The organism is Streptomyces sp. NPDC041968 (assembly GCF_055589025.1).
Genome location: NZ_JBVJCB010000001.1, coordinates 452,451 through 563,197 on the forward strand (window position 1 = coordinate 452,451; position 110,747 = coordinate 563,197).

Consider the following 110,747-nt stretch of genomic DNA (forward strand, 5'->3'; position numbering starts at 1 on the left):
AACGAGTCGACCGCCGAGGTAGCCGAGCCCTCCGGCGACAGCGTGACGCCGGCCGCCACCGAGGCGGCCCGCCGCAGCACGGTGAAGGTCGAGGGCGTCGCCGGCTCCCAGGGCCGGGAGGGCAGCGGTTTCGTCTACGCGCCGGAACGCGTGATGACCAACGCCCACGTGGTGGCCGGCATCGACGACCCGACCGTGCGCGTCGGCGGGGTGGGGCCTTCGTACGAGGCGCGGGTGGTGCTGTTCGACCCGGACAAGGACGTGGCCGTGCTGTACGTACCGGACCTGTCGGCGCCCGTCCTGCGGTTCGACGGCGACGCCGGACGCGGCGACGCGGCGGTGGTCGCGGGCTATCCGCAGGACGGCGACCTGGATCTGCGGGCGGCGACGGTGGCGAACCGGACCCGGGCGACCGGGCAGAACATCCACAGCGACGCCAACGTCACCCGCGAGATCTACTCGGTGCGCTCCACCGTCCGCCCCGGCAACTCCGGCGGGCCGCTGCTGACCACCGACGGCCGGGTGTACGGCGTGGTCTTCGCCCGCTCCACCTCCGACGCCCGGACCGGTTACGTGCTGACGGCGGACGAGGTGGCCGACGAGGCGCGGCGCGGGGCCGGCGCGACGGCGGCGGTGGACACGGGCGAGCCCGTCAGGTCGTAGCGCCCGGCACGGTGAACGACTGTCCCATCAGGACGTCGTCGACGTACTGGCCGTCGAGGAAGAACTCCTCGGGCTGCACGCCCTCGACCGCGAAACCCCCGGACTCGTAGAGCCTGCGGGCCGCGGTGTTGTGGCCGAGGACGCGCAGGGTGACGCGCCGGGCGCCCAGCCGCCGGGCCTCCTCGACGGCCGCACGGACCAGGGCACGGCCGACGCCCTTGCCGCGGGCCGCGTCGGCGACGGCCAGGCCGCGGATCTGGCGCACGTGGGCGTTGGAGGCGAGGCCCGTGGGGAAGCCGAGGCGGACGTAGCCCACGACGGCGCCGTCGAGTTCGGCGACCAGGTGGTCGGCGGGGCCCGAGGTGTCCCGGAAGAACGGGTCGTCAGGTCCCGGCGGGGGCGAGACGGCGTGCTGGTAGGACCAGGTCTCCCGGTCGAGGCGGCGCAGCGTCTGCTCGTCGTCGGACCTGGCCTGGCGTATGTGCGGAGCGGGCATGACGGTCACTGTACGACGCGGGCGCACCGCTCGGTCCAGCGCTTTTCCGGGCGTCGGTGCAGGATGGGCGCATGGACGGTGGACGCAGGGACGGGGAGCGGCGACGCTCGCGTGTCGTGGTGGCCGGCGCGTCCGGCCTCATCGGCGGCGCGGTGGCGCGGTCGTTGGCCGCGGACGGGCACGAGGTGGTGCGCCTGGTGCGGCACGCGCCCCGGGCCGCGGACGAGGTCCGGTGGGACCCGGAGGGCGGACGCGTGGACGCGGCCGGGCTCGACGGGTGCGACGCCGTGGTCAATCTGGCCGGGGCCGGGGTGGGCGACCGCCGCTGGACCGACGCGTACAAGACCCGTATCCGCAGCAGCCGGGTGCACGGCACGACGGCGCTCGCGGAGGCCCTCGCCGCGCTGGACCGGCCGCCGCGGGTCTTCGTGAACGGCAGCGCGATCGGTTTCTACGGCGAGACCGGCGACCGGCCCGTCGACGAGAGCGCGCCCGCGGGAGAGGGGTTCCTGCCCTCCGTGTGCGTCGAGTGGGAGGCCGCCGCGGCTCCCGCCCGGCACGCGGGCGTGCGGACGGTCCTCGTCCGGACCGGGCTGGTCGTGTCCCGGCAGGGCGGCGCCTGGGGCCGGCTCCTCCCGCTGTTCCGGGCGGGGCTCGGCGGGCGGCTGGGCGACGGGTCCCAGTACTGGTCCTTCGTGGCGCTGCACGACGAGGTGGCGGCGATCCGGCACCTCATGGACCGCGACGACCTGTCCGGCCCCTTCAACGTGACCGCCCCGCAGCCGCTGACGAACCGTGAGATCACCGCGGCCATGGGGCGCGTACTGCACCGCCCGACGCCCTTCTCGGTGCCCGCGCCGGTCCTGCGCGCGGCGCTCGGCGAGATGTCCGGCGACGTCCTGGGCAGCGCTCGGGTCCTCCCGGCCCGGCTGCTGGAATCGGGCTTCCGCTTCGCCTTCCCGGAGATCGACGGGGCGATCAGGGCCGCGCTGTGAGGTGAGGTGCGGGGCGGCGCGGCGATCCGCGGGCCGCATCCCGCCGGTCTTGGGACGCCGTCCCCTCGCACGCCTGGCGGGCTCGCGCCGCCGGGTCGCGCCCGCCCCTCGGCGACCGCGTGCGCGTCGCGTTCCGACCGGACGACGGCGTATGCCGACCGTACGGCGCCCTCATGCGACCGCCGTGCGACCGTGCCCTGCCCCCGTGCGACTCCCTCCGGCCACGGCGGGCCCTAACCTCGAAGCGAACTCGGGTATCCCTCAAGGCGGTTGGGGGCATGACGTCTCCAGCGGCCGCGCAACCTCGAGGAGGGGCACGTGCTTGAGCCCGCGTACCAGGCGGACGTCGTCGTCGTGGGGGCCGGAATCGCCGGCCTCGCCGCGGCGCATCGGCTGACCAGCGCAGGAGTGACGACCACGGTCCTGGAGGCCGCCCACACGGTGGGCGGTCGGATGGCGACGGAGAAGGTCGACGGTTTCCGGCTCGACAGAATCGGACAGTTCCTGTCCACGGCGTATCCCGAACTGCGCCGCACCCCCGGACTGGACGGCCTCGCGCTGCGGCCCTTCGCCCCCGGGGTCCTGCTGCACAGCGAGGGCCGCCACCACCGCGCGGGCGCCCCGGCCGGCACACGGAGCGCGAAGAGCGCACTCCACGCCGTGCGCGCCCTGGCGAGCGCCCCCCGCTCGATTCCCGCGCCCCGGCGCCCGGTCTCGGCGGCCGGAGCCCCCGGGCGCTCCGCACCGGTGCCCCGCGCCCGCGTGGGCGCCCCCCTCGGCACCACCGTCGACCAGGCCAGGCTCGGCGCCGCGCTGACCCGCCTCGCGGGCACGCCCGCCGAACGGCTGCTGGCCCGCCCCGAACTGTCCGCGGCCCGGGCGCTGGCGGTCCGCGGGCTGCCGCCCCGGACGATCGACGGCTTCCTGCGCCCGCTGCTCGCCGCCCTGCTGTGCGACCCGGACCTGACCACGTCCAGCCGGTGCGCCGACCTCGCCCTGCGCTCCTTCGCCGGCGGACGGCTCGCGCTGCCCGAGGGCGGCGCGGAGGCGCTGCCGGAGCTGCTGGCGCGGGCCCTGCCGCCGGGCACGGTGCACACCGGCGTCCGGGTCACCTCGGTCGCCACCAACGCCGTCACCACCGCCGAGCACGGCGTCATCCGCTGCCGGGCCGTCCTGGTGGCGACCGACGCCCGCGCCGCGGGCGAGCTGCTGCCCGGCCTGCGGGTGCCGGCCTTCCACCCCGTGACGGTGGTGCACCACACGACGGACGAACCGCCGACGACCGGCGCCTCCCTCCTGCTCGACGCGGACCGCGGCGGGCCGGTCGCCCACACGGCCGTCTCCAGCCACGTGGACCCGTCCCGCGCGCCGGCGGGACGCGCCCTCGTCTCGTCGACGGTCCTCGGGCCGCCGCCGCCCGACGTCGACACGGCCGTACGCATCCACCTCTCCCGCCTCTACGGCACCTCGACCACCCGCTGGGAGACCCTCGCCGTCCACCACACCCCGGAGGCGGTCCCCGCGATGCGCCCACCGCACGACCCGCGCAGGCCGGTGCGGCTGCTGGCCGGCCTGTACGTGTGCGGCGACCACCGCGACACCAGCACCGTCCAGGGGGCCCTGCACTCCGGCCACCGGGCCTCCTCGGCGATCCTGACCGACCTGGGGGCGGGGCGGCCGATGCACGCGGCGGAGCCGTTGCCGACGGCCCGCGCCGCGTAGGGCCCCACCCGGCGGACCGCCACCGCCGCGGCGGTCCGCTAGCCGAGCGCCGCCACCCTGTCCCGGTAGCCCCGCACGGGCGCCGCGTCCCGGTACGGCTCCAGGCGCCGTTCGAAGTCGCGGACGTACTCCGCCGCCCGGACCGACCGCATCTCGGCCGCCTGGCCGGCCGCCTCGGCGGCCAGCTGGCAGGCCTGGTCCAGCTCCCCGAGCCCGAGGCGGGCGGTGGCCAGCACCACCCGGCAGAAGAGCCTGCTGCGGGCGTAGACGGGGGCGCGCAGGAGCAGTGAGCGCTCCGCGTACTGGGCGGCGGCGCGGAACTGCTGGAGGTCGCGGTGGCAGTGCCCGAACTCGTCGGCGAGCTGCGCCTCGTCGAAGAAGCGCGCCCAGTGCGGCACCTCGTCCCCGGGCCGGGCGGCCTCCAGGGCGCGCTCGGCCCTCACCAGTGAGGCGGTGCACGCCCGCACCTCGCCGAGCACCCCGTGCGCCCGCGCCTCGGCCGCGTGCAGCAACGTCTGCACCACGGGCGGCGCGGAGGTCCCCACGCCCTGCTGCGCCACCCTGGCCAGTTGGACCGCCTCGCGCCCGTGCCCCAGGTAGACGGCCTGGCGGCTCATGGTGACCAGCACGTAGGAGCCGTAGGGCCGGTCCCCCGCCGCCTGCGCGAGCCGCAGCGCCTGGACGAAGTAGCGCTGGGCGAGGCCGTGCGCGGCGATGTCGTACGACGTCCAGCCCGCGAGCCGGGTCAGGTCGGCGGCGGCCGAGAACAGCCGCCGGCCGGTCTGCTCCCCGTAGGTGCCGCGCAGCATCGGCTCCAGCTCGTGCTCCAGGTAGCGCACCAGGGCCTGGCGGGCGTGTCCGCCGCCGTACCGGTCGTCCAGGCTGCGGAACAGCTCGCCGACCGAGCGCAGCGCGGCGAGGTCGCCGCCGGTGACCTTCTGGCCGGGGCCGCGCTCGGCCTGGGTCCGCCGGCGGTCCGGGGCGAGCGGGACGGGCCCCCTGGGCACCGCCGGACGGCCCTGCGCGGGGATCCGGACGGGCACCTCGACGCGGGCCACCTTCTCGTCGGCGCGGCCGATCAGCCAGTCCCTGCTGGGCACGACGAGGCCCGCCGGCGTGAAGGCGATCTTGCGCAGCTCGGCGTGGCTGCCGGAGTCCTTGCGCCACAGCCCCGCGACGATGTCGACGGCCTCGTCCGGGGTGGCGGCGAACTCCAGCCCCGCGTAGACGGGCGCGCAGGCGTCCAGGCCGAGGTCCTGGGCGCTGAGGCGGCGGCCGAGGCGCCGGGTGAAGACCTCGGCGATCAGGGCCGGGGTGGTACCGCGGGGCTGCTGGCCGCGCAGCCACCGGGTGACGGACGTCTTGTCGTATCTCAGGTCCAGGCCGTGTTCGAGTCCGAGCTGGTCGACGCGACGCGCGAGACCCGCGTTCGAGAACCCCGCTTCGGCGATGAGCGCGGCGAGCTGGCGGTTGGGGGTGCGCTGCGCGGGTCGTTCCGTCATGGTGCGGTGCGGTCTCCTGCCTTCCGGGCCGTTCGATGTGCCCGGAGCGCCTGTGAGCAGCCCTTATGGCCTCGTGAACGGCGTGAATGTAGCGGAGAGTAAGCGCCCGATCGCACGCTTCGACCGGCATTCATCCGATCGTGTGAGGAACGCCCGCTCGGCTGACGGGACCCGGACGGTCGTACAGTGGCATGGGCACCCTTCGTGCCTTACGACCTTCCAGGGAGGCACTTGCCGTGAGTGAGCTGCGGTTCGTCCGCATGGGGTTCGGTGCCGAGCGCGTCGAGTACCAGGAGGCGTGGGACGAGCAGCGCCGGGTGCACGCGGCGCGGTTCGCCGACGAGGTCCCCGACACGGTGCTGCTCCTCGAACACCCGCCGGTGTACACCGCCGGCCGGCGCACCGCGGAGAGCGAGCGCCCGCTGGACGGGACGCCCGTGATCGACGTGGACCGCGGCGGGAAGATCACCTGGCACGGTCCGGGGCAGCTGGTGGGGTACCCGATCCAGAAGCTCCCGCGCCCGGTGGACGTGGTGGCGCACGTGCGGCGGCTGGAGGAGGCCCTGATCCGCACCTGCGCGGAGTTCGGCCTCGGGACCACCCGCATCGAGGGCCGCAGCGGGGTCTGGGTCCTCGGCGACCCGGTCGAACAGCGTCCGGCGCTCGGCGGCCTCTCCCTGGACTTCGACCCCCGGCTGGCCGACGAGGAGTTCGACCCCCGGCTGAACGGGCCCGAGTACGCCCCGTCCAACGCGGGCCAGCGCCGCGAGGACCGCAAGATCGCGGCGATCGGCATCCGGGTGGCCAAGGGCGTCACCATGCACGGCTTCGCGCTGAACGTGAACCCGGACAACAAGTGGTTCGACCGCATCATCCCGTGCGGCATCCGCGACGCCGGCGTCGCCTCCCTGGCGAACGAGCTCGGGCGCGACGTGACCATCGAGGAGGTGCTGCCGGTGATCGAGCGCCACCTGCGCGACGTCCTGGAGAACGCGGACCTGAGGCCGCGGGAGATCGAGAAAGCCCCCGCGGCCTGACCGCGGGGCATAAACCCGGCCCGTCCGGCGTTTGAGGACCAGGCCGATCAGTCCGACGGCGGGGGTCCGGGGGCGGCAGCCCCCAGCAGGGCCAGCACTCTCGCGGGCCACCAAATCAACGGGCGTACCCTGGGTCACGCCGAAGAATCAAACGCTAGGGAGCCGGTCGTGTCCGCAGTCGCACCCGACGGACGCAAGATGCTGCGCCTGGAGGTCCGCAACAGCCAGACCCCCATCGAGCGCAAGCCCGAGTGGATCAAGACCCGGGCGAAAATGGGCCCCGAGTACACGAAGATGCAGAACCTCGTGAAGAGCGAGGGCCTGCACACGGTCTGCCAGGAAGCCGGCTGTCCGAACATCTACGAGTGCTGGGAGGACCGCGAGGCGACCTTCCTCATCGGCGGCGACCAGTGCACGCGGCGCTGCGACTTCTGCCAGATCGACACCGGCAAGCCCGAGGCGCTCGACCGCGACGAGCCGCGCCGGGTCGGCGAGTCCGTGGTCACCATGGACCTGAACTACGCCACCATCACGGGCGTCGCCCGCGACGACCTTCCCGACGGCGGCGCCTGGCTGTACGCCGAGACGGTGCGCCAGATCCACCAGCAGACGGCGGAGCGCGAGGCCGGCCGCACCAAGGTCGAGCTGCTCGCCCCCGACTTCAACGCGGTGCCCGAGCTGCTCCGGGAGGTCTTCGCCTCCCGCCCCGAGGTCTTCGCGCACAACGTCGAGACCGTCCCCCGCATCTTCAAGCGCATCCGCCCCGGCTTCCGCTACGAGCGCTCCCTGAAGGTCATCACCGACGCCCGCGACTACGGCCTGGTCACCAAGTCCAACCTGATCCTCGGCATGGGCGAGACCCGCGAGGAGATCAGCGAGGCGCTGAAGCAGCTGCACGAGGCCGGCTGCGAGCTGATCACCATCACGCAGTACCTGCGCCCGTCCGTGCGCCACCACCCCGTCGAGCGCTGGGTGAAGCCGCAGGAGTTCGTGGAGCTGAAGGAGGAGGCCGAGCAGATCGGCTTCTCCGGCGTCATGTCCGGCCCGCTGGTCCGCTCCTCCTACCGCGCGGGGCGGCTGTACCAGATGGCCATGGAGCAGCGTCAGGGCGCCGCGGCCTGACAGGGGCGCGCACCCGGCGTGTGAATTCACGCACAAGGACCTACCGGCCAGTAGTGGCCGAGACGCCGCGGTCCCGACCGTCCTCGCAGTTGAGGACACCGGTCGGGGCCGCGGCGCCGTGGCACCCGCGGGCATCGCGTCTTCATGTCCGTTTGACCGGCGGGTCACGCCCTGGTAACACCAATCAGTGACCCTGGAATCACACCACGTACACCCGTCTCCGTGCCCGGAGCCGTACCGAGGGGGGACCTCCACGATGCAGGCCGCGCCCGTTCGCGCCACCGCCATCCCGTCGTTCACCACCGCCCTGCGGGCCGTCGAGTCACTGCTGATGAGCAGCGGCCAGCGCACCGCGCGGCGCAACGCCTGGACCTCCGTGCTGGAGGACCGCCGCCGCGCCAAGGACCGGATCGAGACGGAGCGCGTGCTCGGCCAGACCGTCTCCGGCCACTCCTGATCCCGGCCCCGCCGCCGCCCCGCCCGCCCGTGCCGGGCACTGCCGTCGTCGGCGCTTTCGGGGGCACGTAGACTTCGTGCCATGGCGAGGAAGGAACCTGCAGCGGACGCTGCGAATCCCGGGCGACTGAAGCAGATCGCTCTGACCTACAAGATGACCCGCAAGGCCGACAAGAAGATCGGTCTTGTGCTCGCGGGTGTCGGCATCGTCGTCTTCGGTGTCTTCCTCGCGATCGGTTTCCTGATCGGTCACCCCATCTATCTCGGCATCCTCGGCGTGCTGCTCGCCTTCCTCGCGACGGCGATCGTCTTCGGACGCCGGGCCGAGCGGGCGGCCTTCGGTCAGATGGAGGGACAGCCCGGCGCCGCGGCGGCCGTGCTGGACAACATCGGCCGGGGCTGGACGACGACCCCCGCGGTGGCGATGAACCGCAACCAGGACGTCGTGCACCGCGCGGTCGGCAAGGCCGGCATCGTGCTGGTGGCCGAGGGCAACCCGAACCGGGTGAAGACCCTGCTCGCGGCGGAGAAGCGGAAGATGAACCGCATCGTCGCCGACGTGCCCGTGCACGACCTGGTCGTGGGCACCGGCGAGGGCCAGGTCGAGCTGAAGAAGCTGCGTACGACCATGCTGAAGCTCCCCCGCGTCCTGTCCGGCCCGCAGGTCACCGTGACCAACGACCGGCTGCGCGCCCTGGGCGACCTGATGAGCAACATGCCGCTGCCCAAGGGCCCGATGCCGAAGGGCATGCGCATGCCCAAGGGGGGCAACCCCAGGGGCCGCTGACCCTCGGCACCTCGCAGGACGACTCCGCGACGCCGGTACGGCGATGGGGGCGACCGGATCACTCCGGTCGCCCCCATCGCCGTACCGCACGCGCGTGGCCGTCCCACGGCTCCGCGCGCGCCGCGTCAGATCCGGACCTCCACGGTGCGCGCCAGCCGGTCGTGCAGGCCCCGGCCGTCGCGGTCCCAGATCAGCGCCGGCAGGGCGAGGCACAGCAGCACCGAGCGCAGCAGGGCGCGCACGGGGCTCGGGCGGCCCGTGGCGAGGTCGACCACGCGCAGGCCGAGCAGGCGCTTGCCCGGGGTGTAGCCGACCGTGCCGACGGTCAGCACGCTCAGCACGAAGAAGATCAGCAGGGCCCAGTTGCCGGTCACCTGGTCGTAGCCGTCCGTGATCAGGCCGTATGCGATCAGGAGGCACAGGCCCCAGTCGACGGCCATGGCGCCGATCCGCCGGCCCGGGCGGGCGATCGACCCCGGCCCCTCCTCCGGCAGACCGAGCTGCTCGCCCCGGTACCCGAGGTCCGCGCCGGACTCCTCGATGGCCGCGCGCGGCCCGGAAAGCCACGATCCGATTGCTTGCCTGTTGTCCACCCGTCCACGGTACTGCGCCCGTACCTGACCTCCGGACGGAGGGGGCGTGAAGGGTGCGCCGACGGGCAGACGGCAGGGTGTGCCGGGCGCGGGAGAGGCCTAGGCTGGAACGGAGCCGGTTAACTTCTGCGAAACAAATGGGTCACGCCCGAGAAATCACCCGTCCCTAGGGTCGAGGAAGCGTGTGCCACCCGCACTGGCCGCACGAACGATCTACCACCCCGGCGGGACGGTCGGGAGTAGGAGGAGCTGGATGTTCCAGAACGCCGACGAGGCCAAGAAGTACATCGCCGACGAGGACGTCAAGTTCGTCGACGTCCGGTTCTGCGACCTGCCGGGCGTCATGCAGCACTTCACGTTGCCCGCCGCGGCGTTCGACCCCGACGACGAGCAGGCCTTCGACGGCTCCTCGATCCGCGGCTTCCAGGCCATCCACGAGTCGGACATGTCCCTGCGCCCCGACCTGTCGACCGCGCGCGTCGACCCGTTCCGCCGGGACAAGACCCTCAACATCAACTTCTTCATCCACGACCCGATCACGGGCGAGCAGTACTCCCGCGACCCGCGGAACGTGGCGAAGAAGGCCGAGGCCTACCTCGCCTCCACGGGCATCGCCGACACGGCGTTCTTCGGCCCGGAGGCGGAGTTCTACGTCTTCGACTCCGTCCGCTTCGCCACCAGCGCGAACGAGTCCTTCTACCACATCGACTCCGAGGCCGGTGCCTGGAACACGGGTGCGCTGGAGGACAACCGCGGTTACAAGGTCCGCTACAAGGGCGGCTACTTCCCGGTCCCGCCGGTCGACCACTTCGCCGACCTGCGCGCCGAGATCTCCCTGGAGCTGGAGCGGTCCGGCCTCCAGGTCGAGCGCCAGCACCACGAGGTGGGCACGGCCGGCCAGGCGGAGATCAACTACAGGTTCAACACGCTGCTCGCCGCGGCCGACGACCTCCAGCTCTTCAAGTACATCGTGAAGAACGTGGCGTGGAAGAACGGCAAGACGGCGACCTTCATGCCGAAGCCGATCTTCGGCGACAACGGCTCGGGCATGCACGTCCACCAGTCGCTGTGGTCGGGCGGCGAGCCCCTCTTCTACGACGAGCAGGGCTACGCCGGCCTGTCGGACACCGCGCGCTACTACATCGGCGGCATCCTCAAGCACGCCCCGTCGCTGCTGGCCTTCACCAACCCGACGGTGAACTCCTACCACCGCCTGGTGCCGGGCTTCGAGGCGCCGGTGAACCTGGTCTACTCGCAGCGCAACCGCTCGGCCGCGATGCGCATCCCGATCACGGGCTCGAACCCGAAGGCCAAGCGCGTCGAGTTCCGCGCCCCGGACGCCTCCGGCAACCCGTACCTGGCCTTCTCGGCCCTGCTGCTGGCGGGCCTGGACGGCATCAAGAACAAGATCGAGCCGGCCGAGCCGATCGACAAGGACCTCTACGAGCTGGCTCCCGAGGAGCACGCCAACGTGGCGCAGGTCCCGACCTCGCTCGGTGCGGTCCTGGACCGCCTGGAGGCCGACCACGAGTTCCTCCTCCAGGGCGACGTGTTCACCCCGGACCTGATCGAGACGTGGATCGACTTCAAGCGGGCGAACGAGATCGCCCCGCTCCAGCTGCGTCCGCACCCGCACGAGTTCGAGATGTACTTCGACGTGTGATCGACGCCCGGCCCGTCCGGACCGTCCGGCGCCCCCGTCTCCTGTCCGTCAGGGGGCGGGGGCGCCGTCGTCGGCCGGAAACCGGCCCTGTCGGAACCCGGTCCGGGATCATGGATACTGACACGGTTGTTCGAGTCAGGGGACGGGGAGAGGGATCGGACATGTCCGAACGGGACGACGAGGAGCGCGAGTTCGACCTGCGGTGGGCGGACGGCGCCGAGCACAAGGAGCCTTCCGCACGTGCCCGGATGCTCGCCGCGCGCTGGAAGGAGAACCCGCCCGGACCGGTCCCCTTCCGCGCCGATCCCGAGCACGTGGGCCGCTCCGCACGCCGGTCGTCGTGGGTGTCGACCGTCGTGGTGCTGGGCTGTGTGGCGGCGGTGATCGTCCTGCTGGGGTACGTCAACTTCCGGGCGCCCTACTAGGGGGTGCCGGACACCGCGTGGGACGCGGCGGTGTCCGGCGTCAGTTCAGCGCGAGTACCGCATCAGCGCCCGCACCATGTGGCACGTCGTGTCCGACGGCGGGTGGACGCCGATGGTCTGCGCGGCGCTCCTTATCCTCTCGTTGCCCGCCTGGTTCGGCAGGTGGACGCCGGAGTCGAGCAGGGCGATGGCCAGCCGCATCGCCTTGAGCCGGCGGTTGTGCGAGACGTACCACTCGCGGGGGCGGCCCGCCGGCAGCGGACGCTTCTCCACGGGTTCGTACGGCAGGTCGAGCAGGACGGGCCGCTTGGCGGTGGACTGGGTGGGCAACGGCTTCGGCTTCAGTGCGGCAGCGGGCACGGGCATCCTCCTGTCGCGGTCAGGGCGCCGTCCGGACCACCCGGCGACACCCTCGAACACTGCTTCCATTTTACCGCCCCCCACTGACAAAAGCCCCTGGCCACAAGGGCTTTCGGGGTCGCTGTGGCGCACGGGGCGAACGGGTTCCCGCGCCCCGGGCTACGGTGTGCGGCATGGAGATCTGGATCAACCCGGCCTGTTCCAAGTGCCGCAGCGCGATCGGCCTGCTGGACGCCGAGGGCGCCGACTACACGGTCCGTCGCTACCTGGAGGACGTACCGAGCGAGGACGAGATCCGCGAGGTGCTCACCCGCCTCGGGCTCGAACCGTGGGACATCACCCGCGCCCAGGAGGCCGCCGCCAAGGAACTGGGCCTGAAGGACTGGCCCCGCGACGAGGCGTCACGCCCCCGCTGGGTCGCCGCGCTCGCCGCACACCCGAAGCTGATCCAGCGTCCGATCATCACGGCGGACGACGGGACGGCCGTCGTGGGCCGCACCGACGAGGCGGTTCGGGACGCCCTGTCCCGCTGACCCGTGGCTCGCCCCGGCCGGGGAGGAAAGACTGTGACGCAGGTTACTCACGCGTACCGCGTCGGTCGCTGAGCAACTCCGTTCGGTATCTCGTACATAGCGGCGTACGCTCCCCCAGCTCTCAGGAGGCGCGCATGTCGCGCAGAAGAAGTCTCGGTACGAGGAAGAGGATCGCGCTGCTGCTCGGCGCGGCGACGGTGGCGGGTGGCGGGGCGTTCGTGGCGGCGAACGCCTCGAACGCCACCCAGCCCGCCCAGCACGCCCGGACGAAGTCCGCTCAGGACTCCTCCGTCTGCCAGGGCCTGGCCACCGCGCTCGGCAACAACCAGCGCTTCATCGAGGGCCAGCGGGCCGCTCCCGACGCGCAGTCCGAGGCCCGGATCGCCAACCGCGAGGCGGTCCTCGCGGAGATCGAGCGCAAGCAGGAGGCGTCCGGCTGCACGGTCGGGGAGTCGGCTCAGGACTCCCAGGCCGCGCGGCCGCCGCAGAACGGCGCGGAGGCGGGCCGGGACGCCGGACAAGGGGCGGGTCAGGACGCCGGGCAGGAAGCGGGCCGGGCGGGAGGCGCCGCCCAGGCCGGTGAGCAGGTGTGCGCCGGCTCCACCGTCACCCTCTCCGGCGAGGGCGGCGCGCCCGCCGCGTCCAGCGACCAGTTCCCGGTGGGCACCAGGCTCAGGGTGACCAACCTGGACAACGCCAAGTCCACGACGGTGGAGGTCGCCTCCGCCTCGGGGAGCTGCGTACTGCTCAACAACGCGGCCTTCGAGCAGGTCCGGGAGGAGGGCAAGTTCCTGATCCGGCGGGCGCTGATCGAGAAGGTGGCGTGAGGATCACTCCCGTGAGGATCACTCCCGCGAGCCTCACGCCGACGGGGTGAGGAACCCGGCGAGGCGGCCGCCCAGTTCGGGCGGGGCACCCTGCGGCAGCGCGTGGTGGGACACGTCCGGCAGTTCGCGCAACGCCACGGCATGCACCCCACCGACGTCCGCGCGCTGATCGCGCTCATGGACGCGTCCAGGGCGGGTGAGGCGATGACCGCGGGGCGGTCGGGTGCCGCCCTCGGGCTGAACTCGGCGGGGACCACCGCCCTGGTCGACCGGCTGGAACGGGCCGGTCACGTGCGTCGGGTGCGCGACGACCGGGACCGGCGCAGGGTCACCGTCGAGGTGGACGAGCGGGCCGTCGCCCTCGGCTGGTCCCACTTCGGGCCGCTGGTCGGGCAGGCGGTGGAGCTGCTGCGCGGGTACGACGAGCGGGAGTGGGGAGCGATCGCCTCCTTCCTGGCCGGCGTGCGGGACGCGGCGGCCGCGGACGGGCGGGAGCCGTGAGAGTCGCGCCACACCGACCGCAGGTAACACGGGGTTCACATACGGGCAACGGACGGGAAATCGCCTGTTGGCACGCTGCACGGCAGTAGACGCGACGCCCCGGTCCGGCCCGGCGCCGCAGCACCCGCAAGTGCGCCCAGACCCACCCCGAAGGATGTGTCCCCGTGACCTTCAAGGCCGAGTACATCTGGATCGACGGCACCGAGCCGACGGCCAAGCTCCGTTCCAAGACGAAGATCATCACGGACACCCCCGCGGGCCTGGACGCCCTGCCGATCTGGGGCTTCGACGGCTCCTCCACCAACCAGGCCGAGGGCAGCTCCTCGGACTGCGTCCTCAAGCCGGTCTTCGCCTGCCCCGACCCGATCCGCGGCGGCGACGACATCCTGGTGCTGTGCGAGGTCCTCGACACGGACATGACCCCGCACCCCAGCAACACCCGAGCCGCGCTGGCCGAGCTGGCCGAGCGGTTCGCCGCACAGGAGCCGATCTTCGGCATCGAGCAGGAGTACACCTTCTTCAAGGGCGCCCGCCCGCTCGGCTTCCCCGAGGGCGGCTTCCCGGCCGCGCAGGGCGGCTACTACTGCGGCGTCGGCTCGGACGAGATCTTCGGCCGCGACGTCGTCGAGGCCCACCTGGAGAACTGCCTGAAGGCCGGTCTCGGCATCTCCGGCATCAACGCCGAGGTCATGCCCGGCCAGTGGGAGTTCCAGGTCGGCCCGCTGGCGCCGCTGGAGGTCTCCGACCAGCTGTGGGTCGCCCGCTGGCTGCTCTACCGCACCGCCGAGGACTTCGGCGTCTCCGCCACCCTCGACCCCAAGCCGGTCAAGGGCGACTGGAACGGCGCGGGCGCGCACACCAACTTCTCCACCAAGGCGATGCGCGAGTCCTACGACGCGATCATCACCGCCGCCGAATCGCTCGGCGAGGGCTCCAAGCCGATGGACCACGTCAAGAACTACGGCGCCGGCATCGACGACCGCCTGACCGGCCTGCACGAGACCGCCCCGTGGAACGAGTACTCCTACGGCGTCTCCGACCGCGGCGCCTCGGTCCGCATCCCGTGGCAGGTCGAGAAGGACGGCAAGGGCTACATCGAGGACCGCCGTCCCAACGCCAACGTCGACCCGTACGTGGTGACCCGCCTGCTCGTCGACACCTGCTGCACCGCGCTGGACAAGGCCGGCCAGGTCTGACCCGGCCTCCCACCCGCTCCGCAGGGCGCCCACCACGACGGTGGGCGCCCTGCGCGCTGCCCGCGCGGCCGGACGGCGGCGACTTCGCGCCGATCGGCGTCCACGCAGTGAGAGGAGGCTCCTGCCGCGGGCCCGCGTCTGCTTCAATGGGCCCATGGCCAGCTTCCGGAAGCACGCAGTGACAGGTCGCCATGACCTCGAGCCCTTCTGGCCCTCCCGTCAGCACGACGACTTCGACCGGGTGTGTTGCCGCGCGACGATCGCGCCGGCCCGCTAGGAAGCCGTACCCCCACCGGGCGTACCCCCCAGGCCGTACACCACCGGGCTCACACCCCCGGGGCGTACCCCCTCCGGGCCTTCCGCCGGCGCGCACGACGTACGTCCCCGCGACGCGCCCGATCACCGACTCGCGCCCGTCGCCCCACCCGACGAACCTCTCGCGCGAAAGAGCTGACGTCTCATGGCGACCACCCGTTCCCTGTCCACCGTCACCCTCGACTCCCCCACCCCCGCCCCCGCCCTGCCCCCCTCCGTCGGCCACCGGCACGGACTGCGCGCCGTCGACCGGGACGAGACGGTGGACGTCACGGACTTCCTGCCGCCGGGTGCCACCTGGCTGCCCGCTCCCCCGCACACCCTGCCCTCGCTGCCGGGCCGCCCGCCGATGGTCGGCTACCTGGTGCTCGTCCCGGCCGACCAGCAGCCGCCGTTCCTGCCCGTCGGCGGCCTCGCGACGGCGGCGAACGACACCGGGGAGGAGCCCGGCGGGCAGGGCGGCGGACAGGCCGGCGACCCGCTCGTCCGGATCGACGCCGCGCGGCGCACGGCGGCGGTCGACGGCCGAGAACTCGACCTGACCTACCTGGAGTTCGAGCTGCTCGCCCACCTCGTCACCCATCCCCACCGGGTGCACACCCGTGACCAGTTGGTCATGACGGTGTGGGGGTACGGCCACGTGGGCGACGGCCGCACCGTCGACGTGCACGTCGCGCGGCTGCGCCGGAAGCTCGGCGCCGAGCACCGGCGGACGATCCAGACCGTGCGGCGCGTCGGCTACAAGTACACGCCGCCCACGGGACGCTGAGTCTCTGCTGTCGGCAGACGGGCGTTCCCGTCGGTCCGCGCGCCGGGCACAGTGGCCCGCATGAGGCTACTGGTGCTGGGCGGTACGGAGTTCGTGGGGCGGGCCGTGGTGGAGGCGGCGCTCGGTCGCGGCTGGGAGGTGACCGTCTTCCACCGCGGGCGGCACGCGCCACCGCCCGGTGTCCGGTCGCTGCACGGCGACCGCACCGCCCCCGACGGACTCACCGCCCTGGCCGACGACACGTGGGACGCCGTCGTCGACACCTGGTCGTCGGCGCCCCGCGCGGTGCGGGACTCGGCGCGGCTGCTGCGGGGCCGCGCCTCCCGCTACGTGTACGTGTCGAGCTGCTCGGTGTACGCCTGGGCCCCGCCCGCCGGGTACACCGAGGAGGCCGCGCTCGTCGACGGCGCCTCGGCGGACGCGGAACAGACCGACTACGCCCGGGACAAGCGGGGCGCCGAGCTGGCCGTCCTGGACGCCTTCGGCGCGGACCGCTCGGTGCTCGCCCGGTCCGGGCTGATCCTCGGCCCGTACGAGAACATCGGGCGGCTGCCCTGGTGGCTGACCCGCGTGGCACGCGGCGGCCCGGTGCTCGCGCCGGGCCCGCGGGACCTGCCCGTGCAGTACGTCGACGTCCGCGACCTGGCCGACTGGGTCCTCGGCGCCGTGGAGCGGGAGCTGAGCGGACCGTACAACCTGGTCTCGCCGCAGGGACACGCCACGATGGGCGCCCTGCTCGACGCCTGTGTCACCGCCACCGGCGCCCCGGCCGAGCTGCGCTGGACCGAGCCCGGCACCGTCCTCGCCGCCGGGGTCGAGCCGTGGACGCAGCTGCCGGTGTGGACACCGCCGGGCAGCGACCTGCACGACGCCCTGCACGGCGCGGACGTCTCCCGGGCACTGGCGACCGGCCTGGCCTGCCGCCCGGTCGGCGCCACCGTCAGCGACACCTGGTCCTGGCTGGAGGGGATCGGCGGCACGGCACCCCGGCGCCCGGACCGTCCGCCGGTCGGTCTCGACCCGGAGACGGAGGCGAAGGTCCTCGCGGCCGACCGGGGCGCACCCGGGGAAGCCTGACCCGCCCCGCCCCACCCCGCGGCGCCCCGGCCCGCCCCGACCGGGAGGCGTCCGAGGCACCGGCGACCCGGCGGGGGTGTACCTGGCACCACCCCCGGACCGGGGGGCTCGGCCCCGTGACCGGCCGCCGCGGCCCGGGCGAGACTACGGGCATGGACATCGAGACGAAGAACAGCGGCGTCGGCGCGGGGCCCGGCCGGGACCCGGCACCGGCACGGGACGTGGCCCTGGCGGCCGTGCGGGGGCTCGCGCTGGTGCCGCTCTGCCTGATCGGCTCGGTGCTGTGCTTCTGCCTCACCCTCGTGTCCGTCGCCCTGATCCCGATCGGGATCGGCCTCGTCACCACACCCTGGGTGCTCACGGGCGTACGGGCGGTCGCGGACCGTCGGCGGCTGCTCGCCGCCGAGTGGGCGGGGGTGCGCATCCCGCGGGCGTACCGGCCCCTGCCGGCGGACGCCAATCCGTGGGCGCGCACCTTCGGCATGCTCGGCGACCCCGCGACCTGGCGCGACTTCCGCTGGCTGCCGGTCGACATGACGGCGGGCACCGTCACCGCGCTGCTGGCCTTCGCGCTGCCGCTGTACCCGCTGGAGGGGTTCGCGATCGCGGCCGGCCTGTGGCGGGTCCTGCCCGACGGCTACTGGTACGGCTTCGTCCGGGTCACCGACCAGACCTCCGCCCTCTACGCCGCGGGCCTCGGCGCCGTGCTGCTGCTCGCCGCCCTCTGGCTCACCCCGCGCCTGCTGCGCGCCCACTTCCGGCTCACCGGCGCGGTCCTCGGCTCCGGCCAGGGCGAACTGGCCGAGCGGGTGCGGGTGCTGACCGAGACCCGGCGCGACGCCGTGGACACCTCCGCCGCCGAGCTGCGCCGCATCGAGCGCGACCTGCACGACGGGGCGCAGGCCCGGCTGGTCGCCATGGGCATGGACCTCGGCACCATCGAGGCGCTGCTGGAGAAGGACCCGGAGCAGGCCAGGAAGCTGCTCGCGCAGGCCCGGCGGTCCTCCGCCGACGCCCTGACCGAGCTGCGGGAACTCGTGCGCGGCATCCACCCGCCGGTGCTCGCCGAGCGCGGCCTCGGGGACGCCGTACGCGCCCTGGCACTGCGGCTGCCGGTGGACGCCGAGGTCGCCGTGGACCTGCCCGGCCGCGCGGAGGCGCCCGTGGAGGCCGCCGCGTACTTCGCGGTCAGCGAGGTCCTCACCAACGCCGTGAAGCACTCAGGTGCCGACCGGCTCTGGATCGACGTGCACCACGCCGAGGGGCGCCTGCGCGTCGCCGTCACGGACAACGGCAGGGGCGGGGCGGCGGTGGCCGCCGGGTCGGGACTCGCGGGGGTGGAACGGCGGCTCGGTACATTCGACGGCGTCATGGCCGTCAGCTCGCCCGCGGGCGGCCCCACCATGGTCACCATGGAGATCCCTTGCGCGTTGTCCTAGCCGAAGACCTGTTCCTGCTGCGCGACGGACTCGTCCGGCTCCTGGAGGCCCACGACTTCGAGATCGCCGCGGCCGTGGAGACCGGCCCCGAGCTGTCCCGGGCGCTGGCCGAGCTGGAGCCGGACGTCGCCGTGGTCGACGTCCGGCTGCCGCCCACCCACACCGACGAGGGCCTGCAGTGCGCGCTGGAGGCCCGCCGCCGGAAGCCGGGGCTGCCGGTCCTGGTCCTCTCCCAGCACGTGGAGCAGCTGTACGCGCGCGAGCTGCTCGCCGACGGCACCGGCGGGGTCGGGTACCTGCTCAAGGACCGGGTCTTCGACGCCGAGCAGTTCGTGGACGCGGTACGGCGGGTGGCGGCGGGCGGCACGGTGATGGACCCCCAGGTCATCCAGCAGCTGCTCAGCCGGCGTGCGGCGGCGGACCGGCCGCTGGAGCGGCTGACGCCCCGGGAGCTGGAGGTGCTGGAGCTGATGGCGCAGGGGCGGACGAACGCGGCGATCGCGGGCAAGCTCGTCGTGACGGAGCGGGCGATCGCGAAGCACACGGCGAACATCTTCGCCAAGCTGAGCCTGGAGGTCTCGGACGACGACAACCGCCGTGTGCTGGCGGTTCTCGCGTATCTGGACCACGGTCGCTGACCTCGTCCGCCCCACGGGACCCGGCAATCACCCAGACGGCTGAACACCCCAGGGACCGACTCCGTAAGGAAGGGAGCCGCTTCACTCCTGTCGGGCGCCCTCGATGCCCCGCAAGGAAGTCAGAGGAGTTCCATGGGACGCAACACAAGAAAACGCCGTTCGCCGCTGGCCACCAAGGTCGTAGCCGGGGCGGCGGCCCTGGCGGTCGGCGGGGGCGGGCTGCTGTGGGCCAACTTCCACGCCTCGGCGCACGAGGAGGGCCCCGGGCAGCATCGCACGAGGTCCGCCGCCGCGCAGGTCGCGACGATCGACTGTCCCGACGTGGGCCAGCAGATCTCCGGCGTGCCGGACCGGGCGCGCGGTGAGGTCGACGGCGAACTGGCCACGCTGGACAGCCAGATCACCGACGCCTACCAGCGACTCGCCACCACACGGCAGGCGCAGGCGGGTGACGCGCAGTACGTCCGCAACGCCATCCTCGGCCCGCTGAAGGACCGGCGGAAGGCGATCATCGACCGGATCCAGCTGGAGATCAACCGGGCCGGCGGCCGGGCCGACGACAACCTGGACGAGCTGGCCGGTTGCGAGGGACAGCCCGCCGAGCAGCCGCAGGACGGAGACGGGCAGGACGGCGGAGGCCAGGACGACGGCGGTCAGGACGGGGGCGGCCAGGACGACGGCCAGAACCAGGACGACAACGGCAACGGCGTCGCGGGCCCGGTCGCCGACGACTTCGTCGACATCAACGACGTCCAGCCGAACTCCCGCAACAGCCAGAACGGACTGGCGGCCGACGGTGACGGCGGTTCCACCGGAACCTTCACCACGGACTGCGGTGTCAACGAGAACAACCTCTTCAACAGTGACAACCTGATCGCCGCCCCGGGCGTCGACAACGGCGCCCACCACACGCACGACTACGTCGGCAACCAGGACAACGACGCCTTCTCCAGCGACGAGGACTTGGCGGCCGCGGACACCTCCTGCCGGAACCAGGGCGACAAGTCCACCTACTACTGGCCGGTGCTGCGCCTCCAGGACGGTACGCAGGAGTTCGACGCGAACGAGCAGGGCGGTGGCGCCGAGGGCAACATCGGCAGGATCCTCGAACCGGCCCAGGCCGAGCTGAGGTTCGTCGGCAACCAGCAGGGCGACGTGGTCGCCATGCCGAGGTTCCTGCGCATCATCACCGGTGACGCCAAGTCCTTCACCAACGGCGACGCGAACGCCAACAGCTCCTGGAGCTGTACCGGCTTCGAGGACCGGCAGGTCACGGACAAGTACCCGCTGTGCCCCGAGGGCAGCCAGGTGGTGCGCACGGCCAACTTCCAGAGCTGCTGGGACGGCCAGAACATCGACAGCGCCAACCACCGGGACCACATGGCGTTCGTCCAGGCGGACGGCAGCTGCCCGGGCGGCTTCCAGGCCATCCCCCAGCTCCAGGTCCGCCTGGTGTACGACATCCCCACCCCGACCGTCGAGAACGGCCAGGTGCGGAACCCGTACGCCGTGGACAGCTTCCCGGAGCAGCTGCACAAGCCGATCACCGACCACAACGACTTCATCAACGTCATGGACGAGGACCTGATGAACGAGGTCGTCGACTGCATCAACAACGGCGAGGACTGCCAGTAGCCGCGCCACCGCCGCGGCACGAGGGCCGGTGACGGGGAGACCCGCCGCCGGCCCTCTTCGCCGTCCCCCGGTCGGGGTCAGCCGCCGTGCCCGCCGTGCCCGGCCGGGTGCGCGCCGCCGTCGTGCCGCGCGCCCTCCTCCAGGGTGCCGCCGAGCCGGCCGCGCAGGCCGGCCACGACGTCCTCGTGGCCGACGGCCACCCACTTGCGGCCGACGAGGTAGTGACCGCCGTAGTCCTTGGCCGTGTTGATCCACTCGCGCTGGCCCCGGTCGGTGGCGAAGGTGGCGAGGACGTACTTCTCCTCGCCCTTCTCGCACAGCGCCTGGCGGATGGTGTCGGCGTCGGTCTGCATGTTCGGGTTGCACTCCACCTCGGCGGCCAGGTGCTCCAGGCTGCCGGTAGCGGTCTCGGGCACGGCCGCCGTGCCGTCCCCGTCGGCTCCGCAGCCCGTCAGCGCCACCACCGCCGCCGCTGCCGCCAGCGCGAGCATCGGTCGGGTCAGCCTCATGTGTTCCTCCGGTCCGTTTCCGGCGTCATGCCGCGCAAAGCCCCGGCGAGGGCTTTCGTCATCGATACGGCCCCGAGGCGCGAAGTACTCAGAAGGCGAAGGGGCATTCGGTGACGCACGTGTCCTTACGGGCACGGTCGTGCGAAAGTGGCGCCGTGGACCAGGACTGGGAAGACCGTGTCGCCGCCGCATGGGCGGCGTTCGACGACCGCACCGACACCGGGGACGACGGCGCCGCCTTCCGCGCGGTGATCGACGCCCTCGCCGACGAGTTGCCCGCCGACAGCCCCCTCGGCCTGTTCGAGCGGGCCTGCGCCTGGGACTCCACGGGCCACTCCGACCGGGCCGTGCCGCTGTACCGTGAGGCGCTGGCCCGCGGTCTGGGCGAGGTCAGCGGTTACAAGGGCCGCCGGGCGAAGATCCAGCTCTCCAGCTCGCTGCGCAACACCGGTCACCCGCAGGAGGGAGTGAAGCTGCTCTCACCCGAACTGCTCGCCCCCTCCGACGAGTTGGACGACGCGGTGCGCGCCGTGCTGGCGCTCTGCCTGTCGAGCATGGGCCGCGACCGCGAGGGCCTGTCACTGGTGCTCGGCGCACTGGCACCCCATCTTCCGCGCTACCAGCGCTCGATGGCCACCTACGCGCGGCTGCTCGTGGAGACCGACGACTAGCCCCGCCCGCGCACGGTGACCATCCACCGATTCGCTCGTTCTGCTGAACGTGCAGTCACAGGATGTCGCCCCGCCCCCCGCATCGTCCTCCGTCTCCTCGGCCGACCCGGTCGTCGACGTCGAGCAGGCCGAGGCCGCGCTCGTCGAGCACTATCCGCGCCTGGTCCGGCTCGCCTACCTGGTGCTGCCGCCGGGCCTCGGCCGCAGCCGCCGGGTCCTGACCGCGCACGCCCTCACCCAGCGCGCACTGCCCCGGAACCGGACGACGACCCCCGTGGTCCCGGCCCAGTCGGCCGGTCGCGACCTCGACCCCGGATACGCCCTGATCCGCCTCCGGGTGGTCCGTACGGCGCTGGAGGCCGGCCTGCCCCTCATGCGGCGCGCCCGGCCCAAGCGGTCCCAGCTGCCGCCGCTGCTGCCCCAGGTGCGCGGGCTCAAGCTCTTCCCGCGCTCCGGCGGCGCCGACGAACTCGCCCTGGACCAGCAGCTGTCCGCCCTGACCGCGCCGGGCCGGGCCGCCTATGTGCTGCGCGGGCTGGAGAACCTCCCCGACGGCGCCGTGCGGCAGCTGCTCGCGGCCGCCGGGGTCGCCGACGCCGACGCCGCGCTGCGGGAGGCCGACGAGGTGCCCGCCCGGTACGCGCTGCTCGCCTCCCCCGAGTTCGACCCCTGCTCGTTGCAGGCCCGGCCGACCGATCTGATGCGCCGCCGGCAGCACACGAGGGCCGCCCTGGTCGCCGGGGCGGCCCTCGTGGTGTGCGGGGCGCTGCTGGGGCCGCCCGGCGACGGCTGGGGGCCGGACGGCGCCGCCGCCCCCGCGTACGCGCGGAACCCGGCGGCCGAGGCGGCCCTGGACCCGGCCGGGCTGACGAAGGCCGCCCCCGCCGCGTGGAAGACCTCGGCGCGCACCGACTTCTCGGTGTGGCCGGCCCGCGGTGACCTCACCGGTGACGAGGAGCTGCTGCGCCGCGCCCTGGCCGTGTGGGCCCGGCCCGGCGAGAGCGTGGGCGTCTCGGCGACGCCGGGCACCGCGACCGGCGGCCCGGCCGGCCCGCCCCAGCTGCTGTACGCCGGAGCCGTCGACAACGCGCGCGTGGTGATCCTCCACGACGGTCTGCGGCTCGTCCGGTACGCCGAGCCGAAGGACGGCGCGGCCGGCGCCGCCCTGGACTTCGCGCGCACCGACGGCGCCCGCCGGTCCGAGGCGAACGCGGTGGTCCTGGGCCGGGCCGACGGCAACGTCCGTTACCTGACGGCACCCTGGGTGACCAGGGCGGCCGGGCGGGACCTCACCGAACCGGACGCCGGTGCCCGGGACCTGACGCTGACCGACGGCGTGACCTCGCCGCTGGCCAGCCCCGTGCAGCAGCAGTCCGGCGCGTGCACGTCCTGGAACGCGCTGGAGCTGGCCGACGGCTCGGACACCCGTCTGGTGACCGACCTCGGCGAGCTGGTGCCGGCCCGCCTCACCACCGGCCGTCCCGGCTCGGTGAAGGACGCCTCCGGCGCACAGGCGGCGGCCTGGGCGCCGTACGCCTGCTCGCTGGGGTCCGTGCGCGGCCAGGGTGTGCGGTCGGTGAACGCCTGGGAGTACGCGAGTCAGCCGCTGCCGGACGCGAGCGGTGCCGGTGCCTGGGTGTGCACCCGGGCCGAGACCTGGCGGGGCGACGGCGCCCGGGTGCTGGCCCAGTTCCGGACGCCGGGCGGGGTGCAGGGCGCGGTGGCGGCGAAGGCGCAGGACGTGCCGGCGTGCGGCGAGCGCGACCCGCACGTGCTGGCCGGGGTGCTGTGGAAGTCGGAGGGCGGGCACTGGTACCTGCTCGCCGCCGGGGACCGGGGCACCGGGCGGATCGAGGCGAGCGGCGGCATCAGCGACTCCGCCGACGGGAACCTGCTGACGGCGAAGGCCGAGCAGGGTGCGCGGGCCGAGCTGAAGGGCACCCTGGAAGGCGGCCGGACGATCGGCGGGCTGCGCTGAGGCCCGCGGACCACGTCGGCCGGCACGCGGAGCGACGATCACCGGACCTGTGAACACCGATGCCCGGTCCGACCCGTTCGGGGGCCGGATTCGATCGGTAAGGTGTTCGTATGACTACCGGGGTGCGTCGCAGAATGGGCGTCGAGGAGCGGCGGCGGCAGTTGATCGGCGTCGCGCTCGAGCTGTTCAGCCGCCGCTCGCCCGACGAGGTCTCCATCGACGAGATAGCGTCGGCCGCGGGCATCTCGCGTCCGCTCGTGTACCACTACTTCCCCGGCAAACTCAGCCTGTACGAGGCCGCGTTGCAGCGTGCCTCGGACGATCTCGCGGCCCGGTTCGTGGAGCCGCGGGAGGGTCCGCTGGGCGCGCGGCTGCTGCGGGTGATGGGCCGCTACTTCGACTTCGTCGACGAGCACGGCCCCGGGTTCTCGGCGCTGATGCGCGGCGGTCCGGCAGTCGGCAGCTCCACGACGAACGCCCTCGTGGACTCCGTACGGCAGGCCGCGTATGTCCAGATCCTTTCGCACCTGGACGTCGCCGACCCGCCCGCGCGTCTCGAACTGGTCGTCCGCTCCTGGATCTCGCTGGCCGAGTCGACGGCCCTGATCTGGCTGGACGGGCGTCGCATCCCGCGCGCCGAGCTGGAGACCCAGCTGGTGCACGACTTCGCCGCGCTGACCGCGGTGAGCGCCGCCCACGACGAGGAGATGGGCGCGCTGCTGCGCCGGGTCCTCGCCGAGGAGCCGGCCGACGGCCCGTTCGGGGACCTGGTCGGCCGGCTGATCGCGTTGGCGTCGTAGCTCAGACCTCGGCCTTGCGGTAGGACGGGTCGAGGTCGCGCACCTCGGCCGACAGGTGCAGGGTGACCCCGTCCCGGGGCTTGACGTGCCCCCGCAGCAGTTCCACCACGGCCTCGGTGAGCCGCGCCTTGGTCTCGTCGGAGCGTCCGGCGAGCAGGGCGATCGAGACGTTCACGATGGCGTGCCGCTCCCGCTCGCCCCCGACGGCCTCGTCCTCGCTGCGCAGGATCCGCGTCTTGCACGCCTCCAGCCGCGCGGCGGCCGTGTCGACGACCACCGGGTGCAGGGCGAGCGCGAACTCCTCCCAGTCGATGTCGTCGAGGGACGCGGAACGCTCGACGGTGATCTGCGGCATGGGTGCTCCTGTTCTACGGCGGACAGGAGCACCCTAACCGCAGCGTCCCGCTAGCCCGCGCGGGTGTATACGGCCACGGTGCGGGCCGGGACCGTGAAGGTGCCCGATTCCCGCGCGTAGGCGGCCTTCTTCACGACGGGGTCGGTTCCGGACGCCTGCGCCGGGTGCAGTCGGTAGCCGGTTCCGGCCGCCGCCTCGACGCGCTGGTGCTGCCGCTCGGGCGTGGCGTTGAAGACGACCACCAGGTCACCGAGGCGCATGGTGATCACGCCGGGCGTCTCCTGCTCGCCGGAGAGCGGGAAGGTGAGCCGGGACTGCACCTGGCCCGCCGTGGCGAGGGAGAAGTCCTTCTCGCCCGTACGGATCCTCAGCAGGTCCCGGTAGGCCGCGGAGGCTCCCGTGATCTGCGCGCAGCCGGTCTTCACCGTGCTCAGCAGGGGCTTGGCGTAGGGCCACTTGTCCTGGTTGTCGGCGGCCGGGGGCAGGCCGCGGCCGAAGCCGTTGCCGTCGGCGCAGTTCCAGTGGACGGCGTTGAACCAGTCTCCGCTGTCATAGGAGTTGCGGTCCAGCGACTTGGAGCGCAGCAGGTCGGTGCCCGCCTGGGAGAGCGCGGGGCCCTGGGAGAGGGCGGCGGTCGCCATGGCGAGGACCTGCATACGGGCCCGGTCGTCGGCGGAGGTGTCCTTCGGCAGCTTGAAGGCGAGCGCGTCGAAGAGCGTCTCGTTGTCGTGCGCGTCGGCGTAGGCGAGGGCGTCGCCGGGTGCCTCGGCGTATCCGGCGGGGGCGCCGTTGTAGTCGACCTCGGAGCCCTTGACCTCCTTGCCGCTGGTGTCGGTGAAGGTGTAGCCGGCGAGGTTGCCGGAGAGGCCGACCTTGATCAGGTCCTGGTAGTGCAGCAGGCGGGCCCGCTGCTCGGCCGGGGTGCCGCCCGCCTCGGAGCCGTTGGGCTCGGTGAACAGGCCGGAGGCGAAGCCCTGGACGCCGGGGTCCTCGTCGAAGGGGCCGCCGCCGCGCACGGCGTCGCGGGCCCGGTCCGAGAAGGTCGCGACGCCGGTGCCGGCCATGTTCTTCTGGGTGGCCTGGACGAAGCGGGCGTCGTCGGCGATCTCGCCGAAGTTCCAGCCCTCGCCGTACAGGATGATCTTCCTTCCGTCGACGCCGTCCTTCGCGAGGGTCAGCGCGTCCAGCGCCTTGCGGACCGCGAGGATGTTGGCCTTCGGGTGGTGGCCCATGAGGTCGAAGCGGAAGCCGTCGACCTTGTACTCCTTGGCCCAGGTGACGACCGAGTCGACGACGAGCTTGCCCATCATGGCGTGCTCGGTGGCGGTGTTCGCGCAGCAGGTGCTGTTCGCCACCGAGCCGTCGGCGAGGAGCCGCTGGTAGTAGCCCGGGACGATCCGGTCGAGGACGCTGGTCTTCGCCTGGCCGCTCGCCGCCGTGTGGTTGTAGACGACGTCCATGACGACCCGCAGACCGTCGTCGTTGAGCGCCTTGACCATCTCGCGGAACTCGACCGTGCGGGCGGTGCCGTCCGGGTCGGTGGCGTAGGAGCCCTCGGGGACCGTGTAGTGGTACGGGTCGTAGCCCCAGTTGTAGGCGTCCTTCGCCGCCGCCTTCGCCACGCACTCCTGCTGCTTGTCGGAGTCGGCCGGGAGCGCGGCCAGGTCGCAGTCGACGGTGGCCTGGTCGGACTTCCGCTCGGGGATCGTGGCGATGTCGAAGGCGGGGAGGAGGTGGACGTGGGAGGTGCCCGCCTCCGCCAGCTCCCGCAGGTGCTTCGAGCCGTCGCTGTCCTGGTCGGTGAAGGCGCGGTAGGTGCCCCGGTGGCGGGCGTCCGCCGTCCGGTCCGCGACGGAGAAGTCGCGGATGTGCAGCTCCTGGATCTGGGCGTCCCGCAGGGGTACGGCCGCGGGCTTGTCGTAGCTCTCCCAGCCGCGCGGGGCGAGGGAGCGGTCGCCCAGGTCGACGACGAGGGAGCGCTCGGAGTCGGTGGTCAGGGCGAGCGAGTAGGGGTCGGTGACCTTGTTGGTGACGACCTCGCCGGCGTCGGGCGCCCACACCTTCACGGCGTAGCGGTAGTCCTCGCCCTTCCAGGACATCGGGCCGGTGACGGACCAGACGCCGGTGGCGTCGTCGCGCCGCATCCGGACCGTGCGGTCGTCGATCTCCAGGGACACGTGCTGCGCGGTCGGCGCCCACACGGACAGCGTGGGGCGACCGTGGCGGAAGGTGGGGCCGAGGGCGGCCTTCGTCGCGCCGGCCGCGTACAGGTCGTCGAGGGCGCCGGCGATCTGCACGCCCGTGGCCGCCAGGACGGCGCCGTCGGCGGTGCGCTGGGAGGCGACGACCTGTCCGCGCAGGGCCTCGCGCACCCGGTCGCGGTCACGCGGGTCGACGGACCAGGCGGTGTACTCCTTCAGGTGCGGGTACTTCGCCTTCTGGGCGTCGGTGAGGGTGGTTCCCGTCAAACGGAGCCACTGTTCGTCGTCGCCGGTCAGAGTGGAGTTCGCGGCCTTGATGGAGCCGGTGCGGGAGGCCAGCAGCTGGGTGGAGGCGGCGCCCTCGGAGCCGTTCCAGGCGACGGTGTTCCGGTCGATCCAGACCGCCTCGGAGGTGGTGAGGTCGACGGCGGCCGCGGAGCCCGCGGGCTGCGGCAGCAGGTACTTCTCCTCGCCGCCCAGCAGCCACACCTCGTGACCGACGGCTTCGAGGTCCAGGACCTGGTCGGTGGGCAGGTCCTTCTCGTCGCCCTTGTGGACGATGTAGCTGAGGCTGGTCGCGCCTTCGGCGAGCGGGACCTCGAAGACGGCGCCGTAGGGGTCGGTCCGTACCGGCGCCAGGGGCTTCGACCAGTCGGTGGGGTGCGCGGCGCCGCCCCAGACGTGCAGGCCCCAGCCGTCGAGGTCCCCGTCGGCGCGCTGGTAGTGGAGGACCGCCTTGGTCGTGTCCTGGGCGGGGTACTCGGGGCGCTCCGTGACGACCCGCTCCTCGCCCTGTTCGATCCACACCTCGCCGGTGCGGGTGACGTCGATGGTGCGGTCGGCGGTGACGTCCTTGTTGCCGTCCTTGTCGATGACCAGGAAGTTCACGTCGGTGGCGCCCGGCTTCAGCTTGACGTGGGCGAAGGCGCCGTAGGCGTCGCGGCCGGTGAAGGGGTGGCTGTCCGGCCACTCGGTGGCCTCGCCCTCGGCGAGGTCGCCCCAGGCGTAGAGGCCCCAGTCGTCGTAGTTCCCGTCCTCGCGCTGGTAGTGGACGATCGCGTGGTCGCGGGAGACGGCGGTGGGGGGCTGCTCGACGGGCGGGGTGCCGGTGGTCGACGCGGCCGTGGCGCCGGCGGTGCGGCCGGTCGAGTCGACGACGACCGCCTTGTAGCGCAGGGCGGTGCCGGCCGGGGTGTCCTCGCCGACGGTGTGGGTGACCCGGTAGGGGGCGTGGTCGGCGGAGCCCAGGGTGCGCCACGTGCCGTTGCCGGTCTGGGCGGCGAAGACGACGCGGTTCAGCTGCCCGCCGGTGACGTCGGCGGACAGCTCGACGGTGCCGGTGGCGCCGGGCTCGGGGGCGGTGAGGGTGATCGTCGGGGCGGTGGCGGGCTCGGCGAGCCTGCCGGCGGCCCTGAGGACGATCGCGGAGCCGGCGGGGACGGTGACGGTGACCTTCCTGTCGGCGCCGGAGCGCACGGTGGCGTCGGTGCCGTAGAGGCCGCGGAAGGTCATGCCGGCCGAACCGGTCGGGAAGGTCTCGGTCTTCGCCTCACCGGCGTTGTTGAAGGCGACGACGTACTCGGTGCCGCTGCGGGCGTCGGTACGGGAGAAGGCGTAGACGCCGGCGCCGTCGGCCGCGTGGCGCTCGGTCTGGACGCCGTCGGCGAGGGCGGGGTGGGCCTTGCGCAGCTTGGCGAGAGCACTGATCTGCCGGTAGAGCGGTGCTCGCGTGTCGTAGGCGTCCTCGGCGTGGGTGCGGTCGGTGCCGAGCTGGTCGTCGTCCAGGTAGTCGGCGGTGCGGGAGGCGAACATCGGCTGGCGGGCGTCCTTGTCGCCGCCGGCGCCGGTGAAGCCCTGCTCGTCGCCGTAGTAGATCACCGGGTTGCCGCGGCTGAGGAACATCAGCTCGTTGGCGAGCCTGCCCTTCTTCAGCAGTTCGGCGTCGGTGGCGTCCGGGTCGTCCTGCTTCAGGAAGGTGCCGAAGCGGCCCATGTCGTGGTTGCCGAGGAAGGTGACCTGTTCGTAGGCGTTGGCCTTGTCGGTCGTGTACTTCCAGTCGTCACCGAAGACCGCGGCGAGCTTCCGCGCGCTGCCGCCCTGGGAGGCGTAGGCGCGGGCCGCGTCCTGGAAGGGGAAGTCCAGCGTGGAGTCCAGGCGGCCCTGGGTGACGTACGGGGAGGTGACGGCGGTGTCGGCGGAGTAGACCTCGCCGAACATGAAGAAGTCCTCGCGGCCCTTCTTCGCGGCGTACGCGTCGAGCGCGGTGGCCCACTGGGTCCAGAACTCCATGTCGACGTGCTTCACGGTGTCGATGCGGAAGCCGTCGATGCCGAAGTCCCTGACCCACCGCTGGTAGATCTTCTCCATGCCGTCGACGACCTCGGGCCGCTCGGTCCACAGGTCGTCGAGGCCGGAGAAGTCGCCGTAGGTCGTGGACTCGCCGGCCCAGGTGGAGTCGCCCCGGTTGTGGTACATGGCGGGGTCGTTGAGCCAGGCGGGGACCTTGAGGTTCCTCTTGGCCGCCGGGACCGTCGGTGTGCGGGGGAAGGAACCCGCGTCCACCCGCGGGAAGCGGCCGGAGCCGTCGGCTTTGTCGGCGTAGGCGGCGTCGTCGAAGGGCTCGCCGTCCTTCGTCAGGTACGGGAAGGCGCCCTTGGAGAGGTAGCCGTAGGACTTCTCCTCGTAGTCGACGACGTCGGCGGTGTGGTTGGTGATGACGTCGAAGAAGACCTTCATGCCCTTGGCGTGCGCCTTGGAGATGAGGTTCTTGAGGTCCTGGTTGGTGCCGAAGTGCGGGTCGACCTGGGTGAAGTCGGTGATCCAGTAGCCGTGGTAGCCGGCGGAGGCGTTCTCCCCGGTGCCCTGCACGGGCTGGTTCTTGAAGAGGGGCGCCATCCAGATGGAGGTGGTGCCCAGGCCCTTGATGTAGTCGAGCCGGTCGGTGAGGCCCTTGAGGTCGCCGCCCTGGTAGAAGCCCTTGTCGGTGGGGTCGTGGCCGGTGGTGAGGCGGGTGCCGGTCAGGCCGCCCTTGTCGTTGCGGGTGTCGCCGTTGGCGAAGCGGTCCGGCAGGACGAAGTAGAACTGCTCGCGGGTGAGGTCGTGCCGGGCGGCGGCCTGCGCGAGCTTCGCGTCCGACGGGGGCGGGGGCGGGGCGTCGGCCCGCGCGGCGAGGGGTGGGAGGAGGGCTGCGGCGAGCGCGGCCACGGTGACGGCCGCGACCCTTCTCGCTCGTGTGGTGCGGCGCGTGTCAGGCACCGGCCTGCTCGGTATCACGGGCGTGAGCTCCTTGCGACGACGGCTCGATCGGGTCCGACCCCGGCGAGACGGTAGCGCTGTCGCAAGAGTTGCGGCAAGGGTCGTGAAAGTAACGGAAAGAACTTTCACGAACTCCCACGACCCCTGCCCCGTCCGCCCGTTCAGCAGGCGGACCTGCCGGCGTACAGCGCCAGCGCCGTGTTGCCGCCGAGCGTGGCGGTGAACTGGCCCGAACCGTTCACGGTCACCGGCCTGTTGCTCTGGACGTCGCAGTACGTCCCCGCCGGCAGCGAGGTCTGGTAGGTGCGGGTGAGCGCGCCCGGCTCGTGGTTGACGACGACGTAGCCCTTGCTGCCGCGCCCGAAGGCGATGGCGTCGTTGCCGTTGTCCCACCAGTTGGTGACCGCCTGGCCGCGCGTGGCGTTGCGGAAGGCGACCATCGATCTGATCTCGGGCCAGGCGTGCTGGCACTTCCAGCCGTCCTGCCAGCAGGCGTTCACCTGGCCGCCGTTCGGGGGGCCGGCGTCGTGGTTGGACCACTCGTAGCCGGAGTTCACGTCAGGGGCGCCGTAGGGCCAGGCCAGCATGAAGACGTTGGCGAGGGTGTAGTTCGCGCCGTCCTTGTAGTTCAGCGTGGAGCCGTTGCGCTCGGTGTCGTGGTTGTCGACGAAGACACCGGAGACGCCGCTGCCCATGTACCCCCAGCCCTCGCCGTAGTTCTTCAGGTAGGCGAGGTTCTCGTTGGTGAAGACGCGCTTGAGGTCGTAGGCGTAGCGGAACTCCTGGACGTCGCCGCTGCCGGTGTACTCGGTCGGCTGGACCGCCTCCCCGGCGCCGTGGATGACCTCGTGCTTCCAGTACACGCCCGGATTGCTCAGCCGGGACTTGATGTTCGCGAGGTCGGCGGCCGGGATGTGCTTGGCCGCGTCGACGCGGAAGCCGTCGACGCCGAGCGAGAGCAGGTCGTTCAGGTAGCCGGCGATCTTCCCGCGGACGTAGTCCTCGCCGGTGTCGAGGTCGGCGAGGCCGACCAGCTCGCAGTGCTGGACGTTGTACCGGTCCTGGTAGTTGCTGATCTGGGAGCGGCAGTCGTCGAAGTCGTACGAGGAGTAGAGGCCGGGGTAGTCGTACTTGCCGTACGACGACCCGCCGGTGCCGGTGCCGCTGCCCGCGGACATGTGGTTGACCACGGCGTCGGCGACGACCTTCACCCCGGCCGCGTGGCAGGTGTCGACCATGTTCTTGAAGGCGGCGCGGTCGCCGAGCCGCCCGGCGATCTTGTAGCTGACGGGCTGGTAGGAGGTCCACCACTGCCCGCCCTGTATGTGCTCGGCGGGCGGGGAGACCTGGACGTATCCGTAGCCGGCGGGGCCGAGGGTGCGGGTGCACTCCCGGGCGACGGAGGCGAAGTTCCATTCGAAGAGGACGGCGGTGACGTCCTTGGTGCCAGGTGGGGAGGCCTGGGCGCCAGTCGGGTGCATGACAACAGCAGCCGCCGCGAGGGCGACGGCTGCCGTGAGGGCTCTGCGTGCCATGTGGGGGTTCCTTCGTCGTTGAAGGTTCTTGCTGAAATCTTCAGCAAGATTTCGGTGACGCAGATGTTAAAGGCCCGCCACCCGATTGGGCAGCGGGCCGTACGAGATTGAAGGAAATTTGTTCCTGAGGGGCCGTCAGGCGGCTGACCACCACACCGTCGTGTCGGCCGGCACCTTCGCCTCGCCGTCCGCCTCGGTCACCTCACCGCTGGCCAGCAGGACCCGTCCGTGCGCCGGGACCGTCACCGACTCGCCGGTGGTGTTGGCGACGCACACGAACTCGCCGCGCCGGAAGGCGACGACGCCCTCGGGGGCCCGCAGCCACTCCACCGCGTCGCCCGCACCGAGGTCGGCGTGGTCGCGGCGGACGGCGAGCGCGGCGCGGTACAGCTCCAGGGTCGAGCCGCTCTCGCCGGTCTGCGCCTCGACGCTCAGCTCGCCCCAGCCGGCCGGCTGCGGGAGCCAGCTGCCGCCGTCGCCGAAGCCGTACGACGACCCCGTGCGCGTCCAGGGGATCGGCACCCGGCAGCCGTCACGGAAGCCGTCCTGGCCGGCGCCGCGGAAGTACGCCGGGTCCTGGCGCACCTCGTCGGGCAGGTCGACGACGTCCGGCAGGCCCAGTTCCTCGCCCTGGTAGACGTAGGCCGAGCCGGGCAGGGCCAGCATGAGCAGGGTGGCGGCGCGGGCCCGGCGCAGGCCCAGCGCGCGGTCGCCGGCCAGCCGGATCTGGGTGCCGAGGCCCGCCGGGTTGGCGAAGCGGGTGGCGTGGCGGGTGACGTCGTGGTTGGAGAGGACCCAGGTGGCGGGGGCGCCGACGGGGCGCATGGCGTCCAGCGTGCGGTCGATGACCGTACGCAGCTCCTCGGCGTCCCAGTGGGTGCCCAGGTACTGGAAGTTGAAGGCCTGGTGCAGTTCGTCGGGGCGGACGTAGTTCGCCGTGCGCTCGACGGTCGGGGTCCACGCCTCGGCGACGAAGATGCGCTCGCCCGAGTACTCGTCCAGGATCAGCCGCCACTGCCGGTAGATGTCGTGGACGCCGTCCTGGTCGAAGAACGGCATGACATCGTTGCCCAGCAGCTTCAGCTGCTCGTGGGATCCAAGGTCGGGCAGCCCTTCGGCCTTCACCATGCCGTGGGCGACGTCGATGCGGAAGCCGTCGACGCCCATGTCCAGCCAGAAGCGCAGGATCGAGCGGAACTCGTCGCCGACGGCCGGGTGCTCCCAGTTGAAGTCGGGCTGCTCGGGGGCGAAGAGGTGCAGGTACCACTCGCCGGGGGTGCCGTCGGGCTCCGTCACCCGGGTCCAGGCCGGGCCACCGAAGATCGACTCCCAGTCGTTGGGGGGCAGTTCACCGTTCGCACCCTTGCCGGGGCGGAAGTGGTAGCGGTCCCGGGAGGGGGAGCCGGGGCCCTCGGCGAGGGCGCGCTTGAACCACTCGTGCTGGTCGGAGGAGTGGTTCGGGACCAGGTCGACGATGATCCGCAGGCCGAGCCCGTGGGCGTCGCGGATCAGCGCGTCGGCGTCGAGCAGGCTGCCGAACATGGGGTCGACGGCCCGGTAGTCGGCGACGTCGTAACCGGCGTCCGCCTGCGGGGAGGCGTAGAAGGGGCTGAGCCACACGGCGTCCACGCCCAGGTCGCGCAGGTACGGCAGACGGGTGCGGACACCCTCCAGGTCGCCCATGCCGTCGCCGTTGCTGTCGGCGAAGCTGCGCGGGTACACCTGGTAGATGACCGCGTCCCGCCACCAGTCGCGGCGCCCCGCGACGGTGGCGGTGGCGGAGGTGGGGGCCGGTGCGGCGGAGTGCTGCTGGCTCATGGCGTCCTTGTGATGTGACGGGTTCCGGTCAGGAAGGCGTGGGTGGGGGCGACGAGGGGATGCGGCCGGCCGCGGTGCTGCGGGGTCGGATGGGCACCGCGGCCGGACGTTCCGAGGGGGGCGTCAGCCCTTCGTGCCGCCGGCGGTGAGGCCGGTCACCAGGTTCTTCTGCACGAGGTAGAAGAAGGCGGAGACGGGTATGGCGACGAGCACCGCGGTGGCGGCCATCAGGTGGCGCTGTGCGTCGTGCTCGCTGACGAAGCTCTGGAGTCCCACCGCGAAGGTGTACTTCGTGTCGCTCAGCATGAACGTGGAGGCGAAGGCGACCTCGCCGAAGGCCGTGATGAAGCTGTAGAAGCCGGCGACCGCGAGGCCCGGCCGGGCCAGCGGCAGGATCAGCCGGAAGAAGGTCCCGAAGGGGGACAGGCCGTCGACGCGTCCGGCCTCGTCGATCTCGAAGGGGATGGTGTCGAAGTAGCCCTTGAGCAGCCAGGCGCAGTACGGCACCGCGGTCGAGCAGTAGACGAGGATCAGGCCGAGGTAGCTGTCGACGAGCTGGAGCTCGGACAGGATCTGGTACATCGGCACGATCAGGACGGCGATGGGGAACATCTGGGTGACCAGCAGGACCCACATCAGCTTGCGGTAGCCGGGGAAGCGCATCCGCGAGACGGCGTAGCCGGTGGTGGCGGCGACCATCACGCCGATGACCGTGGTGCCCAGCGAGACGATCAGCGAGCTCTTCAGCCAGTCGAAGAAGTTCGTGTGCTGGAGGACGAACGCGTAGTTGTCCAGGGTCATCTTCGACCAGATGCGCCCGGGGTGCAGGTAGTCGTCCTTGTCCGGGCCGAGCGACAGGTACACCAGCCAGGCGACCGGGAAGAGTGCGATCAGGCTGGCGACGGTCAGGATGCCGTGGGAGGCGAGGGACGCGGCGCGGCTGCGTTCGCCGCGGCCGCGCACCTTGCGCGGCCGGGCGTCGGGAGCGGTGCCGGTCTGCTCGGCCGGGGCGGACGCCGGGGCGGTCGTGGTGCTCATGGTGGCTCCTGCCTCAGTTCGCGAGCTGCTGCTCATTGCGGTTCAGCCAGCGGCGGTAGAAGGAGGTGAAGACGATCAGGATGGCCAGCAGCAGGATGCCGTAGGCCGCGGACTGCGCGAAGTCGCGCGGCTGCTGGCCGAAGCCCAGCTGGTACGCCCAGGTGACGAGGATCTGCGCCTCGGGGGCCGTGTTGCCGAACAGCAGGAAGATCACGGCGAACTGGTTGAAGGTCCAGATGATGCCGAGCAGCACGACGGTGGAACTGACCGCCCGGAGGCCGGGCAGGGTGACGTAGCGGAAGCGCTGCCAGGCGCTCGCGCCGTCCATCTCGGCGGCCTCGTAGAGGCTGTTGTCGATGGACTGCAGGCCGCCGAGGAGCGAGACCATCATGAACGGCACACCGCACCAGGTGTTCACCATGATCGCGGAGAACCGCTGCCAGAAGGTGTCCTCCAGCCACGCCGGGGTCGGCAGGTGCAGCCAGTCCAGGGCGGAGTTCACGATGCCGGCGTCGGCGAGCATGAAGCGCCAGCCGAAGACCGTCACGAAGGTGGGCACGGCCCACGGCAGGACCAGGACCAGCCGGTAGAGGGTCCGGCCGCGCAGCTTCTGGTTGAGCAGCAGCGCGAGGCCAAGGCCGATGAAGAAGTGCAGGCCGACGCAGACGGCCGTCCACACGATGGTCCAGATGAAGTGGGACCAGAAGCGGTCGTAGGCGGTGGGGCCCCACAGGATGTCGGCGTAGTTGTCCAGGCCGACGAACTTGTAGGTGGCCTCGATCTCGTTGACGCCGATCGTGCGCCCCGTGTTGAGGCTGTTGGCGTCGGTGAGGGTGAGGTACAGGCCGTACCCGAGCGGGTACAGCACGAGGACGCCGATCACGACGGCCACCGGCGCGATCATGGCATAGGCGTACCAGTGCTTCTGGTAGCCGTCTTTGAGACGCCGGCCGAGGCCGGGCCGCGGGGTGCGGTCACCGCGGCGCTTGCCGGTCGCGCGGTCGATGGCGACTGTCATGGTTCGACACCTTCGGATGCATCGGGACGAGCGGGAGGTTCGAGGGGGTGCGGCGCTCAGGCCGGTGGCCGCCGGGTCCCTCCCCTCCGGTGGGGGACCCGGCGGCCACGCGGACTCACTTGCTGAAGTCCGGCACCAGCTTCGCGATGGCGGTCTCGGCGTCGCCCAGACCCTCGTCCAGGGACTTCTTGCCGCCCGCGATCTGGGGCAGCTGCTCGTCCAGCGGGGTCCACAGCGAGCCGTACTCCGGCAGCGCCGGCCGCGGCTGGGCGGCGGGCAGGACCGTCTGGTAGCCGGCGATGCCCGGGTCGGCCTTGACCTTGTCGGTGTAGGCGTCGTCGCGGGTGGGCAGCGTGGAGTTCTTCAGGGCGATGGTCTCCTGGGACTTCGCCGAGGTCATGAAGTTGACCAGCTTCAGCGCGGCTTCCTGGTGGGCCTGGTCCGAGCCGGCGTAGACCGACAGGTTGTGGCCGCCGGTCGGCGCGCCCGCCTTGCCGGTGGAGCCGGCCGGGACGGTGGCGATGCCCAGGTTGGCCTTGTCCTTGAAGGCGGAGCCCGCGTAGAAGTTGGTGATCTCCCACGGGCCCTGGATGATCGAGGCGACCTTGCCGCTGACGAACGCCTCCTGGATGTGGGCGTAGGCGTCGGCGGTGGTGTCGGCCTTGTGCAGGCCCTTGCCGTCGAACAGGCCCTGCCAGGTGGCGTAGGCCTTCTTGGCCTCGGGCGAGTTCACGGTGATCTTCTTGCCCTCGGCGTCCACCGTGTCGGTGCCCTCGCCGTACAGGAACGGCTGCCCGTAGTAGCCGGCCGTGGAGCCCCAGTAGCCGTCGGCGCCGGTCTTGTCCTTGATGGTGGCGGCGGCCTTCTTCAGGTCGTCCCAGGTCTTGGGGACCTCGACGCCGGCCTTCTCGAACAGGGCCTTGTTGTAGACCAGGGCGAGGGTGTCGGTGACCAGCGGGACGCCGTAGGTCTTGCCCTCGTACTTGGCCTGCTCGATCAGGTTGGGCTGGAACTCGGCCTGGTCGGCGAGGGCCTCGGTGCCGTCCAGCGGCAGGAAGAAGCCCTTCTTGGCGAAGGCGGGGGTCCAGCCGACCTCGGAGCGCAGCACGTCGGGGGCACCCTTGGAACCGGCGGCGGTGTCGAACTTGTTCTGCGCCTGGTCGAAGGGGACGTTGACGAAGTTGACCTTGATGTCCTTGTTGGCGGCCTCGAACTGCTTGACCAGGGCCTTGTAGGTCGGCGCCTCGTTGGTCGCGTTGGAGGTGTCCCAGTAAGTGATGGTGACCGGTCCGCCGGACTCGCTGTCGCTGTCGCCGTCCCCGCCGCACGCCGTCGCCGCGAGGGCGAGGGACGCCACCAGAGCGGTGGCCGCTATGCCACGCCGCATGAGTTCTCCTTGAGGGTGAAAGCCCGTGTGGTGCAGGGTGCGGGCCCGTCCGCCGCTCCTGCCGACACCGACCGCGCCGTTGCTGCCGTCGGGCGACGTGAACGTAACAGCGTGGCAAGCACGGCGAAAGGTCTTGCAGCAAAAAAGTGCAAGAGATCTCCGAAGTTATCCGTGCGTGACCTGTTGGCGACCGTCGTGAGACGCTTGTTTACGGGGGCCGAGCGGTATCGGGCCGGTTGTGCAAGACTCTGCAAGCTCTTGCCGCCACTTTCTCGAGGGAGCGCGATGACGCAGCAGCCGGCGCCGGGCCGTCCAACAGGCCGTCCACGGCGTCCGATCGGTGGGCAAGGCGGCGGCCGACAGGTACAGTCCACCCCTGTGACCACACGGCTTGCCGACATCGCCGCCCAGGCGGGCGTGAGCGAAGCGACCGTCAGCCGCGTCCTCAACGGGAAGCCGGGCGTCGCCGCCACCACCCGCCAGTCCGTGCTCGCCGCGCTCGACGTGCTGGGCTACGAGCGTCCCGTGCGGCTGCGGCAGCGCAGCGAGGGCCTGGTCGGGCTGATCACCCCGGAGCTGGAGAACCCGATATTCCCGGCGCTGGCCCAGGTCATCGGCCAGGCGCTGACCCGCCAGGGCTACACGCCGGTCCTCGCCACCCAGACCCCGGGCGGGTCCACGGAGGACGAGCTGACGGAGATGCTGGTCGACCGCGGGGTCGCGGGCATCATCTACGTCTCGGGGCTGCACGCCGACACCACCGCCGACATGGAGCGCTACGAGCGGCTGCGCGCGCAGGGCGTGCCCTTCGTCCTCGTCGACGGGTTCTCGTCGAAGGTGCAGGCGCCGTTCATCTCCCCCGACGACCGCGCCGCGATGAGCCTCGCGGTCACGCACCTCGTCTCGCTCGGCCACACCCGCATCGGGCTGGCCCTCGGGCCGAAGCGGTTCGTACCGGTGCAGCGCAAGATCGAGGGATTCGTCCGCACCGTCCAGGAGCAACTGGACCTGAGCGCCGAGACCGTCGAGAAGGAACTCGTCCAGCACTCCCTGTACACGCTCGAAGGCGGCCAGGCGGCCGCCACAGCCCTGATCGAGCGCGACTGCACCGCGGTGGTCTGCGCCAGCGACATGATGGCGCTGGGCGCGATACGGGCGGCCCGGCAGCGCGACCTGGACGTGCCGAAGGACATCTCGGTCGTCGGCTTCGACGACTCGCCGCTGATCGCCTTCACCGACCCACCGCTGACGACCGTCCGCAAGCCGGTCCCGGCGATGGGGCAGGCGGCGGTGCGCACGCTGCTGGAGGAGATCGGCGGGACACCCGCGCCGCACAGCGAGTTCGTGTTCATGCCGGAACTGGTGGTGCGCGGGTCGACGGCGTCGGCGCCGGGCGACCGGAACCGGTCCTGACGCCACCCGTAGTGGCCGGATGCGGCTCGGATCCTCCCGAGGGATGATCGGTGGGACAGGGCTTTTCTGGCAGACTTCATGCCTATGGGTGACGTGACCGTGAGGACTCCGGAACGCCGGGAAGAGGGCGTTCGGCACCCCGTCACGGAGTCGACGGGGCGGGGCCTGGTGCGCCGGCTCCGCGCACCGCGCCGACCCCGGCTGTGGTTCGAGATCCTGTTGATCGCGCTCAGTTACTGGACGTACTCCCTCATCCGCAACGCGGTGCCGGAGCAGCGCACCCAGGCCCTGCGCAACGCCGACTGGATCTGGCGCCTGGAGCAGCAACTCGGCGTCGCCGTCGAACAGTCCGTGAACCATGCCGTGAACTCGGTGACTTGGCTGGTCGTCGGCATGAACTACTACTACGCCACGCTGCACTTCGTGGTGACGCTGGGTGTCCTCGTGTGGCTGTACCGCAGTCATCCCGGGCGGTACGCGGCGACCCGGCTGGTCCTCTTCGCGACCACGGGAGTCGCCCTGGTCGGTTACTACCTGTATCCGCTGGCGCCGCCGCGCCTGATGAACGGCGGGCACTTCATCGACACCGTGATGGTCCACGAGACGTGGGGGTCGATGGCCTCCGGGGACCTGAAGAACATGTCGAACCAGTACGCCGCGATGCCGTCGATGCACATCGGCTGGTCGGTGTGGTGCGGGCTGACGATCTTCGCGCTGGCGTCGGTGCCGTGGGTGCGGGTGCTGGGACTGCTCTACCCGGCGCTCACGCTCGTGGTGATCGTCGCCACGGCCAACCACTTCTGGCTGGACGCGGTGGGCGGTGTGCTGTGCCTGGGGTTCGGGTACGCGGTGGCGGGGCTCTGGTACGGGGCGCTGCCGCACGCGCTGCCCCGGACGGTACCGGGGGCCGAGCGGCGGAGGGCTTGGCTGCCGACGCGGGCTTAGCCGCGGGCGCGGCGGCGCGCCGGGGCGGGGCGTACGGCCGGGTCACCCGTAGGCGGCGAGGCGCTCGGGAGCCGGCCGGGTCACCCCCCGTAGAACAGCTCCTCCACCACCGCCCTGGCCCGCCGGGTCGTGCGCCGGTACTCGTCCAGCATGTCGCCCGCGTGGCCGGGGCCGTGGCCCAGGTAGCGGCCCACCGCGGCCAGCTCGCGCGGGTCGCTCGGGAAGGTGTCCCCGGCCCGGCCGCGCACCAGCATCACCGCGTTGCGGACGCGGGTCGCCAGGACCCACGCCTCGTCGAGCGTCGCGGCGTGCTCCGCCGGGACGAGCCCGGCCTCGCACGCGGCGGCCAGGGCCTCGCGCGTCCGGGTGGTCCGCAGGCCCGGCTCCCTGTGCCCGTGCCGCAACTGGGTGAGCTGCACGGTCCACTCCACGTCCGACAGGCCGCCCGGACCCAGCTTGGCGTGCAGCTTGGGGTCCGCGCCGCGCGGCAGCCGCTCGGACTCCATCCGGGCCTTGAGCCGCCGGATCTCCCGTACGGCGTCCTCGCCGAGGCCGTCCGCCGGGTAGCGCAGCGGATCGACCAGCTCGACGAACCGCCGCCCCAGGTCCGCGTCGCCCGCGACGAACTCGGCCCTCAGCAGCGCGTGCCGCTCCCACATCAGGGACCAGCGCCGGTAGTAGGCCTCGTACGACTTCAGCGTGCGCACCAGCGGCCCCGACTTGCCCTCCGGGCGCAGGTCGGCGTCGATCAGCAGCGGCGGGTCGGCGCTCGGCACCTGGAGCAGGCGCCGCAGTTCGGAGACGACCTTGTTGGCGGCGTCGCCCGCCTCCCGCTCCCCCACCCCGTCCCGGGGCTCGTGCACGAAGAGCACGTCCGCGTCCGAGCCGTAGCCCAGCTCGTGCCCGCCGAACCGGCCCATGCCGATGATCGCGAACCGGGTCGGCAGCGTGTCCCCCCAGCCCTCCCGCACGACGGCCCGGAGCGTGCCCGCCAGCGTCGCCGCCGTCAGGTCGGACACGGCGGCGCCGACCCGGTCCACCAGGGCGCCCGGGTCGGCCTCGACGGGCCGCGCCTCGGTGCCGTAGGAGCCGATGATGTCGGCGGCGGTCGTACGGAACAGCTCCCGGCGCCGGACCCCGCGCGCCGCCGTGACCGCCTGCTCCGCGCCGTCGGCGCGGCGGACCGCGGCGAGTATCTCCTGCTCCAGCTGGGGCCGTGCGCGCGGCGCCAGTCCCCCGCCGTCGCCGTCCCCGAGCAGCGCGACGGCCTCGGGCGCCCGCATCAGCAGGTCGGGGGCGAGCCGCCCGGCGGAGAGCACGCGGGCCAGGTTCTCGGCGGCCGCCCCCTCGTCCCGCAGCAGCCGCAGGTACCAGGGCGTCTTGCCGAGGGCGTCGGAGACCTTGCGGAAGCCCAGCAGGCCGGCGTCCGGGTCGGCGGAGTCGGCGAACCAGCCGAGGAGCACGGGCAGCAGGGTGCGCTGGATGGCCGCCTTGCGGGTGACGCCGGACGCCAGCGCCTCCAGGTGCCGCAGCGCGGCGGCCGGGTCGGCGTACCCGAGGGCCACCAGGCGCTCGCGGGCGGCCTCGGCGCTCAGCCGGGTCTCGCCGGGCGCCAGCTGGGCGACGGCGTCGAGCAGCGGCCGGTAGAACAGCTTCTCGTGCAGCCGCCGTACGACGGAGGCGTGCCGCCGCCACGCGCGCAGCAGCCCGGTGACCGGGTCGGTGCGCAGGCCCAGGGAGCGGCCGAGGCGGCGCAGGTCGGCCTCGTCCTCGGGCACGAGGTGGGTGCGCCGCAGCCGGTGGAGCTGGATGCGGTGCTCCATGGAGCGCAGGAAGCGGTACGCCTCGTCGAGCTGGGCGGCGTCGGCCCGGCCCACGTACCCGCCCGCGGCCAGGGCCTCCAGCGCGTCCAGGGTCGTACCGCTGTGCAGGGAGGTGTCCGCCCGGCCGTGCACGAGCTGGAGCAGCTGCACGGCGAACTCGACGTCCCTGAGGCCCCCGGGGCCCAGCTTGAGCTGCCGGTCGACCTCGGCGACGGGGATGGTCTCCACCACCCGGCGGCGCATCTTCTGCACGTCGGCGACGAAGTTCTCGCGGTCGGCGGCCTGCCACACCAGCGGCTGGAGGGCGGCGACGTACTCGGCGCCGAGCGCGGCGTCGCCGGCCACCGGGCGGGCCTTGAGCAGCGCCTGGAACTCCCAGGTCTTGGCCCAGCGCTGGTAGTAGGCGAGGTGGCTGCTGAGGGTGCGCACCAGGGGGCCGTTGCGGCCCTCGGGGCGGAGGTTGGCGTCGACGGGCCAGATGGAGCCCTCGACGGTGGTCTCGGAGCAGATCCGCATCAGGTGCGAGGCGAGCGCGGTCGCGGCGCGCATCGCCTTGGCCTCGTCGGCCTCGTCGACGCCTTCCGCGGGCTCGCCCACGAAGATCACGTCCACGTCGGAGACGTAGTTCAGCTCGTGACCGCCGCACTTGCCCATCGCGATCACCGCGAGCCGGCACAGCGCGGCGTCCTCCGGTGCGGCGGCCTCGGCCAGCGCGAGCGCGGCGCGCAGGGTGGCGGTGGCGAGGTCGGCCAGCTCGGCGGCGGTCTCGGCGACGTCGATGGTGCCGCACACGTCGCGGGCGGCGATGGACAGCAGGCAGCGCCGGTAGGCGACGCGCAGCGAGACGGGGTCGTCGGCCTCGGCGAGACCGCGCTCGAACTCGGCCACCCCGCGGTGCAGGTCACGCGGTTCGTAGGTGACCAGGGCCTGCCAGTCACCGGCGTGCCGGGCGAGGTGGTCGGCGAGCGCCTCGGAGGCGCCGAGCACGCCGAGGAGACGGTCACGCAGGGGCTTGGCCGCTATGAGGGTGTCCAGCAGCTCCCGGCGGGCGGTGGGGTCGGGCTGCGCCTCCAGCAGCCGGACCAGGCCGTGCAGGGCGAGGTCCGGGTCGGCGGTGGCGCCCAGCGCCTCCAGCAGGACCGGGTCGTCGCGGACCGCCGCCAGCTCCCCGCCGTCCAGCAGCCGCTCGGCGGCCGAGGCATCGGTGAAGCCGTGCCGCAGCAGCCGCGTGAAGGTACTGCTCCTGCGTCCCGGCGTCGTCATCCCGGTCTCCTGTCGCCCTCCGGATCAAGGTCCTACGGCCCGAGCGTAACCGGGAGGCGCCGTGCGGGCGCCGGGGAGTACCGGCTCCGTCCTCCGGTGGCCACCCGTCGACTCGTACGATATCTTGTACAAGCCGCGAAGGGAGGCACCGGTATGTCCATCACCGCCAGCGAAGCCCGTCAGAACCTGTTCCCGCTGATAGAGCAGGTCAACGAGGACCATGCCCCGGTGCACATCACCTCCCGCAAGGGAAACGCCGTGCTCATGTCGGAGGAGGACTTCACCGCCTGGACGGAGACGGTGCACCTGCTGCGCTCGCCCAAGAACGCCCGCCGCCTGCTCGACTCGATCGCGGAGGCCGAGGCCGGAGGCGCGCGGCCGCGGGAGCTGATCGACCCGGACGCGGAGCGGGCGTGAGGATCGCTTTCACGTCGCACGGCTGGGAGGACTACGTCCACTGGGCCGAGAGCGACCGGAAGGTGACCAGACGGATCAACAAGCTGATCACCGACATCTCCCGTGACCCGTTCAAGGGCATCGGCAAGCCGGAGCCGCTGAAGGGCGACCTGTCGGGCTACTGGTCACGCCGCATCGACGACACGCACCGCCTGGTCTACAAGCCCACCGACGACGAGCTGATCATCGTCCAGGCTCGGTACCACTACTGACGACCGTCATCGCGCTCGACAAGGACGTCGAAGGAGTCATGCCATGGATTTCACCCTCGAAGTGATCCCGCTGCCCGTGTCCGACATCGACCGGGCCCGGGACTTCTACCGTGACAAGGTCGGCTTCCACGTCGACATCGACCAGGAGGTCATGCCGGGGATGCGCATCGTCCAGCTGACGCCGCCGGGCTCGGGCTGTTCGATCGCCCTCGGTGACGCCATCTGGGACATGGCCCAGGGAGAGACCGCGCCGGCCCCCGGCTCCTACCAAGGGCTTCAGCTCTGCGTCGCCGACATCAAGGCGGCCCGCGCGGAGCTGGTGGAGCGCGGCCTGGAGGTGTCCGAGCCGGTGGAGTACGCGCCGGACGACGGCGCCACGTTCATGTACTTCAAGGACCCCGACGGCAACGGCTGGTCGATCCAGGAGTACCGGCGCCGCGTGGCGGAGCCGCTGCACCAGGTGCTGGCGGACCAGAAGCGGCGGGGGTAGCGGCGGGCGGGAGCGCGGCCGCCACCGCCCCGGGCCCGGTGGCGGCCGGCCCGGTCAGCCCCGTTCCTGCCAGCGGTTGGTGATCGGGAGCCGGCGGTCCTTGCCGAAGCCCTTGGGGGAGATCTTGGTGCCCGGCGGGTACTGGCGCCGCTTGTACTCCGCGGTGTCGACCATGCGCAGCGTCCTCGTCACCAGCTCCCGGTCGTACCCGGCGGCCACGATCTCGTCCGCGCCCCGGTCCCGGTCGACGTACAGCTCCAGGATCGCGTCCAGCACCGGGTAGTCGGGCAGCGAGTCCGTGTCGACCTGGCCGGGGCGCAGTTCCGCGCTCGGCGGCTTGGTGATCGAGTTCTCGGGGATCGGCGGGACCTGGCCGCGGGCCCCGGCCGCCCGGTTGCGCCATGCGGCGAGGCGGAACACCGACGTCTTGTACACGTCCTTGATCGGCCCGTAGGCGCCCACCGAGTCGCCGTACAGCGTCGAGTACCCCACGGCCAGCTCCGACTTGTTGCCCGGTGCCAGCACGAGGTGGCCCTCCTGGTTGGAGAGGGCCATCAGCAGCGTCCCGCGCAGCCGCGACTGGAGGTTCTCCTCCGCCAGGCCGGTCAGGCCCAGCGCGTCCATGTACGCGTCGAACATCGGCTCGATCGCGACGGTGCGGTGGTGCAGCCCGGTGCGCCGGGCCATCTCCACCGCGTCCTCCAGGGAGTGCCCGGAGGAGTACTTCGACGGCATCGACACGCCGTGCACGTGCTCCGCGCCGACCGCGTCGCAGGCGATCGCCGCGACCAGCGCGGAGTCGATGCCGCCGGAGAGGCCGACGAGCACCGAGCGGAAGCCGTTCTTCGCGACGTACGCGCGCAGGCCGACGACGAGGGCCGAGTAGACCTCCTCGTCGTCGTCCAGCCGCTCCGCGTGCCCGCCGGACAGCTCCGGCCCGTCGGCGGCCGGCGCCGGCTCCTCGGACAGCACGACCCGGTCGATGAGCAGCCCGTCGTCCACGACGCCGGCCGGCGCGTCGGTGTCGGCGAGCGGGAGGTCGAGGTCGAGCACCACGCAGCCCTCGGTGAACTGCGGTGCCCGCGCGACGACCTTGCCGTCCCGGTCGACCACGATCGAGTCGCCGTCGAAGACCAGCTCGTCCTGCCCGCCGGTCATCGCGAGGTAGGCGGTCGTGCACCCGGCCTCCCGGGCCCGCCTGCGCACCAGCTCCAGCCGCGTGTCGTCCTTGTCGCGCTCGTACGGCGAGGCGTTGACGGAGAGCAGCAGTCCGGCCCGGGCCGAGCGGGCGGCCGGCACCCGGCCGCCGTCCTGCCACAGGTCCTCGCAGACGGCGAGGGCCACGTCGACGCCGCGCACCCGCGCCACCGGCATGGTGTCGCCGGGGACGAAGTAGCGGAACTCGTCGAAGACGCCGTAGTTGGGCAGGTGGTGCTTGGCGAAGGTCAGCACCGGCTCGCCGCCGTACAGCACCGCCACCGCGTTCTGCGGGGCGCCGGCCGGCTGCCCGTACCTGGGCCGGGCGGTCGCCGAGCGGTCGAGGTAGCCGACGACCACCGGCAGCTCGCCGAGGCCCTCCTCGGCCAGGCGCGTCGCCAGGGAGGCCAGGGCGGCGCGGGAGGCTTCCACGAAGGACGGCCTGAGGGCCAGGTCCTCGACGGGGTAGCCGGTCAGCATCATCTCCGGGAACGCCACCAGGTGCGCTCCCTGCCCGGCGGCGTGCCGGGTCCAGCGGACCACCGCCTCCGCGTTGCCGGCGAGGTCGCCTACGGTGGCGTCGATCTGGTTCAGGGCGAGTCGTAGTCGAGGCACCCGGCCAGCTTAATCGTCAGAACGACACAATGGGGTGTCGTTCCGGTGTCCGCCTCATGTCCGCGGCTTCGCGCCCCGCTCCGCCAGCAGGTCGGTCATCAGCCGGATCTCCGACTCCTGCGACTCCACCATCCCCCGGGCCAGCCTCTTCTCCACCCCGACCGTGCACCGGTCGACGCATCCCCCGGCCATGTGGACGCCGCCCCGGTGGTGCTCCGTCATCAGCTGGAGCCAGTAGACCTCGGCCCGCTTCCCGTCGAGCGTCGCCAGCTTCTCCATCTCGGCGTCGGTGGCCATCCCCGGCATCAGGGAGCCCTCCCCGGCGGAGGGCATGTCGCCCATTCCCATCCAGGTCATCGGCGGGTCGGACGACACCTTCGGCAGCCCCCACAGGTCGAGCCAGCCGATCAGCATGCCGCGCTGGTTGGCCTGGGTCTGCGCGATGTCGTAGGCGAGCCGCCGCACCTCCTCGTCCTCGGTGCGGTCGCGCACGAGGTACGACATCTCCACGGCCTGCTGGTGGTGGACCGCCATGTCCCGGGCGAACCCGGCGTCGGCGGAGTCGGCGGTCGGGACGCGGCTCGCGCCGTCGTCCCCCGCGACGGCGTAGGTGATCGCGCCGGCCGCGACGAGGGCCGCCGCGGCGGCCCCCGTGATCCAGCCGGCCCGCTTGGGTGTCACTGGGACAGCCCGCCCGTGCACGCGGCCCCCGGCTCGGGGGTCTGCTCACCCTGGACGAACTTCTCGAAGAACGTGTCCACGTTCGGGTCGTCGGCACCCGTCACGGTGCGCTGGTGCCCCCAGGCGGACAGCACGATCGGGTCCTTCTGCCTGCCGTCCGGGCTCATCAGCGAGTACGGCGTCTTCTTCACCTTCGCCGCCAGCTTCTCCACGTCGGCCTTCGGGGCCTGGTCGGTGTAGGTCACCCAGACGGCGCCGTGCTCCAGGGAGTGCACGGCGTTCTCGTTGTTCAGCGGCTTGTCGTAGACGTCGCCGTTGCAGTTCATCCAGGCCTGGTTGTGGTCGCCGCCGACGGGCGGATCGACGGGGTAGGACACCTTCTTGGTGACGTGGTTGCGGGACAGCGTCCCCTTCCAGGTGCGTACCCCGTCCTCGCCGGCGACGAACTTGCCGGAGGTGCTCTTGCCGTCCGAGGCCGTGTCGTCGCCGGAGTCGTCGGACTGCGACCGGACGAGGAAGACCCCGCCGACGACGAGACCGGCGACGACCACGGTGCTGACCGCGATCGTGAGGATCCGGTTCCGGCGGTCGCGGGCCTCCTCGGCACGCCGCATCTCGGCTATGCGTGCCTGCCGCGCCTGGTTGCTGCTCTTCTTGGCGGAACCCATGGGGTGTGCCCTTCTGGGAAAAAGGGGGGCGGTGGAGTCCGCTGATCGTAAGGGTGAAGGAGGGTTCCGTCGTAGGGAGATCACAGGATCTGTCGCGGCGGGGCCTCAGGAATGGCCCGATCGAACACGTGGCCTCTACGCTGCGGTGAGGATCGGTGGGCCGACCGAGGCCCGCAACGCGTACGAAACCGTGCTGTGGTGTGATGCTCAGGTGCAGGGCCGCCTCCCGCCGTACCGGAGACAGGCGGGCTGACCAGCAAGGATGGGGAAGCGGAAGATGGACAAGCAGCAGGAGTTCGTGATCCGGACGCTGGAGGAGCGCGACATCCGGTTCGTACGCCTGTGGTTCACGGACGTACTGGGCTTCCTCAAGTCCGTCGCCGTGGCCCCGGCCGAGCTGGAGCAGGCCTTCGACGAGGGCATCGGCTTCGACGGCTCGGCGATCGAGGGCTTCGCCCGGGTCTACGAGTCCGACATGATCGCCAAGCCGGACCCCTCGACCTTCCAGGTCCTGCCCTGGCGCGCGGAGGCCCCCGGCACGGCCCGCATGTTCTGCGACATCCTCATGCCGGACGGCTCGCCGTCCTTCGCCGACCCGCGCTACGTCCTCAAGCGCGCCCTGGCCCGCACCTCCGACCTGGGCTTCACCTTCTACACCCACCCGGAGATCGAGTTCTTCCTGCTGAAGGACAAGCCGGTGGACGGCAGGGTGCCGACCCCGGCCGACAACTCCGGCTACTTCGACCACACCCCGCAGAACATCGGCATGGACTTCCGCCGCCAGGCGATCACCATGCTGGAGTCGATGGGCATCTCGGTCGAGTTCTCCCACCACGAGGGCGCCCCCGGCCAGCAGGAGATCGACCTGCGCTACGCCGACGCGCTCTCCACGGCCGACAACATCATGACCTTCCGCCTGGTCATGAAGCAGGTCGCGCTGGAGCAGGGGCTCCAGGCCACCTTCATGCCGAAGCCGTTCTCGGAGTACCCGGGCTCGGGCATGCACTCCCACCTGTCCCTCTTCGAGGGCGACCGCAACGCGTTCTACGAGTCCGGCGCCGAGTACCAGCTCTCCAAGGTCGGCCGCTCCTTCATCGCGGGCCTGCTGCGGCACGCGGCGGAGATCTCTGCCGTCACCAACCAGTGGGTGAACAGCTACAAGCGCATCTGGGGCGGCTCCGAGCGCACCGCCGGCGCCGGCGGCGAGGCCCCCTCGTACATCTGCTGGGGCCACAACAACCGCTCGGCGCTGGTCCGCGTCCCGATGTACAAGCCCGGCAAGACCGGCTCGGCCCGCGTCGAGGTCCGCTCCATCGACTCCGGCGCCAACCCGTACCTGACCTACGCCGTCCTCCTCGCCGCCGGCCTCAAGGGCATCGAGGAGGGGTACGAACTCCCGCCGGGCGCCGAGGACGACGTCTGGGCCCTCTCCGACGCCGAGCGCCGCGCGCTGGGCATCGAGCCCCTCCCCCAGAACCTCGGCGAGGCCCTCGCCCTGATGGAACGCAGCGACCTGGTCGCCGAGACCCTCGGCGAGCACGTCTTCGACTTCTTCCTGCGCAACAAGCGGCAGGAGTGGGAGGAGTACCGCTCCCAGGTGACGGCGTTCGAGCTGCGGAAGTCGCTGCCGGTGCTGTAGGGGCTGGAGCGCGTCCCGCTCGCGTGACGGAGGGGCCGGCGGTCGAAGGACCGCCGACCCCTCCGTCGCGTTACTCCCCCGAGCCCGGCGACCGGTCCGGGGCCGCCGCCAGAAATCCCTCGGACCTGCACACCGTTCATCGCACGGTCGCACAGGCAGGCCGTGACGGAGCCGGGCCGTGCTCACCGTGCGCGTAACGGCTCCGGGCGCCCCCCATGACCGGCGGGTAGCGTGAAGACACGGGCCCTTTCCCTGACGGCATTCACACACTGATGGACGCGGCGACGCCGACGGCGTGCCGCCAACAACGCGCGGATGGTGGGGCGTTCACCACCGTGCTTTGATCAGTGCGCGGCACGCCGGTGACCGGCTCCGGATCCCCCACCCGGAACGCGGGCGTGCGTGCCTCACCGCTCCCCTTGCCATTGGCACGAAAGGAAAGACCTGCCATGAACTTCGTCCCCCAGGTCGAAACAGCTGAGATCTCCGACGCGGACCTGGACCAGGTGTCCGGCGGCACCATCGGCGTCGACGCCGGTGCGGCCGTCATAGCCGTCGGTGGCGCCCTCGGCGGCGGCCTCTACACGGAGGCCGGCCCGCTCTCCGTCAGCGCCGGTCTGGGCGCCTCGGCGACCCCCGGCGGCACGTCGGCGCAGGGCCACGCGCACACGACCATGGTCTGAGCCGCACGCCCGACGTGCGACGGGCCCCGGACCCCGTGTCCGGGGCCCGTCGCCGTCTTTGGTGCAGGTCTGCGCCCGGGGCGGGCGGGCGTCCGGTCGGTGAAGCAGGTCGGGACGGGTACCCGGAGAGTATGTTCTTCTTCAGCAACCGCGTCGGGTGCCTCGGTTCGCTGCTCATCAGCGCCGTGGTCACCGTCGTCCTGATCCTCCTGCTCACCCGCTGATCGTCCGGGCGGCTCCCAGGGCGAATCGGCGGGCGCGATCCTTCGCGCCCGGAGCCCCCCGGCCCGACCACCCCCCGCTTTCCGCCGCTCGCGTCCCCTGGGCCGCCGGTCGGCCTGCCGGCCGCCCTCCCGTCACCCGGACGTGTGAAGCCCCCGCACGTCGGCCGGAGTGCGGCCGACGTGCGGGGGCCGCTTCGTGGTCGGTCCCTCCGTGGTGAGGCTTCTCAGCCGGGCCCGGCCCGGTGCCGGGCCTCGTCCGCGAGGTGCCGCCCGGAGTCGCGGGCCTGTTCGGTGACCTTGCCGCCTTGGTCGCGGGCCTCGTCCTGCGTGGTGCGGGCGGCCTCGGCCGCCGTGCCCTTCACCTCTGCGGCCGCCTCCTGCGCCACTTCCCTCGCGCCTTCCTTGAGGTGCTGCGCGGACTCGGCCGCGGCGTCCTTCACGGGTTCCAGGGCCTCGCTCCGCATCAGCTGGGAGGCCTTCTGCCGCTCGGTGCGCGAGGCGGGCAGCAGCGAGGACGCCAGCACTCCGACCCCGAAGGCGACGAGACCGGCCGCCAGGGGGTTGCCCTGGGTCTGGCTGCGGGCCATGTCGGGTGCCTGCTGTACGGCGTGTCCCGCCTGTTCGGCCACGTCGCGCGCGGTGCCGGCCGCCTGTCCTGCGGCGTCGCGGGCCGACCCGACCGCCTGCCCGGTGCCCTCCTGGAGCGAACCGGCGGCCGACTGAGCGGTGTCCCGCACGCCGTGCGCGGTGTCCGAGGCCGTGCCCATCACTCGCTCGCGCATGCCGGACATCGTTCCGCGCATCCGGGCGGTGCGGCGCCGTGCCACGCGGCGGGGACTGGTCCGGTCGGCGAGCCGGTCCACGTCCGTGGCCAGCCGGCCTCGGGTCGCCTCTATCTCGGTCCTCATTTGGTCGGGTGACGTGCCCATTCCGCGTTCTCCTTCATGGTTTGGACGGTTCGCTCCGGCTTCGGCGAGACGGTGCTCATCCGCGTGCGGCCCTTCCGATAGAGCACGGCCGCGGCGATCCCCCAGACGGCGGCGACGACGAGGGCCGCCCAGCCCCCGTCGATCACGTTGGCCAGGCCGAGCACGGCGGCCAGCGACAGGAACAGCAGGACCATGTAGCCCGCGAAGCCGGCACCGCCGAACATCCCGGCGGCCTTGCCCGCCCGGCTCGCCTCGTCCCTGACCTCGGCCTTGGCCAGCTCGACCTCCTGCCGGAACAGGGTCTGCAGGTCCGCGGTGACCGCGGACAGCAGGTGGCTCACGGACCGGTCCTGTTCGCGGGGCTCCTGGTGCGCTCCCGTGCCCCGGTGAGGGGAGAGGGTGGCCATCTCATACCTCCGGACGCCCACGGTCCGGGCTACCGTCCGTCAAGTGCCCGACGGTCGGCGGCACGGACGGCGGCATGGCCCTCTCCTCCGCGGAGATCGCCGGAGGGCCGGTCGGCACAGTCTGCCCGCCCGTCCCCCGCCCGTCGGGCCCTGACGCGGCTCCCGTCGCCTTCGCCAGGCGGCCGACGGCCAGCCCGGCCAGCAGAGCCCCGCCGAGGAAGGCGCCGGGCCGCCGCCGGGCGAAGTGCTGCAGGTCGCCGACGATTCCCTCGACGCCCCGCTCATCCAGGTAGTCGGCGGCCTGACTGCCTCGGTCCGCCGCGTGCGCCACCAGGCTGCGGGCCGGAGAGTCGTCACGCGCGTGCGCGGCCAGCCCCGAGAGGTCGCTCGCCCACTGGCGCAGCTGGCCGGCCGCACGCTTGGTCTGCCCCTCGGCCTCGTTCATCGCACGGCTTCGCATCTCCTCCAGGACCGTGCCCGCCTGCTGCTGCGCCTCACCGACCACCGAGCGGGCCTGGTCCGCCGCGGCTCCCGCGACCTGACTCGCGGCCTGCTTCGCCTGGTCGGCCGTGGCGGACGTCTCTGTCCTCACCTTTTCCCTGGTGGCCCCGGTTCCGGTCTGTACGGACTCGCTCATCGGCAGTTCTCCTCATCCGATGTCCTGTGTGCGGCCCGTGTCCGGGTGGCCGACGGGTGCCGGACCCCGGGGTGTCACACGTGGCCGTCCGTCCCACCACGGGTGGCCCGATCGAGACTTATGACACTTTTCGCCCGACTTTTCCTTGGGTGGGGATGCGGAGTTGGCACCTGCGCGACGTCTGTGGCTGTCCGTGACGAGACGTCACCGTATGTCAGGAGGAGGGGCTCGTAAGCGGCTACGCTCAGACGCCGGTCCCGGCCACGAGCGCAGCCCAGGCGGCGGGGGACACGGCGAGGCGGGGGCCGTCGGGGTGCTTGGCTGGCGTCGCGGATGTGGATGGTGGCGGGGGTCAAGGAGCAGCTACGGCAGCAGCGGAGACGGCAACGACTGCGTAGAGGTGGCGAAGGGGAACTCCAGCACCTCGATCAGGCCGCCCGTCCCGACGTGGTCCTCACAGTCGGTCGGCATCACCTGAATCGACACGTTCCGCGATTCCCCCAGCTTCAGGAGACGTTCGAGCTGTCGGCGCCACACCATTGCGCCTCCGACCGGGCGGCGCAGCGTCGCTTCCTCCTGGACGAAGCTGAGGGCGGGTGCCGGGGACCGCTCGAAAACCGAGCGGCGGGCCAATCGCGCGGCGACGTCCCCCCACATCGCCGTCAGTAACCCGTCCGCTCCCAGCACCTCGTCGGCACGCTGGAGATACTCGCGCCGAGGAATCCGCTTCCCGCCCTCCACCTCGTAGACGAGGTCCTCCCCGTATCCGACCGCCACTCCGAAGTCGCTGGCCCGCCTCCCCACCGCCTCGCGCCGCAGCCTCAGCTGCCTCCCCACGGTGGTGAGGACCGCCACGCGCCACTCGTCGTCCGGGTCGCCCGCCCAACCCGGCTCGTCCGCCCCGCCGTTCAGCGACATCCGCGTGCCTCGTACGCGTCGTACCGCGACGGGCGACACGGTAGGGCCCAGGACTACGCCCGACGCCCGGAACGCGGCTCCCCGCACGCCTACGGGTGACGCTCCAGCAGCGAGGTCAGGACCGGCTCCGCGTGGGCCCACAGCAGGGCACCCCCGGTCCTGGGTACGACATGGCGGCGGGCCCCGCGTATCCGGGTCGCGAGGAGGGCGCCGTTGTCCGGGGAGTGGCTGGTGTCGTGTTCGCCGTACCAGATGTCGACCGGGACGGTGACGGCGTCGAGCGCGAACGGCCAGCGTCCCATGGCGAGGACCGTGTCCCGGGCGTACCCGGCCGCCGCGCCCTGGGCGAAGCCTTCCACCAGGGCGCGGCGGTAGGCGGCCGAGAAGCCGTCCTCCCGGTACACGGCGAGGTCGCAGTCCGGGCTGCCGCCCATGACCAGGTTCCACATCGCGTCCGCGTCGAAGCCGGCGAAGAACTCCTCGGCGCCGGACGGGTCCCGTGCGGCCCGTTCGGTCAGCGCGCGCAGCTCCGCCGGCAGGGCGGCGGCGAACTCGGGGGCCGCCACCTCGTCGGCGGCCGAGACCAGGGACAGCGCGGAGGCGACGCCGGCCTCCGCGCAGGCCAGGGCGAACGGGGCGCCCTGGGAGTTGCCGACCACGGCCGGGCGGCCCAGGCCCCGCAGGGCGCACAGGGCGCGGACGTCGGTGGCGAAGTCGGCGAAGGTGCGGCCGGGGGCGGGGGTCGAGGCGCCGAGTCCGGGGCGGTCCACGGAGACCAGGCGGACGCCCAGCGCGTCCACGACGCCCGCGCCGAAGCCGAGTCGGCGGCTCGTGGCCGCGCCGGGGCACAGCAGGACCGGAACGCCGTCCGGCGGGCCCCACTCGGCCCAGCCGAGCAGGCGTCCGTCCGGCAGGCCGGTCTCACCGAGGCGGGCGGGGGCGGTGACGAGGACGGTCATGTGGCGCATCCTCGCGCCGCGCGGAGGGCTGCGCACGCGGTTTTCGGTGCCGCCGAGCACCGGCGCCGCTGCCGCCGGCCCGCCTGCGCCCCGGAGGAACACCGGCCTGCCGTCGGCCAGGCGGCCACGCCTCGGTCATCACCGGGTCACCGGACCGACGGGCCGGGGCCGAAGTGCCGTGCGGGCAGCCGAACCGGCCCGCGCGGCACCCCCACCGTCACCGCCGTGCGGCTTCCACCGCCTCCGGCACGTGCCCCGCGACCACGCGCTCGCGCCCGTGTACCGGAGCGGCGGCGGCCCGGCGGCGGTCCACCGCGTACGCCGCGCCCGCGACGCCCACGCCGAGGACGGCCAGGGCCGCGCCCGCCGTCGCCGGGGACGTGGTGCCGAAGCCCGCCGCGAGGGCGAGGCCGCCGATCCAGGCGCCGCCTGCGTTGGCGAGGTTGAAGGCGGCCTGGTTGGCCGAGGAGGCGAGGGAGGGGGCCGCGGCGGCCTTCTCCATCACCATCAGCTGGAGGGGGGAGCCGGTGAGGAAGGCGGCCATGCCCAGCAGGGCCACCGCGGCGGCCGCCGTGACCTCGGTGCGCATCAGCAGCGGGAAGAGGGCGAGGACCACCACCAGGGAGGCCAGGCCGCTGAAGAGGGTGCCCCGCAGGGAGTGGTCGGCGAGGCGGCCGCCCAGCAGGTTGCCCGCGGTGGCGCCGACGCCGAACAGAGCCAGCAGCAGCGTCACGCTGGCCTCGGCGAAGCCGGCGGCGTCCGTGAGCATCGGGGTGATGTAGCTGTAGGCGGCGAAGAGCGCGCCGAAGCCCGCGACGGTGGTGCCGAGGGCGAGCCAGACCGGCAGGGAGCGCAGGGCGGCCAGTTCGCCGCGCAGCCCCGAGGCGGGGGCGGGGGCGTGGTCGCGCGGGATCAGGACCGCGAGGGCCGCTATCGCCGCGACGCCGATCGCGCTCACGCCGAGGAAGGTGGCCCGCCAGCCGAGCTGCTGGCCCAGGGCGGTGGCCGCGGGCACACCGACGATGTTGGCGACCGTCAGCCCCAGGAACATCAGGGAGACGGAGCGGGCCTTGCGTTCCGGCGCCACCATGCCGGTGGCGACGACCGCGCCGACGCCGAAGAAGGCACCGTGCGGCAGACCGCTGACGAAGCGGGCGGCGAGCAGGGAGACCTCGCCGGGGGCGAACGCGGACAGCGCGTTGCCGGCCACGAAGAGGGCCATCAGCGCGATCAGCACCGTGCGGCGGGACATCCGCGCGGTCGCCGCCGCGAGCAGCGGGGCGCCGATGACGACGCCGAGCGCGTACGCCGAGACCAGGTGGCCGGCGCTGGGGATGGAGATGTCCAGGTCGTCCGCGACGTCGGGCAGCAGGCCCATCATCACGAACTCGGTGGTACCGATGCCGAAGGCGCCCACGGCAAGGGCGAGCAGGGCCAGGGGCATGAAGGGGACTCGCCTTTCGAGCGGAGGTGTGCGTACGGGACTGCTTCGCTATGTTCCCGTACGGAACAAAGCCTCTCAGGGCGAGTATTCCGCGAGGTGACGGACGGGTGTCCGGCAGCTGCCCAAACGGCGCTGACCAGGGACGTTCAGGATGCCGTTGTGTCGACCCTCACACGCGCGGCGATCGGCAGATGGTCGCTGCCGGTCGCCGGCAGGGTCCAGCTGGTCTCCGGTTCGACGCCGGTGACCAGGATCTGGTCGATGCGGGTCATCGGGAAGGACGCCGGCCAGCTGAAGCCGAAGCCGTCCCCCACGGCGCCCTGCGGGGAGCGCATCTGGGAGGTGATGGCGGTGAGCGCGCGGTCGTTCATGGTGCCGTTGAGGTCGCCGAGCAGGATCTTGCGGGGCAGCTTCTCGTCGGCGATGGCCTCGCCGAGGGCGTCGGCGCTCTTGTCGCGCTGCCGGGCGGTGAAACCCGCCTCCAGCTTCACCCGTACGGACGGCAGGTGGGCGACGTACACCGCGACCGGCCCGGAGGGCGTGGCGACGGTGGCCCGCATGGCGCGCTTCCAGCCGAGCCGGATGTCCACGGCCCTCACGCCGCTCACCGGGTACTTGCTCCACAGCCCGACGGTGCCGACCACCGCGTGGTGCCGGTACTTCGACGCCAGCGCCTTCTCGTACGTCGGCACGGCGGACGCCTTCAGCTCCTCCAGCGCCAGCACGTCCGCGCCGGCGGCGGCCACGGCACGGGCGGTGCCGGCCGGGTCGGCGTTGTCGGCGTTGACGTTGTGCGTGGCCACCGTGAGGTCGCCGCCGGCACCCGTCTTGTCGAAGAGGAGGCCGCCGAAGAGGTTCAGCCACACCGACACCGGCAGGACCAGCGCGATCAGCGCCGTCGCCGACTTCCGCGCGAGGGCGATCACCAGCAGGACCGGGATCAGCAGACCGAACCACGGCAGGAAGGTCTCCGTGAGGCTGCCGAGGTTGCCGATGGCGTTCGGGATGTGCGAGTGGGCCGCCATGACGACGGCCAGGACGATCGCCACCGCGGCCGTGACCAGGCCCCGGCGCCAGATCCGCCGGTCGCCCCGCCAGCCGGTGACCGCCCGGTCCCACAGGCGCCGAAGCCGGGTTCCCCGGTGCTCGGGCCCCGAGCCGCCGTTGTCCGTCTCCGTCATGTACGCCTGCTGCGCCATACCGTCGCCTCACTGCCTGCCGTGCACACCGTCGCTCCCCCCGTGACTCAGCACCCTAGGGGATGATCGGGTCCGATCCTGCCGTCCTGCGACGGCCGTACGGGCACGAGGACGTACGAGTCGCCGTCCGGAGTTCCGAACGGAGTCGAGACGGGCGGCTCTGTGACACAACGAGCACATTCGCCCCCCCCGCTTCACGGGCTCGGCACCCCGTGACGAGGGTCCCCTAGCCGCCGGGACGCGGAAGGTGCCACCATGGAGGGGATCCGGGGACGCCGTGAGGGCGCCTCGAGATGACATGAAGGAGCCGTTGCCATGACGCAGCTTTCGGCTGCCCCCACCCCTCAGCGCCCCGCCGACGGGAGCAAGGCGCTGTACGGGGGCAAGAGCAACCGCCGCATCACCGTCCGGGACATCACCGCCGCCAAGGAGCGCGGCGAGAAGTGGCCCATGCTCACCGCGTACGACGCGATGACCGCGTCCGTCTTCGACGAGGCCGGCATCCCGGTCATGCTCGTCGGCGACTCCGCGGGCAACTGCCACCTCGGCTACGAGTCCACCGTGCCCGTCACCCTGGACGAGATGACGATGCTCTCGGCCGCGGTGGTCCGGGGCACCAGCCGCGCCCTGATCGTCGGCGACCTGCCCTTCGGCTCCTACCAGGAGGGCCCGGTGCAGGCGCTGCGCTCGGCGACCCGGCTGGTCAAGGAGGCCGGGGTGGGGGCGGTCAAGCTGGAGGGCGGCGAGCGCTCGCACCGGCAGATCGAGCTGCTGGTGGAGTCCGGCATCCCCGTGATGGCCCACATCGGCCTCACCCCGCAGTCCGTGAACGCCATGGGCTACCGGGTCCAGGGGCGCGGCGAGGAGGCGGCCCAGCAGCTGCTGCGCGACGCCAAGGCGGTGCAGGACGCGGGCGCCTTCGCGGTCGTCCTGGAGCTGGTCCCGGCCGAGCTGGCCGCCGAGGTGACGCGGACGCTGCACATCCCGACCGTCGGGATCGGCGCGGGCGCGGAGACGGACGCCCAGGTGCTGGTGTGGACCGACATGCTCGGGCTGACCGGCGGCCGGGTGCCGAAGTTCGTGAAGAAGTACGCCGACCTGCGCCAGGTCATCGGCGACGCGGCGAAGGCCTTCGCCGAGGACGTCGTCGGCGGAACGTTCCCGCAGGAGGAGCACTCCGTCCACTGAGCCACCGCGGTACGACACCGGCCCCGCCGATCTTCCCCCGTCGGCGGGGCCGGTGCTTTTCGGCGTGCCGTCGGCGGGATGTCGGCGTACCGGCCGGCGTCCGTCCGTGTGCTGTCGGTGTGTCGGCGGTCTGTCGGCGGGGCGGGTCGGTTGTCGGTGGGATGTCGGCGGTTTGTCGGCGGGGGCTGACACCGTCGTGGGCATGAAGCGAATCGACGACAACCCCCGGGCCGCGGGCAGCGCGGTCACCGTGCGGGGGCTGGTCAAGCACTACGGCGAGACCAAGGCACTGGACGGCGTCGACCTCGACGTGCGCGAGGGCACCGTGATGGGTGTGCTCGGGCCGAACGGCGCCGGCAAGACGACCCTCGTCCGCATCCTGTCCACCCTGATCACCCCCGACGCGGGCACGGCGCACGTCGTCGGCTACGACGTCGTACGCCAGCCGCGCCAGCTGCGACGGGTGATAGGACTGACCGGGCAGTACGCGTCCGTGGACGAGAAGCTCCCCGGCTGGGAGAACCTGTACATGATCGGCCGGCTGCTCGACCTGTCCCGCAGGGACGCGCGCGCCCGGGCCGACGCACTGCTGGAGCGGTTCTCGCTCACCGAGGCCGGCAAGCGCCCCGCGCACACCTACTCCGGCGGCATGCGCCGCCGTCTCGACCTGGCCGCCTCCATGATCGGGCACCCGGCCGTGCTCTACCTGGACGAGCCCACCACCGGCCTGGACCCGCGCACCCGCAACGAGGTGTGGGACGAGGTCAAGCGCATGGTCGGCGACGGCGTCACCGTGCTGCTCACCACCCAGTACATGGAGGAGGCCGAGCAGCTCGCCTCGGAGCTGACCGTCGTCGACCGCGGCAAGGTCATCGCGAACGGTGGCATCGAGCAGCTGAAGGCCAAGGTCGGCGGGCGCACCCTGCGGGTCCGTCCGGCCGACCCGCTGCACCTGCGCCCGCTCGCCGCCCACCTGGACGAGCTGGGCATCACCGGGCTCGCCGACACCACGGTGGACGCGGAGCGCGGGGCCGTCCTGGTCCCGATCCTCAGCGACGAGCAGCTGACCGCCGTGGTCGGCGCGGTCACCGCCCGCGGCATCACGCTCGCCTCCGTCACCACCGAACTGCCCAGCCTGGACGAGGTCTTCCTGTCCCTCACCGGCCACCGCGCCAGTGCCCCGCAGGACCCCGCGCCCGCCGACGCCCGCGAGGAGGTCGCCGTATGAGCGCCGCCACCCTGACCACCACCGACGACGCCCGCATCTCCGTGCGCGGGCACGTGCGGCACACCGGCGCTCTGGTCCGCCGCAACCTGCTGTGGATCCGGCAGGACCCGGAGTCGATGTTCGACGCCCTGCTGATGCCGGTCGTCTTCACCCTGCTGTTCGTGTACGTCTTCGGCGGGTCGATCGGCCAGGCGCTGGGCGGCGGACAGGACGGCTACGTGCAGTACGTCATCCCCGGCATGATCGCCATGATGAGCATGACGCTGTCGCAGGGCGTCGGCACGGGCTTCAGTCAGGATTTCAACTCCGGTGTCATGGACCGCTTCCGGTCCCTGCCGATCGGGCGCGGCTCCGTGCTCTTCGCGAAGATCGCGGTGGAGATGCTGCGGATGCTGTTCGCGACCACGGTGCTGATGATCGTCGCCGTCCTGGTCGGTTTCGACATCGTCCACTGGGGCGGTCTGTTCGCCGCCGTGGGCCTGTCGGCGGTGTTCGCCTCGTCGATCATGTGGGTGTTCCTCACCCTGGGCGTGATCCTGAAGAACGCGCAGTCCGTGCAGGCGATGGGGTTCATGGTGCTGTTCCCGTTGCAGTTCGGCTCGTCGATCTTCGCGCCGACGCAGTCGATGCCGGGCTGGTTGCAGGCCTTCACCGACTACAACCCGCTCTCCACGCTCGCCGACGCGGCGCGCGGGCTGATGGTGGGCGGTCCGGTCGCGCACGACCTGTGGATCACGCTCGGCTGGTCCGTGGCGATCACCGCGGTGATGGCTCCGGTCGCCATCCACAAGTTCCGTACGAAGACCTGACCCGGCCCGGGTCAGACGAGGGCGACGGCCTCCTCCGCGGTGAGGCCGGCGCCCTCGGCGTACGCGGCCTCGTACGCCTCGCCGCCCAGCGCCTCGCGGACCCTCCCGACGGCGCGGGCGCGCCCGTCACGCTCCAGGCCCATCGCGACGTGGGCCGACGGCAGCATCGCGTCGGCGGCGCCGAGACAGCGCGCCGCGTCGGTGGCCCGCTGCCCGCCGTCCACGCGGGCCATCGCCATCGCCGCGATGGTCAGGTACGAGGAGCGCATGTGCGGGGCGATGGCCGCGGAGAGCGGGTCGTCGGCCCGCTCCAGCGACTTGCGCACCTTGACCAGGCACTCCTCGTGCCGGCCCTCCAGCGTGGCGACCCACGCCTCCGCGGCGAGGATGAAGGCGTCGAAGACGACGAAGTGGGAGATGGCGAAGTCCCGGCGCAGCAGCCGGAGCTGCTCGCCCGCCTCGGCGGTCCGCCCGGTCATGCCGAGCCGCCCGGCGAGGAAGAGCCGAGCGGCCGGCATGGCGCCGTTGTGTCCCGTCCCCTCGGTCCGCTCGATCACCGCACGCAGGGTGCGCTCGCCCTCCTCGGCATCCCCGCACTCCAGCAGCACGCTGCCGAGGCGGGCGTCCAGGATGTCCACCTGGGCGTGCGCGCCGAGCCGTTCGGCCTCCTTCGCGGCGGCCCGGTAGTCGGCGGCGGCGAGCCGGAACTCGCCCTTGCGCTCACGGGCCTCGGCGCGGGCGGCGAGTGCCTCGGCGGTGCCCCAGGCGTCACCGAGGCGGTGGTAGATCTCCAGCGCCTCGTCGGCGTCACGGGCCGCGTCACCCGCCCAGTCGGTGCGGTTGGCGAGGAAGTTGGCGCGCATCTGGAGGCTGCCGGCCAGGCCCCACTCGAACCCCGGCGTCTCACGGCAGGTGCGCACGGTGGCGTCCATGATCTCGCGCAGCCGCTCCATGTCGCCGGAGAGCATCACGGCGAAGAACCAGAGCAGGCCGGGCGGGGTGCAGGTCTGGGGCATCCCCGGTTCGTACGTCTCGGCGATGACCCGCAGCTTCCGTTTGGCCTCCGGTTTCTGCCAGGCCTCCAGCTCGGTGTCCATGCAGGCGAGGTGGGCCAGGTGGACGCCGCGGCGGGCCTCGGCGAGCACCTCGCCGGTCAGCGGGGGCGGGGTGGCCGTGCACCGCTCCCAGACCGGCTCGGCCCGGCGGACCGGCTCGGCGAAGGGGTCCGGGCCGAGCGTCATGACCTCGCTGAACCAGTTCCGCGCCTCCACGCGCAGGTCGCGCATCTGCCAGTACCAGACCAGCGACAGCGACAGGCTCAGCGCCTCCTGCTCGTCGCGCTCGGCGATGGCGTGGCGCAGCGCGGTGCGCAGGTTCTCGTACTCGCGCTCCAGCCGCTCGATGGCGGCGAGCTGCCGCGGGCCCCGCAGCAACGGGTCGGTGGTCCGGGCGAGTTCCCGGTAGTGGGTGAGGTGCGCGCGCTCGGCGGCGGCGCGGCCGCCGGTCTCGTCGAGGCGTTCGCCGGCGTACTCGGCGACGGTCTCCAGGAGCCGGTAGCGCATGCCGTCGCCGGGGGACGGCGCGGCCACGACCAGTGACTTGTCGACGAGGGAGCCGAGGGCGTCCAGGGCCGCGGGCCCGCACACGGCCTCGGCGGCGGTGAGGTCGCAGCCGCCGGCGAAGACGGACAGGCGCCGCAGTACGTCCCTTTCCTCCTCGTCGAGCAGGTCCCAGGACCAGTCGACGACCGCGCGCAGCGTCTGCTGGCGGGGCAGGACGGTGCGGCTGCCGGAGGTGAGCAGGCGGAAGCGGTCGTCGAGGCGGTCGGCGATCTGGCGCGGGGTCAGCATGCGCAGCCGGGCCGCTGCCAGCTCGATCGCCAGCGGCAGGCCGTCGAGGCGGCGGCAGATCTCGGCGCAGGCCGCCGCGGTCTCCTCGTCGGCATCGGTGCGGAAGCCGGGGCGGGCGGCGGCACCGCGGTCGGCGAGCAGGCGCAGCGCGGCCGGTTCCGGCAGTGGCTCCACCGGGCGCAGCGACTCCCCCGGCACGCCGAGGGGTTCGCGGCTGGTGGCGAGGATCGTCAGGCCCGGGCAGCGGGCGAGGAGTTCCTCGGCGAGCCGGGCGGCGGCCTCGACGACGTGCTCGCAGTTGTCGAGGACGATCAGCATGCGGCGCCGGCCGCAGTGCTCGACGAGGCGTTCCACGGCGGTCGCCTGCCGGTCGGTGGCGGCGACCGCCCGCATCTCCTCGGCGCCGGCGCCGTACAGGACGGTCTCGCGGGCGCCGAGGGCGGTGAGGACGGCCTGCGGCACGGCGCCGGGATCGTCGACGGGGGCGAGTTCGGCGAGCCAGGCGCCGTCCGGCGCGGTCTCCCCGACGCCCTCGGCGGCCTCCTGCGACAGCCGGGTCTTGCCGGCGCCGCCCGGCCCGAGCAGGGTGACGAGACGGGCGGTCGCCAGGTCGCCGCGCAGGGCCTCCAGGTCGGCGTCCCGGCCGACGAAGGAGGTGAGCCGGGCGCGGAGGTTGCCCCGGCGTCGGGGCGCGGAGGGGCCTCCGGCCGGGGCGGCCCGGCCCGCGGCACCCGCCTCGGACGTGGGGGACGCCGGGGGCGTCGCGCCGGAGGCAGTCGTCGCGGGCCCCGCGGAAGCCGCAGGCCCCCCGGGGGTGCCGGGCGCCGCCGGCGGCACGGGGTCGCCGGACCCCGCCGGACTCGCCGGACCGACCGGGCCCCTGGGACCGCCGGGCGGCACAGGTGTACCGGGCCCTGCGGCCCCCGCCGTACCCCCGGGCGGCACGGGCGCACCGGCCTCCGTCGGACCGCCGGTACCTCCGGGCCTCGCGGGTGGGCCGGGCTGTCCGGGGCCGCCGGGAGCCGCCCCGGGCGCACCCGCCCCCGTCGGACCGTCAGGTTCGCCAGGGCTCGTGGGCCCGACGGGGGTCCCCGGCGCGCCGGGGGCCCGGTCCCGCGCCGTCCCCCCGGTCCCCGCGGAGGGCACGCGCCCGTCAGGGCTCACGGGGCCCCTGGGGCTCGCCCGGTGCCCGGTACTCGCCGGCCCTCCCGCGTTCGTGGACCGGGCCCGCGTCGCAGGGCGGAGCAACTGCTCGTGCAGGGAGCGCAGTTCCGGTCCCGGGTCGGTGCCGAGCCGGTCCGCGAGGTGGCGTCGTACGGCCTCGTAGGCGGCCAGGGCCTCGGCGGTGCGGCCGGTGTCCCGCAGGGCGCGCAGCCGCAGGGTCTGGAGCGGCTCGTCCAGGGGACGGCCGTCGCAGAGCGCGGTCAGCTCGGGCAGCGACTGCTCGGCCTGTCCGAGGTCCAGGGCGGCCGTGTGCCGGGCGCGCAGCACGTCCAGGTGCCGGGTGTTCCAGCGGGCCGCCTCGGCGGTGCGGTCGGGCAGGTCGGCGAGGGCGGGGCCGCGCCACAGGCCGAGGGCGTCGTCCAGTACGGCGGCCGCCTTGCCGGGGTCCCCGTCGGCGAGGGCTCGGGTGCCCTCGGCGGCCAGCCGGTCGAAGCGGTGCAGGTCGATGTCCTCGGGGGCGGCGGTGAGCCGGTAGCCGCCGTCGGACGAGACGACCGCCTCCGCGCCGAGCGTCCGGCGCAGCCGCCCGACCAGCGCCTGGAGCGCGCCCGGCGCGTCGGCCGGCGGGTCGCCGTCCCACACCTCCTCCACCAGCAGCGCCGCGGGCACGGCTCGGCCGGGACGCAGGGCGAGCACCGTCAGCAGCGCGCGCAGCCGCGCCCCGCCGACCGGGACGGCGGTGCCGTCGGGGCGGAGTGCCTGGGTGGTGCCGAGGATGCGGTAGCGCACGGGACCATTGTCCCTGGTGCCGTGGCGGCCGGTCATGGGGTTTCCGCGGCGCGGCGCGGGGCACGGGAACCGGCGACCGGCCCCGGGGCGTTCTGGTCACGACCCGGTACGGTCGGGCGGTCCCCCTGCCCCACCGTGCCGTCCGACAGCCAGGGAGTCCCATGAGCACCGCCACCGCCCGCCCCAGCGACCGGCGCGTCAGTCCCGTGTTCCTCGGGATCGTCGCCGTCGCCGCGGTCACGGGCTGGGCCACCTGGACCGGGTTCGCCGAGCAGCCGGGCCTGGCCGTGTTCCTGTTCGTGACGGCGGCGTGGGTGGTCTCGCTGTGCCTGCACGAGTACGCGCACGCCCGTACCGCCCTGCACAGCGGGGACATCTCGGTCGGCGCGAAGGGCTACCTCACGCTGAACCCGGTGAAGTACACGCACGCCCTGCTGAGCGTCGTGCTCCCGGTGCTGTTCGTGATCATGGGTGGGATCGGGCTGCCGGGCGGCGCGGTGTTCATCGAGCGCGGCCGCATCCGGGGCCGCTGGCGGCACAGCCTGATCTCGGCGGCGGGCCCGCTGACCAACGTGCTGTTCGCCGCGGTGTGCACGGCCCCGTTCTGGCTGGACGCGCTGGACGGCGTGCCGCGCGACTTCCGGCTGGCGCTGGCCTTCCTCGCGCTGCTCCAGGTGACGGCGGCGATCCTGAACTTCCTGCCGGTGCCGGGCCTGGACGGCTACGGCGTGATCGAGCCGTGGCTGTCGTACAACGTGCGGCGGCAGGTGGAGCCGCTCGCGCCGTTCGGGCTGCTGATCGTGTTCGCGCTGCTGTGGATCCCGGCCGTCAACGGTGTGTTCTTCGACGCGGTCGACGCGCTCCTGCGCGGCCTCGGGATCGGCGAGGCCGACACGTACTGCGGCTTCGAGCTGTACCGCTTCTGGCAGACCGACGAGCTGTGCTCGGTCAGCCCGTGACGGACGGGGAGCGGCGGGCGTCGCGGCCGCGCTTGACGTAGTACCAGCACATGTTGGACGACAGGCCCGACAGCAGCACCCACACGACGCCGATCAGCACGCTGCCCTGCACGAAGGAGACGACGGCGGCGGTCACGGCGAGGACGCAGACGACCAGGGCGTAGACGGCGAGGCGGGGCATGGGGCGGGCTCCTGTCGGGGGACACGGCGGGTACTGCGGGTGATGCGGTACATCTGGCACCCCCCAGTGTCCCCCATCGCCTCACACGTCCGTGACGCGGAGCCCGGCGTGTGCCTTGTAGCGGCGGTTGACGGAGATCAGGTTGGCGACCAGCGACTCGACCTGGTGGGCGTTGCGGAGCCGGCCGGCGAAGACGCCGCGCATGCCGGCGATGCGTCCGGCGAGGGCCTGCACGATCTCCACGTCGGCCCGCTCCTCGCCGAGGACCATGACGTCGGTGTCGATCTCCTCGATCTCCGGGTCCTGGAGGAGGACCGCCGAGAGGTGGTGGAAGGCGGCGGTGACCCGGCTGTCCGGCAGCAGGGCGGCTGCCTGCTCGGCGGCGCTGCCCTCCTCGGGCTTGAGCGCGTAGGCGCCCTTCTTGTCGAAGCCGAGCGGGTTGACGCAGTCGACGACGAGCTTGCCGGCCAGTTCCGCGCGCAGGGACTCCAGGGTCTTGCCGTGGCCGTCCCAGGGCACGGCGACGATCACGAGGTCGCTGCGGCGGGCGGTGTCGGCGTTGTCGGCGCCCTCGACGCCGTGGCCGATCTCCTCGGCGGCGGCCTCGGCGCGCTCGGCGGCGCGGGAGCCGACGATCACCTTCTGGCCGGCCTTGGCGAGGCGGTAGGCGAGGCCCTTGCCCTGGGGGCCGGTGCCGCCGAGCACGCCGACGACCAGCCCGGAGACGTCGGGCAGGTCCCAGGGGTCCTTGGCGGGGGCCTTCTGTGCAGCACTGTCGGTAGAGGTCATGGGCCGACCCTACGTCCCGTCCGCCCCCGGCCGGGTCCAGGTGCCGCCGGGCGCCGTGCCCGTCCCCGGGTCGTCCCCGGGTCGTCCCCGGGTCGGGCGAATGCGGGCCGAACGCCGGTGCGCGCGGGGCGGGTTGCGGCAGGATGCGGGCCCATGGACGCCGTACGGGTCGCGTTGCTGCGGGAAGTGCTCGCCGGGACCGAGTGGCTGGGGGCCACCCGGAGGTTCGCGGGGGCGCTGCGGAACTCGGTCGTGCCGCACGGGGGCGGGCTGCTGCTGGTGGGCACCGACGGGTACGAGCCCTGGCACCTGGCGGCGCACCTGGTGGACGAGGCCGCCTGGTCGGGGACGCCGGAGCTGGCCCCCACGCTCGTACGGCACGGCGCCCGTCCCTCGGACCCGGCGCACCTGGCGGTCGGGCTGGGGCGGCTGGCGGCGGCCCGGCGCGGGGAGACGCTGCTCGTGGTGGCGCCGGACGATCCCGGCGCCCCGCTCCTGGAGGGGGTGCACGACGCCCGCCGGGCCGGGGCGACGGTGCTGGCGCTGGGCGCGGGCGAGCGGGAGCTGACGGCCATGGCGCACGAGGCGCTGACCGTGCCGGACGGGGCGGAGCTGGACCTGGACACCGTGCAGCACCTGGTCAGCGCGGCGGCCGGGGAGAACGCGGTACCGCCGCCCCGGGGCCGCCGCCGCTTCCGTGACCGCCTCTCCCGCCTGGCGGACCACCTGACGGCCCCGCCTCCGTCACGCTGGTGACGGGGCGGGGTGGCGCGTCCGGGTCTCGTTCAGTCCTCGTCGGCGCGGCCCGCGGAGGCGTCGTGCCACTTCGGGTCGTTCTCCCACTCGAGGTTGCGCTCGCGGGCGGTCTGCATCGCGTGGTCGGCCTCCGTACGGGAGGCGTACGGCCCGAAGCGGTTCTTGGCCGGGCAGTCGGGGCCTTCCTCGACCTTCTTGTGCTCCAGGCAGTAGTACCACTCGCCCGGTTTTCCGACCGTGCGCTTCTTGAAGAGGGCCATGACCGGCTCCTTTCGCCAGGGACATGCTCTCTTATGCCCGCTGGTTAGACTCGCTGACATGTCTGGCCAGTCGCTGCTCGTACCAGGGGAGCTGTCTCCCACCCGTTCCGTACCCGGAAACATCCGCCGGCCCGAGTACGTCGGCAAACCCGCGCCGTCGCCGTACACCGGACCGGAGGTGCAGACGCCCGAGACGATCGAGGCGATGCGCGTGGCCGGCCGGATCGCGGCGCGCGCGATGGAGGAGGCCGCGAAGCTCATCGCGCCCGGCGTGACGACGGACGAGCTGGACCGGGTCGCGCACGAGTACATGTGCGACCACGGCGCCTACCCGTCGACGCTCGGCTACCGCGGCTTCCCGAAGTCCCTGTGCAGCTCCGTCAACGAGGTCATCTGCCACGGCATCCCGGACTCGACGGTGCTGCGCGACGGCGACATCGTCAACCTCGACGTGACGGCGTACATCGGCGGTGTGCACGGCGACAACAACGCGACCTACCTGGTCGGCGACGTGGACGAGGAGAGCCGGCTGCTGGTCGAGCGGACCCGCGAGTCCCTGGCCCGCGCGATCAAGGCGGTCCGGCCGGGCCGGCAGATCAACATCATCGGCCGGGTCATCGAGTCGTACGCGAAGCGGTTCGGGTACGGGGTGGTGCGGGACTTCACCGGTCACGGGATCAGCACGGCGTTCCACTCCGGGCTCATCGTCCCGCACTACGACAGCCCGCACGCGACGACCGTCATCCAGCCCGGGATGACCTTCACGATCGAGCCGATGCTGACGCTCGGGACCCACGAGTACGACATGTGGGACGACGGCTGGACGGTCGTGACCAGGGACCGCAGGCGGACCGCGCAGTTCGAGCACACCCTCGTGGTGACGGACTCGGGCGCGGAGATCCTGACCCTGCCGTAGCCGACCGCCGCGCACCCGCCTCCCGGCCCGCTCTCCTCGGAGGGCGGGCCGTCGCGCGTCTCGGTACCCTTTTACCGACAGGCCGTCGGAAAACCATTGACTTAGGTAAGCCTAACCATGCAAGATCGGCCCCATGGACTCTTTCTCGACGCTCATCCGCACCGCCTCCCACGAGCAGCACGTGGAGGCCGAGACCTCGACCTTCATGAGCGACCTGCTGGGCGGGCGGCTCGGCGTCGACGCGTACGCGCGCTACACCGAGCAGCTGTGGTTCGTGTACGAGGCGCTGGAGGCGGCGGCCGGCCGGCTGGCGGCCGACCCGGTGGCCGGGCCGTTCGTGCGGCCGGAGCTGATGCGGCTGGACTCGCTGGAGCGTGACCTGGCGCACCTGCGCGGCCCGCGGTGGCGTGCGGGCCTGACCGCCCTGCCCGCGACGGAGGCGTACGCGGCCCGGGTGCGCGAGTGCGCCGAGCGGTGGCCGGCCGGGTACGTGGCCCATCACTACACGCGCTACCTCGGCGACCTGTCCGGCGGCCAGATCATCCGGGACAGGGCGGAGCGGACCTGGGGCTTCGCCAAGAAGGGCGACGGAGTCCGCTTCTACGTCTTCGAGGAGATCACCAACCCGGCCGCCTTCAAGCGCGAGTACCGGGAGCTGCTGGACGGCATCCGCGCGGACGACCTGGAGAAGCAGCGGGTCGTCGCCGAGTGCAAGCGCGCCTTCGCCCTGAACACGGCGGTCTTCCGGGGGCTGGGCGAGGAGTTCCCGCTCTCCGCGTGAGCGGCCCGTGCCCGCGTGCACGCACCGGTCCCCCTCGGCCGTCGGCCGAGGGGGACCGGTTTCCCACGACGTGCCGACCTCAGTTGTCGATGTCGTAGTCGTCGCTGCGGCAGTTGATGCCGCCGAAGTAGAGGTCGCCCGTGCTGTCCGTGGTGATGGCGCCGAAGTACGGGCTGCAGGTGGCGTCCTCGTCACCGTGCAGCGGGCCGTCGAAGGCGGTGGCGGTCGCCACGCCGCCGGCGGTCATGGCGGCGGTCAGCAGGACCGTGGCGAAGGCGGAACGGATGCGCATGGGTTTCCTCTCGCGGGGGAACTGAGCGGTCACGCCCAGAGGTAACCCCTGACGGTCGCGCGCACACGCTGTTCCACCCGTACGGAGGTGCGGTGCCGGGCACCCTTCACCGCTCCAGGCGCACCCGACCGCCGATCTCGACCCAGCCCTCGGGCTGGGGGGCCGTGAGGATCTGCGAGCCGGCACCCTGCGTGATGTTGAGGGCGCGGCCCAGCCGCTCGGTCAGCAGCAGGGCCGCCGCGCCGGTCGCCTCGTCCTCGTCGATGCCGTCGTCGCGGCCCGGGAAGGCGCGGGCCCGCACGCGTCCCGCCGGCTCGTCCTCCCACGCCCAGGCGTAGACCCACTCCCCCGCCGCCGGCACCGGCAGGTCCTCGACCTCGGCGACCCCGGCGTACTGGCGCAGGGTCCGCGGCGGTGCCCACTCGGGGCGGGCCTCGATCCAGCTGAACTCGCCGTCCAGCCGGACGCCCACCACCCCGGCCGGGGTGACGATCTCGGGGACGTCGAGCAGCCAGGCCGTGCCGACGCAGGGGTGCCCGGCGAACGGCAGGCGCAGGGCGGGCGTGTAGATGTCGATGACACCGCGCTCGGGGTCGTCGACGAACACGGTCTCGCTGAAGCCGAGTTCCGCGGCCAGCTTCTGCCGCTCCGCGGGGTCCGGCAGCACGGAGCCGTCCCGGACGACGCCGAGTTCGTTGCCGTAGCCGCCGTTCGGCGCGCAGAAGACGCGCAGTACGTCGTAGTCAGTCACCGGGGCATTCAAACATCGTGCGGGCGGCGGGGATGTCCCGGGCCGGGGTCCCCCGGCCTCCTGCTCGCTACCGTCGCTCGCGCCCGCGACCGCCGCTCACGCCCGCGACCGCCGCTTGCGTGCGGCGAACACCGCGCCCGCGCCGAGGGCGACCGCGACACCGGCCGCCGCACCGAGCGCCGGGCCCGGAAGGTCCGAGCCGGTGGAGGCCAGGCTGCCGCCGGTCAGGCCGCCCGTGGTCGAGCCCGCGCCGCCGACGGTGGAGCCGCCGGTGGTGGCCGAACCGCCGGTGCCGCCGGACGTGCCCATGCCGCCCGTGCCGCCCGTGCCACCCGAGCCGCCGGACGTGCCCGTGCCGCCGCCGCCCGGCAGCTGGGCGTCCTCGCTCAGCGCCACCGAGAGGTCGACGGTGTCGAGCGCGGTGCCGGCCGGGTAGTTGCCGAAGACCTTCGCGCCGGCCCCGGTGAGGGTGGCGGCGACACCGTCGACGGTGATGACGTCGTCCCGCGCGGTCAGGTCGGCGGACCGGGCCTTGAGATCCGCCAGGACCACACCCTCGGTCCGCGTGCCCAGGCTGTCCACGTCGGCGGTCAGCTGACCGGTGCCGTCGTCGAGGGTGGCCTTGAGGTTGCTCAGGGTCAGGTCGAGGCCGTACGCGCCGTTCGACTCGTGGCCCTTGAAGTTCACCGCGCCCCGGAAGGAGGCGGTGAGCCTGCCGGCGTCCGTGTCGTAGGTGCCGGTGGCGTCCGTGAAGGTGAAGGCGCCGTTGCCGCCCGCCTGGGTGGCACCGCCCGAGACGGTGACCCGGCCCTTGGCGATGTCACCGACGACGTAGGCGCGGAAGGACTCCTTCACCCCCCAGCCGAGGGTGCCGTCGGCTAGGGCGCCCTGGGCGGGGGCCCGGGTCGCGGTGGCCGTGGCGGAGGCGGTGGCGGAGGGGGAAGCGGAGGTGCCGGCGGTCGCGGTCGGGGAGGGCGCGGCGGTCGAGCTCTGCGTGGCCGACGGCTGGGGTTCGCTGGTCTGCGTCTGCGACGCGGTCGGGGAGGGCTCGGTGGTGGGGGCGCTGGTGGTGGGGGTGGGGCTGGGCTCCGGCGCCGCCGTCTTCGCCACCGTCAGCGGGTCGCCGGCCGCGCCCGCGTAGGACGCGCTGCCGAGGTACTCCCCCGCCTCGGCGGTGAGCGTGGTCGCCATGTCGGTCATCTCGCGGGTGACGGCGACGGTGGCGAGCGGGACGTCGTCGCCCTCGGTGATCTTGGGTGCGCCCTGGGAGGTGTCGACCTTCTTCAGGTCGGCGGTGACCTCGCCGGCCTTGCTGTCGAAGCGCACGTCGCTGAAGGTGATCTCGAAGCCGTGGGCCGCGGACCTGCTCACCAGGCCGCCCTTGAAGGCGAGGTCGACGGTGTGGCCCGAGCTGTCGTAGGTGCCGGCGCCGTCCACGAAGGTGAACGCGCCGTTGCCGGCGGCCTGGGAGGCGCCCCCGGACGGGGTGAAGCCGCCGAACATGCCGACGTAGGTGCGGTACGACTGCTTGATGCCCCAGGTCAGTTCGTAACCGTTGAGGGGGCGCTCGGCCGCGGAGGCGGTGGTGGCGCCGAGGCCGGCGAGGGCGGTGGCGCCGAGCGCGGCGGCGGTCGCCACGGCGGCGGCGAGGGTGGTGGAGCGGCGTCGTCTGACGGGCATGGCTCGGTTCTCCTTGCGTGAGGGGTCCGCCGGTCGGGGCGGTCCGGGGGGACGGGGCGGTCCGGGGAACGGGGCGGTCCGGGTGTCGGGGGTTCAGCCCTGGTCGGAGGGGGACGCCGCGGGCCGGGTGCGGCGCCTGCGGACGGCGAGGGCCACGAGGGCCGCGGCCGCCAGCAGCACGGCTCCGGCCGTGAGGGAGACGGGCAGGACGGGGAAGTCACCGGCGTTCGCGACGGGTCGCGTCGAGGCCTCGGGTGCCGCCTGCCGCGCCTGCTCCCGCTGCGGGCTCGCGCTCGCGGTGGGGCCGCTGCCCAGGTCGGGCAGGGCGGGCAGCTTCGCGTCGGCGGTGAGGGCGACGGCCAGGGAGACGGGGTCCATCGCGGTGCCCGCCCGGTACATGCCGCCGAAGGCCTCGGCGCCGCGCGCGGTGAGCTTCGCGGGGGCCTCGGTGATGCGGACCAGGCCGTCGGCCGGCTTCGGGTTCCCGGCGGTGAAGGTGACCAGGGGGACGTTCTCGGCCTGGAGGCGGGGACTGTCCACGTCGGCGTACAGCGTGCCCGTGCCGTCCTCGACGCGGGCCCGTACGCCGCTGAGCCGGAGGTCGAGGCCGTGCGCGCCGGTGAAGCGCACCGCGCCCTCGAAGGCGGCGGTGAGGTCGCCGTCCTGGTACGTCCCCTCGCCGCCGGGGAAGCGGAAGAGGGCGCCGCCGTCCCGGGCGCCCGCGGTGAGGGCCCACCTGCCGTCGGCGATGTCGCCGGTGACGTACTCGCGGAAGGTGCGGCGCACGCCCCAGTCGACGGCGCCGTCCTCGATGGCGCCCCCGGCGGACTTCCGCCGCTCCGGGGACCGGGTCGGCGCGGCGGACGGCTGCTCCTCCTTCTCCTCCCGTTGCTGCTCCTGCGGCCTCGCCGCCGCCCGTACGTCGACCGACAGGCTCACCGGGTCCAGCGCGGTGCCGGCCGTGTAGTAGCCGGCGAAGGACCGGGCGCCCTCGGCGGTGAGGGTGGCGGGCACGCTGGCGAGCGCGACGGTGCTGCCGCCGCCGCGCATGTCGATGTCGCCGAGCGAGAGGGAGGCGAAGGGCACCTGACGGGACGTCGTGACCGCCCCGGTGCCCTTCGCCTTGCTCACGACGTCCACGGAGAGCGTGCCGGTGGCGCCGGAGACGCTCACGGTGGGACGGCTGACGGTGAGGTCGAGCTGGTGGGCGCCGCCGCCGGTGGGGTGGCCGAGGAAGCGGACGCCGCCGGAGAAGGCGGCCCGGAAGGCACCCGTGCCGCCGTCGTAGGTGCCGGCCGCCGAGTGGAAGCGGAAGGCGCTCCCGCCGACGGTGGCCGCTCCTCCCGTCAGGGAGTAACTGCCCTTCGCGACCGGCCCGGTGACGTAGCTCTGGAACGACGACTTGACGCCCCAGTCGAGCCGTCCGCCCTGCACGGTCCGGCTCTCGGCGTGTGCGGCGGCCGCGGGCAGCAGGACGCCGAGGAGGGCCGCGCACACCACGGTGACCAGGGCGCGAAGACGGGCGGGCATGCGAAGTCCTCCGGATCGGGGGCCGGTAGCGAACAAAGGTAAGGCTAACCTAAGCTCTAGCCGACCGATGCTGTCGGCCGACGAAAGGAACGGACACCCCGTGCGACGCTTGCGGAACCGACTGGCGGGAGCACTGCTGTCCGTGCTCGCCCTCTCCCTGGCCACGACCGGATGCGGAGGCTCCTCGGAAGCCTCGTCCGACCCCGGTGGCGGGCAGGAGGCCGCCGCGCAGAAGGAGGCCGTCGCCGACCGGGTCGAGCCGCTCGCGACGAGACCCGAGCCGAAACTCCCGGTGACCGTCCGCTCCGCCGACGGCGAGCGGGTGACGGTGGAGCGCGCCGAGCGCGTGGTGCCCCTGTCCGGCAGCCTCAGCGAGATCGTCTTCACCCTCGGCCTCGGCGACCGGGTCGTCGCCCGCGACGTCACCGCCACCTTCGAGCAGGCGGCGGGACTTCCCGTCGTCACCCGGGGCCACGACGTCTCCGCCGAGAGCGTGCTGTCCCTGCGGCCCGACCTGGTGATCGCCGAGACCACCACCGGCCCGGTGGAGGCCGTGGAGCAGATCCGCGCCGCCGGCGTCCCGGTGCTGTCCGTGGCGGCCGCCAAGGGCCTGGACGACGTGGGTTCGCGCATCGGGGCGGTCGCCGGCGCGCTCGGCGTACCGGCGGCCGGGAAGGAACTGACCCTTCGCTCCGAGGAGCGGATCGCGGCCGTCCGCGAGGGCGTCCCGGACGCCTCCTCGAAGGCAGCCGTGCCCCGGGTCGCCTTCCTCTACCTGCGCGGTTCGGCCTCGGTCTACCTCATCGGCGGCGAGGACTCCGGCGCGGGCTCGCTGATCGAGGCGGCCGGCGGGGTGGACGCCGGGGCGGCCTCCGGCCTGGGCAAGGACTTCACCCCCCTCACCAGCGAGGCGCTCGTGAAGGCCGCGCCCGACGCGATCCTCGTCATGAGCAAGGGACTCGACTCGGTCGGCGGCGTCGACGGACTGGTCGGACTCCCCGGCGTGGCCCAGACCCCGGCCGGCCTGGACCGCCGGATCGTCTCGGTCGAGGACGGTGTGCTCCTCAACTACGGCCCGCGCACCGACCAGGTGCTGAAGTCGGTCGTGACCCAGCTGTACGGCGAGGGCGGCGACGCCGGATGACCGTACGGGACAGGACGGGCCGCCCACCGGCTCCCGTCGCACCGCCCCCGCCGCGCCGCCCCCGCACCACCGCCTGGCTGCTGACCGCCGCCCTGGCCGCCGGTCTCCTGGTCCTGGTGCCGGTGGCGGCCGGCACCGGCGCCTACCCGGTCCCGGTCGGCGACGTCCTCGGGTCGCTGCTGCACCGGACCGGGCTCGGCGGTACGGAACTGGACCGGGTGGCCGAGTCGGTGCTGTGGAACGTGCGGTTCCCGCGGATCGTGCTCGCCCTGCTCGTCGGCGCCTCGCTCGGCTGCGCGGGCGCGCTGATGCAGGGCGTGTTCGGCAACCCGCTCGCCGAACCCGGCGTCATCGGCGTCTCGTCGGGCGCGGCGGTCGGCGCGGTCGCCGCCATCGCGTTCGGCCTGGACTTCCTCGGCAACTGGACGGTCTCCGTCTTCGCCTTCGCCGCCGGCCTGGTCACCGTCCTGGTGGTGTACGCCATGTCCCGCTCGGGCGGCCGCACCGAGGTCGTCACACTGATCCTCACCGGCATCGCGGTGAACGCCTTCACGGGGGCCCTGATCGGCCTGTTCCTGTTCTTCGCGGACACGGCGGCGGTCAACCAGATCACCTTCTGGCAGTTGGGCTCGCTGGCCCAGGCGACCTGGCCGAAGGTGCTGGCGGTCCTGCCGTGCGCGGTGCTGGGCCTCGGGCTCGCCCCGCTGTACGCCCGCCGGCTCGACCTCCTCGCGCTCGGCGAACGCCCGGCACGCCACCTGGGCGTGGACGTGGAGCGGTTGCGGATCGTGCTGGTGCTGGTGATCGCGCTGCTGACCGCGGCGGCCGTGAGCGTGGCCGGGGTCGTCGGTTTCGTCGGGCTCGTCGTGCCGCACCTGCTGCGGATGGTGGCGGGTCCCGGACACCGGTTCCTGATCCCGGGCAGCGCGCTGCTCGGCGCGCTGGTGCTGCTCGCCGCCGACCTGGCGGCCCGTACCGTGGCGGTCCCCGCCGAACTGCCGCTCGGGGTGCTGACGGCGCTGCTGGGCAGCCCGTTCTTCTTCTGGCTGCTGCGCCGCACCCGGCGCAGGCAAGGGGGTTGGGCATGAGGGGCACGAAGTCCGCGGGCGCCGGCGGGCGGTGGCTGCGCCTCGTACCGTCCCGTCCGGTGCCGCCGCCCGGGGCCGCGCCGGGCCAGGTCCTCGCCGAGGCCGAGGGCGTACGCGTCCCCCTCGGTGGGCGGCCGGTCCTGGACGGTGTGGACGTCACCGTCCGCGCGGGCGAGGTGTTGGCCCTGGCCGGGCCCAACGGGGCGGGGAAGTCGACCCTGTTGGGCGCCCTGGCGGCCGACGTGCCGGTCACCGAGGGAGTCGTCCGCGTCCACGGCCGGGCGGTGGCCCGCTGGTCCGCCCCCGAACTGGCCCTGCGCCGGGCCGTGCTGCCCCAGTCGGCGTCGCTGTCCTTCCCGTTCCCGGTGGAGGACGTGGTCCGGATGGGCCGCGCGCCCTGGGCCGGGACCGACCTGGCCGCCGAGGACGACGCGGCCGTGGCCGAGGCGATGGCGCGCACGGAGGTGACCGCCTTCGCCGGCCGGCCCTTCTCCGCGCTGAGCGGCGGCGAACGGGCCCGGGTCGCGCTCGCCCGGGTGCTCGCGCAACGCGCTCCGCTGCTGCTGCTCGACGAACCGACCGCGGCGCTCGACCTGCGCCACCAGGAACTGGTGCTGCGGCTGTGCCGGGAACGGGCGCGGGCCGGGGACGCGGTGGTCGTCGTCCTGCACGACCTCTCCCTGGCGGCGGCGTACGCGGACCGGGTCGCGCTGCTGCGCCGGGGCCGGATCGCGGCCGACGGGCCACCGGCACGGGTCCTTGCCGAAGGGCTGCTGTCCGAGGTCTACGAGCAGCCGGTGGAGGTGGTGCCGCACCCGCGCACGGAGGCCCTGCTGGTCGTCCCGCGGCGCGAGCCCTGACCCGAGGTCACGGTGTGGCCGCTGTACCCGGTCCCGCCGTTCGGGCGCCGGTCCGTCCCGGTAGGGTTCGCCTCCGGGAAGGGGAAGGTGAAGAACCTGATGAGCAGGGATCGCGGCCCTCGTAGGCTCCGCAGGCTTGACCGGAGCGCGCTGATGGCGGCCTCGGCGACCGCTTTGTCGTTGACGGCGAGCGGATGCGTGGTGGTGCACGGCGAGCGCGAGGTGCTCCCGTCGGCCACCCGGGCCGAGGCCGCGAAGGCGCTCCAGGAGTTCACCGCCGCGTACAACGCGGCCGACAAGGCGTACGACGCCTCCCTGGACGCCGACCACACCACCGGAGCCCTCGCCGCCATCGACTCGGCGCGGCTGAAGGCGGGCCGGACCAACCATCCCGACGGCAACCCCGCGCACGCCCCGCTGGAGCTGACGGACGCGAAGTTCACGATCCCGAAGAAGGCCGGCTGGCCGCGCTGGTTCGTCGCGGACACCAAGGCCAACAAGGGCTCCGACGCACGCTGGTTGCTGGTCTTCACCCGGCACGGCCTGGAGGAGACCTGGCAGGCGGCGTACCTGACGCTCGTCGCCCCCGGCAAGGTGCCGGAGTTCAAGACCGACGCGGAGGGCTGGGCCGAGGCCGTCCCCGCGAACTCCACCGACGTGACCGTCCCGCCCGCCGAGCTGAGCGAGGACTACACGGGCTATCTGGAGGACGGCGGCGACTCCTTCGCCGACGGAGTCCACACCAGCGCTTGGCGCACCCTGCGCGAGAAGCGGTCGATCCGTCCCGGCCTGGTCACCCAGTACATCGACGAGCCGCTGACGAACGGCGACTACGCCCCGCTGGCCCTGCGTACACGGGACGGCGGGGCGCTGGCGTTCTTCAGCTCGCGGCACTTCGAGAAGCGGACCGCCGCGCAGGGCGCGTCCGTGCCGGCGCCGAACAGGGACGTGCTGGCGCTGACGGACGGCGAGATCAAGCAGTCGCTGACGATGGAGTTCGTCTCCAACGAGATCGCGCTCACCCCGGCGGCGGACTCGGCCGACGCGAAGGTGACGGTCCTGGGCCGGGTCCAGGGGCTGACGTCGGCGAAGGGCGAGTAGCGCGGGGCGTGCTCAGCGGCGGGACGGCCAGGCCGTGCCCGCGTGGTCGCTGACCTCGCCGGCGTGCCGGGCGCAGGCGTCGGTGAGGGTCTCCAACAGGGTCAGCGGGTCCGGCAGCGGGTGCTCGGGGCCGCGCACCCAGTGCACCGTCCGGTCCTCGCCGGGCAGCCGGGCGGGCGGTACGAGGACGTAGGAACCCCGGCAGTGCCAGCGGAGGCCGGGGTGCTCGTCCATGGTCTCGGGGTGGCAGTCCAGCTCGCAGGGCCACCACTCGTCCTCGTCCTCGGGGGTGCCGCGGGTGAGGGTGAACAGCAGCATGCGGCCGTCGTCGCTCTCGGCGACCGGGCCGACCTCGATGCCGGCGTCGAGCAGCCGCCCGAGCGCCTCGCGACCGGCCTGGAGGGGGACGTCGAGGACGTCGTGCACCATGCCGGTCGCCGTGATGAAGTTCGCCTCGGGCTGATGGCGGGCCCAGCGCTCGATCTGCGCGCGGTCGGTGGTGGACTGCGTCTGCCAGGCGAAGGACACCGGGTGCCGGGCGGGCGTGGGACAGCCCACACGGTCGCAGGAGCAGCGGTAACCGGCCGGGTGCGCGGCGGGCGCCAGGGGCAGTCCCGCTCCGGCGGCGGCGAGCAGCAGGTCCTCCCGGCCACCGTCACCGGCGGCCTCCTTGGGGCGGCGACCGCGCAGCCACTGGGAGAGTTTGTCCTGCAGACCGCTCCGACCGCCGAACTCCGCGCTCATCTATCCCCTCGCCTCGCCGTCGTGCGCACCAGCATGCCTCATGGTCGCACCATTTCGCGCTTCGGGGTCGGGAAGGGACAAACTCCCCTGGTCAGGCCCTTCGGGCAGGCCTTCGGTCAGCGCGGAGCCAGCCCGTGGAGCGCGTAGTCGACCAGCGTGTCGGTGTAGGCGTGCGAGAGCGGGCCGCTGCGCTGCAGCCAGCGCTGGGCGAGCGGGGCGACGAAGAGCTCCAACGCGATCCGCGGGTCGACCTCCGGCCGCAGGTGGCCGGAGTCCTGGGCGGCGCGCAGCCGGTCGACGTAGAGCTGGAGCGAGGGCTCCAGGAGCTTGGCGAGGAAGTCCCTGCCGAGCTGCTCGTTGACCACGCCCTCGGCGGCCAGGGCGCGGTAGGGCGCCTCGTACCTCGGGTCACGCAGTTCGTCGACGGTGGCGCGCAGCACGGCCTTGAGGTCGGCGGCGAGGTCCCCGGTGTCCGGGATGGCGTGCGTGTCCTCGCCCGCGGCTCGTGCGGCCTGCTCGCTCAGGTCCAGGAAGGCCTCCAGCAGGACGTCGGCCTTCGAGGACCACCAGCGGTAGATCGTCTGCTTGCCGACGCCGGCGCGGGCGGCGATGCCCTCGATCGTGGTCTTGGGGTAGCCGACCTCCGCGACCAGCGCGAGGGCGGCCTCGTAGATGGCCTGGCGGGACCGCTGGCTGCGACGGGTGCCGTCGGGGCGCGGCCGCTCAGGGGTGGGCTTCGGGGCGTGGGTGGACTTCTGGACATCCATGGCCCGAATTTATCAGGTTGACAAGACGTCTCGTCTCGCCGGAGAGTAATGCTTGAGGAAAACGAGACGCAACGTATCGCATCGAGAGAGGAGGGCCCCATGTCCCGAGGTGGAGCCGGAAACATGCTGGGTGTCGGTGGCACCCGCCAGAAGCTCGGCCGCAACGCCCTGCGCGGCGGCGACCGCAGCGGCCGGATCGGCGGCGGACTGGACCCGCAGGCTCAGAAGCGGGAACTGCTGCGCAAGCTCCAGGAGCGGCAGCGGGACCAGCAGCCGGAGACGGAGCGGAGCGACGAGGCGTCGTAATGCGCGGGCGCGCCCGCGCATTACGACCCGCGGACCCTCCCCTCGGCGACCCCTGCCTCACGCCTCCGGCGGAGGCCAGGGGTCGCCCCAGTCGGTGTCGCGGGCGGCCTTGTAGAGGTCGCCGTGGCGCTTGGTGACCGTCCGGCGGCTCAGCCGCTCGTCCGGCTCGCACAGGTCGAGCAGGACCTGCCCCTTGCGGATCTGCGGACGCCGGACGACGCGGGCGGGGGCCGGTGCGGCCGGGAGCCGGGTGGCGGCCACGTAGCTGAACTTCTCGTCCTCGTAGGCGAGGGAGCCGCCCTTGACCTGGCGGTGCAGTGAGGAGCGGCTGACCCGCGCGGCGAAGTGGCACCAGTCCGTGCCCGGCACGATGGGGCAGGCGGCGCTGTGCGGACAGGGGGCGGCGACCCGGAAGCCGGCGGAGATCAGCCGGTCGCGGGCCTCGATGACCCGGGCGTAGCCGTCGGGGGTGCCGGCCTCGACGATCACGACGGTCTGCGCGGCGCCCGCGGCGGCGTCGACGAGGGCGGCGCGGTCGGCCGCCGTCAGTTCGTTGAGGACGTAGGACACGGTGACGAGATCGGTGCTCTCCACGGTGAGCGCCGCTCCGATCCGCGAGCGCTGCCAGCGGGCCTCGCGCAGCTCCGGACGGGCGGCGGCGATCTCCCGCCCGAGGGCGAGCGCGGGTTCGGCCCAGTCCAGCACGGTCACCGGGCGCACGCCCGCCCAGGTGGAACTGACGGCCCAGGTGGCCGCGCCGGTGCCGCCGCCCACGTCGACGTGGCTGCCCGGCACCCATCCCGGCACGGCGTCCGCGAACACCTCCAGCGCCGACCGCACCGCCGCGAAGGTCGCCGGCATCCGGTAGGCGGCGTAGGCGACGACGTCCGCGCGGTCCCGCAGGATCGGGGCGTCCGTCGGGGTGTCCCCGCGGTAGTTGGCGATCAGCCGCTCCACGGCCTGCGCGGCCTGCCGGGGCGGCAGCCCGTCGACCAGACCGGCGAGGGCGGCGCGCAGGGCGTCGGAGGGGGTGGCAGGGTCGTTCACCCGGCGATTCTACGGGGCGGGCGCCGGGCAACCGGCGACACGGGCGTCAGGCAACCGGCGTTGCGGGCGCCGGTGTCCCGGTGCGTCCCGCCGGGCGTCGCGGGTGTCCGCTCAGATCTCCCGCACCGCTCGGGCCACCCGTGTCCCGAGCGCCGCCCGGGGCCCGTTGTCCGGCGGGCGGCGACGCGGGTGGACCGTGTTGGCGAGGAGCACCGCGAAGGTGTCCGTCGCCCGGTCGAGCACCAGCATCGTCCCCGTGAAACCGGTGTGCCCGGCCGCCCCGCGCCCCGCGAGGCCGCCCATGAACCACGGCTGGTCCAGGGCGAACCCGAGCCCCGGCTCGGTCAGCAGCAGTTCCACGAAGTCCGGCCCGAGGATGCGCGCCGGCCCGTACGAGCCCCCCGCCAGCAGTGCACGGCAGAAGACCGCGAGGTCCCGCCCTGTCGAGAAGAGGCCCGCGTGCCCGGCCACCCCGCCCAGCGCCCAGGCGTTCTCGTCGTGGACGACACCCCGCAGCATCCCCCGGTCCGCCTTGGCCCACGGCCTCCGCTGGTCCTCCGTCGCGGCGGCGCCCGGACACGGCCCGAAGCGCGTCGCCGTCATGCCCAGCGGGCGGGTGATCCCGTCGTTGACCAGGACGTCGAGGGTGCGCCCCGTGATGCGTTCCAGGACCTGCTGGAGCAGCAGCATGTTCAGGTCCGAGTAGCAGTACGTGCCGGGCACCCCCACCGGCGGCTCCGCCCGCAGCCGTTGCAGCCGTTCCTCGTCGTCGGCGCAGTCGTACAGCGGGAGTTCGGGCCGCAGCCCCGAGGTGTGGGTGAGCAGCTCCCGGACGGTGACGCGGTGCACGGCGGCGGCCCGGAAGTCCGGCAGGTAGGCGCCGACCTCCGCGTCGATGCCGAGCGTGCCGCGTTCGATCTGCTGCACGGCGGCGACCGCCGTGAACACCTTCGTCAGGGAGGCCAGGTCGAAGGGTGTGCCGACGGTCATCGGCACCCGGGAGCGGGCGGGCAGCTCGACGCCCGTGTCGGTGCGCGGATCGTAGGCGGCGTAGCGCACCGCCCAGCCCGCCGCCTCCTCGACGGCGAGCACGGGGCCGCGTCCGACGGCCACGACGGCGCCCGCCGCCCAGGGCCGCTCACCGGCGGTGAGGGCGTGCACGTCCTCGACGACACGGCGGAGCTGCTCGGGGTCGAGTCCGGCCCGCTCCGGGGTGCCGTGGCGCAGTCTCGGAGCGCTCAGCTCTCTCTCCCCTCATGGGACGCACCGGCCGCCCCGGCCGCGCGCCCGGCGGGCCGCTCGGCCGCCGGACGGCACATCGTCACGAAGAAGGCGAGTGCCACCAGCGCCGCCACCAGCTGCACCACGGCCATCGGGAGCGCGGTGTCCTCCCCCGCGACCCCGACGAGCGGGGAGGCGACGGCGCCGATGAGGAAGGAGGACGTGCCGAGCAGCGCCGAGGCGGAACCGGCGGAGGTCCTCACCCGCATCAGCGCGAGCGCCTGGGTGTTGGGCAGGCTGAGCCCCATCGCGGACATCAGCACGAACAGCGCGGCGGCGACCGGCACCAGCCCGACCTCGCCGAAGACGCCCAGGGACATCAGCAGCAGGGCGGTCGCGGCGGCGACGACGATGAGGAGCCCGAGGCCCAGCACCCGGTCCAGCCGGACCCGGCCGACCAGGATCTTGCCGTTGATCTGCCCGACGACGACCAGGCCGATCGAGTTGAGGCCGAACAGCAGGCTGAAGGTCTGGGGCGAGGCGCCGTAGATCTCCTGGATGACGAAGGGGGACGCCGAGATGTAGGCGAAGAGCGAGGCGAAGGCGAAGCCGCCCGCGAGCATGTAGCCGGTGAAGGCGCGGTCGGCGAGCAGCCCGCGCATCGCGCGCAGGGTGTCGCGGACCCCGCCCGCGTGCCGCTGCGCCCGGGGCAGCGTCTCGGGCAGTTTGGCCCACACGACGGCGCCGAGCGCCACCCCGACGACGGTGAGCACCACGAACACGCCCCGCCAGTCCGTCACCCGCAGGATCTGCCCGCCGATGAGCGGCGCCACGACGGGGGCGACGCCGGAGATCAGCATGAGGGTGGAGAAGAAGCGGGCCATCGCCACACCGTCGTACAGGTCGCGGACGACGGCGCGGGCGATGACGATCGCGGCGGCGCCCGCGAGTCCCTGCGCCAGCCGGAAGGCGACGAGGAGTTCGACGGTGGGCGCGACGGCGCACAGGGCGGTGGCGACGACGTAGACGGCGAGTCCGGACAGCAGCGGCCGCCGGCGGCCCCACCGGTCGCTCATCGGTCCGACCACGAGCTGGCCGAGGGCCATGCCGGCCAGGCAGGCGGTGAGCGTGAGCTGGACGGTCGCGGCGGGCGCGGACAGCGCCCGGGTGACCTCGGGGAGCGCGGGGAGGTACATGTCCATCGCCAGGGGCGGCGTGGCGGTCAGCCCGCCGAGGACGAGCGTGACGAGCCAGCCCGTGCGGCGGGTGGCGCCCAGCGCGCGGACGGCCGGCCCCGTTTCCGGTCCGGCCGCCCGCGCGGGCTTCGAGGTCGTCGATGGGGTGTCCGGTGTGGTGTCCGGGGTCGTGTGCGGTATGGACGGCCCGCGCTCGGGCATGTGCCCCTCCCTCTTCTGCAGATCCGGCACCTATGCTCTCAGCTCGTACGGACTTGAACGAACAGACTCGAACAACCTGAGCGAGGGTGGGGCAGGGTGTCAGCGGTGACCGGGCAGAAGGTGCGCTGGGGGATTCTGGCGACCGGCGGGATGGCGGCGACGTTCACGGCGGATCTGGTCGATCTGCCGGACGCGGAGGTCGTGGCGGTGGCCTCGCGGACCGAGGCGTCGGCGAAGGCGTTCGCGGAGCGCTTCGGGATACCGCGGGCCTACGGCGGGTGGGAGGCGCTGGCGCGGGACGAGGAGGTCGACGTCGTGTACGTCGCCACCCCGCACTCCTCGCACCGGGCCGCCGCCGGCCTGTGTCTGGAGGCGGGGCGGAACGTGCTGTGCGAGAAGCCGTTCACGCTGAACGCGCGCGAGGCGGGGGAACTGGTCGCGCTCGCCCGCCGGAACGGCAGCTTCCTGATGGAGGCGATGTGGATGTACTGCAATCCGCTGGTGCGGCGGTTGAAGGCGCTGGTGGAGGACGGGGCGATCGGCGACGTCCGCAGCGTCCAGGCGGACTTCGGCCTGGCGGGCCCCTTCCCTCCCGCGCACCGTCTGCGGGACCCCGCCCAGGGCGGCGGCGCGCTGCTCGACCTGGGGGTGTACCCGGTGTCGTTCACGCAGTTGCTGCTCGGCGAGCCCTCGGACATCACGGCGCGAGCGGTGCTCTCGGACGAGGGTGTCGATCTCCAGACGGGTGCACTGCTCTCCTACGAGAGCGGCGCTCTCGCCTCGGTGCACTGCTCCATCACCGGCGGTACGCCCAACTCCGCCTCGGTCACCGGATCCAAGGGCCGCATCGACGTCCCGTACGGCTTCTTCTTCCCGGACCACTTCGTGCTGCACCGCGACGGCCGGGACCCGGAGGAGTTCCGGGCCGATCCGGCCGACGGGCCCCGGGCCAGCCTCAAGCACGAGGCCCAGGAGGTGATGCGGGCCCTGCGCGCCGGGGAGACCGAGTCCCCGCTGGTTCCGCTCGACGGCACGCTGGCCGTCATGCGGACGCTCGACGCGATCCGGGACCGCGTCGGCGTCCGCTACCCCGGCGAGCTGCCGGGCGAGCACGCGGGCGACTCCGCCGAGGTGGCCGCCGGCCGCGAGGTCACGCCGGCTTGAGCCCCTGCTCCCCCACCTCCGTCACGAAGGACGCGGCGGTGGTGAGCGGCGCGCCCTCGGTGGTCACGTGGGAGACCGTCTTGAAGTCGGCGCGCGCCAGCTCCCGGCCGAGGGAGACCGTCGCGTAGCCGCGCCGCCCGTTGAAGAACTTCAGGTGCGGGTTGGCGGTCATGAGCGTGTCCCAGTTGGACGGCTTCTCCGAGCCGTCGCGCCCGCTGGTGACGGAGGTCGTCACGATCTCCGTGCCCAGGGTCCGGGAGCCCGGGTCGGAGAAGTCGCGCTTGATGTCGAAGGCGTAGGAGACGTGCACGTCTCCGGTGAGGACCATGAGGTTCTCGATGCCGGCGGCCTGCGCGCCGGCCAGTACCCGCTCGCGGGAGGCCGGGTAGCCGTCCCAGGAGTCCATGGAGACCTTGGACGGCGTGGTGGTCATGTTGTACCGCTGCGAGAAGGTGACCTGCTGGGGCACCACGTTCCACAGGGCGTCCGACCGGTGCCAGCCGTTGATCAGCCAGCGCTCCTGGGCGTCGCCGGTCAGCGTGCGGCTTGGGTCCTCGGACTCGGGGCCGGGGAACTGCCAGCCGTCGCCGTAGGCCTGGTCCGAGCGGTACTGGCGGGTGTCCAGCACGTCGAACTGGGCGAGCCGGCCCCAGTGCAGACGGCGGTACAGCTGGAGGTCCGCACCGTCGGGCAGCTGCGGGCGGCGCAGCGGCATGTTCTCCCAGTAGGCCCGGTAGGCCGCGGCCCGGCGGATGAGGAACTCCTCCGGCGGGACGCTGTTCTCCGGCGTCCCGTCGGCGTAGTTGTTCTCGGTCTCGTGGTCGTCCCAGGTGACGATGAACGGGTGCGCGGCGTGCGCGGCCCGCAGGTCGGGGTCCGACTTGTAGAGGGCGTACCGCAGGCGGTAGTCCTCCAGCGTCACCGTCTCGTGGTTGAAGAGGCCGGGGAGGGTGCCCGCGGGGTAGGCGCGGGAGCCGCCGGTGGCGTTGACGGCGTACTCGTAGAGGTAGTCGCCGAGGTGGAAGACGACGTCCACGTCGTCCTGGGCCAGGTGCTTGTAGGCGGTGTAGTAGCCCTCGTCGTACTTCTGGCAGGAGACCACGCCGAAGGTGAGGTCGGAGGCCCGGCTGTGCCGGGCGGGCGCGGTGCGGGTGCGGCCGGCCGGGCTGACCCAGCGGCCGGCGCGGAAGCGGTAGTAGTAGACGTGGCCGGGCGCGAGGTGGTCGACCTCGACGTGGACGGTGTGGTGGAACTCGGGGTGGGCGGTGGTCCGGCCCCTTCTGACGACGCGTCGGAACCGTTCGTCCAGGGCCAGTTCCCAGCTCACGTCGACGCGTTTCGCGGGCAGACCGCTGTCGGCCTGGTACGGAACGGGAGCCAGGCGCGTCCACAGCAGGACGGAGTCGGACTGCGGGTCGCCGGAGGCCACGCCGAGCGTGAAGGGGTCGGCGGTGAGCTGGGCCGCGTCGAGTTCGGCGGCGCTCGCGGTGCCCGCGGTCGGCAGGTTGACGGAGAACGCGAGCGCCGCGGCGGCGCCGGTGACGGTCAGGAAGCGGCGGCGGCCCAGGTTCCGGGCGGCGGCGCGGAGTTCGGGGGCGTACGAGGGCTGGGACTGGGCCTGGGCCTGGTGGTTCGCGGGTGACATCCGTTCCTCCCCATGCAGGTGGTTGCATGGGGCATTCGAAGGGCCGGGGACGTCCCTGGCTTGGCGCGGACATGGCGGTCCCATGTCGGACGGATGAGTTCCGGATGTTCCGCCACGCGTACGCTGCCGAGTCATGAACACCGTGAGAACCGCCGACGAGGAAACCGTCGGAGCGCAGAAGGTGGCCGTCGTCACGGGCGCCGGATCGGGCATCGGCCGGGCGGTCGCCCTCGAACTGCTGGCGGCCGGCTGGTCCGTGGCCCTCGCCGGCCGGCGCCCCGAGACCCTGGAGGAGACGGCCGCTCTCGCGCCGGCGGACTCCTCGGCGCTCCCCGTCCGCGCCGACGTGTCCCGCCCTCAGGACGTGGCGGCCCTGTTCACCGCCGTACGCGAGCGCTTCGGACGACTGGACCTGCTGTTCAACAACGCCGGGACGTTCGGTCCGGGCGGGGTGCCGGTCGAGGAACTGCCCTACGAGGCGTGGCGGCACGTGGTGGACACCAACCTGAACGGCGCGTTCCTGTGCGCGCAGGCGGCGTACCGGCAGATGAAGGAGCAGAGCCCGCAGGGCGGCCGGATCATCAACAACGGCTCGATCTCGGCCCACACCCCGCGCCCGCACTCGGTGGCGTACACCGCGACCAAGCACGCCCTGACCGGCCTGACCAAGTCGCTGTCCCTGGACGGCAGGCCCTACGGCATCGCGGTCGGCCAGATCGACATCGGCAACGCGGCGACCGACATGACGGCCGGCATGCAGACCGGCGCGCTCCAGGCCAACGGGGAGACGTCACCCGAGCCGGTGATGGACGTCGCCGACGTGGCGCGCACGGTGCGGCACATGGCGGAGCTGCCGCTGGAGGCGAACGTGCAGTTCGCGACGGTCATGGCGACGGCGATGCCGTACGTGGGGCGCGGCTGAGGGCGCCCGCCGCGCGGTCCGCCCGGTTCCACACAAGCGGAATTGTTCAGTCCGCGGTATTGCGGCCGGTGGCGGACGTATGCTCAACTTTCCTTCACCGGAGCTTCACACTTGGGGGGTTGGCCTGCCGTACCACTCCACAGGCCACACCGAGGGGGGAGGCGGCAGTCGTTCCGCCGCACCGGCCGGGGGTGGATCCCGCGGGGGACCGCGGGATGCACGCCGGTGGGCGGAACGGCTGCCGCGTGGATCACCCGGCCGAGGCTCAGGCCTGCCCGGTCTCGAACCGTGCGATCCGGCCGTCCTCGTCCACGGTGAAGCTCCACCGCGTACGCATCTCGCCCCAGGTGTCGTTGCGGTAGCGGGCGATGAGGGCGCGGCCGCCGTTCGACTCGTTGTCGACCTCCAGGTGGCCGTTGGAGGAGAAGATCTCCTGGTCGATCCACTGGGCGAGGTCCCGGTCGTTCCCGTCGTCGGCCATGGTGGCGTCCGGCGCGAGCAGCGCGAGGAAGCCCTCGCGGTCGTGGGCGTTGACGGCGGCGACGAAGGCGCGGACGGCCGGGTCGCTGAGTCGCGTGGTCTGAATCGTCATGGCGGCAGCGTCACACCGCCCCCTCACCCCCGCCACCCGGCCCGTCGGTCGGCCCAGCCCCTTCCCACCACCCGAACGGCGTCCGCGGCGGGCCCCCGCGGCACGGGCGGGTCACGGTGGGGAGGTGAGCCGCCGTCTGCGAGGAGTCGACGTGAACTGTTGTGACCGGCGTGACCTGGGGCTGCTGCTGCTCCGCCTGGGCACCGGCGGTGTCCTGGCCGCGCACGGCGCGCAGAAGCTGCTCGGCTGGTTCGGTGGCGGCGGCATCGCGGGCACCGGCCAGGCCATGGAGGCCATGGGCTACGCACCGGGCCGGGCCAGTGCCACCGCGGCGGGGCTGGCCGAGGCCGGGGGCGGGACGCTGCTGGCGCTGGGCCTGGCCACACCGGCCGCGGGCGCGGCGGCGGCCGGGGCGATGGCGGGCGCGGCGGCGGTGCACGCCCCCAACGGCTTCTTCGCCCAGTCCGGCGGGTACGAGTACGCGGCCTCCCTCGGTCTGACGGCCGCCGGGCTCGCGGTCGCGGGACCCGGCCGCCTCTCCCTGGATCACGCGCTCGGCCACGCGGTCAACCGGAACTGGATGGTCCCGGCCGCGCTCGCGGCGACGGCGGCGGCCACGGCGGTGATCGTGGGGGCCCGGAACAAGCGGGTCCGGAGGGCCGCCGAGGGGCAGCAGGAACCCCTGTTCGACTGACGTATCGCCTAGGAGGCCGCGGCGGACGTGGCAGGCTGCCCCGCATGAGTGACGACCGCGGCGGCCTCCCCGCCGACCTCTGGGACACCGTCGACGCCCTGTGGCAGTGGCTGGAGGCGGATCAGCCCGTCGCCGGCCGGGAGGGCCTGCTGCTGCGCATGCTGAAGCTGTCCGAGGAGGTGGGCGAGGTCTCCGAGGCGGTGATCGGCGCGACCGGCCAGAACCCGCGCAAGGGCGTCACCCACACCTGGGACGACGTCGAGGCGGAGCTGTGCGACGTCGTGATCACGGCCCTGGTGGCGCTGCGGACCCTGACGCCGCGGGCGCGGGAGGTGTTCGGACGGCATCTGGAGCGGGTGGCGGGGCGGTCGCTGCCGTCGGACGGATGAAGTGCCGGGCCCGGGAGCGCCCCGGGCCCGGACACCGGACGGTGGTGCCGGTCAGCCCGCGGCGCAGGAGACCGTCGGCCAGGTCCAGTTGCCGTTGGCCTGGATGGTGGCGCCCCAGTTGCCGCCGCTGCCGTTGGACTTGGCGGTCAGCACCTGGGCGCTCGGATAACTGGCGTTGACGTTCCAGGTGGACAGGACCTTGGCCGGGGACGGCACGTTCATCGTCACCGTCCAGGCACTGCTCCCGCTGACGGACACGTTGAGGTTGTACCGGTCCCCCCACCGCTGCCCGGCGGACAGGGTCGCGGTACACGTACCGCCACCGCCACCACCTCCGCCACCGCCGCTGCCACCGCCGTCGGGGGCGACCGCCCGTCCGGTCTGCGGCGAGATCATGCCGGCGCACAGGCCCTTGGCGGCCAGGGTCTGCGCGATGCGCGGGATCGCCGCGAGCGTGTTGGCGGGCCAGTCGTGCATGAGGACGACCTGGCCGTTGCCCAGCCGTGAGACGGCCTGCACGATCGCGTCGGTGCTCGCGTTGTTCCAGTCCTGGGTGTCGACGTCCCAGATCACCTCGGTCAGCCCGTACGCGGCCTCGACCGCCCGCAGCGTGGCGTTGGTCTCGCCGTACGGCGGGCGGAACAGCTTCGGCGTGCCGCCGCCCGCGTTGGCGATGGCCGCTTGCGTCCGGGAGATCTCGGAGTCCATCTGGGCCCGGCTCAGCTGGGTCATGTGCGGATGGGTGTAGCTGTGGTTGGCGACCCACATGCCGGCGTCGACCTGGGCCCGGACCAGGGACGGGTTCTGGGCCGCGTACTGGCCCTGGTTGAACATGGTGGCCCGCAGGCCGTTCTGCCTGAGCGCGTTGAGCAGGGCCTGGGTGGTGCCGGAGGGGCCGTCGTCGAAGGTGAGCCCGACGTAGCCGTTGCAGGCGGCGGCCCGCTCCGGGGCCGCGTCGGCGGCGGCGGTGCCCGCGACGGCCAGGGCGGTGACGGACACCGCGGTGACCAGGGAGCGCCATGAGGGGCGAGGTCTGCTGCGCATGGGAAGGGGGTCCTCCTCTCTCTCCTCGTCCCCGGGGTCAGCCCGCAGCGCAGGAGACGGACGGCCAGGTCCAGTTGCCGTTGGCCTGGATGGTGGCGCCCCAGTTGTTGCCGCTGCCGTTGGACTTGGCGGTCAGGGTCTGGGCGCTCGGGTAACTGGCGCTGGTGTTCCAGGTGGACAGGACCTTCGCCGGTGAGGGGACGTTCATCGTCACGGTCCAGTTGCTGGCCCCGCTGACGGAGACGTTGAGGTTGTACCGGTCGTCCCACTTCTGCCCGGCGGACAGGGTCGCGGTGCAGCCACCGCCGCCACCACCGCCGCCACCGCCGGAACCGGTGCCCCCGACCGTGATGTTGGAGCTGCCGCTGCTCTGGTAGCCCTCGGTGGCCATGATCATGTAGTAGTTGAAGCTGCCCAGCGGCATCCCGGCCCGCGACCACGCGTCGAAGTGGTTGCCGGTGGTGATGGTGCCACCGGTCCGCTTGGACTGCCGCACGCTCCAGTACTGGTCGAAGGTGCGGGTGCCCTCGACGGAGGGCGCGTTGTAGCGGGTGGTCTTGTAGATGTCGTAGGTGCCCCCGTCGGTGGTCACGGTGCCCTTGAACTCGCCCGTGGGCCGGTAGGTGCCCCAGTTGTCGACGATGTAGTACTCGACGAGCGGGTTCGCCGTCCACCCGTAGAGGGTCAGGTACGCGTTGCCGGACGGGTTGAAGGTGCCCGAGTACTGCACGGTCCGGCGTCCGCCGTTGCTCCAGCCCTTGCCGGCGACGAAGTTGCCGGTGTTGCGCCAGGAGGTGCTGTACTGGCCGCCGGACCCCATGTCCATGGAGACGGTGCCCTGGCTGTCGGTCCAGAACGAGTAGTAGTAGCCGTTGTTGGTGCCCTCCTGGTTGGTCGTGACGACCGTGCCGGCGTGGGCGGTGCCCGGCAGCATCATCGCGGCCAGGGCGGCCAGGGCGACGGCCCAGGCACTTCTGACGAGGAGCGTCACGAAGGCGCCTCTGCGGCGACGCCTCGGTGGGACGAGCACGTTCATGACGGTGCTTCCTCTCCTGTGGGGTTCGGCATCGGCGCCAGTGTTGGCCTGCACACGTCGACCGTCAACAGTTTCGGTAGATGTTTCGAAACCTTCGTCTTCGATCTCGGTACGGTCCGGCCTCTCCAAGCGCAGCTCATCCGCACCGAATCGCCACCACAGGCTCCCGCATAAGCCGCGTCCGGAGTGCCTGATCAGAAAGCTCGACCACATGCATCGAAAGTTTCGAGCGGGAGCAGGTCGCACTCGTGGACGCGACGGAACGGGGATGCGCGGCCGTAGCGGCCGGGACGGGGCCTTCCAGGCACCCGGGAGGTGGGGGCAGACGAGTCGGGCTGTACGCCGGGTTCTGTCCCGGCGGGTCCTCGCGGGCCCGCCGGCGACGGCCATCCATCTAGGACCGGCGTTGCCACCGGCCTCAAGCGGTCTACCCGCGGACTCGGGCGGGCAGCCCTCGAACGTCCGCGCAGAAGCACCGGGGTGCTTCCTTCTTGACCTTGCTCCGGGTGGGGTTTACCTAGCTGCCCAGGTCGCCCTGGGCACTGGTGGTCTCTTACACCACCGTTTCACCCTTACCCGGGACCGGAGTCCCGGGCGGTCTGCTTTCTGTGGCACTGTCCCGCGGGTCACCCCGGGTGGCCGTTAGCCATCACCCTGCCCTGTGGAGCCCGGACGTTCCTCGGGAAGTCCCGTGAGGGTCTTCACGCGGCCGTCCGCCCGGCTCGTCTGCCGTGTCGACCATGGTACCGGGCGTGCGCCGCGCACCCGTCCGTCGGGCGCCGTGACCCGGCGGGATCAGACGAAGTCGGCGGTGTCCAGGTCGAAGTCGAAGGGGGCGGGGAGGGCGAGCGGCTTGCCGAGGGGGCGGGTGCGGTGCTCGCGGTGGTCGTCCCTCTCCGGGTCGCTGGACAGCGTGATCGAGGAGGCTTCGCGGTCGACGAGGAGGTACAGGGGGATGCCTCCAGGGCGACGCCTTCGCACGGCATCCAGGGGTCGGCGCCGCGGTGGAGCCGCAGGTCGGTCGGGGCGAAGGTGCCGTCCGGGATCGCGTGGTCCTTCGGGCAGGCGCCTCCGCTCCTCAGCTTCAGGCCCTTGTTGCCGGAGAAGTCCATATCGGTCCGGGACCGCCTGATCACCTGCTTCACGATCAGACTGATGCAGTCCTCGTGATCCCCGTCCGGCGTGTCCAGGGCGAGGAAGCCCTCCAGGAGGACCTCCGCCCGCGTCAGCGGCTCATGGGCCATGGCAGTCATGTCACCCCCCTCCTTCGGTCGCTCGCCAGACTGGGACATCGGCTGATCACCTGTCCGAGAGAGCGGAAACCGTTCCCTCGATCGTGGCACACGATCACGGCCTCCGTCCGGAGCCGGAGCCACGCCGCTTGACCCTGTCGCAGCGTCAACGTTTCTACTGGGGCCATGCGGATCGGAGAACTCGCCGACGCCGTCGGCGTCACCACGCGGACCGTGCGGCACTACCACCACCAGGGCCTGCTGCCCGAGCCGGAACGGCTGGCCAACGGATACCGGACGTACACCCTGCGGCACGTCGTCGTGCTGGCCCGGATCAGGCGGCTGACCGAGCTGGGGCTCGGGTTGGCGGAGGTGCGGGACGTGCTCGCGGACGAGGCCGGGAAGGACCTGGCCGAGGTGCTGGCGGAGCTGGACGCCGACCTGGCGCGGCAGGAGGCGGCGGTCCGGGAGCGCCGGGCGCGGCTGCGGGCGTTGCTGGAGGCGGAGGGCGGGATGCCGCCCGAGGGGCCGGTCTCGCCGGAGCTTGCGGGGTTGTTCGCGGGCATGGGGGACGTCTCCGGCTCCCCCATGGCCGTACGGGACCGCGAGATGCTGGCGCTGCTGGAAAGCACGATGGCGCCGGAGGACCGGGAGGGGTTGCTGGCCACCCTGCGGGGCGCCCTGGGCTCGCCGGAGGCGGTGGCGCGCGCCCACCACGCGTACGCGCTCCTCGACGACCTGGCGGACGCGGAAGCCGACGACCCGCGCGTCGCGGAGGCGGCCGAGACGCTCGCCGGCTGCCTGCCCGCGGAGCTGCTGCCCGAGGAGGGCGTCGACCTGGACTCCGGGCACAGCATGCTGCGCGCGCTGTACGCCGACTTCGCGCCGGGGCAGGCCGAGGCGATCCGGCAGGCCCTGGCCGCCGTCGCGCGCGGACGGGGGCGGCCGTCGTGAGGGGGCGGTCCCTGGCGACGGTGCCGTGGCTCCTCCTTCGGCACGAGCTGCGCCTGCTGGCGAGTCTGTGGCTGTGGGCGGCACGGCGGACGCACGGGGCGGCGGAGGGCCTCCCGGTCTTCGGGCACACGCGGGGGCAGGGCCCGATGATGTGGGGCATCGCGTTCGTGTGCGTGGTCGAGTCCGTGATGATGTCCTTGCTGCTGCGCGACTGGCCCACCGTGCACCACGTGGTGCTGGTCCTGGACGTGTACACCGTCGTGTTCGTGGTCGGGCTGCACGCCGCGTCCGTGGTCCGGCCGCACGTCCTGGATCCCGGCGGCGGCACACTGCGGGTCCGCCGGGCCGTCCACGTCGACGTGCGGATACCACTGGAGCGGATCGCGTCCGTGCGGCGGGAGCTGCGGGCCGCGCACGAGCCGGCGGACGGGGAGCTGAACCTCGCCGTGGGCCTGCAGACCTCCGTCACCGTCGAGCTGACCGAGCCCGTCGTGCACGTCGGCTTCTTCGGGCGGCGGCGCGAGGTGCGGGTCGTGCGCTGTCACGCCGACGACCCCGCGGCGCTCGTCCGGGCCGTCGACCAGGCACGCGAGGGGTACGCCGTACCCTGAGCGGGGGCCCGACAGCTCGATCCGAAGGAGTACGCGTGCTTGTCCTGCTGCCGCCGTCCGAGGGGAAGGCCGCTTCCGGCCGCGGTGCGCCGTTGAAGCCGGAGGCGCTGTCCCTGCCGGGGCTGGCCCCCGCCCGGGAGACCGTCCTCGGTGAGCTGGTGGAGCTGTGCGCCGGTGACGAGGAGAAGGCGCGCGAGGTGCTCGGGCTGAGCGAGGGCCTGCGCGGCGAGGTCGCCAAGAACGCGGAGCTGCGGACGGCCGGCGCGCGTCCGGCCGGGGAGATCTACACCGGGGTGCTGTACGACGCCCTGGACCTGGCCTCGCTCGACGCGGCCGCCAAGCGGCGCGCGGCGCGGTCGCTGCTGGTCTTCTCGGGGCTGTGGGGCGCGGTGCGGGTGACCGACCGGATTCCCTCCTACCGTTGCTCGATGGGTGTGAAGCTGCCCGCGCTCGGGGCCCTGGGTGCCTTCTGGCGGGCGCCGATGGCCGAGGTGCTGCCCGAGGCCGCGGGGGGCGGGCTGGTGCTGGACCTGCGTTCGTCGGCGTACGCGGCGGCCTGGAGGCCGGCGGGCGGGGTCGCGGGGCGGACGGCGACCGTGCGGGTGCTGCACGCGCCGACCCGGAAGGTGGTCAGCCACTTCAACAAGGCGACCAAGGGGCGGATCGTCCGGAGTCTGCTGGCGGCCGGGATCGCGCCCGAGGGGCCCGCCGAGCTGGTCGAGGCGCTGCGGGACCTCGGGTACGAGGTGGAGGCCGAGGCACCCGCGAAGGCGGGGAAGCCGTGGTCGCTGGACGTGCTGGTGGCGGAGATCCACTGAACCGGATCAGGGTCTCGTTGCGCATGTCGCAACGCTCGTTGCACAGACTGTTCCCCGACGGCACCATGAGGGCATGAGCTCACCGCTGCCCTCCTCCCCCGCCGTCTCGGTACTGGACCTCGCCCCCGTCGTGCCCGTCGTGGTCGTCGACGACCTCGCGGACGCCGTGCCGCTCGCCCGTGCGCTGGTCGCCGGCGGGCTGCCCGCGATCGAGGTCACGCTGCGGACGCCGGTCGCCGTCGACGCGATCCGCGCGATCGCCGCCGAGGTGCCGGGCGCGGTGGTCGGCGCGGGCACGCTCATCACGCCGGAGCAGGTCGGTGAGGTGGTGGCGGCGGGGGCGCGGTTCCTGGTCAGTCCGGGGTGGACGGACAGGCTGCTGGACGCGATGCGGGGGTCCGGGGTGCCCTTCCTGCCGGGGGTGTCGACCACGTCCGAGGTGGTGGCGCTGCTGGAGCGCGGGGTGCGGGAGATGAAGTTCTTCCCGGCCGAGGCCGCGGGCGGCACCGCCTACCTCAAGGCGCTGGCCGCCCCGCTGCCGCAGGCCCGCTTCTGCCCGACCGGCGGCATCGGGCCGGACTCCGCACCGGAGTACCTCGCACTGCCCAACGTCGGTTGCGTGGGCGGGAGTTGGATGCTTCCCAAGGACGCGGTGGCCGACCGGGACTGGGCGCGGGTGGAGCGGCTCGCCCGCGAGGCGGCGGCGCTCAGCGCAGGTGGGACGTGTCGTTGAACAGGCGGACGCTCGCGCCGCCGTCCGCGTAGTACGCCACCGCCGACAGGGACGCCGCCGACAGTTCCATGCGGAACAGCGACTCGGGCGGAGCGCCCAGGGCCAGCCGTACGAACGTCTTGATCGGCGTCACGTGGGTCACCAGCAGTACCGTGCGGCCCCCGTACGCCGCGACCAGCTTGTCTCGGGTGGCGGCGACCCGGGCGCCGGTCGCCGCGAAGCTCTCGCCGCCGCCGGTCGGTTCCGCGTCCGGGGAGGACAGCCACGCGTTCAGGTCGTCGGGGTACCGCTCGCGCACCTCGCCGAAGGTGAGCCCCTCCCAGGCGCCGAAGTCGGTCTCCCGCAGGCCCTCCTCGACCGTGACCTCCAGACCGAGGCGGGCGGCGACGATCCCGGCGGTCTCCCTGGTGCGGGCGAGGGGTGAGGCGACGACCGCCTGGACCGTGCCGCGCCGGGCGAGGCTCGCGGCGACCTTCTCGGCCTGCTCCCGGCCGGCGGCCGACAGGGACGGGTCGCTGCCGCCGCTCCCGGAGAACCGCTTCTGCGGCGTCAGGGGCGTCTCCCCGTGCCGGAGCAGGACGAAGGTGGCGGGGGCGCCCATGTCGGGGGGTCCCCAGCCCGGGGAGGCCACGGTCTTCGCGGCCCTTACGTCGGCCGTTGCGGCGGCGTCCGACGCGGAGGCGTCCCCCGCGGAGGTGTCCGCGGCAGCGGCCGGCAGCGCGGCTCCGGGCGTGGCCAGGACGCGGGCACCGGGAGCGGCGTCGACGACCGGTGCCTCGGCGGCAGCCGCCGCGCGGGCGTCGCCCGCGGCCGGCTCCGCCGTCGACCCCGACGGCGACCACCGTTCGCCCCGGGCTCCCGCGTCCATCGCCTCGTTGGCCAGGCGGTCGGCGTGCTTGTTGTTCGCGCGGGGCATCCACTCGTACGTCACCCGCCCCGGCGGGAAGACGCGCGCCGCCTCGGCCGCCAGCGGCTTCATGTCGGGGTGCTTGATCTTCCAGCGGCCCGACATCTGCTCGACGACGAGCTTGGAGTCCATGCGGACCCGGACGGTCGCCTCCGGGTCCAGCTCCCGCGCCGCACGCAGGCCGGCCAGCAGGCCCCGGTACTCGGCCACGTTGTTCGTGGCGACCCCGAGGTACTCGGCGGCCTCCACGAGGGTCTCCCCCGTCACCGCGTCCAGCACCACGGCGCCGTAGCCCGCGGGTCCCGGGTTCCCCCGTGAACCGCCGTCGGCCTCGACGACGAACTCCCGTGCGGGAGCGGCCGGACCTGCCACCGCGTCTCCCACCCGACCGGCCCCTTACAGCCCGGAGTCCGCCGTGCGCACCAGGATGCGGCGGCAGTTCTCGCAGCGGACGACCGTGTCGGGTGCCGCGGAGCGGATCTCGCTCAGCTCGGTGATCGCCAGCTCCTGCCGGCAGCCCTGGCAGCTGCGCTGGTACAGCTTGGCCGCGCCGACGCCGCCCTGCTGGCCGCGCAGCTTCTCGTAGAGCTTCAGCAGGTCCTCGGGGACCGAGCCCGCGACGACCTCGCGCTCCTTGGTCACGGAGGCCGCCTCGGCGTCCAGCTCCTCGACGGCCGCGTCCCGGCGCGCCGTGGCGTCGTCGATCTTCCCCTGCACGGCGCCGACGCGCTCGGTCAGCTCGGCGACCCGCTCCTGCGCGGACTCGCGGCGCTCCATCACCTCCAGGACGACGTCCTCGAGGTCGCCCTGCCGCTTGGCGAGGGAGACGATCTCGCGCTGGAGGTTCTCCAGGTCCTTCGGGGAGGTGACGGCGCCCGAGTCGAGGCGCTGCTGGTCGCGGGTGGCGCGCTGGCGCACCTGGTCCACGTCCTGCTCGGCCTTGGTCTGCTCGCGGGAGCAGTCGCTCTCCTCGGTCTGCGCGGCGACGAGCAGGTCGCGCAGCTGGGTGTGATCCTTGGTCAGCGAGTCGATCTCGGCGTGCTCGGGCAGGGACCTGCGCTTGTGCGCGAGCTGCTGGAGACGGACGTCGAGGGCCTGGACGTCCAGCAGTCGGATCTGGTCGGCGGGCGCGGCTTTCAGTTGGGGGCTCCCAGTGCGTCGGAGGTCGGGGTGGACGCCGCGTGGGCGGTCCAGGGGTCGGTGACCGTCTTGGAGACGTGGACCCTGAGGTCCCAGCCATGGCGGTCGGAGATCTCGTCGAGCTGGGCCGCGCCCAGCTCGCACCAGGGCCACTCGGTGGCCCAGTGCGCCGCGTCGAGCAGCGCGAGAGGACGGTGGGCGCGGTCCGCGACGAACTCGGACGCGGGGTGGTGGCGCAGGTCGGCGGTGAGGTACGCGTCGACACCGGCCGCCCGCACGTGCGCGAAGAGGCTGTCGCCGGAACCGCCGCTGACGGCGACCGTGCGGACGGTGGCCTCCGGGTCGCCGGCCACGCGGATGCCCTGCGCGGTGGCGGGCAGCCGCTCGGCGGCGCGGGCGGCGAACTCGCGGACGGTCAGCGGGTGCTCCAGCTCGCACACCCGGCCGAGACCCCGGCGGCCCTCGGGGTCGCCGGCGTCCGGCACCAGGGGCCGCACGACCCGCAGGTCGAGCGCCCCGGCCAGCGCGTCGGAGACGCCGGGGTCGGCGGTGTCGGCGTTGGTGTGCGCGACGTGCAGGGCGATGTCGTTCTTGATGAGCGTGTGCACCACGCGGCCCTTGAAGGTGGAGGCCGCCACCGTCGTCGTCCCCCGCAGGTACAGCGGATGGTGGGTGACGAGGAGGTCGGCGCCGAGCGTCACCGCTTCGTCCACGGTCTCCTGGACCGGGTCGACGGCGAACAGGACCCGGGAGACCTGCTGGTCGGGGTCGCCCACGACGGTGCCGACCGCGTCCCAGGACTCGGCCCGCTCGGCGGGCCACAGGTTCTCCAGCGCGGCGATGACTTCTGACAGAGACGGCACGCACGCAAGGCTACCTGGCCGTTCTGCGCCGTCGTACCCGCAGCGTGCCCCCGCGGCCGGCCCGGTCCGCCGCAGCACATCACACGTCCACCCCTCAGGCGAATCGTTCCTGTGCCACACGTTTGTGTGACGGAGACGGTTGCCGGTGCCCCGCCCGTGCGTGCGATAACTAGCTTCGTCGCCGGAGGTGACCGAACGATGACAGCCTGTGCTATCGAGCCTTCGGCGGATCCCGGGAGCGGCGGCCCGCCCCGGGCGGGCTGCAGCATCGCTGCGGAGGGCGCCTATGCCGCGCGCCTCGCCCGGAGCGGGGACTCCTGGTACCCGGAGCGCTGGACCCTCGACGGCCCCGAGCCGTACGCGGTGCCGCTGCCCGGCAACCAGCCGGAGGAGCCCGGTACCGAGGTGCAGCCGATGGGCGACGGGCGGGTGCTGGTCCACCGTACGGCGGCGGGCCGGCACCTCTTCTCCCTCCTCTACCCGACCGGGCCCGGCACGGGTGAGCTGCCGCTCGGCGCGGTCGAGTGCCCCGCGGACACCACCCGCCTGCGGCTGCTGCCGCCGGCCCCGGGGGGCGAGCGGGCGTACGCCCTGGCGGTCGGCCCGCGTGCGACGGTGCTGTGGCAGGTCGCGGGCGGCGCCTTCGGGCCCGAGCGGGTCGCCGAGGTCCCCGGCCGCTGCTCGGGCGGGGCCTGGCTGGACCGCTCGGGCCGGATACTGGCCGTGGACCGGGAGACCGGGGGGCGCACCAAGGCGGTCGTGGTGGACCTGGAGCGGGACGGCGAGGTGTCGCCGCTGCTGCAGATCGCCGCGGACAGCGACGACCGGATACTGCTGGCCGACCCGGACAGCGGCCTGGTACTGATCCGCTCCGACGCGCCCTCCCCAGGCCGGGGGCGGCTCGGCTGGGGCGTGCTGGGCAGCACGTTGCCGGTGCGCTTCCCGGAGTGCCTGCGGCTGACGGACTGCGTCGTGACACCGTTCGCGATCCAGCCGGGTCAGGCGCTGACGCCGGAACGCTGCGCGGTGGCGCTGCGCGTGGACGGCGCGTTCGGAAGCTGGGTGGCGGTGTGGCGGCCCGCCGAGCGGGAGGTGCGGCACCTTCCGGCACCCGAGGGGTGGCTGGCGGGGGCCGGGCTGTGGACCGCGGACGGGGAGCTGCGGCTGCCGTGCGCCACACCGTCGTCGCCGTGCGCGGTGGCCCGGCTGGCGGCGCCCGAAGCGGAGGGCTCGGGCAGCGGGAGCGCCGAGGACGCGGAGGAGTCCGCTCCGCGCGGGCCGGACGGATCAGGTGGCGCCGGCGGCCCCGACGGACTCGGCGCACCGGACAGACCCGACACTTCGGCCGCCCCGGCCCCCGCTCCGCCACGTCCCGTGCCGTTGCAACAGGCTCCGCTGGCGCGGCTTGTAACGAAGTAGTCCCGGTCGGCACGGCCGCCTGGATTCGGGCCGAGGTGTGCCGGTTACACTCGCCCGGCTGTAGGAAAGATCATGTTGACGGGGTGAATTCCTTCCGATGAACGACGCCAGCACGACCCAGTCCATACAGGCCGACGGCGCCGAGCTCGACCAGATCGGGACCGGCCACGGCCGGCACCGGGGAGCCGTCGCCGGCCAGGACGGCGGGACGGTCCCGCAGGGCCGCCACCGCAAGCCGGCCGAGGAGTCCGGGACGGCCGCCTGACGGCACGGAGAAGAAGCACACGGGACGGCCACACGGCCCCGCTCGTCGCATCCGACGGGCGGGGCCGTCGCCGTCAGGCGTACCGGACGACGGTGTCGGCCAGGACGGGGGCGTCGCCCCGCTCCACGGCGCTCACGGCCACCCGCACCGCGCCCTCGCCGTCCCGGTCCGCGGACCTCCACATCCGCACCCGCAGCGTCTCGCCCGGGTAGACGACCCCGGCGAAGCGCGTGCGGTACGCGCACACCCGTCGCACGTCTCCGTCCAGCAGCGCGTCGACGACCGACTTGAGCGTGCCGCCGTAGGTGCACAGGCCGTGCAGGACGGGCCGGTCGAAACCGGCGCGCGCGGCGAACTCCGGGTCGGCGTGCAGGGGGTTGAAGTCGCCGGAGAGCCGGTGGAGCAGCGCCTGGTCCTCGCGTACGGGCACCTCGGCCACGTGGTCCGGTGGCTCGGCGGGCGGTGGCGCCGGGCACCCGGACGGTCCCCGCGCACCGCCCCACCCCCCTTCCCCGTGTACGAAGATCTCGGCCTCGTCGGTCCACAACGGCCCGTCCTCGTCGGTGACCTCGGTGCGCAGGACGAGGACGGCCGCCGTGCCCTTGTCGTACGCGGCGACGAGGTGCGAGGCCGCGCGCGCCCGGCCCCGCGTCGGTACGGCCCGGTGCAGGCGCAGGTACTGCCCGCCGTGCAGGACCCGGGCGAGGTCGACGTCGACACCGGGCGTGGACAGCCCGCCGATGACTCCCGGCGGTCCGCCGCCCGCGACGGTCGCGAAGCTCGGCAGGACGTGCAGCCGGGACTCCAGGGTGTAGCGCAACTCGTGGGGATCGGTGGCGGGACGGCCGGCGCCGATGCCGAGGTGGTAGAGGATGACATCCCTGTGGTCCCAGGCGATCTCGCGGACGCGGGGTGCGGCGGCGAGCGCCCGGGCTGCGTCGATGGGCATGGCTCCGGCTCTCCTGTCACCTGGGGCACGGCGGACGTCGGCGGGCGCGCACGGCGGACGCACGTCGGGCACGACGGTACGGGACGCCGGCCGCGCAGGACCGGCACCCCGGGGGGCGGCCCCGCCCCGCACCGGGCGCCGGACACCGGACCACCCGCCCCCCCCGCGAGGCCCTACGCCCGCGGCGCCCGCTCCTCGCGCGGCTTCGCCGCCGGCAGCCACGCCCACATCAGGGCCGCGCCGGCGACCAGCACCACGGTCGCCGTGCGGAACACCAGCGCGTACCCCTCCGTCAGCGCCACGGGCCCCGCGTGCTCTCCCCCGGCCCGGGTCGCCGCGATCGTCGACATCACGGCGAGGCCCAGCGAACCGCCCATCGTCCGGGAGGTGTTGATCAGCCCGGAGACCAGTCCGGCGTCCCCCGCGGCGGCCCCGGAGACGGCCAGCGACGCCAGCGGAGTCGCCGCCAGCCCCGCGCCCAGCATCATCAGCACCCCAGGGATCATGATCGCGGTCACGTACGCGCCGTCGGCGGTCATCGTCGACTGCCAGCCGAAGCCGACCGCCGCCACCAGCGTGCCCAGCACGGCCACGTTCCGGGCGCCGATCACCGGCATGAAGCGCGGTGCCGCCTTCGAGCCGAGGACCACCGCGAGGGAGCTGGGCACGAGGGCGAGGCCGGCCTCCAGCGGGGAGTAGCCCAGCACGTTCTGCGCGTACAGCGTCATGAAGAACCACATCGCGAACATCGACGAGCCGGACACCAGCATCGCCGCGTTCGCCGACGCCACCGACCGCAGCCGCAGCAGCCCCAGCGGCATCAGCGGGGTCGCGGTGCGCGCCTCGACGAGCAGGAACAGCCCCAGCAGCGCGAGCCCGGCCAGCAGCGGCACCAGGGTCGCCACCGCCGTCCAGCCCTCGGACTCGGTCCGGGAGATGCCGTAGGCCAGCGTGGCCAGTCCGGCGGTCACCAGGAGCGCACCCGGCAGGTCGAGGCGCCGCCGCTCGCCGGCCCGGCTCTCGGTCAGCCACAGCACGGCGCCGGTCAACACCACCGCGCCCACCGGCACGTTGATCAGCAGCACCCAGCGCCAGGACAACCCGTCCACGAGGATGCCGCCCACCAGTCCGCCCGCGGCGCCGCCACCCGCGCCCACGGCGGTCCAGGTCGCGATCGCCCGGGCCCGGGCCGCGCCCTCCGGCACCGCCGCGGTCAGGATCGTCAGCGTCGACGGCGCCAGCACCGCCGCCCCCAGCCCCTGCACGGCCCGTGCGACCAGCAGCTGCCAGCCCTCCTGGGCGAGGCCGCCGCCGAACGAGGCCAGTGTGAAGAGACCGAGCCCCACCAGAAACATCCGCTTGCGCCCGTACAGGTCGCCGGCCCGGCCGCCGAGCAACAGGAACCCGGCGAAGCCGATGGCGTAGGCGTTGACCACCCACTGCAACCCCTGCGGGCTCAGTCCGAGGTCGGACCGCATCGACGGCAGGGCGACGTTGACGACGGAGATGTCGAGCACGACCAGGAACTGTCCGGCGCAGGCGAGCGCCACGACGAGCCAGGTGGGGGGCGTACGGCGGGGGGATATCCGGGCGGTGGCGGTGGTACCGGTGGCGTCGAGCATGGGTGTCATGGTCTCAACGCGGGAGCGCCCCTTGCATCGGTATTTGGTCCCCGGCCGGTCCTAGGCCCGCGGACCCACCGTCGCCGCGAAGCTCCCCTCCCCCCAAGAGAAGGTCAAGAATTCGTTAGCGACTCGAAGCAACGGAATAGTTGCCCCGGCGCACGAGGTTCAGTCAGCACACATCCCGTACCGCTCTTCCCGCTCTGTCCGCACCGTACGCGCCGCACCCCGGCCTGGAGGCCTCACCCCATGTCCCACACGACGACCGACGAGCCCGCCCGCACAGCGAGCGGGGCCACCGTCCCGGTGCTCGCTTTCGCGGGCATCGTCGTCGCGGTGATGCAGACCCTGCTCGTCCCGGTCATCAAGGACCTGCCCCGGCTCCTGGACACGACGCCCGGCAACGCCACCTGGGTCCTGACCTCCACCCTCCTCTCGGGAGCCGTGGCCACGCCCATCATGGGCCGCCTCGGCGACCTGTTCGGCAAGCGCCGCATGCTGATCGCCAGCCTGTCGGTGATGGTGGTGGGCGCGCTGGTCAGCGCGTTCACCGACGCCCTGCTCCCGATGATCGTCGGCCGTACCCTCCAGGGCTTCGCCATGGGCGCGATACCCCTCGGCATCGGACTGATGCGCGACATGCTGCCCCGCGAGCGGCTCGGCTCGGCGATGGCGCTGATGAGCTCCTCGATCGGCGTCGGCGGTGGTCTGGCGCTGCCCGCCGCTGCCCTGGTCGCCCAGCACACCGACTGGCACGCCCTGTTCTACGGTGCCGCCGGCCTCGGCGTCCTCGCCATCGCCCTGACCCTCCTGGTCGTCCCGGAGTCGCCGCTGCGCGCCAAGGGCTCCTTCGACCTGCCGGGCGCGCTCGGTCTCGCGGCCGGTCTGGTCCTCTTCCTCCTGCCGATCACCAAGGGCAGCGACTGGGGCTGGTCGTCGCCCACCACGCTGGGCCTGTTCGCCGCCGCCGCCGTGGTCCTGTTCCTGTGGGGCCTGATGGAACTGCGCGTCAAGGCCCCGCTGGTCGACCTGCGCACCACCGCCCGCCGAGAGGTGCTGCTCACCAACCTCGCCTCGATCATGGTCGGTGTCTCCTTCTACGTCATCTCGCTCGTCCTGCCGCAGCTCCTCCAGCTGCCCTCCGAGACCGGTTACGGCCTGGGGCAGTCGATGGTCGTCGCGGGTCTGTGCGTGGCCCCGCTGGGCCTGACGATGATGTTCACCGCGCCGGTGTACGCCCGTCTCTCCGCCCGGTACGGCCCGCGCACGACGCTGCTCCTCGGCCTGGTGATCATCGGGGCCGGCTACGCGGGCGGCCTCGGTCTGATGAGCGCCGCCTGGCAGACCGTCGTCACCTCGGTGCTGATCGGCGCCGGCATCGGCCTCGCCTACTCCTCCCTGCCCGCCCTGATCATCGGCGCGGTCCCGGCCTCGGAGACGGGCGCCGCCAACGGCCTCAACACCCTGATGCGGTCCATCGGTACGTCGGTGTCGAGCGCCGTCATCGGCATGGTGCTGGCCAACACCGCGAACGACGTGGGCGGTGTCGCGGTCCCCACCATGCACGGCTTCCGCGTCTCCTTCCTGATCGCGACCGGCGCGGTCGCCGCCGGTCTGGCGCTGGCCTTCTTCCTCCCCCGCCGCCGCCCGGCCACCACCACGCAGCTGCGCGCGAGCAGCGAGGAGGACGCGAACCTGGCCCGCGCCGAGCGGGCACTCGCCGGGGAGCCCCGGGACGGCGACGCGCCGCGCGGTTTCCGCGGCCGGGTCCTCACCGCCGACGGTTCCCCCGTCGCCCGTGCCAAGGTCACCTTGATCGACCGGCACGGCCGCCAGGCGGGCGCGACCCTCTCCGACGGGGACGGCGGCTACGTCCTCGCGGTCCCCGCCGGGGGGCCGTACGTCCTGGCCGCCCGCGCCGCGGGCCACGGCCCGCTCGCCCACTCCGCCACCCATACCGGCGGCGACCGGCCGGTGGACCTGGACCTGACCCTGCCGGGCGAGACGGTCTCGGCCTGACCCGCACCGCCACGGCTCCCGCACCCCCTGTCGCACCACGCGGCGGGGGGTGCGGCAGCATGGGGCGCCGACACGCGCCCGCCACCCCGGCACCGGCCCCGACCCCGTCCACACCCGCACCCGCACCCGCACCCGCACCCGCACCAGCACCAGCACCAGCACCAGCACCAGCACCACCGAAAGGCACCCTCATGTCCGCGGCCCCCGCCCCCTCCACCCTCGCCGCCTTCGAGGCCGCGAAGGGGTTCATGCCCGCGCGCGAGGGCCTCGCCCTGTACGCGGCGGCCGTGGAGGCGGCCCGGCTCGGGCTGCCGCTGCTGGAGGTCGGTACGTACTGCGGGCGCTCCACCGTCCTGCTCGCCGACGCCGCCCGCCGGGCCGGGGTGACCGCGCTCACCGTCGACCACCACCGGGGCAGCGAGGAGCAGCAGCCGGGCTGGGAGTACCACGACCCGGAGACGGTCGATCCCGAACTGGGCGTGATGGACACCCTCCCCACCTTCCGCCGCACCCTCCACCGGGCCGGCCTGGAGGAGCACGTGGTGGCTCTCGTCGGGCGCTCGCCCCAGGTCGCGTCGGTCTGGAACGCCCCGCTCGGCCTGGTCTTCGTCGACGGCGGCCACACCGACGAGCACGCCGGCGCCGACTACGAGGGCTGGGCACCGCACGTGGCAGACGGCGGCCTCCTGGTCATCCACGACGTCTTCCCGGAACCGGCCGACGAGTTCACCGGTCAGGCCCCGTACCGCGTCTACCTCCGGGCCCTGGCGTCCGGCGCGTTCACCGAGGTCTCGGTGACCGACTCGCTGCGCGTCCTGCGGCGAACCGGCGCGGGGATCTGAGGGCGCGGTCTAGAGTCGCTGCGTGTCGTACACAGGCCCGGACTTCGATCCACCCCAGCCCCGCCGTTCCCCCCTGCGCCGGCCGCTGACCGTGGCGATCGCCGCGCTCGTTCCCGGCGCGCTGCTCGGGTGGGGGGTGTACGCGGCGGTCGGCGGTCCGGACGACGCCGGGGGCGGCGCGGACCGCGCGGCCGAGCGCACGTCGCAGGCGCCGTCCTCCGGCACTCCGTCCTCCGCGACCTCCTCCGCAACCGGCGACGCCAAGGCGCCGACGGGCTCGTCCCCTCCACCCACCGCCACCACGAGGAAGCCCTCCCCCTCCGAGTCCGCGCCCGCCGCTGCGTCCGGGCCTCTCAAGGGCAAGGTCGTCGTCATCGACCCGGGGCACAACCCGGGCAACTTCCGGCACACCGCCGAGATCAACCGCAAGGTGAACGTCGGTACGCACTGGAAGGAGTGCGACACGACCGGCACGGCCACCGACGCGGGCTGGCCGGAGGCGAAGTTCACCCTGGACGTCGCCCACCGGCTGCGCACCCTGCTCCAGCAGCAGGGCGCCACGGTGAAACTGACGCAGGACGACGACCGTTCGTACGGACCCTGCGTGGACGAGCGGGCCCGGATCGGCAACGAGGCGAAGGCGGACGCCGCCATCTCGATCCACGCCGACGGGTCGGGCGCCGGCAACCGCGGCTTCCACGTGATCCTGCCGGGCTCCGTACGCGACGGCGCGGCCGACACCCGTGCCATCGTCGCCCCGTCCGCCGAGTTGGGTGAGCGCGTCGCGGGCAACTTCGTCCGTGCCACGGGCAGTGCGCCCTCCAACTACGTCGGTGGCGGCACCGGTCTCGTCACGCGCACGGACCTGGGCGGTCTCAATCTGTCAACGGTTCCCAAGGTGTTCATCGAGTGCGGCAACATGCGCGACGGTGCGGACGCGGCGCTGCTGACCAGTGGCTCCTGGCGGCAGAAGGCCGCGCAAGGGATGTCTGAGGGAATCGTGAGTTTCCTGCGCGGACAGCGATCGGCGCGCTGATCCCTGCGGACAGCCCCGATGTGCGGACGATAGTGTCATCCGTACGATGAGGGGCCACCCCCGCGCTTCACTCCGGAACCTGACGGCGACATGGTGACAGCGACGCCTCTACCGACGACGAGACGACCTACGAAGGACCTGAAGTGAATATCCGCTCCCTCACTCGAGGCGACGGCGTGGTGATCGGAGCAGCGGTGTTGCTGTTCATCGCGTCGTTCCTCGACATCTACTCGATCGAAGGCGCCTCGGACAGCGCCGACATCCCCAGCCTGTGGGGCAGTGGGCCGGTCGTGCTCGGTGTCGTCCTGGCGGGCCTCATCGGGGCCGCGCTGGTCGTCGTGGCGCGCGCGCTGCCGCAGCCGAAGAAGGTGGCGGGGCTGGATCTCGGCCAGTTCGGCGTCGCGTTCACGGTCTTCGCGGCCTGGTGCGCGCTCGGCAACATCTTCGACCCGGCCGGCGCCTTCGACGGCGACGGCGGCTTCATCGGCGACCTGGGCGCGGGCCTGGGCCTGATCCTGGCCCTCATCGCCACCCTGGTCATGGCCGCCGCGGCCGTCGCCACCCCGCTGGTCCCGGCCCTCAAGGGCGCCCTGATCCCGGCCGCCCGGCCGGCCGCGCCGCAGCCCTACGGCGGCCAGCCCCAGGGCGGTTACGGCTACCCGGGCGCGCAGCAGCAGCCGTACGGCGGCCAGCCCGGTCAGCCGGGTCAGCCGGGTCCGTCCTTCGGCGGCCAGCCGCACGCGGGTCAGCCGCAGCCGCAGGCCCCGCAGCAGGCGCAGGCGCAGCCGGCGGGGGACTTCTCGCCGTTCTGGTTCGCCGTGCCGGTGCCGCGTCCGCTGTTCGCGGAGGACGGCTCGCCCACGCCGATCGCCGAGCTGGCGCCGGGCACCTGGTACCTGGCCGTCGAGCAGCGCGGCGCGAACCTGGTCGCCCAGACGCAGGACGGCCGCCGCGGCGTCCTCCAGGACACCTCGGGCATCCAGCGCGGCTGAGCCCGCGCGAGGCCCCGTGCCCGGCCCAACGGCCCCCCTTCCGGACCCGGTTCCGGAAGGGGGGCCGTTCGCACAGGTTTCCGTCCGGCTTCCGGGGCCATACGCAAGGCATGTCTAGATACCACGGATCCAGTTCCGCGGGCAGGGCCATCGCGGTCGTCGCGGACATCATGGCCCTCATCCTCGGCCTGTGGATACTGATGTACCTGTTGGACGCCAACCGGGGCAACGACCTGGTGCAGTTCGTCCATGACGCGGCCAACTGGCTCGCCGGCTGGTCCCGCGACCTGTTCACCTTCGACGAGGCGTGGGCGCGTGTCGTCGCCGGCTACGGCCTGGCCGCCGTGGTCTACCTCCTCATCGGCCACGCCATCGCCGGCCGCGTCGGCCACCGCTGACCGCCCGTCCGCTCACCGCTCAGACGCAGCAGTCCGGGTCCAGCCCCCGGGGCAGGCGATCGCCGGAGAAGACCTGGCAGGTCGCCTCGTGTCCGCCGAGCGCGGCCACGGCGAGCAGCACGGAGCCGGCCGTCCACGTGGTCAGTTCCCGCGGCCAGACGGCGTCGTCGTCGAAGACGTAGCCCGTCCAGTACAGGCCGCTGTCCGCGTCCCGCAGGTGCTGGATGGACTGGAGGATCTTCAGGGCGTGGTCGGACTCGCCCACCGCCCACAGGGCGAGCGCGAGTTCGGCCGACTCCCCTCCCGTGACCCACGGGTTGGGGACGACGCAGCGCACCCCGAGGCCCGGGACTACGAAGCGGTCCCAGCTCTCCGCGATGCGGGACCTCGCCTCGGTGCCGGTCAGCGCGCCGCCCAGCACCGGGTAGTACCAGTCCATCGAGTAGCGGCCCTTGTCCAGGAACCGCTCCGGGTGGCGGCGGATGGCGTGCCGCAGTGCGCCCGCCGCCAGCTCCCAGTCGGGCTGCGGCTCTTCGCGCTGCTCGGCGATGGCGAGCGCGCAGCGCAGCGCGTGGTGGATGGAGGAGCTGCCGGTCAGCAGGGCGTCGGTGGCGTCCGTGCCGTCGTCGTCGCGCCGCCAGCCGATCTGCCCGCCCGGCTGCTGGAGGCCCAGCACGAACTCGACCGCCGCGTGCACGACGGGCCACATCCGGTCCAGGAAGGTGTCGTCGCCGGTGGCGAGGTGGTGGTGCCAGACGCCGACCGCGACGTAGGCGACGAAGTTGGTCTCCCGGCCGCGGTCGGTGACGTCGCCGAAGTCGCCGTCGGCGTAGGCCGCGTACCAGGAGCCGTCCGGGTTCTGGTGCCGGGCCAGCCACTCGTACGCCCGCTCGGCGGCCTCGTGCTCGCCGGCCGCGTCCAGCGCCATGGCGGCCTCGACGTGGTCCCACGGGTCGAGGTGGTGCCCGCGGAACCACGGGATGGCGCCGTCCTCGCGCTGCGCGGCGAGGATGCCGCGGACGGTCGCGGCGGCCTCGGCGTCGGTGAGGACGCCGGGCAGTACCAGGTGTTCGGTTCGGGGGGTGCGAGGGCTGTGGGGGCTGTGGGGCGATGTCACGCGGCGTCCACCGGCGGCAGGTGCGGCTTGGTCGCGTACGCCACGAAGCTCTTGCCGATCAGCGGGTTCAGCGCCTGCTCGGCGACCCGTGTCGCCAGCGGCTTCTTCATGATGTCCCAGACCAGCAGCTTGTGGTACGCCCGCACGGGCAGCGCCTTGTCGTTGTCGACGCCGAACGCGCACTTCAGCCACCAGTACGGCGAGTGCAGCGCGTGCGCGTGATGGGTGCCGTAGGGCCTCAGGCCCGCCTCGCGGATGCGGGCGAGGAGCTGGTCCGCGCGGTAGATGCGGATGTGGCCGCCCTCGACCTCGTGGTAGGCGTCGGAGAGGGTCCAGCAGACCTTCTCGGGGCCGTAGCGGGGCACGGTGATCGCGATGCGCCCGCCGGGCTTGAGGACGCGGACCATCTCGGCGAGGACGCCCTTGTCGTCGGGGATGTGCTCCATCACCTCGGAGATGATGACGACGTCGAAGGACTCGTCCGGGAAGGGCAGGGCCAGCGCGTCGCCCTCCATCGCGGTGGCGGTGGCGCCGGCCGGGGCCTCACCGGCCTCCTCCATCGCCGCGAACCACTTGGCGACCTCGCGGATCTCCTCCGCGTTCTGGTCCAGCGCGACGACCCGGGCGCCGCGCCGGTAGCACTCGAACGCGTGCCGGCCGGCCCCGCAGCCGAGGTCCAGCACGCGGTCGCCCGGGGCGAGCGGGAACCGGGAGAAGTCGACGGTCAGCACGTGGCCCTGCTTTCGGGGTAGACGCCGGTGTCACTGGTGGGGACCGCGGGGACGGCCCCGGAGGAGGTCGCAAGGGGGCCGACGGCCTCGCGGTAGTGGGCGGCCGTGCCCTCGGCGGCGCGGGCCCAGGTGAAGTGCCGCAGCACGCGTTCGCGGCCGGCCGCGCCGAGCCGTACCCGCAGTTCGCGGTCGCCGAGCAGCCGGTTCAACCCGGCGGCCAGAGCGCCCGCGTCGCCCGGCGGCACCGCGAGGCAGGTCTCCCCGTCGGGTCCGGCGACCTCCGGGACGGCCCCGCCGGTGGTGGCCAGCAGCGCTGTGCCCGTCGCCATGGCCTCGGCGGCCGGCAGCGAGAACCCCTCGTACAGCGACGGCACGCACGCGACCTCGGCGGAGCGCACCAGGTCGACCAGTTCGGCGTCCGTGATGCCCTTGACGAACTCGACGGCGCCTTCGAGCCCGTACCGCTCGATGGCCTGCGCGACGGGCCCTTCGGCGGGCCGCTTGCCGACGACGACGAGGTGCGCGCGGGGGTGCTCGGTGCGCGTCTTCGCCAGCGCCTCGACGAGGAAGACCAGGCCCTTGAGCGGCACGTCCGCGCTGGACGTCGTCACTATCCGGCCCGGCACCACGGGCACCGACGGATCGGGCGAGAACAGGTCGGTGTCGGCGCCGATGTGGACGACGTGGACACGGTCGTCCCGGACGCCGAGGTGGTCGATGATCTCCCGGCGGGAGGTGCCGGAGACGGTGAGCACCGAGGGCAGGCGGCGGGCGACGCGCTTCTGCATGCGGGTGAAGGCGTACCAGCGGCGCACGGAGTACCGGCGCTTCCAGCCGTCCGCGGCGTCGAGTTCGAGCTGCCGGTCGACGGTGATGGGGTGGTGGATCGTGGTGACCAGGGGGGCGCCCACGTCACCCAGCAGCCCGTAGCCGAGGGTCTGGTTGTCGTGGACGACGTCGAAGTCGCCGCGGCGGGCGCGCAGATGGCGGCGGGCGCGCAGCGAGAAGGTCAGCGGCTCGGGGAAGCCGCCGGTCCACATCGTGCCGACCTCCAGCGCGTCGACCCAGTCGCGGTACTCGTCGCGCTTCGGGGTGCGGAAGGGGTCGGGCTGGCGGTAGAGGTCGAGGCTGGGCAGCTCGGTGAGGGACAGCCGGTCCCCGAGACCCTCGTCCAGCACGGGGTAGGGCTGGGCGCCGATGACCTCCACCCGGTGGCCGAGGCGGGCCAGTTCGCGGGAGAGGTGACGCACGTAGACGCCCTGGCCGCCGCAGAACGGGTTCCCCTTGTAGGTGAGGAGCGCGATGCGGAGCGGTCGCATGCCGTCGGCGGCGGGCTCGGGACGGGCACCCGTCCGACTGGCCTCAGCGGTCACTCGGGGCCCCCTTCTCACTGCATTGTCCCGCGACACTATGCCGGGACGTTAATCTAGAACAAGTTTCAGACTTGATCGTCAGAGGCTCCGAATCTACCGGCAGGTAGGTGCGCTGTGACGAGTGGATCAGGTGATTCACGCCACGGCCGGGCGCCCCGTGCGGCGCCCGGCGGGCCGGACGAGGGGGAGGAGGTGGCCGAGGTGGAGAACCCGGAAGCGGAAGCCTCCCGTCCGGCGCGTCGGCCCGCCGGCCCGCCGCTCACCGAGCGGCAGCGGGCCCGGCGCCGCCGCATCCTGCACGCGACCGCCCGGCTGGCCTGCCGGGGCGGCTTCGAGGCGGTGCAGATGCGGGAGGTAGCGGAGTCCTCGCAGGTCGCCCTCGGCACGCTCTACCGGTACTTCCCGTCCAAGGTCCATCTGCTGGTCGCGACCATGCACGACCAGCTGGAGCAGTTGCACGGCACCCTGCGCAAGAGCCCGCCGACCGGGGCCACGGCGGCCGACCGGGTGGCGCAGACGCTGATGCGGGCCTTCGCCGCCCTGCAACGCGAACCACGGCTGGCCGAGGCGATGACCCGGGCCCTGACCTTCGCCGACCGCAGCGTCTCCCCGGAGGTCGACCAGGTCTCCCGGCAGACCACGGCGATCATCCTGGACGCGATGGGCGGACCGGAGGCCCCCACCGCCGAGCAGCTCTCCGCGGTCCGCGTCGTCGAGCACACCTGGCACTCCACCCTGATCGCCTGGCTCTCCGGCCGGGCGTCGCTCGCGCAGGTGGGCGCGGACATCGAGACGGTGTGCCGGCTGATCGACCTGGCGGGCCCCGGGGCGGGCGGACGGGCGCCCCGGACCGGCCCTGTCGCCTCCGGGTAAAGTGGCCGCGTCGTCATCACACCCGTACGGGGGGAAGCCGGTGCAATTCCGGCGCTGACCCGCAACCGTGAGCCGTTCGCCGCACCCCGTGAGGGCCCGCGCGGCCGGTGAGCCGGACTGCCCCGGGCGGACGTGACCGGCTCACGTGTCCGGCACCCGCCGGCGCACGGGCACCGTCGAGGCATACGGGGCCGAGCCGCCCGGGGGTGCCCGTGCTGCCCGACTCCGCGCAGGGAAAGGCACCCGCCGATCATGAACGTCCGCCGTCGCAGCAGCGCCGCGGCCCTGGCCGCCATAGCCGTGATCGGCGCCGCCGCCGCGCCCGCGGTCGCCGCCGATCCGTCACCGTCCGCCTCCGCGTCCGCCCCGGCCACGTCCGGGTCCTCCGGGCTGTACGGCACCGCCGACCCCCAGTACGACGGCGTCTGGCGGCAGTCCCTCGCGCTGCTCGCCCAGGACACCGTGGGCGTGGTCCCGTCGCCGGCCGCCGTGGAGTGGCTCACCGGGCAGCAGTGCGCGAGCGGCGCCTTCGCCCCGTACCGGGCCGACCCGGCCAAGGCCTGCGACGCCAAGACCATGGTCGACACCAACAGCACGGCTGCCGCCGTCCAGGCGCTGTGGGCCGTCGGCGGGCACGGCGACGTCGTCGAG

At 73.2% G+C, this 110,747-nt stretch carries 105 protein-coding genes, 1 other RNA gene, 2 pseudogenes and 1 riboswitch (2 of these 109 cut by a window edge); of the genes and pseudogenes, 57 read left to right on the plus strand and 51 right to left on the minus strand.

Annotation, left to right across the window (positions count from 1 at the left end):
* Window positions 1-663: the 3' portion of a MarP family serine protease gene (locus tag ACZ6EG_RS02060; RefSeq protein ID WP_391967726.1), read on the plus strand. It extends 522 nt beyond the left edge of the window; only the last 663 of its 1,185 coding nucleotides appear in the window; its start codon lies beyond the left edge, outside the window; the stop codon is at window positions 661-663.
* On the opposite strand, the gene ACZ6EG_RS02065 is transcribed toward ACZ6EG_RS02060, so the two are convergent.
* Window positions 653-1,159 (minus strand): GNAT family N-acetyltransferase, encoded by a 507-nt coding sequence (locus ACZ6EG_RS02065; RefSeq protein ID WP_469600757.1) that lies wholly within the window; start codon window positions 1,157-1,159, stop codon window positions 653-655. The two genes, ACZ6EG_RS02060 and ACZ6EG_RS02065, sit on opposite strands and share 11 nt — an antisense overlap.
* Window positions 1,160-1,230: 71 nt before the next feature.
* On the opposite strand from ACZ6EG_RS02065, the gene ACZ6EG_RS02070 reads away from it, so the two are divergent.
* Entirely contained in the window at window positions 1,231-2,154 is a 924-nt protein-coding gene (locus ACZ6EG_RS02070; RefSeq protein WP_469600760.1) for a TIGR01777 family oxidoreductase, read from the plus strand.
* 318 nt (window positions 2,155-2,472) lie between these two features.
* Entirely contained in the window at window positions 2,473-3,876 is a 1,404-nt protein-coding gene (locus tag ACZ6EG_RS02075) for an NAD(P)/FAD-dependent oxidoreductase (protein ID WP_469600763.1), read from the plus strand.
* Window positions 3,877-3,914: 38 nt separating this feature from the next.
* On the opposite strand, the gene ACZ6EG_RS02080 is transcribed toward ACZ6EG_RS02075, so the two are convergent.
* On the minus strand, window positions 3,915-5,378 hold the full coding sequence (locus ACZ6EG_RS02080; RefSeq protein WP_469600766.1) for a regulator: 1,464 nt from the start codon (window positions 5,376-5,378) through the stop codon (window positions 3,915-3,917).
* A gap of 236 nt (window positions 5,379-5,614) precedes the next feature.
* Here ACZ6EG_RS02080 and lipB point away from each other — a divergent pair, with 236 nt between their 5' ends.
* The 4 genes from lipB (at window position 5,615) to ACZ6EG_RS02100 (ending at window position 8,780) form a co-directional block, all read left to right on the plus strand.
* Entirely contained in the window at window positions 5,615-6,415 is an 801-nt protein-coding gene (gene lipB, locus ACZ6EG_RS02085; RefSeq protein ID WP_391967731.1) for a lipoyl(octanoyl) transferase LipB, read from the plus strand.
* A gap of 168 nt (window positions 6,416-6,583) precedes the next feature.
* Window positions 6,584-7,537, plus strand: coding sequence for a lipoyl synthase (lipA, locus tag ACZ6EG_RS02090; RefSeq protein ID WP_391967732.1), 954 nt, complete (start codon window positions 6,584-6,586; stop codon window positions 7,535-7,537).
* Between the two features lie 256 nt (window positions 7,538-7,793).
* A complete protein-coding gene (locus tag ACZ6EG_RS02095) occupies window positions 7,794-7,994 on the plus strand; it encodes an SCO2195 family GlnR-regulated protein (protein ID WP_469600769.1) in 201 nt (66 codons plus the stop codon).
* Between the two features lie 81 nt (window positions 7,995-8,075).
* Window positions 8,076-8,780 (plus strand): DUF4191 domain-containing protein, encoded by a 705-nt coding sequence (locus tag ACZ6EG_RS02100; RefSeq protein WP_356610645.1) that lies wholly within the window; start codon window positions 8,076-8,078, stop codon window positions 8,778-8,780.
* A 125-nt stretch (window positions 8,781-8,905) separates the two neighbouring features.
* Here ACZ6EG_RS02100 and ACZ6EG_RS02105 read toward each other — a convergent pair whose 3' ends face one another.
* Window positions 8,906-9,373 (minus strand): RDD family protein, encoded by a 468-nt coding sequence (locus tag ACZ6EG_RS02105; protein ID WP_469600771.1) that lies wholly within the window; start codon window positions 9,371-9,373, stop codon window positions 8,906-8,908.
* 253 nt (window positions 9,374-9,626) lie between these two features.
* Here ACZ6EG_RS02105 and glnA (ACZ6EG_RS02110) point away from each other — a divergent pair, with 253 nt between their 5' ends.
* Together glnA (ACZ6EG_RS02110) and ACZ6EG_RS02115 are read left to right on the plus strand one after the other, a co-directional pair.
* Entirely contained in the window at window positions 9,627-11,036 is a 1,410-nt protein-coding gene (gene glnA, locus ACZ6EG_RS02110) for a type I glutamate--ammonia ligase (protein WP_391967734.1), read from the plus strand.
* 161 nt (window positions 11,037-11,197) lie between these two features.
* Window positions 11,198-11,461, plus strand: a complete 264-nt coding sequence (locus tag ACZ6EG_RS02115; protein ID WP_391967735.1) for an SCO2583/SCO2584 N-terminal domain-containing protein — start codon at window positions 11,198-11,200, stop codon at window positions 11,459-11,461.
* A 45-nt stretch (window positions 11,462-11,506) separates the two neighbouring features.
* Here the strand turns inward: ACZ6EG_RS02115 and ACZ6EG_RS02120 are convergent, their stop codons facing one another.
* Window positions 11,507-11,821, minus strand: coding sequence for a hypothetical protein (locus ACZ6EG_RS02120; RefSeq protein WP_391967736.1), 315 nt, complete (start codon window positions 11,819-11,821; stop codon window positions 11,507-11,509).
* 173 nt (window positions 11,822-11,994) lie between these two features.
* Between ACZ6EG_RS02120 and ACZ6EG_RS02125 the strand changes: the two genes are divergently transcribed.
* From ACZ6EG_RS02125 to ACZ6EG_RS02165, 9 genes are all read left to right on the plus strand, one after another.
* Window positions 11,995-12,354, plus strand: coding sequence for an arsenate reductase family protein (locus tag ACZ6EG_RS02125; RefSeq protein WP_391967737.1), 360 nt, complete (start codon window positions 11,995-11,997; stop codon window positions 12,352-12,354).
* A gap of 134 nt (window positions 12,355-12,488) precedes the next feature.
* On the plus strand, window positions 12,489-13,181 hold the full coding sequence (locus tag ACZ6EG_RS02130) for an RlpA-like double-psi beta-barrel domain-containing protein (RefSeq protein ID WP_391967738.1): 693 nt from the start codon (window positions 12,489-12,491) through the stop codon (window positions 13,179-13,181).
* A gap of 90 nt (window positions 13,182-13,271) precedes the next feature.
* Complete coding sequence (locus ACZ6EG_RS02135) at window positions 13,272-13,682, plus strand: MarR family transcriptional regulator (RefSeq protein WP_469601657.1); 411 nt, start codon at window positions 13,272-13,274, stop codon at window positions 13,680-13,682.
* Window positions 13,683-13,846: 164 nt separating this feature from the next.
* Window positions 13,847-14,878: a glutamine synthetase gene (gene glnII / locus ACZ6EG_RS02140; RefSeq protein WP_391967739.1), complete on the plus strand. Its 1,032-nt coding sequence runs from the start codon at window positions 13,847-13,849 to the stop codon at window positions 14,876-14,878.
* 460 nt (window positions 14,879-15,338) lie between these two features.
* Entirely contained in the window at window positions 15,339-15,962 is a 624-nt protein-coding gene (locus ACZ6EG_RS02145) for a winged helix-turn-helix domain-containing protein (RefSeq protein WP_391967740.1), read from the plus strand.
* A 60-nt stretch (window positions 15,963-16,022) separates the two neighbouring features.
* Window positions 16,023-17,039, plus strand: a complete 1,017-nt coding sequence (locus ACZ6EG_RS02150) for an SDR family oxidoreductase (RefSeq protein ID WP_391967741.1) — start codon at window positions 16,023-16,025, stop codon at window positions 17,037-17,039.
* Window positions 17,040-17,191: 152 nt separating this feature from the next.
* Window positions 17,192-18,478, plus strand: a complete 1,287-nt coding sequence (locus ACZ6EG_RS02155; protein ID WP_391967742.1) for a sensor histidine kinase — start codon at window positions 17,192-17,194, stop codon at window positions 18,476-18,478.
* Entirely contained in the window at window positions 18,463-19,116 is a 654-nt protein-coding gene (locus ACZ6EG_RS02160) for a response regulator (RefSeq protein ID WP_391967743.1), read from the plus strand. Before ACZ6EG_RS02155 ends, ACZ6EG_RS02160 begins: the two co-directional genes overlap by 16 nt.
* Before the next feature lie 132 nt (window positions 19,117-19,248).
* Complete coding sequence (locus ACZ6EG_RS02165) at window positions 19,249-20,751, plus strand: DUF1996 domain-containing protein (RefSeq protein WP_391967744.1); 1,503 nt, start codon at window positions 19,249-19,251, stop codon at window positions 20,749-20,751.
* 77 nt (window positions 20,752-20,828) lie between these two features.
* Here the strand turns inward: ACZ6EG_RS02165 and ACZ6EG_RS02170 are convergent, their stop codons facing one another.
* Window positions 20,829-21,260, minus strand: a complete 432-nt coding sequence (locus tag ACZ6EG_RS02170; RefSeq protein ID WP_469600779.1) for a hypothetical protein — start codon at window positions 21,258-21,260, stop codon at window positions 20,829-20,831.
* A gap of 155 nt (window positions 21,261-21,415) precedes the next feature.
* On the opposite strand from ACZ6EG_RS02170, the gene ACZ6EG_RS02175 reads away from it, so the two are divergent.
* The 3 genes from ACZ6EG_RS02175 (at window position 21,416) to ACZ6EG_RS02185 (ending at window position 24,709) form a co-directional block, all read left to right on the plus strand.
* On the plus strand, window positions 21,416-21,931 hold the full coding sequence (locus ACZ6EG_RS02175) for a tetratricopeptide repeat protein (protein WP_391967746.1): 516 nt from the start codon (window positions 21,416-21,418) through the stop codon (window positions 21,929-21,931).
* 49 nt (window positions 21,932-21,980) lie between these two features.
* A complete protein-coding gene (locus ACZ6EG_RS02180; protein ID WP_391967747.1) occupies window positions 21,981-23,909 on the plus strand; it encodes a hypothetical protein in 1,929 nt (642 codons plus the stop codon).
* 134 nt (window positions 23,910-24,043) lie between these two features.
* Window positions 24,044-24,709, plus strand: a complete 666-nt coding sequence (locus ACZ6EG_RS02185; RefSeq protein WP_391968278.1) for a TetR/AcrR family transcriptional regulator — start codon at window positions 24,044-24,046, stop codon at window positions 24,707-24,709.
* Between the two features lies 1 nt (window position 24,710).
* Here the strand turns inward: ACZ6EG_RS02185 and ACZ6EG_RS02190 are convergent, their stop codons facing one another.
* The 7 genes from ACZ6EG_RS02190 to ACZ6EG_RS02220 form a co-directional block, all read right to left on the minus strand.
* Entirely contained in the window at window positions 24,711-25,064 is a 354-nt protein-coding gene (locus tag ACZ6EG_RS02190; RefSeq protein WP_391967748.1) for a 5-carboxymethyl-2-hydroxymuconate Delta-isomerase, read from the minus strand.
* A 50-nt stretch (window positions 25,065-25,114) separates the two neighbouring features.
* Complete coding sequence (gene pulA / locus ACZ6EG_RS02195; protein ID WP_391967749.1) at window positions 25,115-30,520, minus strand: pullulanase-type alpha-1,6-glucosidase; 5,406 nt, start codon at window positions 30,518-30,520, stop codon at window positions 25,115-25,117.
* A 161-nt stretch (window positions 30,521-30,681) separates the two neighbouring features.
* Complete coding sequence (locus ACZ6EG_RS02200; RefSeq protein WP_469600784.1) at window positions 30,682-32,055, minus strand: alpha-amylase; 1,374 nt, start codon at window positions 32,053-32,055, stop codon at window positions 30,682-30,684.
* A gap of 135 nt (window positions 32,056-32,190) precedes the next feature.
* Window positions 32,191-33,873 carry a glycoside hydrolase family 13 protein gene (locus tag ACZ6EG_RS02205; protein WP_469600786.1) on the minus strand — a complete coding sequence of 561 codons (1,683 nt, stop codon included), beginning with the start codon at window positions 33,871-33,873 and terminating at the stop codon, window positions 32,191-32,193.
* Window positions 33,874-33,996: 123 nt separating this feature from the next.
* Complete coding sequence (locus ACZ6EG_RS02210; RefSeq protein WP_391967752.1) at window positions 33,997-34,911, minus strand: sugar ABC transporter permease; 915 nt, start codon at window positions 34,909-34,911, stop codon at window positions 33,997-33,999.
* 13 nt (window positions 34,912-34,924) lie between these two features.
* Window positions 34,925-35,929: a carbohydrate ABC transporter permease gene (locus ACZ6EG_RS02215; RefSeq protein WP_469600790.1), complete on the minus strand. Its 1,005-nt coding sequence runs from the start codon at window positions 35,927-35,929 to the stop codon at window positions 34,925-34,927.
* A gap of 115 nt (window positions 35,930-36,044) precedes the next feature.
* Window positions 36,045-37,316, minus strand: a complete 1,272-nt coding sequence (locus tag ACZ6EG_RS02220; protein WP_391967754.1) for an extracellular solute-binding protein — start codon at window positions 37,314-37,316, stop codon at window positions 36,045-36,047.
* Between the two features lie 378 nt (window positions 37,317-37,694).
* On the opposite strand from ACZ6EG_RS02220, the gene ACZ6EG_RS02225 reads away from it, so the two are divergent.
* Window positions 37,695-38,729 (plus strand): LacI family DNA-binding transcriptional regulator, encoded by a 1,035-nt coding sequence (locus tag ACZ6EG_RS02225; RefSeq protein WP_356610669.1) that lies wholly within the window; start codon window positions 37,695-37,697, stop codon window positions 38,727-38,729.
* Window positions 38,730-38,813: 84 nt separating this feature from the next.
* On the plus strand, window positions 38,814-39,674 hold the full coding sequence (locus ACZ6EG_RS02230) for a phosphatase PAP2 family protein (protein ID WP_391967755.1): 861 nt from the start codon (window positions 38,814-38,816) through the stop codon (window positions 39,672-39,674).
* Window positions 39,675-39,754: 80 nt separating this feature from the next.
* Here ACZ6EG_RS02230 and ACZ6EG_RS02235 read toward each other — a convergent pair whose 3' ends face one another.
* On the minus strand, window positions 39,755-42,760 hold the full coding sequence (locus ACZ6EG_RS02235) for a bifunctional [glutamine synthetase] adenylyltransferase/[glutamine synthetase]-adenylyl-L-tyrosine phosphorylase (protein ID WP_391967756.1): 3,006 nt from the start codon (window positions 42,758-42,760) through the stop codon (window positions 39,755-39,757).
* A 153-nt stretch (window positions 42,761-42,913) separates the two neighbouring features.
* On the opposite strand from ACZ6EG_RS02235, the gene ACZ6EG_RS02240 reads away from it, so the two are divergent.
* The 3 genes from ACZ6EG_RS02240 to ACZ6EG_RS02250 are packed head-to-tail and all read left to right on the plus strand — an operon-like array spanning window position 42,914 to window position 43,918.
* Window positions 42,914-43,177, plus strand: coding sequence for a type II toxin-antitoxin system Phd/YefM family antitoxin (locus ACZ6EG_RS02240; RefSeq protein ID WP_356610672.1), 264 nt, complete (start codon window positions 42,914-42,916; stop codon window positions 43,175-43,177).
* Entirely contained in the window at window positions 43,174-43,428 is a 255-nt protein-coding gene (locus ACZ6EG_RS02245; protein ID WP_053129813.1) for a Txe/YoeB family addiction module toxin, read from the plus strand. Before ACZ6EG_RS02240 ends, ACZ6EG_RS02245 begins: the two co-directional genes overlap by 4 nt.
* 43 nt (window positions 43,429-43,471) lie before the next feature.
* Window positions 43,472-43,918 (plus strand): VOC family protein, encoded by a 447-nt coding sequence (locus ACZ6EG_RS02250; RefSeq protein ID WP_391967757.1) that lies wholly within the window; start codon window positions 43,472-43,474, stop codon window positions 43,916-43,918.
* A gap of 54 nt (window positions 43,919-43,972) precedes the next feature.
* On the opposite strand, the gene ACZ6EG_RS02255 is transcribed toward ACZ6EG_RS02250, so the two are convergent.
* The 3 genes from ACZ6EG_RS02255 to ACZ6EG_RS02265 are packed head-to-tail and all read right to left on the minus strand — an operon-like array spanning window position 43,973 to window position 47,079.
* A complete protein-coding gene (locus ACZ6EG_RS02255; protein WP_469600798.1) occupies window positions 43,973-45,730 on the minus strand; it encodes an NAD+ synthase in 1,758 nt (585 codons plus the stop codon).
* A gap of 54 nt (window positions 45,731-45,784) precedes the next feature.
* Entirely contained in the window at window positions 45,785-46,411 is a 627-nt protein-coding gene (locus tag ACZ6EG_RS02260) for a DUF305 domain-containing protein (RefSeq protein ID WP_469600801.1), read from the minus strand.
* Window positions 46,408-47,079, minus strand: coding sequence for a DUF3105 domain-containing protein (locus tag ACZ6EG_RS02265; protein WP_391967760.1), 672 nt, complete (start codon window positions 47,077-47,079; stop codon window positions 46,408-46,410). Before ACZ6EG_RS02265 ends, ACZ6EG_RS02260 begins: the two co-directional genes overlap by 4 nt.
* Window positions 47,080-47,356: 277 nt before the next feature.
* Here ACZ6EG_RS02265 and glnA (ACZ6EG_RS02270) point away from each other — a divergent pair, with 277 nt between their 5' ends.
* A complete protein-coding gene (gene glnA / locus ACZ6EG_RS02270; RefSeq protein WP_053142361.1) occupies window positions 47,357-48,718 on the plus strand; it encodes a type I glutamate--ammonia ligase in 1,362 nt (453 codons plus the stop codon).
* Window positions 48,719-49,167: 449 nt separating this feature from the next.
* Complete coding sequence (locus ACZ6EG_RS02275) at window positions 49,168-49,401, plus strand: hypothetical protein (protein WP_361011496.1); 234 nt, start codon at window positions 49,168-49,170, stop codon at window positions 49,399-49,401.
* Window positions 49,402-49,849: 448 nt separating this feature from the next.
* Here the strand turns inward: ACZ6EG_RS02275 and ACZ6EG_RS02280 are convergent, their stop codons facing one another.
* The 8 genes and pseudogenes from ACZ6EG_RS02280 to ACZ6EG_RS02315 form a co-directional block, all read right to left on the minus strand.
* Window positions 49,850-50,554 carry a DUF3618 domain-containing protein gene (locus ACZ6EG_RS02280; RefSeq protein WP_469600805.1) on the minus strand — a complete coding sequence of 235 codons (705 nt, stop codon included), beginning with the start codon at window positions 50,552-50,554 and terminating at the stop codon, window positions 49,850-49,852.
* Complete coding sequence (locus ACZ6EG_RS02285; RefSeq protein WP_391967762.1) at window positions 50,530-50,895, minus strand: phage holin family protein; 366 nt, start codon at window positions 50,893-50,895, stop codon at window positions 50,530-50,532. The genes ACZ6EG_RS02280 and ACZ6EG_RS02285 overlap by 25 nt, the downstream gene beginning before the upstream one ends.
* Before the next feature lie 67 nt (window positions 50,896-50,962).
* Window positions 50,963-51,598, minus strand: a complete 636-nt coding sequence (locus ACZ6EG_RS02290; protein WP_366766624.1) for a hypothetical protein — start codon at window positions 51,596-51,598, stop codon at window positions 50,963-50,965.
* A 244-nt stretch (window positions 51,599-51,842) separates the two neighbouring features.
* Window positions 51,843-51,890 carry a hypothetical protein gene (locus tag ACZ6EG_RS02295; RefSeq protein ID WP_391968279.1) on the minus strand — a complete coding sequence of 16 codons (48 nt, stop codon included), beginning with the start codon at window positions 51,888-51,890 and terminating at the stop codon, window positions 51,843-51,845.
* 104 nt (window positions 51,891-51,994) lie between these two features.
* Window positions 51,995-52,516: pseudogene (locus ACZ6EG_RS02300) on the minus strand (Scr1 family TA system antitoxin-like transcriptional regulator); the annotation flags it as partial.
* 89 nt (window positions 52,517-52,605) lie between these two features.
* The gene (locus ACZ6EG_RS02305; RefSeq protein ID WP_469600809.1) at window positions 52,606-53,475 is read right to left on the minus strand and encodes an alpha/beta fold hydrolase; all 870 of its coding nucleotides are present in this window, start codon (window positions 53,473-53,475) and stop codon (window positions 52,606-52,608) included.
* Window positions 53,476-53,692: 217 nt separating this feature from the next.
* Window positions 53,693-54,919, minus strand: coding sequence for an MFS transporter (locus tag ACZ6EG_RS02310; RefSeq protein ID WP_469600812.1), 1,227 nt, complete (start codon window positions 54,917-54,919; stop codon window positions 53,693-53,695).
* Window positions 54,920-55,065: 146 nt separating this feature from the next.
* Window positions 55,066-56,118 (minus strand): endonuclease/exonuclease/phosphatase family protein, encoded by a 1,053-nt coding sequence (locus ACZ6EG_RS02315; protein ID WP_391967765.1) that lies wholly within the window; start codon window positions 56,116-56,118, stop codon window positions 55,066-55,068.
* A gap of 315 nt (window positions 56,119-56,433) precedes the next feature.
* On the opposite strand from ACZ6EG_RS02315, the gene panB reads away from it, so the two are divergent.
* From panB to ACZ6EG_RS02330, 3 genes are all read left to right on the plus strand, one after another.
* Window positions 56,434-57,306 carry a 3-methyl-2-oxobutanoate hydroxymethyltransferase gene (gene panB, locus ACZ6EG_RS02320; protein ID WP_391967766.1) on the plus strand — a complete coding sequence of 291 codons (873 nt, stop codon included), beginning with the start codon at window positions 56,434-56,436 and terminating at the stop codon, window positions 57,304-57,306.
* 202 nt (window positions 57,307-57,508) lie between these two features.
* Window positions 57,509-58,534 (plus strand): ATP-binding cassette domain-containing protein, encoded by a 1,026-nt coding sequence (locus ACZ6EG_RS02325; RefSeq protein WP_469600816.1) that lies wholly within the window; start codon window positions 57,509-57,511, stop codon window positions 58,532-58,534.
* Window positions 58,531-59,343, plus strand: a complete 813-nt coding sequence (locus ACZ6EG_RS02330) for an ABC transporter permease (protein WP_356611491.1) — start codon at window positions 58,531-58,533, stop codon at window positions 59,341-59,343. The genes ACZ6EG_RS02325 and ACZ6EG_RS02330 overlap by 4 nt, the downstream gene beginning before the upstream one ends.
* A gap of 11 nt (window positions 59,344-59,354) precedes the next feature.
* Here ACZ6EG_RS02330 and ACZ6EG_RS02335 read toward each other — a convergent pair whose 3' ends face one another.
* On the minus strand, window positions 59,355-63,182 hold the full coding sequence (locus ACZ6EG_RS02335) for an AfsR/SARP family transcriptional regulator (protein ID WP_469600820.1): 3,828 nt from the start codon (window positions 63,180-63,182) through the stop codon (window positions 59,355-59,357).
* Between the two features lie 125 nt (window positions 63,183-63,307).
* Here ACZ6EG_RS02335 and ACZ6EG_RS02340 point away from each other — a divergent pair, with 125 nt between their 5' ends.
* Window positions 63,308-64,105, plus strand: a complete 798-nt coding sequence (locus ACZ6EG_RS02340; RefSeq protein ID WP_469600823.1) for a site-2 protease family protein — start codon at window positions 63,308-63,310, stop codon at window positions 64,103-64,105.
* On the opposite strand, the gene ACZ6EG_RS02345 is transcribed toward ACZ6EG_RS02340, so the two are convergent.
* On the minus strand, window positions 64,095-64,286 hold the full coding sequence (locus ACZ6EG_RS02345; protein ID WP_356611486.1) for a hypothetical protein: 192 nt from the start codon (window positions 64,284-64,286) through the stop codon (window positions 64,095-64,097). The genes ACZ6EG_RS02340 and ACZ6EG_RS02345 overlap by 11 nt on opposite strands.
* 81 nt (window positions 64,287-64,367) lie before the next feature.
* Window positions 64,368-65,075, minus strand: a complete 708-nt coding sequence (gene npdG / locus ACZ6EG_RS02350; protein ID WP_366766620.1) for an NADPH-dependent F420 reductase — start codon at window positions 65,073-65,075, stop codon at window positions 64,368-64,370.
* A 153-nt stretch (window positions 65,076-65,228) separates the two neighbouring features.
* Between npdG and ACZ6EG_RS02355 the strand changes: the two genes are divergently transcribed.
* Window positions 65,229-65,831 (plus strand): hypothetical protein, encoded by a 603-nt coding sequence (locus tag ACZ6EG_RS02355; RefSeq protein ID WP_391967770.1) that lies wholly within the window; start codon window positions 65,229-65,231, stop codon window positions 65,829-65,831.
* 29 nt (window positions 65,832-65,860) lie between these two features.
* Here the strand turns inward: ACZ6EG_RS02355 and ACZ6EG_RS02360 are convergent, their stop codons facing one another.
* A complete protein-coding gene (locus ACZ6EG_RS02360; RefSeq protein ID WP_391967771.1) occupies window positions 65,861-66,091 on the minus strand; it encodes a hypothetical protein in 231 nt (76 codons plus the stop codon).
* A 58-nt stretch (window positions 66,092-66,149) separates the two neighbouring features.
* On the opposite strand from ACZ6EG_RS02360, the gene map reads away from it, so the two are divergent.
* Window positions 66,150-67,007 carry a type I methionyl aminopeptidase gene (gene map / locus ACZ6EG_RS02365; protein WP_366766618.1) on the plus strand — a complete coding sequence of 286 codons (858 nt, stop codon included), beginning with the start codon at window positions 66,150-66,152 and terminating at the stop codon, window positions 67,005-67,007.
* 133 nt (window positions 67,008-67,140) lie between these two features.
* On the plus strand, window positions 67,141-67,788 hold the full coding sequence (locus ACZ6EG_RS02370) for a biliverdin-producing heme oxygenase (protein ID WP_356611476.1): 648 nt from the start codon (window positions 67,141-67,143) through the stop codon (window positions 67,786-67,788).
* A 79-nt stretch (window positions 67,789-67,867) separates the two neighbouring features.
* On the opposite strand, the gene ACZ6EG_RS02375 is transcribed toward ACZ6EG_RS02370, so the two are convergent.
* From ACZ6EG_RS02375 to ACZ6EG_RS02390, 4 genes are all read right to left on the minus strand, one after another.
* Window positions 67,868-68,080 carry a hypothetical protein gene (locus tag ACZ6EG_RS02375; protein ID WP_356611474.1) on the minus strand — a complete coding sequence of 71 codons (213 nt, stop codon included), beginning with the start codon at window positions 68,078-68,080 and terminating at the stop codon, window positions 67,868-67,870.
* A 106-nt stretch (window positions 68,081-68,186) separates the two neighbouring features.
* The gene (locus ACZ6EG_RS02380) at window positions 68,187-68,831 is read right to left on the minus strand and encodes a PhzF family phenazine biosynthesis protein (RefSeq protein ID WP_391967773.1); all 645 of its coding nucleotides are present in this window, start codon (window positions 68,829-68,831) and stop codon (window positions 68,187-68,189) included.
* A 96-nt stretch (window positions 68,832-68,927) separates the two neighbouring features.
* Window positions 68,928-70,511, minus strand: a complete 1,584-nt coding sequence (locus tag ACZ6EG_RS02385; protein WP_469600831.1) for an HtaA domain-containing protein — start codon at window positions 70,509-70,511, stop codon at window positions 68,928-68,930.
* A 93-nt stretch (window positions 70,512-70,604) separates the two neighbouring features.
* Complete coding sequence (locus ACZ6EG_RS02390; RefSeq protein ID WP_469600834.1) at window positions 70,605-72,041, minus strand: HtaA domain-containing protein; 1,437 nt, start codon at window positions 72,039-72,041, stop codon at window positions 70,605-70,607.
* 67 nt (window positions 72,042-72,108) lie between these two features.
* Here ACZ6EG_RS02390 and ACZ6EG_RS02395 point away from each other — a divergent pair, with 67 nt between their 5' ends.
* The 4 genes from ACZ6EG_RS02395 (at window position 72,109) to ACZ6EG_RS02410 (ending at window position 76,234) form a co-directional block, all read left to right on the plus strand.
* Window positions 72,109-73,185, plus strand: a complete 1,077-nt coding sequence (locus ACZ6EG_RS02395) for a heme/hemin ABC transporter substrate-binding protein (RefSeq protein WP_391967776.1) — start codon at window positions 72,109-72,111, stop codon at window positions 73,183-73,185.
* Window positions 73,182-74,273, plus strand: a complete 1,092-nt coding sequence (locus tag ACZ6EG_RS02400) for a FecCD family ABC transporter permease (RefSeq protein ID WP_469600839.1) — start codon at window positions 73,182-73,184, stop codon at window positions 74,271-74,273. Before ACZ6EG_RS02395 ends, ACZ6EG_RS02400 begins: the two co-directional genes overlap by 4 nt.
* On the plus strand, window positions 74,270-75,133 hold the full coding sequence (locus ACZ6EG_RS02405; RefSeq protein ID WP_391967778.1) for a heme ABC transporter ATP-binding protein: 864 nt from the start codon (window positions 74,270-74,272) through the stop codon (window positions 75,131-75,133). Before ACZ6EG_RS02400 ends, ACZ6EG_RS02405 begins: the two co-directional genes overlap by 4 nt.
* 99 nt (window positions 75,134-75,232) lie before the next feature.
* Window positions 75,233-76,234, plus strand: a complete 1,002-nt coding sequence (locus ACZ6EG_RS02410; protein ID WP_469600842.1) for an SCO2278 family lipoprotein — start codon at window positions 75,233-75,235, stop codon at window positions 76,232-76,234.
* Window positions 76,235-76,246: 12 nt separating this feature from the next.
* Here the strand turns inward: ACZ6EG_RS02410 and ACZ6EG_RS02415 are convergent, their stop codons facing one another.
* Entirely contained in the window at window positions 76,247-76,978 is a 732-nt protein-coding gene (locus ACZ6EG_RS02415; RefSeq protein WP_356611462.1) for a bifunctional DNA primase/polymerase, read from the minus strand.
* Window positions 76,979-77,094: 116 nt separating this feature from the next.
* Entirely contained in the window at window positions 77,095-77,745 is a 651-nt protein-coding gene (locus ACZ6EG_RS02420; RefSeq protein ID WP_391967780.1) for a TetR/AcrR family transcriptional regulator, read from the minus strand.
* A 99-nt stretch (window positions 77,746-77,844) separates the two neighbouring features.
* Here ACZ6EG_RS02420 and ACZ6EG_RS02425 point away from each other — a divergent pair, with 99 nt between their 5' ends.
* Window positions 77,845-78,051 carry a DUF6243 family protein gene (locus tag ACZ6EG_RS02425; protein WP_174532209.1) on the plus strand — a complete coding sequence of 69 codons (207 nt, stop codon included), beginning with the start codon at window positions 77,845-77,847 and terminating at the stop codon, window positions 78,049-78,051.
* A 57-nt stretch (window positions 78,052-78,108) separates the two neighbouring features.
* On the opposite strand, the gene ACZ6EG_RS02430 is transcribed toward ACZ6EG_RS02425, so the two are convergent.
* From ACZ6EG_RS02430 to ACZ6EG_RS02440, 3 genes are all read right to left on the minus strand, one after another.
* Complete coding sequence (locus ACZ6EG_RS02430; RefSeq protein WP_391967781.1) at window positions 78,109-79,098, minus strand: small ribosomal subunit Rsm22 family protein; 990 nt, start codon at window positions 79,096-79,098, stop codon at window positions 78,109-78,111.
* Between the two features lie 111 nt (window positions 79,099-79,209).
* Window positions 79,210-80,259 carry a serine hydrolase domain-containing protein gene (locus ACZ6EG_RS02435; RefSeq protein WP_469600847.1) on the minus strand — a complete coding sequence of 350 codons (1,050 nt, stop codon included), beginning with the start codon at window positions 80,257-80,259 and terminating at the stop codon, window positions 79,210-79,212.
* A gap of 77 nt (window positions 80,260-80,336) precedes the next feature.
* Window positions 80,337-81,716, minus strand: coding sequence for a multidrug effflux MFS transporter (locus tag ACZ6EG_RS02440; RefSeq protein WP_469600851.1), 1,380 nt, complete (start codon window positions 81,714-81,716; stop codon window positions 80,337-80,339).
* Between the two features lie 105 nt (window positions 81,717-81,821).
* Between ACZ6EG_RS02440 and ACZ6EG_RS02445 the strand changes: the two genes are divergently transcribed.
* The gene (locus ACZ6EG_RS02445) at window positions 81,822-82,880 is read left to right on the plus strand and encodes a Gfo/Idh/MocA family protein (RefSeq protein WP_391967784.1); all 1,059 of its coding nucleotides are present in this window, start codon (window positions 81,822-81,824) and stop codon (window positions 82,878-82,880) included.
* Here ACZ6EG_RS02445 and ACZ6EG_RS02450 read toward each other — a convergent pair.
* Window positions 82,867-84,525, minus strand: a complete 1,659-nt coding sequence (locus ACZ6EG_RS02450) for an alkaline phosphatase D family protein (RefSeq protein ID WP_391967785.1) — start codon at window positions 84,523-84,525, stop codon at window positions 82,867-82,869. The two genes, ACZ6EG_RS02445 and ACZ6EG_RS02450, sit on opposite strands and share 14 nt — an antisense overlap.
* A 133-nt stretch (window positions 84,526-84,658) precedes the next feature.
* On the opposite strand from ACZ6EG_RS02450, the gene ACZ6EG_RS02455 reads away from it, so the two are divergent.
* Window positions 84,659-85,447: an SDR family oxidoreductase gene (locus tag ACZ6EG_RS02455; protein WP_391967786.1), complete on the plus strand. Its 789-nt coding sequence runs from the start codon at window positions 84,659-84,661 to the stop codon at window positions 85,445-85,447.
* Between the two features lie 265 nt (window positions 85,448-85,712).
* On the opposite strand, the gene ACZ6EG_RS02460 is transcribed toward ACZ6EG_RS02455, so the two are convergent.
* Window positions 85,713-86,039, minus strand: a complete 327-nt coding sequence (locus ACZ6EG_RS02460) for a nuclear transport factor 2 family protein (RefSeq protein WP_391967787.1) — start codon at window positions 86,037-86,039, stop codon at window positions 85,713-85,715.
* Window positions 86,040-86,190: 151 nt separating this feature from the next.
* Between ACZ6EG_RS02460 and ACZ6EG_RS02465 the strand changes: the two genes are divergently transcribed.
* Together ACZ6EG_RS02465 and ACZ6EG_RS02470 are read left to right on the plus strand one after the other, a co-directional pair.
* Window positions 86,191-86,733: a DoxX family protein gene (locus ACZ6EG_RS02465; protein WP_391967788.1), complete on the plus strand. Its 543-nt coding sequence runs from the start codon at window positions 86,191-86,193 to the stop codon at window positions 86,731-86,733.
* A gap of 44 nt (window positions 86,734-86,777) precedes the next feature.
* Window positions 86,778-87,122, plus strand: coding sequence for a MazG-like family protein (locus tag ACZ6EG_RS02470; RefSeq protein WP_391967789.1), 345 nt, complete (start codon window positions 86,778-86,780; stop codon window positions 87,120-87,122).
* Between the two features lie 51 nt (window positions 87,123-87,173).
* Here the strand turns inward: ACZ6EG_RS02470 and ACZ6EG_RS02475 are convergent, their stop codons facing one another.
* The 4 genes and pseudogenes from ACZ6EG_RS02475 to ACZ6EG_RS02490 form a co-directional block, all read right to left on the minus strand.
* Window positions 87,174-88,166 carry a polysaccharide deacetylase family protein gene (locus ACZ6EG_RS02475; RefSeq protein WP_391967790.1) on the minus strand — a complete coding sequence of 331 codons (993 nt, stop codon included), beginning with the start codon at window positions 88,164-88,166 and terminating at the stop codon, window positions 87,174-87,176.
* A 37-nt stretch (window positions 88,167-88,203) separates the two neighbouring features.
* Window positions 88,204-89,202, minus strand: coding sequence for a glycoside hydrolase family 11 protein (locus tag ACZ6EG_RS02480; RefSeq protein ID WP_391967791.1), 999 nt, complete (start codon window positions 89,200-89,202; stop codon window positions 88,204-88,206).
* Window positions 89,203-89,524: 322 nt separating this feature from the next.
* Window positions 89,525-89,927: RNase P RNA component class A (gene rnpB, locus ACZ6EG_RS02485), an RNA gene on the minus strand.
* A gap of 70 nt (window positions 89,928-89,997) precedes the next feature.
* Window positions 89,998-90,455, minus strand: a pseudogene (locus ACZ6EG_RS02490) (Uma2 family endonuclease).
* A 165-nt stretch (window positions 90,456-90,620) separates the two neighbouring features.
* Here ACZ6EG_RS02490 and ACZ6EG_RS02495 point away from each other — a divergent pair.
* The 4 genes from ACZ6EG_RS02495 (at window position 90,621) to eda (ending at window position 93,550) form a co-directional block, all read left to right on the plus strand.
* Window positions 90,621-91,388, plus strand: coding sequence for a MerR family transcriptional regulator (locus ACZ6EG_RS02495; RefSeq protein ID WP_469600860.1), 768 nt, complete (start codon window positions 90,621-90,623; stop codon window positions 91,386-91,388).
* A 20-nt stretch (window positions 91,389-91,408) separates the two neighbouring features.
* On the plus strand, window positions 91,409-91,999 hold the full coding sequence (locus ACZ6EG_RS02500; RefSeq protein WP_469600862.1) for a hypothetical protein: 591 nt from the start codon (window positions 91,409-91,411) through the stop codon (window positions 91,997-91,999).
* Between the two features lie 35 nt (window positions 92,000-92,034).
* Window positions 92,035-92,817 carry a peroxide stress protein YaaA gene (gene yaaA / locus ACZ6EG_RS02505; protein WP_469600865.1) on the plus strand — a complete coding sequence of 261 codons (783 nt, stop codon included), beginning with the start codon at window positions 92,035-92,037 and terminating at the stop codon, window positions 92,815-92,817.
* Window positions 92,818-92,890: 73 nt separating this feature from the next.
* Window positions 92,891-93,550 carry a bifunctional 4-hydroxy-2-oxoglutarate aldolase/2-dehydro-3-deoxy-phosphogluconate aldolase gene (gene eda, locus ACZ6EG_RS02510; protein ID WP_391967795.1) on the plus strand — a complete coding sequence of 220 codons (660 nt, stop codon included), beginning with the start codon at window positions 92,891-92,893 and terminating at the stop codon, window positions 93,548-93,550.
* On the opposite strand, the gene ACZ6EG_RS02515 is transcribed toward eda, so the two are convergent.
* Genes ACZ6EG_RS02515 through ACZ6EG_RS02525 form a run of 3 tightly spaced genes read right to left on the minus strand, consistent with a single transcriptional unit; the run spans window position 93,525 to window position 96,460 of the window.
* Window positions 93,525-94,829 (minus strand): bifunctional RNase H/acid phosphatase, encoded by a 1,305-nt coding sequence (locus ACZ6EG_RS02515; RefSeq protein WP_469600869.1) that lies wholly within the window; start codon window positions 94,827-94,829, stop codon window positions 93,525-93,527. The two genes, eda and ACZ6EG_RS02515, sit on opposite strands and share 26 nt — an antisense overlap.
* Before the next feature lie 24 nt (window positions 94,830-94,853).
* On the minus strand, window positions 94,854-95,597 hold the full coding sequence (locus tag ACZ6EG_RS02520) for a zinc ribbon domain-containing protein (protein ID WP_391968280.1): 744 nt from the start codon (window positions 95,595-95,597) through the stop codon (window positions 94,854-94,856).
* Window positions 95,594-96,460, minus strand: a complete 867-nt coding sequence (locus ACZ6EG_RS02525; RefSeq protein ID WP_391967797.1) for a Nif3-like dinuclear metal center hexameric protein — start codon at window positions 96,458-96,460, stop codon at window positions 95,594-95,596. The genes ACZ6EG_RS02520 and ACZ6EG_RS02525 overlap by 4 nt, the downstream gene beginning before the upstream one ends.
* A 198-nt stretch (window positions 96,461-96,658) precedes the next feature.
* Between ACZ6EG_RS02525 and ACZ6EG_RS02530 the strand changes: the two genes are divergently transcribed.
* A complete protein-coding gene (locus ACZ6EG_RS02530; RefSeq protein ID WP_469600872.1) occupies window positions 96,659-97,879 on the plus strand; it encodes a hypothetical protein in 1,221 nt (406 codons plus the stop codon).
* Window positions 97,880-97,976: 97 nt separating this feature from the next.
* Window positions 97,977-98,144, plus strand: a complete 168-nt coding sequence (locus ACZ6EG_RS02535; RefSeq protein ID WP_391967799.1) for a hypothetical protein — start codon at window positions 97,977-97,979, stop codon at window positions 98,142-98,144.
* Between the two features lie 73 nt (window positions 98,145-98,217).
* On the opposite strand, the gene ACZ6EG_RS02540 is transcribed toward ACZ6EG_RS02535, so the two are convergent.
* The gene (locus tag ACZ6EG_RS02540; RefSeq protein ID WP_469600876.1) at window positions 98,218-99,093 is read right to left on the minus strand and encodes a MaoC/PaaZ C-terminal domain-containing protein; all 876 of its coding nucleotides are present in this window, start codon (window positions 99,091-99,093) and stop codon (window positions 98,218-98,220) included.
* Window positions 99,094-99,266: 173 nt separating this feature from the next.
* On the minus strand, window positions 99,267-100,715 hold the full coding sequence (locus tag ACZ6EG_RS02545) for an MFS transporter (protein ID WP_391967801.1): 1,449 nt from the start codon (window positions 100,713-100,715) through the stop codon (window positions 99,267-99,269).
* A 249-nt stretch (window positions 100,716-100,964) separates the two neighbouring features.
* Between ACZ6EG_RS02545 and ACZ6EG_RS02550 the strand changes: the two genes are divergently transcribed.
* From ACZ6EG_RS02550 to ACZ6EG_RS02570, 5 genes are all read left to right on the plus strand, one after another.
* Window positions 100,965-102,734, plus strand: coding sequence for an MFS transporter (locus tag ACZ6EG_RS02550; protein ID WP_391967802.1), 1,770 nt, complete (start codon window positions 100,965-100,967; stop codon window positions 102,732-102,734).
* Between the two features lie 191 nt (window positions 102,735-102,925).
* The gene (locus ACZ6EG_RS02555) at window positions 102,926-103,576 is read left to right on the plus strand and encodes a class I SAM-dependent methyltransferase (protein WP_469600881.1); all 651 of its coding nucleotides are present in this window, start codon (window positions 102,926-102,928) and stop codon (window positions 103,574-103,576) included.
* Between the two features lie 22 nt (window positions 103,577-103,598).
* On the plus strand, window positions 103,599-104,612 hold the full coding sequence (locus ACZ6EG_RS02560) for an N-acetylmuramoyl-L-alanine amidase (RefSeq protein ID WP_469600883.1): 1,014 nt from the start codon (window positions 103,599-103,601) through the stop codon (window positions 104,610-104,612).
* A gap of 143 nt (window positions 104,613-104,755) precedes the next feature.
* A complete protein-coding gene (locus ACZ6EG_RS02565) occupies window positions 104,756-105,604 on the plus strand; it encodes a hypothetical protein (protein WP_469600886.1) in 849 nt (282 codons plus the stop codon).
* 110 nt (window positions 105,605-105,714) lie between these two features.
* Complete coding sequence (locus ACZ6EG_RS02570; protein ID WP_391967806.1) at window positions 105,715-106,002, plus strand: hypothetical protein; 288 nt, start codon at window positions 105,715-105,717, stop codon at window positions 106,000-106,002.
* Window positions 106,003-106,021: 19 nt separating this feature from the next.
* Here the strand turns inward: ACZ6EG_RS02570 and ACZ6EG_RS02575 are convergent, their stop codons facing one another.
* Genes ACZ6EG_RS02575 through ACZ6EG_RS02585 form a run of 3 tightly spaced genes read right to left on the minus strand, consistent with a single transcriptional unit; the run spans window position 106,022 to window position 109,223 of the window.
* On the minus strand, window positions 106,022-107,119 hold the full coding sequence (locus ACZ6EG_RS02575; RefSeq protein ID WP_391967807.1) for a prenyltransferase/squalene oxidase repeat-containing protein: 1,098 nt from the start codon (window positions 107,117-107,119) through the stop codon (window positions 106,022-106,024).
* Complete coding sequence (locus ACZ6EG_RS02580) at window positions 107,116-107,850, minus strand: class I SAM-dependent methyltransferase (RefSeq protein ID WP_391967808.1); 735 nt, start codon at window positions 107,848-107,850, stop codon at window positions 107,116-107,118. Before ACZ6EG_RS02580 ends, ACZ6EG_RS02575 begins: the two co-directional genes overlap by 4 nt.
* Window positions 107,844-109,223, minus strand: a complete 1,380-nt coding sequence (locus ACZ6EG_RS02585) for a glycosyltransferase family 4 protein (RefSeq protein WP_469600891.1) — start codon at window positions 109,221-109,223, stop codon at window positions 107,844-107,846. The genes ACZ6EG_RS02580 and ACZ6EG_RS02585 overlap by 7 nt, the downstream gene beginning before the upstream one ends.
* Before the next feature lie 192 nt (window positions 109,224-109,415).
* On the opposite strand from ACZ6EG_RS02585, the gene ACZ6EG_RS02590 reads away from it, so the two are divergent.
* Together ACZ6EG_RS02590 and ACZ6EG_RS02595 are read left to right on the plus strand one after the other, a co-directional pair.
* Entirely contained in the window at window positions 109,416-110,096 is a 681-nt protein-coding gene (locus ACZ6EG_RS02590; RefSeq protein WP_469600894.1) for a TetR family transcriptional regulator, read from the plus strand.
* A riboswitch (cobalamin riboswitch) is annotated at window positions 110,087-110,214 on the plus strand. It overlaps the preceding gene by 10 nt.
* Window positions 110,215-110,348: 134 nt before the next feature.
* Window positions 110,349-110,747, plus strand: the 5' portion of a protein-coding gene (locus tag ACZ6EG_RS02595) for a prenyltransferase/squalene oxidase repeat-containing protein (RefSeq protein ID WP_469600896.1). 870 nt of this gene lie beyond the right edge of the window; 399 of the gene's 1,269 nt are visible here — the first part of the coding sequence; the start codon lies at window positions 110,349-110,351; its stop codon lies off the right edge, out of view.

Coding starts and splice junctions, on each gene's coding strand:
- ACZ6EG_RS02315 (WP_391967765.1), bottom strand. CDS start 56,118: ATGGCGCAGCAGGCGTACATGACGGAGACGGACAACGGCGGCTCGGGG.
- ACZ6EG_RS02220 (WP_391967754.1), bottom strand. CDS start 37,316: ATGCGGCGTGGCATAGCGGCCACCGCTCTGGTGGCGTCCCTCGCCCTC.
- ACZ6EG_RS02170 (WP_469600779.1), bottom strand. CDS start 21,260: ATGAGGCTGACCCGACCGATGCTCGCGCTGGCGGCAGCGGCGGCGGTG.
- ACZ6EG_RS02290 (WP_366766624.1), bottom strand. CDS start 51,598: ATGAGCGAGTCCGTACAGACCGGAACCGGGGCCACCAGGGAAAAGGTG.
- ACZ6EG_RS02550 (WP_391967802.1), top strand. CDS start 100,965: ATGTCCCACACGACGACCGACGAGCCCGCCCGCACAGCGAGCGGGGCC.
- ACZ6EG_RS02410 (WP_469600842.1), top strand. CDS start 75,233: ATGAGCAGGGATCGCGGCCCTCGTAGGCTCCGCAGGCTTGACCGGAGC.
- map (WP_366766618.1), top strand. CDS start 66,150: ATGTCTGGCCAGTCGCTGCTCGTACCAGGGGAGCTGTCTCCCACCCGT.
- ACZ6EG_RS02470 (WP_391967789.1), top strand. CDS start 86,778: ATGAGTGACGACCGCGGCGGCCTCCCCGCCGACCTCTGGGACACCGTC.
- ACZ6EG_RS02145 (WP_391967740.1), top strand. CDS start 15,339: ATGGCGACCACCCGTTCCCTGTCCACCGTCACCCTCGACTCCCCCACC.
- ACZ6EG_RS02150 (WP_391967741.1), top strand. CDS start 16,023: ATGAGGCTACTGGTGCTGGGCGGTACGGAGTTCGTGGGGCGGGCCGTG.
- ACZ6EG_RS02355 (WP_391967770.1), top strand. CDS start 65,229: ATGGACGCCGTACGGGTCGCGTTGCTGCGGGAAGTGCTCGCCGGGACC.
- ACZ6EG_RS02370 (WP_356611476.1), top strand. CDS start 67,141: ATGGACTCTTTCTCGACGCTCATCCGCACCGCCTCCCACGAGCAGCAC.
- ACZ6EG_RS02165 (WP_391967744.1), top strand. CDS start 19,249: ATGGGACGCAACACAAGAAAACGCCGTTCGCCGCTGGCCACCAAGGTC.
- ACZ6EG_RS02215 (WP_469600790.1), bottom strand. CDS start 35,929: ATGACAGTCGCCATCGACCGCGCGACCGGCAAGCGCCGCGGTGACCGC.
- ACZ6EG_RS02335 (WP_469600820.1), bottom strand. CDS start 63,182: ATGACCGGCCGCCACGGCACCAGGGACAATGGTCCCGTGCGCTACCGC.
- ACZ6EG_RS02330 (WP_356611491.1), top strand. CDS start 58,531: ATGAGCGCCGCCACCCTGACCACCACCGACGACGCCCGCATCTCCGTG.
- ACZ6EG_RS02190 (WP_391967748.1), bottom strand. CDS start 25,064: ATGCCGCAGATCACCGTCGAGCGTTCCGCGTCCCTCGACGACATCGAC.
- ACZ6EG_RS02540 (WP_469600876.1), bottom strand. CDS start 99,093: ATGCCCATCGACGCAGCCCGGGCGCTCGCCGCCGCACCCCGCGTCCGC.
- ACZ6EG_RS02375 (WP_356611474.1), bottom strand. CDS start 68,080: ATGCGCATCCGTTCCGCCTTCGCCACGGTCCTGCTGACCGCCGCCATG.
- eda (WP_391967795.1), top strand. CDS start 92,891: ATGAGCTCACCGCTGCCCTCCTCCCCCGCCGTCTCGGTACTGGACCTC.
- ACZ6EG_RS02205 (WP_469600786.1), bottom strand. CDS start 33,873: ATGAGCCAGCAGCACTCCGCCGCACCGGCCCCCACCTCCGCCACCGCC.
- glnA (WP_391967734.1), top strand. CDS start 9,627: ATGTTCCAGAACGCCGACGAGGCCAAGAAGTACATCGCCGACGAGGAC.
- ACZ6EG_RS02280 (WP_469600805.1), bottom strand. CDS start 50,554: ATGGGCACGTCACCCGACCAAATGAGGACCGAGATAGAGGCGACCCGA.
- ACZ6EG_RS02570 (WP_391967806.1), top strand. CDS start 105,715: ATGTCTAGATACCACGGATCCAGTTCCGCGGGCAGGGCCATCGCGGTC.
- ACZ6EG_RS02530 (WP_469600872.1), top strand. CDS start 96,659: ATGACAGCCTGTGCTATCGAGCCTTCGGCGGATCCCGGGAGCGGCGGC.
- ACZ6EG_RS02440 (WP_469600851.1), bottom strand. CDS start 81,716: ATGCCCGAGCGCGGGCCGTCCATACCGCACACGACCCCGGACACCACA.
- ACZ6EG_RS02405 (WP_391967778.1), top strand. CDS start 74,270: ATGAGGGGCACGAAGTCCGCGGGCGCCGGCGGGCGGTGGCTGCGCCTC.
- ACZ6EG_RS02275 (WP_361011496.1), top strand. CDS start 49,168: ATGAACTTCGTCCCCCAGGTCGAAACAGCTGAGATCTCCGACGCGGAC.
- ACZ6EG_RS02475 (WP_391967790.1), bottom strand. CDS start 88,166: ATGCGCAGCAGACCTCGCCCCTCATGGCGCTCCCTGGTCACCGCGGTG.
- ACZ6EG_RS02455 (WP_391967786.1), top strand. CDS start 84,659: ATGAACACCGTGAGAACCGCCGACGAGGAAACCGTCGGAGCGCAGAAG.
- ACZ6EG_RS02545 (WP_391967801.1), bottom strand. CDS start 100,715: ATGCTCGACGCCACCGGTACCACCGCCACCGCCCGGATATCCCCCCGC.
- glnA (WP_053142361.1), top strand. CDS start 47,357: ATGGACAAGCAGCAGGAGTTCGTGATCCGGACGCTGGAGGAGCGCGAC.
- ACZ6EG_RS02200 (WP_469600784.1), bottom strand. CDS start 32,055: ATGGCACGCAGAGCCCTCACGGCAGCCGTCGCCCTCGCGGCGGCTGCT.
- ACZ6EG_RS02390 (WP_469600834.1), bottom strand. CDS start 72,041: ATGCCCGCCCGTCTTCGCGCCCTGGTCACCGTGGTGTGCGCGGCCCTC.
- ACZ6EG_RS02415 (WP_356611462.1), bottom strand. CDS start 76,978: ATGAGCGCGGAGTTCGGCGGTCGGAGCGGTCTGCAGGACAAACTCTCC.
- ACZ6EG_RS02310 (WP_469600812.1), bottom strand. CDS start 54,919: ATGCCCCTGGCCCTGCTCGCCCTTGCCGTGGGCGCCTTCGGCATCGGT.
- ACZ6EG_RS02235 (WP_391967756.1), bottom strand. CDS start 42,760: ATGACGACGCCGGGACGCAGGAGCAGTACCTTCACGCGGCTGCTGCGG.
- ACZ6EG_RS02535 (WP_391967799.1), top strand. CDS start 97,977: ATGAACGACGCCAGCACGACCCAGTCCATACAGGCCGACGGCGCCGAG.
- ACZ6EG_RS02450 (WP_391967785.1), bottom strand. CDS start 84,525: ATGTCACCCGCGAACCACCAGGCCCAGGCCCAGTCCCAGCCCTCGTAC.
- ACZ6EG_RS02070 (WP_469600760.1), top strand. CDS start 1,231: ATGGACGGTGGACGCAGGGACGGGGAGCGGCGACGCTCGCGTGTCGTG.
- ACZ6EG_RS02340 (WP_469600823.1), top strand. CDS start 63,308: ATGAGCACCGCCACCGCCCGCCCCAGCGACCGGCGCGTCAGTCCCGTG.
- ACZ6EG_RS02360 (WP_391967771.1), bottom strand. CDS start 66,091: ATGGCCCTCTTCAAGAAGCGCACGGTCGGAAAACCGGGCGAGTGGTAC.
- ACZ6EG_RS02125 (WP_391967737.1), top strand. CDS start 11,995: ATGGAGATCTGGATCAACCCGGCCTGTTCCAAGTGCCGCAGCGCGATC.
- ACZ6EG_RS02250 (WP_391967757.1), top strand. CDS start 43,472: ATGGATTTCACCCTCGAAGTGATCCCGCTGCCCGTGTCCGACATCGAC.
- ACZ6EG_RS02130 (WP_391967738.1), top strand. CDS start 12,489: ATGTCGCGCAGAAGAAGTCTCGGTACGAGGAAGAGGATCGCGCTGCTG.
- ACZ6EG_RS02080 (WP_469600766.1), bottom strand. CDS start 5,378: ATGACGGAACGACCCGCGCAGCGCACCCCCAACCGCCAGCTCGCCGCG.
- ACZ6EG_RS02265 (WP_391967760.1), bottom strand. CDS start 47,079: ATGGGTTCCGCCAAGAAGAGCAGCAACCAGGCGCGGCAGGCACGCATA.
- ACZ6EG_RS02480 (WP_391967791.1), bottom strand. CDS start 89,202: ATGAACGTGCTCGTCCCACCGAGGCGTCGCCGCAGAGGCGCCTTCGTG.
- ACZ6EG_RS02345 (WP_356611486.1), bottom strand. CDS start 64,286: ATGCCCCGCCTCGCCGTCTACGCCCTGGTCGTCTGCGTCCTCGCCGTG.
- ACZ6EG_RS02495 (WP_469600860.1), top strand. CDS start 90,621: ATGCGGATCGGAGAACTCGCCGACGCCGTCGGCGTCACCACGCGGACC.
- ACZ6EG_RS02425 (WP_174532209.1), top strand. CDS start 77,845: ATGTCCCGAGGTGGAGCCGGAAACATGCTGGGTGTCGGTGGCACCCGC.
- ACZ6EG_RS02385 (WP_469600831.1), bottom strand. CDS start 70,511: ATGCCCGTCAGACGACGCCGCTCCACCACCCTCGCCGCCGCCGTGGCG.
- npdG (WP_366766620.1), bottom strand. CDS start 65,075: ATGACCTCTACCGACAGTGCTGCACAGAAGGCCCCCGCCAAGGACCCC.
- ACZ6EG_RS02555 (WP_469600881.1), top strand. CDS start 102,926: ATGTCCGCGGCCCCCGCCCCCTCCACCCTCGCCGCCTTCGAGGCCGCG.
- ACZ6EG_RS02460 (WP_391967787.1), bottom strand. CDS start 86,039: ATGACGATTCAGACCACGCGACTCAGCGACCCGGCCGTCCGCGCCTTC.
- ACZ6EG_RS02100 (WP_356610645.1), top strand. CDS start 8,076: ATGGCGAGGAAGGAACCTGCAGCGGACGCTGCGAATCCCGGGCGACTG.
- ACZ6EG_RS02095 (WP_469600769.1), top strand. CDS start 7,794: ATGCAGGCCGCGCCCGTTCGCGCCACCGCCATCCCGTCGTTCACCACC.
- ACZ6EG_RS02395 (WP_391967776.1), top strand. CDS start 72,109: ATGCTGTCGGCCGACGAAAGGAACGGACACCCCGTGCGACGCTTGCGG.
- ACZ6EG_RS02115 (WP_391967735.1), top strand. CDS start 11,198: ATGTCCGAACGGGACGACGAGGAGCGCGAGTTCGACCTGCGGTGGGCG.
- ACZ6EG_RS02065 (WP_469600757.1), bottom strand. CDS start 1,159: ATGCCCGCTCCGCACATACGCCAGGCCAGGTCCGACGACGAGCAGACG.
- ACZ6EG_RS02400 (WP_469600839.1), top strand. CDS start 73,182: ATGACCGTACGGGACAGGACGGGCCGCCCACCGGCTCCCGTCGCACCG.
- ACZ6EG_RS02305 (WP_469600809.1), bottom strand. CDS start 53,475: ATGACCGTCCTCGTCACCGCCCCCGCCCGCCTCGGTGAGACCGGCCTG.
- ACZ6EG_RS02155 (WP_391967742.1), top strand. CDS start 17,192: ATGGACATCGAGACGAAGAACAGCGGCGTCGGCGCGGGGCCCGGCCGG.
- ACZ6EG_RS02185 (WP_391968278.1), top strand. CDS start 24,044: ATGGGCGTCGAGGAGCGGCGGCGGCAGTTGATCGGCGTCGCGCTCGAG.
- ACZ6EG_RS02240 (WP_356610672.1), top strand. CDS start 42,914: ATGTCCATCACCGCCAGCGAAGCCCGTCAGAACCTGTTCCCGCTGATA.
- ACZ6EG_RS02325 (WP_469600816.1), top strand. CDS start 57,509: ATGAAGCGAATCGACGACAACCCCCGGGCCGCGGGCAGCGCGGTCACC.
- ACZ6EG_RS02230 (WP_391967755.1), top strand. CDS start 38,814: ATGGGTGACGTGACCGTGAGGACTCCGGAACGCCGGGAAGAGGGCGTT.
- ACZ6EG_RS02210 (WP_391967752.1), bottom strand. CDS start 34,911: ATGAGCACCACGACCGCCCCGGCGTCCGCCCCGGCCGAGCAGACCGGC.
- panB (WP_391967766.1), top strand. CDS start 56,434: ATGACGCAGCTTTCGGCTGCCCCCACCCCTCAGCGCCCCGCCGACGGG.
- ACZ6EG_RS02420 (WP_391967780.1), bottom strand. CDS start 77,745: ATGGATGTCCAGAAGTCCACCCACGCCCCGAAGCCCACCCCTGAGCGG.